The sequence below is a fragment of the Kosakonia sp. PSU_27 genome (genome assembly GCF_039409795.1).
Classification (GTDB): Bacteria; Pseudomonadota; Gammaproteobacteria; order Enterobacterales; family Enterobacteriaceae; genus Kosakonia.
The window spans coordinates 230,687-319,925 of the sequence record NZ_JBCIVK010000008.1 but is presented as its reverse complement, the minus strand read 5'-3'; the positions used below and the strand labels follow the sequence as shown (position 1 = coordinate 319,925).

Annotated in this window: 77 protein-coding genes (1 of these 77 only partly in view); 30 read left to right on the top strand and 47 right to left on the bottom strand. The window is 54.7% G+C overall.

Going from position 1 to position 89,239, the window contains the following annotated elements:
* Nucleotides 1-224: 224 nt before the first annotated feature.
* Complete coding sequence (gmhB, locus tag AAIG26_RS20850; protein ID WP_045512055.1) at nucleotides 225-791, bottom strand: D-glycero-beta-D-manno-heptose 1,7-bisphosphate 7-phosphatase; 567 nt, start codon at nucleotides 789-791, stop codon at nucleotides 225-227.
* 189 nt (nucleotides 792-980) lie between these two features.
* Here gmhB and metN point away from each other — a divergent pair, with 189 nt between their 5' ends.
* The 6 genes from metN (at nucleotide 981) to proS (ending at nucleotide 6,564) form a co-directional block, all read left to right on the top strand.
* Nucleotides 981-2,012 carry a methionine ABC transporter ATP-binding protein MetN gene (gene metN / locus AAIG26_RS20845; protein WP_020456628.1) on the top strand — a complete coding sequence of 344 codons (1,032 nt, stop codon included), beginning with the start codon at nucleotides 981-983 and terminating at the stop codon, nucleotides 2,010-2,012.
* A complete protein-coding gene (locus AAIG26_RS20840) occupies nucleotides 2,005-2,658 on the top strand; it encodes a methionine ABC transporter permease MetI (RefSeq protein ID WP_017458024.1) in 654 nt (217 codons plus the stop codon). Before metN ends, AAIG26_RS20840 begins: the two co-directional genes overlap by 8 nt.
* A gap of 42 nt (nucleotides 2,659-2,700) precedes the next feature.
* Entirely contained in the window at nucleotides 2,701-3,516 is an 816-nt protein-coding gene (gene metQ, locus AAIG26_RS20835) for a methionine ABC transporter substrate-binding lipoprotein MetQ (RefSeq protein ID WP_017458023.1), read from the top strand.
* A gap of 108 nt (nucleotides 3,517-3,624) precedes the next feature.
* Nucleotides 3,625-4,029 (top strand): Rcs stress response system protein RcsF, encoded by a 405-nt coding sequence (gene rcsF / locus AAIG26_RS20830; protein WP_020456626.1) that lies wholly within the window; start codon nucleotides 3,625-3,627, stop codon nucleotides 4,027-4,029.
* On the top strand, nucleotides 4,026-4,733 hold the full coding sequence (gene tsaA / locus AAIG26_RS20825; RefSeq protein WP_020456625.1) for a tRNA (N6-threonylcarbamoyladenosine(37)-N6)-methyltransferase TrmO: 708 nt from the start codon (nucleotides 4,026-4,028) through the stop codon (nucleotides 4,731-4,733). The genes rcsF and tsaA overlap by 4 nt, the downstream gene beginning before the upstream one ends.
* A 112-nt stretch (nucleotides 4,734-4,845) precedes the next feature.
* The gene (gene proS, locus AAIG26_RS20820; protein WP_020456624.1) at nucleotides 4,846-6,564 is read left to right on the top strand and encodes a proline--tRNA ligase; all 1,719 of its coding nucleotides are present in this window, start codon (nucleotides 4,846-4,848) and stop codon (nucleotides 6,562-6,564) included.
* A 205-nt stretch (nucleotides 6,565-6,769) separates the two neighbouring features.
* On the opposite strand, the gene nlpE is transcribed toward proS, so the two are convergent.
* The 3 genes from nlpE to AAIG26_RS20805 are packed head-to-tail and all read right to left on the bottom strand — an operon-like array spanning nucleotide 6,770 to nucleotide 8,468.
* The gene (nlpE, locus tag AAIG26_RS20815) at nucleotides 6,770-7,465 is read right to left on the bottom strand and encodes an envelope stress response activation lipoprotein NlpE (protein ID WP_020456623.1); all 696 of its coding nucleotides are present in this window, start codon (nucleotides 7,463-7,465) and stop codon (nucleotides 6,770-6,772) included.
* A 35-nt stretch (nucleotides 7,466-7,500) separates the two neighbouring features.
* Complete coding sequence (arfB, locus tag AAIG26_RS20810; protein WP_020456622.1) at nucleotides 7,501-7,923, bottom strand: alternative ribosome rescue aminoacyl-tRNA hydrolase ArfB; 423 nt, start codon at nucleotides 7,921-7,923, stop codon at nucleotides 7,501-7,503.
* Nucleotides 7,920-8,468: a YaeQ family protein gene (locus tag AAIG26_RS20805; protein ID WP_045512047.1), complete on the bottom strand. Its 549-nt coding sequence runs from the start codon at nucleotides 8,466-8,468 to the stop codon at nucleotides 7,920-7,922. The genes arfB and AAIG26_RS20805 overlap by 4 nt, the downstream gene beginning before the upstream one ends.
* A 195-nt stretch (nucleotides 8,469-8,663) precedes the next feature.
* Between AAIG26_RS20805 and AAIG26_RS20800 the strand changes: the two genes are divergently transcribed.
* Nucleotides 8,664-8,864 carry a YaeP family protein gene (locus AAIG26_RS20800; protein WP_017458016.1) on the top strand — a complete coding sequence of 67 codons (201 nt, stop codon included), beginning with the start codon at nucleotides 8,664-8,666 and terminating at the stop codon, nucleotides 8,862-8,864.
* The gene (gene rof / locus AAIG26_RS20795; protein ID WP_017458015.1) at nucleotides 8,851-9,111 is read left to right on the top strand and encodes a Rho-binding antiterminator; all 261 of its coding nucleotides are present in this window, start codon (nucleotides 8,851-8,853) and stop codon (nucleotides 9,109-9,111) included. The genes AAIG26_RS20800 and rof overlap by 14 nt, the downstream gene beginning before the upstream one ends.
* A gap of 27 nt (nucleotides 9,112-9,138) precedes the next feature.
* Here the strand turns inward: rof and tilS are convergent, their stop codons facing one another.
* The 20 genes from tilS to rpsB form a co-directional block, all read right to left on the bottom strand.
* A complete protein-coding gene (tilS, locus tag AAIG26_RS20790; RefSeq protein WP_343181376.1) occupies nucleotides 9,139-10,434 on the bottom strand; it encodes a tRNA lysidine(34) synthetase TilS in 1,296 nt (431 codons plus the stop codon).
* 62 nt (nucleotides 10,435-10,496) lie between these two features.
* Nucleotides 10,497-10,886 carry a VOC family protein gene (locus tag AAIG26_RS20785; protein WP_020456619.1) on the bottom strand — a complete coding sequence of 130 codons (390 nt, stop codon included), beginning with the start codon at nucleotides 10,884-10,886 and terminating at the stop codon, nucleotides 10,497-10,499.
* A 57-nt stretch (nucleotides 10,887-10,943) separates the two neighbouring features.
* A complete protein-coding gene (locus AAIG26_RS20780) occupies nucleotides 10,944-13,082 on the bottom strand; it encodes a lysine decarboxylase LdcC (RefSeq protein ID WP_020456618.1) in 2,139 nt (712 codons plus the stop codon).
* A gap of 99 nt (nucleotides 13,083-13,181) precedes the next feature.
* Nucleotides 13,182-14,141, bottom strand: coding sequence for an acetyl-CoA carboxylase carboxyl transferase subunit alpha (gene accA / locus AAIG26_RS20775; RefSeq protein WP_020456617.1), 960 nt, complete (start codon nucleotides 14,139-14,141; stop codon nucleotides 13,182-13,184).
* Nucleotides 14,142-14,153: 12 nt separating this feature from the next.
* Nucleotides 14,154-17,636, bottom strand: a complete 3,483-nt coding sequence (gene dnaE, locus AAIG26_RS20770) for a DNA polymerase III subunit alpha (RefSeq protein WP_020456616.1) — start codon at nucleotides 17,634-17,636, stop codon at nucleotides 14,154-14,156.
* Nucleotides 17,637-17,675: 39 nt separating this feature from the next.
* Nucleotides 17,676-18,272: a ribonuclease HII gene (rnhB, locus tag AAIG26_RS20765; RefSeq protein WP_343181374.1), complete on the bottom strand. Its 597-nt coding sequence runs from the start codon at nucleotides 18,270-18,272 to the stop codon at nucleotides 17,676-17,678.
* Nucleotides 18,269-19,417 (bottom strand): lipid-A-disaccharide synthase, encoded by a 1,149-nt coding sequence (lpxB, locus tag AAIG26_RS20760; protein ID WP_343181373.1) that lies wholly within the window; start codon nucleotides 19,415-19,417, stop codon nucleotides 18,269-18,271. The genes rnhB and lpxB overlap by 4 nt, the downstream gene beginning before the upstream one ends.
* The gene (gene lpxA / locus AAIG26_RS20755) at nucleotides 19,417-20,205 is read right to left on the bottom strand and encodes an acyl-ACP--UDP-N-acetylglucosamine O-acyltransferase (protein ID WP_045512028.1); all 789 of its coding nucleotides are present in this window, start codon (nucleotides 20,203-20,205) and stop codon (nucleotides 19,417-19,419) included. Before lpxA ends, lpxB begins: the two co-directional genes overlap by 1 nt.
* Nucleotides 20,206-20,208: 3 nt before the next feature.
* Complete coding sequence (fabZ, locus tag AAIG26_RS20750; RefSeq protein WP_017458006.1) at nucleotides 20,209-20,664, bottom strand: 3-hydroxyacyl-ACP dehydratase FabZ; 456 nt, start codon at nucleotides 20,662-20,664, stop codon at nucleotides 20,209-20,211.
* 161 nt (nucleotides 20,665-20,825) lie between these two features.
* Nucleotides 20,826-21,854 (bottom strand): UDP-3-O-(3-hydroxymyristoyl)glucosamine N-acyltransferase, encoded by a 1,029-nt coding sequence (gene lpxD / locus AAIG26_RS20745; RefSeq protein ID WP_020456612.1) that lies wholly within the window; start codon nucleotides 21,852-21,854, stop codon nucleotides 20,826-20,828.
* Nucleotides 21,855-21,857: 3 nt separating this feature from the next.
* Nucleotides 21,858-22,352, bottom strand: a complete 495-nt coding sequence (gene skp / locus AAIG26_RS20740; protein ID WP_020456611.1) for a molecular chaperone Skp — start codon at nucleotides 22,350-22,352, stop codon at nucleotides 21,858-21,860.
* 117 nt (nucleotides 22,353-22,469) lie between these two features.
* Entirely contained in the window at nucleotides 22,470-24,887 is a 2,418-nt protein-coding gene (bamA, locus tag AAIG26_RS20735; protein ID WP_020456610.1) for an outer membrane protein assembly factor BamA, read from the bottom strand.
* 31 nt (nucleotides 24,888-24,918) lie between these two features.
* Entirely contained in the window at nucleotides 24,919-26,268 is a 1,350-nt protein-coding gene (rseP, locus tag AAIG26_RS20730) for a sigma E protease regulator RseP (RefSeq protein ID WP_343181372.1), read from the bottom strand.
* 11 nt (nucleotides 26,269-26,279) lie between these two features.
* Nucleotides 26,280-27,137 (bottom strand): phosphatidate cytidylyltransferase, encoded by an 858-nt coding sequence (gene cdsA / locus AAIG26_RS20725; RefSeq protein ID WP_020456608.1) that lies wholly within the window; start codon nucleotides 27,135-27,137, stop codon nucleotides 26,280-26,282.
* A gap of 12 nt (nucleotides 27,138-27,149) precedes the next feature.
* Nucleotides 27,150-27,908, bottom strand: a complete 759-nt coding sequence (gene ispU, locus AAIG26_RS20720) for a (2E,6E)-farnesyl-diphosphate-specific ditrans,polycis-undecaprenyl-diphosphate synthase (protein WP_343181371.1) — start codon at nucleotides 27,906-27,908, stop codon at nucleotides 27,150-27,152.
* Between the two features lie 183 nt (nucleotides 27,909-28,091).
* Complete coding sequence (gene ispC / locus AAIG26_RS20715; RefSeq protein ID WP_045512021.1) at nucleotides 28,092-29,291, bottom strand: 1-deoxy-D-xylulose-5-phosphate reductoisomerase; 1,200 nt, start codon at nucleotides 29,289-29,291, stop codon at nucleotides 28,092-28,094.
* A gap of 97 nt (nucleotides 29,292-29,388) precedes the next feature.
* A complete protein-coding gene (gene frr, locus AAIG26_RS20710) occupies nucleotides 29,389-29,946 on the bottom strand; it encodes a ribosome recycling factor (protein WP_017457998.1) in 558 nt (185 codons plus the stop codon).
* A gap of 149 nt (nucleotides 29,947-30,095) precedes the next feature.
* A complete protein-coding gene (gene pyrH / locus AAIG26_RS20705) occupies nucleotides 30,096-30,821 on the bottom strand; it encodes a UMP kinase (RefSeq protein ID WP_017457997.1) in 726 nt (241 codons plus the stop codon).
* 148 nt (nucleotides 30,822-30,969) lie between these two features.
* Nucleotides 30,970-31,821 (bottom strand): translation elongation factor Ts, encoded by an 852-nt coding sequence (gene tsf, locus AAIG26_RS20700; RefSeq protein WP_017457996.1) that lies wholly within the window; start codon nucleotides 31,819-31,821, stop codon nucleotides 30,970-30,972.
* A 138-nt stretch (nucleotides 31,822-31,959) separates the two neighbouring features.
* The gene (rpsB, locus tag AAIG26_RS20695; protein WP_020456605.1) at nucleotides 31,960-32,685 is read right to left on the bottom strand and encodes a 30S ribosomal protein S2; all 726 of its coding nucleotides are present in this window, start codon (nucleotides 32,683-32,685) and stop codon (nucleotides 31,960-31,962) included.
* Between the two features lie 310 nt (nucleotides 32,686-32,995).
* Between rpsB and map the strand changes: the two genes are divergently transcribed.
* The 4 genes from map (at nucleotide 32,996) to AAIG26_RS20675 (ending at nucleotide 37,987) form a co-directional block, all read left to right on the top strand.
* Complete coding sequence (gene map, locus AAIG26_RS20690; RefSeq protein ID WP_020456604.1) at nucleotides 32,996-33,787, top strand: type I methionyl aminopeptidase; 792 nt, start codon at nucleotides 32,996-32,998, stop codon at nucleotides 33,785-33,787.
* A 156-nt stretch (nucleotides 33,788-33,943) separates the two neighbouring features.
* Nucleotides 33,944-36,619, top strand: coding sequence for a bifunctional uridylyltransferase/uridylyl-removing protein GlnD (gene glnD / locus AAIG26_RS20685; protein ID WP_017457993.1), 2,676 nt, complete (start codon nucleotides 33,944-33,946; stop codon nucleotides 36,617-36,619).
* Nucleotides 36,620-36,651: 32 nt separating this feature from the next.
* Nucleotides 36,652-37,476 carry a 2,3,4,5-tetrahydropyridine-2,6-dicarboxylate N-succinyltransferase gene (dapD, locus tag AAIG26_RS20680; protein WP_017457992.1) on the top strand — a complete coding sequence of 275 codons (825 nt, stop codon included), beginning with the start codon at nucleotides 36,652-36,654 and terminating at the stop codon, nucleotides 37,474-37,476.
* A gap of 121 nt (nucleotides 37,477-37,597) precedes the next feature.
* Nucleotides 37,598-37,987 (top strand): DUF3461 family protein, encoded by a 390-nt coding sequence (locus AAIG26_RS20675; protein ID WP_017457991.1) that lies wholly within the window; start codon nucleotides 37,598-37,600, stop codon nucleotides 37,985-37,987.
* 52 nt (nucleotides 37,988-38,039) lie between these two features.
* Here the strand turns inward: AAIG26_RS20675 and cdaR are convergent, their stop codons facing one another.
* From cdaR to dgt, 3 genes are all read right to left on the bottom strand, one after another.
* Complete coding sequence (cdaR, locus tag AAIG26_RS20670; RefSeq protein ID WP_020456602.1) at nucleotides 38,040-39,197, bottom strand: DNA-binding transcriptional regulator CdaR; 1,158 nt, start codon at nucleotides 39,195-39,197, stop codon at nucleotides 38,040-38,042.
* 160 nt (nucleotides 39,198-39,357) lie between these two features.
* Nucleotides 39,358-40,794 carry a serine endoprotease DegP gene (gene degP / locus AAIG26_RS20665; protein WP_044489568.1) on the bottom strand — a complete coding sequence of 479 codons (1,437 nt, stop codon included), beginning with the start codon at nucleotides 40,792-40,794 and terminating at the stop codon, nucleotides 39,358-39,360.
* Between the two features lie 133 nt (nucleotides 40,795-40,927).
* Entirely contained in the window at nucleotides 40,928-42,442 is a 1,515-nt protein-coding gene (dgt, locus tag AAIG26_RS20660; RefSeq protein WP_020456600.1) for a dGTPase, read from the bottom strand.
* 106 nt (nucleotides 42,443-42,548) lie between these two features.
* Between dgt and mtnN the strand changes: the two genes are divergently transcribed.
* Genes mtnN through AAIG26_RS20645 form a run of 3 tightly spaced genes read left to right on the top strand, consistent with a single transcriptional unit; the run spans nucleotide 42,549 to nucleotide 44,678 of the window.
* Complete coding sequence (mtnN, locus tag AAIG26_RS20655; RefSeq protein WP_045512009.1) at nucleotides 42,549-43,247, top strand: 5'-methylthioadenosine/S-adenosylhomocysteine nucleosidase; 699 nt, start codon at nucleotides 42,549-42,551, stop codon at nucleotides 43,245-43,247.
* The gene (gene btuF / locus AAIG26_RS20650; protein WP_269232210.1) at nucleotides 43,240-44,040 is read left to right on the top strand and encodes a vitamin B12 ABC transporter substrate-binding protein BtuF; all 801 of its coding nucleotides are present in this window, start codon (nucleotides 43,240-43,242) and stop codon (nucleotides 44,038-44,040) included. The genes mtnN and btuF overlap by 8 nt, the downstream gene beginning before the upstream one ends.
* A 14-nt stretch (nucleotides 44,041-44,054) precedes the next feature.
* Nucleotides 44,055-44,678, top strand: coding sequence for a TRIC cation channel family protein (locus AAIG26_RS20645; protein ID WP_020456597.1), 624 nt, complete (start codon nucleotides 44,055-44,057; stop codon nucleotides 44,676-44,678).
* Between the two features lie 47 nt (nucleotides 44,679-44,725).
* Here AAIG26_RS20645 and erpA read toward each other — a convergent pair whose 3' ends face one another.
* Both erpA and clcA read right to left on the bottom strand, forming a co-directional pair.
* Nucleotides 44,726-45,070 carry an iron-sulfur cluster insertion protein ErpA gene (gene erpA, locus AAIG26_RS20640; RefSeq protein WP_017457984.1) on the bottom strand — a complete coding sequence of 115 codons (345 nt, stop codon included), beginning with the start codon at nucleotides 45,068-45,070 and terminating at the stop codon, nucleotides 44,726-44,728.
* 81 nt (nucleotides 45,071-45,151) lie between these two features.
* Nucleotides 45,152-46,558, bottom strand: a complete 1,407-nt coding sequence (gene clcA, locus AAIG26_RS20635; RefSeq protein ID WP_343181370.1) for a H(+)/Cl(-) exchange transporter ClcA — start codon at nucleotides 46,556-46,558, stop codon at nucleotides 45,152-45,154.
* A 170-nt stretch (nucleotides 46,559-46,728) separates the two neighbouring features.
* Between clcA and hemL the strand changes: the two genes are divergently transcribed.
* A complete protein-coding gene (hemL, locus tag AAIG26_RS20630; RefSeq protein WP_020456595.1) occupies nucleotides 46,729-48,009 on the top strand; it encodes a glutamate-1-semialdehyde 2,1-aminomutase in 1,281 nt (426 codons plus the stop codon).
* A gap of 36 nt (nucleotides 48,010-48,045) precedes the next feature.
* On the opposite strand, the gene fhuB is transcribed toward hemL, so the two are convergent.
* The 6 genes from fhuB to hrpB form a co-directional block, all read right to left on the bottom strand.
* Entirely contained in the window at nucleotides 48,046-50,028 is a 1,983-nt protein-coding gene (fhuB, locus tag AAIG26_RS20625; protein ID WP_020456594.1) for a Fe(3+)-hydroxamate ABC transporter permease FhuB, read from the bottom strand.
* Nucleotides 50,025-50,915: a Fe(3+)-hydroxamate ABC transporter substrate-binding protein FhuD gene (gene fhuD / locus AAIG26_RS20620; protein ID WP_045511994.1), complete on the bottom strand. Its 891-nt coding sequence runs from the start codon at nucleotides 50,913-50,915 to the stop codon at nucleotides 50,025-50,027. Before fhuD ends, fhuB begins: the two co-directional genes overlap by 4 nt.
* A complete protein-coding gene (gene fhuC / locus AAIG26_RS20615; RefSeq protein ID WP_269232216.1) occupies nucleotides 50,915-51,712 on the bottom strand; it encodes a Fe3+-hydroxamate ABC transporter ATP-binding protein FhuC in 798 nt (265 codons plus the stop codon). Before fhuC ends, fhuD begins: the two co-directional genes overlap by 1 nt.
* Before the next feature lie 47 nt (nucleotides 51,713-51,759).
* Nucleotides 51,760-54,012, bottom strand: a complete 2,253-nt coding sequence (fhuA, locus tag AAIG26_RS20610; RefSeq protein ID WP_343181369.1) for a ferrichrome porin FhuA — start codon at nucleotides 54,010-54,012, stop codon at nucleotides 51,760-51,762.
* Between the two features lie 252 nt (nucleotides 54,013-54,264).
* Nucleotides 54,265-56,793, bottom strand: coding sequence for a bifunctional glycosyl transferase/transpeptidase (gene mrcB / locus AAIG26_RS20605; protein ID WP_343181368.1), 2,529 nt, complete (start codon nucleotides 56,791-56,793; stop codon nucleotides 54,265-54,267).
* 117 nt (nucleotides 56,794-56,910) lie between these two features.
* On the bottom strand, nucleotides 56,911-59,340 hold the full coding sequence (hrpB, locus tag AAIG26_RS20600) for an ATP-dependent helicase HrpB (protein WP_343181367.1): 2,430 nt from the start codon (nucleotides 59,338-59,340) through the stop codon (nucleotides 56,911-56,913).
* Nucleotides 59,341-59,413: 73 nt separating this feature from the next.
* Between hrpB and thpR the strand changes: the two genes are divergently transcribed.
* From thpR to panD, 9 genes are all read left to right on the top strand, one after another.
* Nucleotides 59,414-59,944: an RNA 2',3'-cyclic phosphodiesterase gene (thpR, locus tag AAIG26_RS20595; protein WP_160271166.1), complete on the top strand. Its 531-nt coding sequence runs from the start codon at nucleotides 59,414-59,416 to the stop codon at nucleotides 59,942-59,944.
* A 9-nt stretch (nucleotides 59,945-59,953) separates the two neighbouring features.
* Complete coding sequence (gene sfsA, locus AAIG26_RS20590) at nucleotides 59,954-60,658, top strand: DNA/RNA nuclease SfsA (protein ID WP_020456588.1); 705 nt, start codon at nucleotides 59,954-59,956, stop codon at nucleotides 60,656-60,658.
* Between the two features lie 173 nt (nucleotides 60,659-60,831).
* Nucleotides 60,832-61,287 (top strand): RNA polymerase-binding protein DksA, encoded by a 456-nt coding sequence (gene dksA / locus AAIG26_RS20585; RefSeq protein WP_007373199.1) that lies wholly within the window; start codon nucleotides 60,832-60,834, stop codon nucleotides 61,285-61,287.
* Between the two features lie 87 nt (nucleotides 61,288-61,374).
* Nucleotides 61,375-62,271, top strand: a complete 897-nt coding sequence (gene gluQRS, locus AAIG26_RS20580) for a tRNA glutamyl-Q(34) synthetase GluQRS (RefSeq protein WP_343181366.1) — start codon at nucleotides 61,375-61,377, stop codon at nucleotides 62,269-62,271.
* A 55-nt stretch (nucleotides 62,272-62,326) separates the two neighbouring features.
* Nucleotides 62,327-63,724, top strand: a complete 1,398-nt coding sequence (gene pcnB / locus AAIG26_RS20575) for a polynucleotide adenylyltransferase PcnB (RefSeq protein ID WP_206052453.1) — start codon at nucleotides 62,327-62,329, stop codon at nucleotides 63,722-63,724.
* Entirely contained in the window at nucleotides 63,721-64,200 is a 480-nt protein-coding gene (gene folK / locus AAIG26_RS20570) for a 2-amino-4-hydroxy-6-hydroxymethyldihydropteridine diphosphokinase (protein WP_343181365.1), read from the top strand. Before pcnB ends, folK begins: the two co-directional genes overlap by 4 nt.
* Nucleotides 64,201-64,308: 108 nt before the next feature.
* Nucleotides 64,309-65,100, top strand: a complete 792-nt coding sequence (gene panB, locus AAIG26_RS20565; protein ID WP_343181364.1) for a 3-methyl-2-oxobutanoate hydroxymethyltransferase — start codon at nucleotides 64,309-64,311, stop codon at nucleotides 65,098-65,100.
* 11 nt (nucleotides 65,101-65,111) lie between these two features.
* Nucleotides 65,112-65,966: a pantoate--beta-alanine ligase gene (gene panC / locus AAIG26_RS20560; RefSeq protein ID WP_343181363.1), complete on the top strand. Its 855-nt coding sequence runs from the start codon at nucleotides 65,112-65,114 to the stop codon at nucleotides 65,964-65,966.
* A 137-nt stretch (nucleotides 65,967-66,103) separates the two neighbouring features.
* Complete coding sequence (panD, locus tag AAIG26_RS20555) at nucleotides 66,104-66,484, top strand: aspartate 1-decarboxylase (protein ID WP_020456583.1); 381 nt, start codon at nucleotides 66,104-66,106, stop codon at nucleotides 66,482-66,484.
* Between the two features lie 4 nt (nucleotides 66,485-66,488).
* On the opposite strand, the gene AAIG26_RS20550 is transcribed toward panD, so the two are convergent.
* The 3 genes from AAIG26_RS20550 to AAIG26_RS20540 all read right to left on the bottom strand — a co-directional run bounded on the left by AAIG26_RS20550 (nucleotide 66,489) and on the right by AAIG26_RS20540 (nucleotide 69,562).
* Nucleotides 66,489-67,733 (bottom strand): polysaccharide deacetylase family protein, encoded by a 1,245-nt coding sequence (locus tag AAIG26_RS20550; protein WP_020456582.1) that lies wholly within the window; start codon nucleotides 67,731-67,733, stop codon nucleotides 66,489-66,491.
* A gap of 135 nt (nucleotides 67,734-67,868) precedes the next feature.
* The gene (locus AAIG26_RS20545) at nucleotides 67,869-68,639 is read right to left on the bottom strand and encodes an ABC transporter permease (RefSeq protein WP_017457966.1); all 771 of its coding nucleotides are present in this window, start codon (nucleotides 68,637-68,639) and stop codon (nucleotides 67,869-67,871) included.
* A complete protein-coding gene (locus AAIG26_RS20540) occupies nucleotides 68,636-69,562 on the bottom strand; it encodes an ABC transporter ATP-binding protein (RefSeq protein WP_020456581.1) in 927 nt (308 codons plus the stop codon). The genes AAIG26_RS20545 and AAIG26_RS20540 overlap by 4 nt, the downstream gene beginning before the upstream one ends.
* Nucleotides 69,563-69,669: 107 nt before the next feature.
* Here AAIG26_RS20540 and can point away from each other — a divergent pair, with 107 nt between their 5' ends.
* Nucleotides 69,670-70,332 carry a carbonate dehydratase gene (gene can / locus AAIG26_RS20535; protein WP_044489565.1) on the top strand — a complete coding sequence of 221 codons (663 nt, stop codon included), beginning with the start codon at nucleotides 69,670-69,672 and terminating at the stop codon, nucleotides 70,330-70,332.
* Nucleotides 70,333-70,361: 29 nt separating this feature from the next.
* Here can and hpt read toward each other — a convergent pair whose 3' ends face one another.
* Nucleotides 70,362-70,898 carry a hypoxanthine phosphoribosyltransferase gene (gene hpt / locus AAIG26_RS20530; protein WP_017457963.1) on the bottom strand — a complete coding sequence of 179 codons (537 nt, stop codon included), beginning with the start codon at nucleotides 70,896-70,898 and terminating at the stop codon, nucleotides 70,362-70,364.
* A gap of 202 nt (nucleotides 70,899-71,100) precedes the next feature.
* Here hpt and AAIG26_RS20525 point away from each other — a divergent pair, with 202 nt between their 5' ends.
* Nucleotides 71,101-73,491, top strand: a complete 2,391-nt coding sequence (locus AAIG26_RS20525; RefSeq protein ID WP_045511963.1) for a pyrroloquinoline quinone-dependent dehydrogenase — start codon at nucleotides 71,101-71,103, stop codon at nucleotides 73,489-73,491.
* 113 nt (nucleotides 73,492-73,604) lie between these two features.
* Here the strand turns inward: AAIG26_RS20525 and cueO are convergent, their stop codons facing one another.
* Nucleotides 73,605-75,290 carry a multicopper oxidase CueO gene (gene cueO / locus AAIG26_RS20520; protein WP_343181362.1) on the bottom strand — a complete coding sequence of 562 codons (1,686 nt, stop codon included), beginning with the start codon at nucleotides 75,288-75,290 and terminating at the stop codon, nucleotides 73,605-73,607.
* Nucleotides 75,291-75,434: 144 nt separating this feature from the next.
* Between cueO and AAIG26_RS20515 the strand changes: the two genes are divergently transcribed.
* The 3 genes from AAIG26_RS20515 to speD all read left to right on the top strand — a co-directional run bounded on the left by AAIG26_RS20515 (nucleotide 75,435) and on the right by speD (nucleotide 77,544).
* Nucleotides 75,435-75,782: a YacC family pilotin-like protein gene (locus tag AAIG26_RS20515; RefSeq protein ID WP_020456577.1), complete on the top strand. Its 348-nt coding sequence runs from the start codon at nucleotides 75,435-75,437 to the stop codon at nucleotides 75,780-75,782.
* Between the two features lie 86 nt (nucleotides 75,783-75,868).
* Nucleotides 75,869-76,729: a polyamine aminopropyltransferase gene (speE, locus tag AAIG26_RS20510; protein WP_020456576.1), complete on the top strand. Its 861-nt coding sequence runs from the start codon at nucleotides 75,869-75,871 to the stop codon at nucleotides 76,727-76,729.
* 20 nt (nucleotides 76,730-76,749) lie between these two features.
* Nucleotides 76,750-77,544 (top strand): adenosylmethionine decarboxylase, encoded by a 795-nt coding sequence (gene speD, locus AAIG26_RS20505; RefSeq protein WP_045511959.1) that lies wholly within the window; start codon nucleotides 76,750-76,752, stop codon nucleotides 77,542-77,544.
* A gap of 29 nt (nucleotides 77,545-77,573) precedes the next feature.
* Here the strand turns inward: speD and yacL are convergent, their stop codons facing one another.
* From yacL to aceE, 7 genes are all read right to left on the bottom strand, one after another.
* On the bottom strand, nucleotides 77,574-77,936 hold the full coding sequence (gene yacL / locus AAIG26_RS20500) for a protein YacL (RefSeq protein WP_020456574.1): 363 nt from the start codon (nucleotides 77,934-77,936) through the stop codon (nucleotides 77,574-77,576).
* Between the two features lie 197 nt (nucleotides 77,937-78,133).
* Nucleotides 78,134-80,731 carry a bifunctional aconitate hydratase 2/2-methylisocitrate dehydratase gene (acnB, locus tag AAIG26_RS20495; RefSeq protein ID WP_343181360.1) on the bottom strand — a complete coding sequence of 866 codons (2,598 nt, stop codon included), beginning with the start codon at nucleotides 80,729-80,731 and terminating at the stop codon, nucleotides 78,134-78,136.
* 272 nt (nucleotides 80,732-81,003) lie between these two features.
* Nucleotides 81,004-82,437 (bottom strand): hypothetical protein, encoded by a 1,434-nt coding sequence (locus tag AAIG26_RS20490; RefSeq protein WP_343181359.1) that lies wholly within the window; start codon nucleotides 82,435-82,437, stop codon nucleotides 81,004-81,006.
* A 187-nt stretch (nucleotides 82,438-82,624) separates the two neighbouring features.
* Nucleotides 82,625-83,356 carry a complement resistance protein TraT gene (gene traT / locus AAIG26_RS20485; RefSeq protein ID WP_020456571.1) on the bottom strand — a complete coding sequence of 244 codons (732 nt, stop codon included), beginning with the start codon at nucleotides 83,354-83,356 and terminating at the stop codon, nucleotides 82,625-82,627.
* 291 nt (nucleotides 83,357-83,647) lie between these two features.
* Nucleotides 83,648-85,072, bottom strand: coding sequence for a dihydrolipoyl dehydrogenase (gene lpdA, locus AAIG26_RS20480; RefSeq protein WP_025263731.1), 1,425 nt, complete (start codon nucleotides 85,070-85,072; stop codon nucleotides 83,648-83,650).
* A gap of 204 nt (nucleotides 85,073-85,276) precedes the next feature.
* A complete protein-coding gene (gene aceF, locus AAIG26_RS20475; RefSeq protein WP_343181358.1) occupies nucleotides 85,277-87,175 on the bottom strand; it encodes a pyruvate dehydrogenase complex dihydrolipoyllysine-residue acetyltransferase in 1,899 nt (632 codons plus the stop codon).
* Between the two features lie 14 nt (nucleotides 87,176-87,189).
* On the bottom strand, nucleotides 87,190-89,239 hold the 3' portion of the coding sequence (aceE, locus tag AAIG26_RS20470; protein ID WP_020456568.1) for a pyruvate dehydrogenase (acetyl-transferring), homodimeric type. The gene runs 614 nt beyond the window's last position; only the last 2,050 of its 2,664 coding nucleotides appear in the window; its start codon lies off the right edge, out of view; the stop codon is at nucleotides 87,190-87,192.

Here is an 89,239-nt window from a genome sequence, read left to right as displayed (position 1 = left end):
TGCGACGCGCTTTAGCGCTCTGTCGCGAGGTGGCGTATATTACGCTTTCCTCTTTCAGAGTCAACCCTGATTTTCAGGATTTTTTCTCTTCAACCGAACCGGCTGTTTGTGTGAAGTGATTCACATCCGCCGTGTCGATGGAGGCGCATTATAGGGAGCCCGAGCTGAATGACAAGCGGAAAAACACATTTTTATTTCAACCGCTCATCTTTTCGTCATAAAGGCTATTTTTGGTGCTTTTTGATGGCGGCTGGCAGCTCCGCAAGGCTATTAATCACCCAATCGGCGCTATTTTCAGCTTCCGGCGTGACGGGTTTCCCGGTGCGTACCAGTACTTTTGTTCCTACTTGTGCAGCAGATGCCGCCTGCATATCTTCCAGCTTATCGCCAACCATATAAGAAGCGGCCATATCAATGTGCAGAAAATCGCGCGCCGAGATGAGCATGCCCGGGTGCGGTTTACGACAGTCACAAACCTGACGGAACTCTTCTACTGTTCCCTGCGGGTGATGTGGACAATAGTAGATACCATCCAAATCAACGCCGCGATCGGCTAAAGACCAGTCCATCCATTCGGTTAACGTTTCAAACTGCGCCTCGGTGAATTTGCCGCGCGCGATACCAGACTGGTTAGTCACCAGCACCAACGCATAACCCATTTCTTTCAGTTCGCGCATGGCGTCAATAACGCCATCAATAAATTCAAATTCATCAATCTCATGGACGTAGCCGTGATCAACATTAATAGTGCCATCACGATCGAGAAAAATAGCGGGTACAGACTTTGCCACGGGTTTGCTCCTGAAAAAGGCATATGTCCTTAGTATCTCATGTTTCGCTACACAGGAAAGTGCTCATCGTTGATGAGTGACATTGATTTAGACGTCTGGATGCCTTACCATCCGCTCTGTTTACGGCTGAAAGTCGTAACCGGCAGAAGAAAATGCCACGGCTAACTCTCATACGATAAAAATAATCTAATGATTAAACTTTCGAATATCACCAAAGTGTTCCAGCAAGGGAACCGTACGATTCAGGCGCTGAACAACGTAAGCCTGCACGTTCCAGCTGGTCAAATTTATGGCGTTATTGGCGCGTCTGGTGCGGGGAAAAGTACGCTTATCCGCTGCGTCAACTTACTTGAACGTCCATCACAGGGCAGCGTTCTGGTTGACGGCCAGGATCTGACGCAGTTGTCAGAAGCGGAATTAACCAAAGCGCGCCGCCAAATTGGCATGATCTTCCAGCACTTTAACCTGCTCTCTTCACGAACCGTTTTCGGTAACGTTGCTTTACCGCTGGAGCTGGATAACACCTCGCGCGACGAGATCAATCGCCGGGTGACAGAACTTCTCGATCTGGTAGGGCTGGCTGATAAGCACGACAGTTACCCGGCCAATCTTTCCGGCGGGCAAAAACAGCGCGTCGCCATTGCTCGTGCGCTGGCCAGTAACCCGAAAGTGTTGTTATGTGATGAAGCCACCAGCGCACTGGATCCGGCAACCACACGTTCTATTCTTGAACTGCTCAAAGACATTAACCGTCGCCTCGGGCTAACTATCCTGCTCATTACGCATGAAATGGATGTGGTAAAACGCATTTGTGATTGCGTGGCGGTAATCAGCAACGGCGAACTGATTGAGCAGGATACGGTGAGCGAAGTGTTCTCCCATCCGAAAACACCGCTGGCGCAGCAGTTTATCCAGTCCACCCTGCACCTCGATATTCCGGAAGATTACCTGCAACGCTTACAGGCGCAGCCGCAAACGGACAGCGTACCGATGTTGCGGATGGAGTTTACCGGTCAATCCGTCGATGCCCCGCTGCTGTCGGAAACGGCGCGTCGTTTTAACGTGAACAACAATATTATTAGCGCGCAGATGGATTACGCGGGCGGCGTGAAGTTCGGCATTATGCTGACCGAAATGCACGGCACCCCGGAGGATACCCAGGCCGCAATCGCCTGGCTGCAAGAACACCATGTAAAAGTAGAGGTACTCGGTTATGTCTGAGGCAATGATGTGGCTTTTTGCCCGCAGCATCTGGGAAACGTTATTTATGACCTTTGCTTCAGGCTTGCTGGGTTTTATCGTCGGTCTGCCGTTCGGCGTGCTGCTATATGTGACGCGTCCGGGTCAAATCATGCAAAACCCTGGGCTGTATCGCGTGATTTCCGCGCTGGTGAATATTTTCCGATCCATCCCATTTATCATTTTGCTGGTGTGGATGATTCCTTTCACCCGCGTGATTGTTGGTACATCTATTGGTCTGTATGCCGTCATCGTTCCACTGACAGTAGGCGCCGCGCCGTTTATTGCCCGCATGGTAGAAAATACTCTACTGGAGCTGCCTGCGGGTCTGATTGAAGCATCACGCGCCATGGGCGCAACGCCAATGCAGATCATCCGCAAAGTTCTGCTGCCGGAAGCGCTGCCGGGGCTGATTAACGCGGCGACCATTACGCTGATTACCCTGGTGGGTTACTCAGCGATGGGCGGTGCCGTTGGTGCGGGTGGTTTAGGTCAGTTGGGTATCCAATACGGCTATGTGACCTACAATCCATTAGTGATGAATACCGTACTGATATTGCTCGTGGTTCTGGTTTACTTAATTCAGTTCGCTGGCGATCGTATCGTCCGGGCTGTGACGCATAAATAACGTTACACACAACATAACGACTCAGATAGAAAGGAAAATATCATGGCTTTTAAATTCAAGACTTTTGCAGCAGTTGGTGCTCTGCTGGGTTCTCTGGCGCTGGCTGGTTGCGGCCAGGACGAAAAAGATCCGAATCACATCAAAGTCGGTGTGATTGTGGGCGCCGAACAGCAAGTTGCTGAAGTCGCACAGAAAGTCGCAAAAGAGAAATATGGCCTGGACGTTGAGCTGGTTACCTTTAACGACTACGTGCTGCCGAACGAAGCGCTGAGTAAAGGCGACATTGACGCGAACGCCTTCCAGCATAAACCGTATCTGGATCAGCAGATAAAAGACCGTGGCTTCAAACTGGTTCCGGTCGGCAATACCTTCGTTTACCCGATCGCCGGCTACTCCAAAAAAATCAAAGCCCTGTCTGAGCTGCAGGATGGTTCTCAGGTAGCCGTTCCGAATGACCCAACCAACCTCGGCCGTTCCCTGCTGTTGTTGCAAAAACAAGGTCTTATCAAACTGAAAGATGGCGTGGGTCTGCTGCCAACCGTGCTGGATATCACCGAAAACCCGAAAAACCTGAAAATTGTTGAACTGGAAGCCCCGCAACTGCCGCGTTCCCTGGACGATGCGCAGATTGCGCTGGCGGTCATCAACACCACTTACGCCAGCCAGATTGGCCTGACGCCGGAAAAAGACGGCATCTTCGTTGAAGATAAAGACTCCCCGTACGTCAACCTGATCGTCGCGCGCGAAGATAACAAAGACGCGGAAAACGTGAAGAAATTCGTCCAGGCTTACCAGTCTGATGAAGTCAGCGAAGCGGCAAATAAAGTCTTCAACGGCGGCGCAGTGAAAGGCTGGTAATCTCCTCAGTCTGTAATATCATTCAAGGCGGGCGCAAGCCCGCCTTGTCATTTGTGCACGCGCCTGATTCAATAAGCGGCGTTAAGAAAATTACTTCGAGGATATATTATGCGTGCTTTACCGATCTGTTTATTAGCACTCATGTTAAGTGGCTGCTCCTTGCTAAGCAGATCTCCTGTCGAACCTGTAAAAAGCACCGCTGCGGCGCCAAAAGTAGAACCGGAGAAACCGAAAGTCACGCGCCCTGTCCCTGTACGGGTCATTACGGATGCCACCGAGCTGGTCGGTAAACCGTTCCGCGATCTGGGCGAAGTTACCGGTGAATCCTGCCAGGCCAGCAATCAGGACTCTCCGCCGAATATTCCTACCGCGCGTAAACGCATGCAAATCAATGCATCTAAGCTGAAAGCTAACGCGGTTCTGCAGCACAGCTGCGAAGTGACCAGCGGCACGCCGGGTTGCTACCGTCAGGCGGTTTGCGTAGGTTCTGCACTGAATATCTCATCCAAATGAGTACATTTGCTTTCGAGCAAATCGGCGTTATCCGCTCACCGTATAAAGAGAAGTTTGCCGTACCGCGCCAGCCAGGTCTGGTGAAACACGGCGGCGGCGAACTTCACTTGCTTCCTCCTTATAACCAGCCCGATGCCGTGCGTGGCCTTGAAGAGTTCAGCCACCTGTGGGTGCTTTTCGTGTTTCATCAAACGATGGAAGGCGGCTGGCGACCAACCGTGCGCCCGCCCCGGCTGGGAGGAAACGCGAGAATGGGGGTTTTCGCCACGCGTTCAACCTTCCGGCCTAACCCGATCGGCATGTCGCTGGTTGAGTTGCACGGCATCCGCTGCCAGAAAGATCAGGTGATTTTACAACTTGGCAGTCTTGATCTGGTCGATGGCACGCCGGTGGTGGATATCAAGCCCTATTTGCCGTTTGCTGAAGCTTTGCCCGATGCGCAAGCTAGCTACGCGCAACAGGCACCTTCTGCTGATGTAGCCGTCACTTTTACGCCGGATGTCGAAGCGCAGCTTAGTGGGCTTGAAAAGCGCTACCCGCATTTCAAAACCTTTCTGTGCGAAGTGCTGGCGCAGGATCCGCGCCCAGCTTATAAGAAAGGGGAAGAGCAGGGAAAAACCTACGCCGTCTGGCTGTTGGATTTTAATGTGCGCTGGCGCGTAACCGATGGCGGCTTTGAAGTGTTTGCGCTCGAAGCGCGCTAATTTTATCCCCCTCTCTTTTGGCATCTCTGCCAGGCTGATAAACTAAACCACTTTTTTCTGTGTCAGGCCTGTCTTAGGCCTGTTCCGATTGTCCAAATGGAACCGTAACAACATGCGTACTAGCCAATACTTGCTCTCCACTCTGAAGGAGACGCCTGCCGACGCCGAAGTCATCAGCCACCAGCTGATGCTGCGCGCCGGGATGATCCGCAAACTGGCCTCCGGGTTATACACCTGGCTGCCAACCGGTTTGCGCGTTCTGAAAAAAGTCGAAAACATCGTGCGTGAAGAGATGAATAACGCCGGTGCGATTGAGGTGTCCATGCCAGTAGTGCAGCCCGCCGACCTGTGGCAGGAAAGCGGCCGCTGGGAGCAATATGGCCCGGAACTGCTGCGTTTTGTCGATCGCGGCGATCGTCCGTTTGTCCTCGGCCCAACGCATGAAGAAGTGATCACCGACCTGATTCGTAACGAGCTGAACTCGTACAAGCAGTTGCCGCTGAACTTCTTCCAGATCCAGACCAAGTTCCGTGATGAAGTGCGCCCGCGTTTTGGCGTCATGCGCTCACGCGAATTCCTGATGAAAGATGCCTACTCTTTCCATACATCTCAGGAATCGTTGCAGGAGACGTACGATGCAATGTACGCCGCCTACAGCAAAATCTTCAGCCGTATGGGTCTGGATTTCCGCGCCGTACAGGCAGATACCGGCTCGATCGGCGGTAGCGCCTCGCACGAATTCCAGGTGCTGGCGCAGAGCGGTGAAGACGATGTGATCTTCTCTGACTCCTCCGATTTTGCCGCCAACATTGAGTTTGCCGAAGCGCTGGCACCAAAAGAGCCGCGCGCCGCGGCAACGCAGGAAATGACGCTGGTTGACACACCGAACGCCAAAACCATCGCTGAGCTGGTTGAGCAGTTCAACCTGCCGATTGAAAAAACCGTGAAAACCCTGCTGGTTAAAGCCGTTGAAGGCAGCAGCTCCCCACTGGTTGCGCTGCTGGTGCGCGGCGATCATGAGCTGAACGAAGTTAAAGCGGAAAAACTGCCGCAGGTTGCCGCGCCGTTGACCTTCGCCACCGAAGCGGAAATCCGCGCGGTAGTGAATGCAGGCCCAGGCTCGCTCGGCCCGGTGAACATGCCGGTTCCGGTTGTGATTGACCGTACCGTTGCGGCGATGAGCGATTTCTCTGCTGGCGCGAATATCGATGGCAAACACTACTTCGGCATCAACTGGGATCGTGATGTAGCGACCCCAGAAGTGGCAGATATTCGTAATGTTGTTGCCGGCGATCCGAGCCCGGATGGCAAAGGTACGCTGCTTATCAAGCGCGGTATCGAAGTCGGTCACATCTTCCAGCTGGGCACCAAGTACTCCCAGGCGCTGAATGCCGCCGTGCAGGGTGAAGATGGGCGTAACCAGATCCTGACCATGGGTTGCTACGGTATCGGTGTAACGCGTGTTGTGGCTGCGGCCATTGAGCAGAACAACGACGAGCGCGGGATCATCTGGCCTGACGCCATTGCGCCGTTCCAGGTCGCGCTGCTGCCAATGAACATGCACAAATCTTATCGCGTGCAGGAACTGGCGGAGAAACTCTACGCCGAGCTGCGTGCGCAGGGTATTGAAGTGCTGATGGACGATCGTAAAGAGCGCCCGGGTGTGATGTTTGCCGATATGGAACTGATCGGTATCCCGCATACGGTGGTGATTGGCGATCGTAACCTCGACAACGACGATATCGAATATAAATACCGTCGCAATGGCGAGAAACAGCTGATCAAAACCGGGGATATCCTCGATTATCTGGTCAAAGCCATCAAAGGTTAAGCGCCCCAACAAAAAGCCCCGCAATGCGGGGCTTTTTTATAACTACCGAAATACCACGTGACGGGCATCTGGTTTTGGCGCTGCCTTATTATTACTGGGTTTAAATCAAGCATGACCAACAGGTTTCATTTTAAGCGCAGGTTTCGCATGCCCTTCACGCTAATCATGCCGCCTTCTGTGAAGGCGGTTTTTGCACTGCTAATGCTTAATCATCACAACCTTTATTGGGGCTAAACTTACCGCGTTTATTCGTCACCAGCACTTTCTGCGCCGCACCGGTGTCGGGGTTTGGCTCAACGGTGAAATGCCCTTCGACCACCAGCAGAATCGGTTTGGTTTCTGTTCCGCGCGCTGCCGCATAGTCGCGCTCAAGCTGCGCATTGCTGGCAACGGCTACCTTCTTGCCGGTTGCACAATCGGTAAATACCGCCGCATCAGCCATGTACATATACATGCCGCGCATCGCCATTGGCGTTGCCGGTAGCGCGGCTTTTACTGGCTGTAACGTGTAATTGAGCTGAGAAGTGATGGGATTGCCTTGCTGGTCCAGCATCTCCAGCGCATCGCCTTTGGCGCGGAAAAAGGTTTTATCACCGTGCGTATCAGTGAGGATCAGTTTATCCGCCGTGCGCGCCCAGTTACCATACGTGGCAAACACCGAGGGCGCTTTTCCTCCCTGATAGCGCTGGTTCATCACCCAGCTCCCGTCTTTCTCCAGAAACAGAGAGGTTTCAATCCCTTCGCAATCCGCGCAGGGCAAAACACCGCGCCAGCTTTGCTGCATCGGTTTCAATTCTTCAACTTGTGTTGGCTGCACCGTCTCAACATCGCCACGGTTGTTACATCCGAAAAGCGCAAAGAGCGTACACCCCGCCAGCACCGCTAAAATCGCTTTTTTCACACCCAATTCCTTATGCCCGATTCTGTTATTACCCGTCAGCCTTCATGACCCCGAACTTTACCGCGTAGCGCTTTTACCGACGACTTTTGCGCCTTGCCCGATAACCGGCGCTCTTTCGATGCGCGGGTTGGGCGCGTTGCCCGACGGCTCTTTTGCACGACGGTTAATTCTTTAATTAACGCCACCAGGCGAGCGATTGCTGCTTCGCGGTTCATCTCCTGGCTGCGATATTCCTGTGCTTTTATCACCACCCAGCCTTCGCTGCTAATCAGATGGTGCGACGCCTCCAGTAAACGCGCTTTGTAATACTCTGGCAGGCTTGAAGCCCGGATGTCAAAACGCAGGTGGATCGCCGTTGAGCTCTTATTGACATGCTGACCGCCCGCGCCCTGCGCACGCACCGCCGTGATTTCCAGCTCTTCGTCAGCAATGGCGACCGAACGGGAGATCTCAATCATTGCGGCGGCTGCCAGGCTTCAAGGTGGATCTCCAGATTCTGGCTCTCGTCCGATAACCAGATAGCGCCATCCTGTAACGTCGCTTGCAGCGTCATGGTACGATCGCTGGCAAACGCGCTCAACCCGGCCAGTTGCACATCATCCAGATACCAGATGCTCAGATTGCTAAATGCCGCGCAGCGCGACTGGTTCTGCTGCCACCAGATCTGCGCCGCGCGTGAATTATAGGTAAAAAGCGCCACTTCTTTCGCCTGTGAGCAGGCTTTCTTCAGCCGTTTTTCCTCCGGCAGCCCCAGCTCAATCCACAGATCGATACCGAGATAATCATTGCGTAGCCACAGTTCCGGTTCATCGTCGGCACTGAGACCGCGGGTAAATTGCAGGCGTTCATCCGCATATTTCATCCACGCCAGCAGGCGCAGCATCATGCGTTCTTGCGTCTCAGAAGGATGGCGAGCCAGCGTCAGCGTTGCATCTAAAAACTGATTACGATCCAAATCGGCAACGTTCACCGTCGCTTTATAAATTGTCGCTTTTAATGCCATGTCACCGCTCCTTCATAAAATGGTCGCTATTGTAGCGAATATAAGCATAAAGCGCTGTTATCTCTTGTCGCAGTGGATATTCATCGCCCTGATAATGATGAATAAGCTGTGGTATAGTCACCTTGCTAAACAGAGTTTAACTTCGTAGGCTTAGTGTTATCTCACAGTAAAGTCAGGTTGCTGACAGGAGGTGATGTGAACAATTATTGTGAGTTAGTACGCAGACGTTATGCGGAAATCGCCAGCGGAGATTTAGGGTATATCCCGGATGCGCTGGGGTGCGTGTTGAAAGTGCTGAATGAAATGGCGTCGGATGACACCCTTTCAGAGTCGGTCAGGGAAAAGGCGGCGTATGCTGCCGCGAACTTACTGGTGAGCGATTATGTCAATGAATGATGCCTATCAACCCATCAACTGTGATGACTATGACAACCTTGAACTCGCCTGCCAGCATCATCTTTTATTGAAGCTGGAAATGAAAGACGGCGAGGTGCTCAGCGCCAAAGCCAACGATTTAGTCTCACGTAAAAATGTGGAGTATCTGGTGGTTGATGTCGCAGGCGCCGCGCGCGAACTGCGTCTCGATAAAATTGCCAGCTTCAGCCATCCTGAAATCGGCACCGTTGTGGTGAGCGAGTCCTGACATTTTGCGGGCAGCGCCTGTTGCCCGTTATCTTCGCCACGCCAGCCGTACGCCTTTTTGCTCCGCGCTTTTCGCCCCTTCTCGCGTAACGAATAACCCCGCCGCCGCCATCAACGTTTCACCATAAAACAGCAGCGGCGTGGTATCGCGCCGCCAGGGCGCCACGCCAAGTTCCTGCCAGATTTTCTTCAGCTTGCGCCCGCCGCTGCGCCCGACGATATGCAACATACCGGGTGCCTGAAAGCGGATCGAAACCGCCTCATCAGCGTTGGGGGGGCGAATTTCCCCACCCGCCACTAGCAACAGCTCACCAAGACCCGCCGGTAATGTTAGCGGCTCGAAAGGTGCCAGCCACGGCAGTTGCGTATCACGCTGGCTTTCAATGGCGCGGATCCACCACAAGCACGACTGATAACGACGCACTTCGAACTCACCAAGTCGCAGACACGGTGAGGCATCTTCTCGCGCCAGCGCCACTTCCTGCCACAAGCGATCAAGCATGGCACGTGATGGCATGACCGCGCCGCGCTGCGCCAGCCAGCGACGCAGCAGCGCCCGACGGCGCGCATCGCTTAGCGTATAAAGAGGGACAAGCTCCAGCGCCCCTTCAGCCGTCGTCGCCGCATCAAGTTCCGCCGCCAGTAGCTCATCAAGTAACTGCTCTTGTTCGCCACACAGCGCGGCACTTCGCGCAACAGCGTCGGCGAAATGTGGCCAGCGTGCCGCCAGCACCGGTAAAACCTGCAAGCGTAAAAAATTGCGATCGAAGCTGGCGTCGGCGTTACTTTCATCCTCAATCCATGACAGCGCATGGTGAAGTGCCCACTGGTGCAACTCATCGCGAGTTTGTGTCAGTAAGGGGCGAATAAGCTGAGTGCCGGCAAAAGGCATACTTTCGGGCATGGCCGCCAGCCCGGCAGGCCCGCTGCCGCGTTTTAACGCCAGCAGGAACGTTTCACACTGATCGTCCAGATGCTGAGCAGTTACCAGCACGTCACCGGGCAGCAGTGCCTCCGCAAATGCCTGATAACGCGCGTTGCGCGCCTGCGCTTCAATCCCTTCCCCGTTGTTCACCAGTTGAACGCGAACGACGCTGAGCGGGATCTGCCAGCGCGCGCAAATATCCTCACAATGCTCCGCCCAGGCGTCGGCGTGCGGACTAAGCCCGTGGTGAATATGAATGGCGCGCAGCTTGAGTTCGGGTAATTGCTGTCGCCAAAGCATCAATTTATGCAGCAGGACGGTTGAATCCAGCCCACCGCTAAACGCCACCAGAAACTGGCGCGATGTGGTCGGCATTGATGCAAAAAAGGGCGTGGTCATAGCGATTATCAAAACGGAGTAATGCCCGGCACGTTACCGGGCATTAGCGGAAGTGGCAAGTATTACTGCTGGTAAAGCTCGAGCGGCAGGCCATCAGGATCGGTAAAGAAGGTGAAGCGTTTATCGGTGTAAGGATCGATGCGGATCTCTTCGCACTGCACACCGTGAGCCGCCAGATGCGCCACCGCCTTGTCGATGTCATCAACGCTAAACGCCAGATGGCGCAGCCCGCAGGCTTCTGGTCGGCTGGGGCGCGCAGGCGGGAACGGGAAAGAAAACAGCTCAATCACATACTGCCCGTTCAGCGCCAGGTCGCCTTTCCATGAATCACGTGCTTCGCGATAGACCTCGCTTTGCAGCGTAAACCCGAGGATATCGCAGTAAAACGCTTTGCTCTTCGCGTAGTCCGTAGCAATGATGGCAATATGATGAACCTGTTTTAAACCCAGCATAGTCTCTCCTTTTTTGATGCCAGAACGTTACGCCTGCCGGTGTTTGCCCGCAATAGTTCAGCGGTTTTTTAGGACTCGTACCCGATAAACGCCCTCTTCGTCCCGCTTCGCGCCATGAATATCCGTCTCAAAACCGGGATAGTGGCGGCCAATAGCGCAAAGCATCAGCAGGAAATCCAGCACGGCTCTGCTCGCTTCGGTGATCATTTCACCGGGCATCACCAGCGGCACGCCTGGCGGATAAGGCAGGATCATATTCGCCGAGATTCGCCCTATCAGTCGCTCAAGTTCAATGGTTTCCACCTCGCCCTGAATTTGCCGCTGCCAGGCCTGGTGCGGCGTCAGTTTCATTTCCGGTAATACATCAAACGCTTGCAGCATTAAACGTGGAAGATCGTGCTGGCGGATGAGCTTATGGATCCCCTGAGCCAGATCCTGAATGCGCATATTGCGGTAGAAATCCGGATCTTCGGCGTAGAGATCCGGCAGCATATTCTTCACGCGCAGATTCAGATCGTAGGCGCGTTTAAACTCCATCAATCCGCGCAGCAACCCCATCGCGCGGGTTTTATCAATGCCAATACTGAATAAGAACAGCAGGTTATATGGCCCGGTTTTCTCGACTACAACACCGCGCTCATCGAGGAACTTCGCCACCAGCGCCGCCGGGATCCCCTCGTCGCTCATGTTCCCCAGCTCGTCCATCCCCGGCGTCAGGATGGTCACTTTAACCGGATCGAGAAACATATGGTCGGCATCCGCATCGCGAAAACCGTGCCATGCTTCACCGGGCGCAACCGGCCAGCAGTCCGCCTCTTCAATCTCTTCTGGCTGCCAGATATCAAAGAACCAGCCATCGGCTTCATCTTTCAGCCGCTGAACTTCTTTACGGAAATGCAGCGCGCGCTCGACGGAACGGTTAATCAGACGTTTGCCGGGATTACCGCGCAGCATCGCCGCCGCCGTTTCGATGGAGGCCACCAGCGGATAACTCGGCGAGGTGGTGGTGTGCATCATAAATGCTTCGTTAAAGGTGTCTTCATCATATTCACCTTTAATATGAATCAGCGATGCCTGTGAAAATGCCGCCAGCATTTTGTGCGTCGACTGGGTTTCAAAGAACACTTTTCCCGGCACCCGCTCGCCGCTCATGCCGCTTTTCCCGGCGTAGATCGGGTGGAAATTGGTATAAGGAACCCAGGCAGAATCGAAGTGGATCGACGGCACATCAAGCGTCTTTTTGATCCAGTCGGTGTTATACAACAGTCCGTCATAAGTGGAGTTGGTGATCACCGCATGTACCGGCCAGCGTGCGCCCGCTGTTTTTGCCACCTTCTGTTCGATGCTGGCATGGGTAAATTCACGACGAGGGATCCCGCCCAGAATCCCCAGCGCATTGCGCCCGGGTTTCAGCCATAGCGGCGTAACGTCGCTCATCATCAGCAGATGTGCCAGTGACTTATGGCAGTTACGATCAATCAACAATGTGCTGCCGGCCGGTGCGGCATACATGCCGACGATTTTATTCGAGGTCGAGGTGCCGTTGGTCACCATGTAGCTCTGCTCCGCGCCAAAGGTGCGGGCGATATACTCTTCGGCTTCCAGATGCGGGCCTGTGTGATCCAGTAACGAGCCCAGCTCCGTGACCGAAATAGAGACATCTGCTTTTAACGTATTGCCACCGAAAAAATCGTAAAACAGGCAGCCAACCGGGCTTTTCTGATAAGCCGTGCCCGCCATATGCCCCGGCGTACAAAAGGTATATTTGCCCTCTTTAACGTAGGTAAACAGCGCGCGGGTAAACGGCGGCGTGATGGTTTCGAGATACTCGCGGGTGTACTGACCGATACGCGTAGCAATATCCTCGGACACACCCAGCGCATACTCGAAAAACCACAGCGCCATGCGCATATCCTGGATGCTGACGTCCATCGTCGAGTGGGTATTGATAAAGGCGTACAGCGGGAGATATTCGTTAAGCTGATTGATTTCGCTGCACAGATCGAGGGAGTACTCATCCCAGTCAAAGATAACGCCGCAGATGCGCGGGTTGTGTTCGATAAATTTCAGTAAGTCGGTGCTGTTTTGCGGCCAGATAAGTTGAAAGCCCTGGGCCTGTAATGCCTGCTCCAGCTCCTTAATTGGCTCATCTTTATAGAAAACGCCATGTGGTCCCATGATGGCAATAATATTCACGGCTACCTCCGTTAAAAACCTTAGCTAAGCATAGTTGAGGTAAACGGCAGGTATAAAAAAAGCCGCACAGCGGTGCGGCTTTTCAGAGTGGGATGAGGATCAGGCGTAGCCGTAGCTCATCAGACGCTGGTAACGGCGGTTACGCAGATCGTCTTTGCTCAGCACATCCAGATCGGCCAGATCGGCCAGCAGTTGTGCTTTCAGCGACGCCGCCATCGCTTCCGGGTTACGATGAGCACCGCCCAGCGGTTCCGGAATGATCGAGTCGATCAGTTTCAGTTCTTTCAGACGCGGGGCGATAATCCCCATCGCTTCGGCAGCCAGCGGCGCTTTATCGGCGCTTTTCCACAGAATCGATGCGCAACCTTCCGGGGAGATAACAGAATAGGTGCTGTATTGCAGCATATTCACTTTATCGCCCACACCAATCGCCAGTGCGCCGCCGGAGCCGCCTTCGCCAATCACGGTGCAGATAACCGGCACGCTCAGGCGGGACATTTCACGCAGGTTACGCGCAATCGCTTCAGACTGACCACGCTCTTCCGCGCCCACGCCCGGATAAGCACCCGGCGTGTCGATAAAGGTAATGATCGGCATGTTGAAGCGTTCTGCCATTTCCATCAGGCGCAGCGCTTTGCGATACCCTTCCGGTGCAGGCATACCGAAGTTACGGCGGATTTTTTCTTTGGTTTCGCGGCCTTTCTGGTGGCCGATGATCATCACCGGACGCCCATCCAGACGCGCGATACCGCCAACAATGGCTTTATCGTCAGCGTAAGCACGATCGCCAGCCAGTTCGTCGAACTCGTCGAAAGCCAGGCGGACATAATCCAGGGTGTATGGACGCAGCGGATGGCGAGCCAACTGCGCGACCTGCCATGCGCCAAGATCGGCGAAAATTTTACGTGTCAGCTCAACGCTTTTCTCACGCAGACGATGCACTTCTTCGTCGATGTTAATATCCAGTTTTTCATCCTGACGGCCAACGGCGGTCAGAGAATCGATTTTCGCTTCCAGCTCAGCAATCGGCTGTTCGAAATCAAGGAAATTCAGACTCATAGTATTCCTGTATTAGTCAAACTCCAGTTCCACCTGCTCCGAACCTATGAGGCCACGCAGATCGTTGAGTAAACGATCGCTCGGAGAGACACGCCACGTTGCGCCGAAGCGTAATCGCGCGCGCGCATCCGTCCTCTGATAGTAGAGATGTACTGGAATGGTTCCCGAACGGTGGGGTTCCAGAGACTGACGGAGTCGGTTTAAAAGCTGGTCATCAATTTGCCTGTCCGTCAGCGAGATAGCAAGCCCGCGGGCATATTTTTCCCGGGCTTCGTCAATGTCCATCACTTCGCGGGCGGTCATTTTAAGCCCCCCACTGAAGTCATCAAAGCTGACCTGTCCGCTGACGATAAGTATGCGGTCTTTTTCCAGCAGTTGCTGGTATTTATCCAGGGCGTCAGTGAACAACATCACTTCAAGACGCCCGGAACGGTCATCCAGGGTACAGATGCCGATACGATTGCCGCGCTTGGTGACCATAACCCGCGCGGCAATGACGAGCCCCGCCGCCGTGGTCACTTTCCCACGTTCGGTCGGATGCATGTCTTTCAGCCGGTAGCCTCCGACATAGCGCTCAATTTCTTTTAAATACTGATTAATCGGGTGACCTGTCAGGTACAACCCTAACGTTTCACGCTCGCCATCCAGCACCACCTGTTCCGGCCACGGCTGGCAACTGGCGTAGGACTGCTCGATCTGCTCCGGCTCTTCTGCCAGCACGCCAAACATATCCGCCTGCCCAATCGCCTCGGCTTTCGAGTGCTGATCGGCGGCTTTCAGCGCATCGCCCAGCGCGTTCATTAGCGCAGCGCGATGCGGGCCAAGGCGATCAAACGCCCCGGACATAATTAGCTTTTCCAGTACCCGACGATTGAGTTTTTTGATGTCGGTACGGGCGCAAAGATCGAACAATTCGCGGAAGTAGCCACCGTTGTTGCGCGCTTCAATGATCGCTTCGATCGGGCCTTCCCCCACGCCTTTGATCGCGCCGATGCCGTAAACAATTTCGCCATCGTCATTAACGTGGAAATGGTACAGACCCGAGTTGATATCCGGCGGCAGAATTTTCAGCCCCATGCGCCAGCACTCATCGACCAGGCCAACCACTTTCTCGGTGTTGTCCATATCGGCAGTCATTACCGCCGCCATAAACTCGGCCGGATAGTGCGCCTTTAGCCACAGCGTCTGGTACGACACCAAAGCATAGGCGGCAGAGTGCGATTTGTTAAATCCGTAACCGGCGAATTTTTCCACCAGGTCGAAGATTTTCATCGCCAGTTCGCCGTCGATACCGTTTTTCTTCGCGCCATCTTCAAAAATCGAGCGCTGCTTGGCCATCTCTTCCGGCTTTTTCTTACCCATCGCACGGCGCAGCATATCTGCGCCGCCAAGGGTGTAACCCGAAAGCACCTGCGCAATCTGCATCACCTGTTCCTGATACAAGATGATGCCATAGGTTGGCTCCAGCACTGGCTTCAGGCTCTCGTGCTGCCACTGAACATCCGGGTAGGAGATCTCTTCACGCCCGTGTTTACGGTCGATAAAGTTATCTACCATGCCTGATTGCAGCGGACCCGGACGGAACAGCGCCACCAGTGCGATCATATCTTCGAAGCAGTCAGGCTGCAGGCGTTTGATCAGGTCTTTCATGCCGCGGGATTCAAGCTGGAAAACCGCCGTGGTTTCCGAGCGTTGCAGCATGTCGAAACTTTTCTTGTCATCCAGCGGAATAGCGGCGATGTCCAGCGGCGGCTCGCCGTTCTTCTCGCGCCGGGCGTTAATCATCTCCAGCGCCCAGTTAATGATGGTTAGCGTACGCAGCCCAAGGAAGTCGAACTTCACCAGACCCGCATATTCCACGTCGTTTTTATCGAACTGAGTAACCGGATGCTGACCGGCTTCATCACAATACAGCGGCGCAAAGTCGGTAATTTTGGTTGGCGCGATCACCACACCACCGGCGTGTTTCCCGGCGTTTCGCGTCACCCCTTCCAGCTTGCGCGCCATATCGATCAGCGCTTTGACCTCTTCGTCGGCTTCGTAAATTTCTGGCAGTTGCGGCTCGGCTTCAAACGCTTTAGCCAGCGTCATGCCCGGATCCGGTGGCACCAGTTTTGAAATTCGGTCGACAAAGCCATACGGGTGGCCAAGCACGCGGCCAACGTCGCGGATAACCGCTTTCGCCGCCATGGTACCAAAGGTGATGATCTGCGATACCGCATCGCGCCCGTACATATCCGCCACGTGCTCGATAACCTGGTCGCGTTTTTCCATGCAGAAATCGACGTCGAAGTCAGGCATCGACACACGTTCCGGGTTAAGGAAACGTTCGAACAGCAGGTCAAATTCCAGCGGATCGAGGTCGGTAATTTTCAGCGCATACGCCACCAGCGAACCCGCACCGGAACCACGTCCCGGCCCTACCGGTACGCCGTTGTCTTTCGACCACTGGATAAATTCCATCACGATGAGGAAGTAGCCCGGGAACCCCATCTGGTTGATAACCTGGAGTTCAATATCGAGACGTTCATCGTAAGGCGGGCGCTTTTCGGCGCGCACGTTTTCATCCGGGAAGAGAAATGCCAGTCGTTCTTCCAGCCCCTCTTTGGATTTCGCCACGAGGAAATCCTCGGTGGTCATATCCCCCGTCGGAAACTGCGGCAGGAAATATTCGCCAAGACGAACGGTGACGTTACAGCGTTTGGCGATTTCGACCGTGTTCTCCAGCGCTTCCGGGATATCCGAGAAGAGCTCGCACATCTCCTCTTCGCTGCGCATGTATTGCTGCGGCGAATAGTTACGCGGGCGTTTGGGATCGTCGAGGGTAAAACCGTCGTGGATCGCCACGCGGATCTCATGGGCGTCGAAGTCGTCGGCATCAATAAACCGCACATCGTTGGTCGCAACAACCGGCAAGTCATGCTCTTCTGCCAGTGCGACAGCGGCATGCAGGTAAGACTCTTCGTCCGCTCGTCCCGTACGGATCAGCTCCAGATAGTAGCGATCGTGAAAATGGGTTTTATAGAACTCAAGACACTGCTCAACCAGTGCGCTATTGCCACGCAGCACGCTTTTACCCACGTCGCCCATGCGACCGCCGGAAAGCAGAATCAGCCCTTCATTGAGTTCCAGCAGCCAGTCGCGGTCAATCCACGGGCCGAGCGCGCCATAACCACGCTGGTAGGCGCGCGAAATAAGCAGCGTCAGGTTTTGATAACCGGTGTTGTTGATAGCGAGAACGGTGAGCTGCGTCAGCTCGTCGCCAAGCAGATCGCTTTGCACATGAAAATCAGCGCCGACGATAGGCTTCATCCCGGCACCGTGCGCCGTTCCGTAGAACTTCACCAGACCACACAGGTTGGTAAAATCGGTGATCGCCAGCGCAGGCATGCCGAGCGCGGCCGCCTTTTTCACCAGCGGTCCGGTTTTCGCCAGCCCGTCAATCATGGAATAGTCGCTATGCACCCGCAGGTGTACGAAACGTGGTTCAGCCATTTTTAGATCCCAGCCTGGTTTATTTCACGTTCACAAGAATCAGGACGCAAGACCCAACGCGCGTTTGACCGGCGCAAAGCTGCGTCGGTGATGCTCGGTTGCGCCGTGCTCCGCCAGTCTCTCCAGATGGAAAGCCGTAGGATAGCCTTTATGCTGCGCAAAGCCATATTGCGGAAAAATGATATCAAGTTCGGCCATCTCCGCATCGCGGGTTACTTTGGCGAGAATCGACGCGGCGCTGATTTCTGCGACACGGCTATCGCCTTTTACCACCGCCAGCGAAGACATCGGCAAAGCCGGACAACGATTACCGTCGATCAGCACGAACTCAGGCGCAATTGCCAGCCCGGCAACAGCGCGCTGCATCGCCAGCATGGTGGCATGCAAAATGTTCAACTCGTCAATTTCATGCGGTTCCGCGCGGCCCAGACTCCAGGCCAGCGCCTTCTCTTTGATCTCATCGCAGAGAGACAAACGGCGTTTTTCGGATAATTTTTTAGAATCGTTCAGACCGATAATAGGACGTTCAGGATCGAGGATCACCGCCGCTGTTACTACCGCGCCCACCAGCGGGCCGCGACCGACTTCATCCACACCCGCGACCAAATGCGTATGCGGATAAACAAACTCTATCATTGTGCTAACTCCAGTACGGCGTCAGCCGCCTGTTCATCGGCATTGCAGCGAATCTGCAAATGCAATTCGCGGAAAATGTCGTGCATCTCGTGGCTGGTTTTGCCGTTGGCCAGTAAGGGTTCCAGCGCGGCAGCAAGCGCCTGGGGATTGCATTCATCCTGGAGCAACTCTTTAACCAGCTCACGCCCGGCAAGCAAGTTTGGCAGCGACACATAGGGCGTTTTTACCAGACGTTTTGCCAGCCAGAAAGTGAATGGCTTCATACGATAGCCAACTACCATCGGGCATTTCGCCAGCATGCACTCCAGCGCAGCGGTTCCCGAGGCCAGCAGCGCGGCGTCTGCGGCGATCATCGCTTCCCGCGCATGGCCATCAAGCATATGCACCGGCAGCTCGGGTGCGACTTCCGCTTTAATGCGCTCAAACTGTTCACGCCGTTTCGCATTGACCAACGGCACAATCACTTCAAGATCGGGGTAGCGCTCACGCAGCAACTGGGCGGTACGCAGGAAGTCCGCACTCAGCATTTCGACTTCCGCCCCGCGACTGCCCGGCAGTAAAGCCAGACAATGCACGTTATCAGCAATCCCAAGGTGCGCCCGCGCAGCGTTCTTATCGGGATCCAGCGGCATGGCATCCGCCATGGTATGGCCGATAAAACGGCACGGTACGTTAAATTTATCGTAAAACGCTTTTTCGAAAGGCAGAAACGCGAGCACCAGGTTGGTGGCTCTGCCGATTTTGAAAACGCGTTTTTGTCGCCACGCCCAGACGGACGGACTGACATAGTGGATGGTTTTAATACCCTGCTTTTTCAGATTGCCTTCGAGGGTAATATTGAAATCCGGCGCGTCGATGCCGACAAAGACATCCGGTTTCAGTTCGCTAAAACGACGGGTTAAATCGGCGCGGATATGCAGCAGACGGCGCAAACGCCCCAGCACCTCAACGATGCCCATTACCGCCAGCTCTTCCATTTCATACCAGGCTTCGCAGCCTTCGGCCTGCATACGCGGCCCCGCGACGCCGACAAAACGAGCATTCGGCAGGCGAGCTCGCAGCGCGCGGATAAGACCGGCACCAAGAATATCGCCGGAGGTTTCTCCGGCGACGAGGGCTATCGTAAGGGGACGCGCGTCGATCATTAACGGATCAAACCACGTGTTGAGCGCTCAAAGAACTGCATAAATGCGTCAACTTCCGGGTGCTTCGCAGCAAGCTCAGCAATTTCCGGTTTCGCCTCTTCCAGCGTTTTACCGCTGCGGTACAGCAATTTGTACGCATTACGAATAGCCACTAACGCTTCTCTGCTAAAGCCGCGACGTTTCAGACCTTCAATGTTCACACCAAACGGTGTGGCATGGTTGCCCTGAGCGATCACGTAAGGCGGTACGTCCTGGGCAACGCCGGAACACCCGCCAACCATCACGTGCGCACCGATAATGCAGAACTGATGCACTGCGGTCATGCCGCCGATGATGGCAAAGTCGTCGACGGAAACATGCCCCGCCAGCGTCGCGTTATTTGCAAGGATACAGCGATTTCCAACCGTACAATCGTGCGCAATGTGCGCGTTGATCATCAGCAGGTTATCGCTGCCCACCTTCGTCAATCCACCACCCTGTACTGTGCCACGGTGGATGGTGACGCTTTCGCGGATGCGGTTGCGATCGCCAATTTCCACACGAGTCGGTTCACCAGCATATTTCAAATCCTGGTTCACCTCGCCGATGGAGGCGAACTGATAAATCTCGTTATCACGACCAATAGTCGTATGACCATTCACCACGACGTGAGATTTCAGTACGGTACCCTCACCAATTTCAACGTGAGGTCCCACAATACAAAATGGGCCAATATGAGCGTTAGCACCAATAACGGCACCGTCTTCAACAATGGCAGTAGGATGAATAAAGGCGGTTTTATCAATCACGTATCAGGCCTCCCGGCTACGTGCACACATCATAGTAGCTTCACAAACAATTTTACCGTCTACCAGCGCAACCCCTTTAAAACGGGTCAGGCCACGGCGGGTTTTTTCGAAAGTGACTTCCATGATCATCTGATCGCCTGGCACAACAGGACGCTTAAAGCGCGCTTCGTCGATACCGGCGAAGTAATACAGCTCACCCGGCTCCAGTTTACCAACGCTTTTAAACGCCAGAATACCGGTTGCCTGCGCCATTGCTTCAAGAATCAGCACGCCCGGGAAAATCGGTTTGCCAGGGAAGTGCCCCTGGAAAAACGGCTCGTTTACCGAAACATTTTTGACTGCGCGCAGAAAACGACCTTCTTCAAAATCCAGCACGCGATCAACCAGTAAGAACGGGTAGCGGTGCGGCAGAAGCTCCAGGATCTCTTCAATGTGCAGAGTATGAGTGTCAGTAGTCAAAATACTCTTCCTGTCCAAATATACTAAAAGGCAATAATAACACGGCCCGCGGCAATCATAAGAATGCCAACAGGCCGGGAAGTATATACACTTTATTCTTCGAGGTGCAGAGGCTTTTCTGTCCCGCGAATTCTTCTGTGTACAAGCGTTATGCGGATGAATTATTCGTCTTGTTGATTAACCTTGCGCTCGATAGCTTTCAGGCGCTTGCTCATATCATCAATATTCATCACCAGGGCTGCGGTTTTTCGCCACACTTTGTTCGGTTGCAGCGGGATACCTGAGGAGTAAATACCCGGCTCAGTGATAGGACGCATGACCATCCCCATCCCCGTTACGGTAACCTTGTCGCAAATTTCCATGTGCCCGTTGATTACGCTGGCGCCGCCAATCATGCAATAGCGACCAATTTTTAAACTACCCGCCATGATGACGCCACCGGCAACCGCAGTATTGTCGCCAATCACAACGTTATGTGCAATCTGACACTGGTTATCAATGATGACGCCGTTACCAATGCAGGTATCATCCAGCGCACCACGATCGATGGTCGTACATGCACCGATCTCAACGTTGTTGCCGATAATGACGCGACCAAGCTGCGGGATTTTAACCCAGTTGCCACGATCGTTGGCATAGCCAAAGCCATCGGAACCTATCACCGTGCCGGATTGGATCAGGCAATTTTCACCGATCTCAATCTCATGGTAAATGGATACATTGGCCCACAGACGCGAACCCGCGCCAATTTTCGTATTTTTCCCAACGAAGCAACCCGGACCGATGACCACGTTATCGCCCAGGCTAACGCCAGATTCGATCACGGCGTTCGCGCCAATTGCTACGTTGCTACCCAGCTGAGCCGTAGGATCAATCACTGCTCCAGGCGCGATGTTCTGCGCAGGCTGCGGCGTGGTATCAAGAATTTGCGCCATACGTGCGTAGGTCAGGTAAGGATTTTTTACGACCAGCGCAGCGCTGTTGGCAAAGGGAAGATCGTCCTGCGTCATTACAACGGCAGAGGCCTGACATGCGGTCAGGTGTTCACGGTACTTAGGATTGACCATGAAAGTGATGTGGCCCGCTACGGCAGATTGCATGGACGCAACGCCGGTGATGACGATATCGCCATCACCGTGTAGTTCTGCATCCAACTGCTGAGCTAAATCAGCCAGTCGAATTGAAGGCATTACTTATTTAACCTGTTTCAGTACATCAGCGGTGATGTCTTTTACATCGTTGCTGTTGTAAATAACGGCGTTGGAAGGAATAACCAGATCAACACCCTGATCAGAAGCCACTTTTTTCACTGCGGTCTGGATACGAGTCACCAGCTTGCCGCGTTCTTCATTAGAACGACGGGCCTGATCCTGCTCGAAAGCCTGCGCTTTTTGAGCGAATGCCTGGCGACCAGAAGTGATGTCTTTTTCCAGCTTGCTGCGATCGCTTGCCTTCATCGTGGAACCATCGCGCTGCAAACGCTGTGCTTTTGCTTGCAGGTCGGATTCCATGCTTTGCAGTTCGCTCGCGCGGCCGCCGAATTCGTTTTTCATGGTCTGAGAAACGCCGGAAGTCTGCGCAACCTGCTGCAGCAGGCTACCCATATCAACAATCGCAATTTTGTCAGCGGCCTGAGCTGACGCAGCCATTGCCAAACCGAAACCTGCAGCTAATAACAACTTTTTCACAATTAACTCCTTACCATCCCGTTTGTACCCGGAGGTACAGTTCTTTGCGTGGCCGGGCTTTCCATTGAAAGCCTCAGCCATCACTACACTGCTGGTGCATTCCATTGCAGTACGGCGTTACCAGGTTTTACCGATGTTAAACTGGAACTGTTCCGCTTTGTCTCCATCGTACTTTTTAAACGGCTGGGCGTAGGAGAAAACCAACGGCCCCAATGGGGACATCCATTGTAATGCGATACCGGCAGACATGCGGATATTGCTCGGATCGCTATAATCCGGAATGCCCAGCGCTTTCATCTGCGCGGTATTTTGCCAGTTTGTATCCCACACGCTACCCGCATCCCAGAAGAACGAGGTCCGCACAGAGTTGGCGTATTTATCACTGATAAACGGCGTTGGTGTAATCAGCTCGGCGCTGACCACGCCCATTGCGTTACCGCCCACCGCATCATTAGACTTACAGAGCGAGTCTGCAACGGTATTCTTACAGTTGCTTTGGTTGTTGCCACCGTAGTAAACCGCTTTCGGACCAATGTTGTTGGACTGGAAGCCACGCACAGTGCTGGAGCCACCTGCGTAGAAGTTCTCATAGAACGGCAGCTCTTTGCCACCTAAACCGTCACCGTAACCCCAACGTGTACGGCCTAAGACCACCCATTTGTGATCGTCGTCAATCGGGAAGTAAGACGCAGTGTCGACAGTGACTTTGTAGAACTCGTTATCCGAGCCCGGAACCGTCACTTTACCGTTCAGGTTGACGCGTGAACCTTTCGTCGGGAAATAACCGCGGTCAAGGTTGTTGTAAGTCCAGCCGTAGTTAAAGGTGAAATCATCCGCCGAATAACCGTTGCTGTCGTTCTGCGTGCTGGCATTCTGCCCCACGGAATCCAGGTAACGCCACATTGCCACCTGCGGTTCCATCTTCGACAGGCTGTTATGAACATAGCCTAAACCAGCGCGCAGCGTGTTGTATTCGTTGATCGGGAAACCGAGCGTACCATCAAGACCATAGCTCTTGTTGGTATAGGACGACAGATCCGCATCGTCAGCTTTAAAGTCGTTATAGAAGATACGACCGCCAAGGCTCACGCCATCAACCGTAAAGTACGGGTTGGTAACGGAGAACTCGGAGTAGGTCTGGTAGTCGTTTTTGGTTCCGCTGATACCAACGGAATAACCGGTACCTAACCAGTTATCCTGCTGAACGCCAACCTGGAAGCTGACGCCGCTTTCGGTACCGTAGCCAACGCCGAAGTTGAAGCTACCGGTGTTACGCTCTTTCACCTTATAGACCACATCAACCTGGTCCGGGCTACCCGGGATACGCTGGGTTTCCGTATCGACAGTTTCAAAATAGCCCAGGCGGTTCAGACGCTCTTTACCCTGATCGACCAGATCGCTGCCCAGCCACGCACCTTCCATCTGACGCATTTCGCGACGTAGTACGGAATCTTTAGAGGTGTCGTTACCTTCAAAGCGGATCTTACGGACGTAGAAGCGGTTGCCAGCATCAACGTTGATATGCAGCTTAACCGTTTTGTCCGTGTCGTTGATTTCAGGCTGCGACTGAACGCGCGGGTAGGCGTAACCATAGCGACCGAGAAGCTTTTTAATGTCATCTTCCATTTTGGTCACTTTGGCGCCGTTATACAGCTCGCCCGGCTCGATTTTGGTCAGGCTTTCAATTTCCGCAGAGTGACCTGCGAGATTACCGCTAACCTGCACACCAGAGAGTTTGTACTGATCGCCCTCGGTCACGTTAACAGTAATGTAAATGCCTTTTTTGTCCGGCGTCAGGCTAACCTGCGTCGAATCAATGTTGAAACGTGCGTAACCGCGATCCAGATAGTAGCTACGCAGCGTTTCCAGGTCGCCCGCCAGTTTCTGTTTCTGGTATTTACGATCGCCGACAACGTTCCACCACGGCACTTCATCACGCAGCTGGAATGTGGAGATCAGCTGTTCCGTCGTGAAGGCATGGTTGCCGACAATATTGATCTGTTGGATTTGCGCGGAAACGCCTTCCTGGAAGACCAGCTTCAGGTCAACGCGGTTACGCGGCAATGGGGTGACGACAGCTTTGACGCTGGCGCTGTACTTACCCACGCTGTAGTAGAAGTCTTCCAGCCCTTTTTCGATATCGGAGAGGGTGGTGCGATCCAGTGATTCACCCACACGGACGCCAGAAGCTTCAAGGTTCTGTTTCAGCATGTCATCTTTCACCGACTTGTTACCGGAGAAGGTGATGCTGGCGATTGTCGGGCGTTCTTTCACCTGAACGAGGAGCGTATCACCATCACGCAGGACACGAACATCCTCGAAGTTGCCGGTGGCAAACAACGCGCGAATGGTGTTACTGATATCTTCATCATTCACCGTATCGCCAGGACGAACTGGCATACTGAGGAGGGCCGCACCAACGGCGACACGCTGTAGGCCTTCGAAATGAATATCCTTCACTACGAATCCATCAGCACCGTATACGGTGGCGCTGCTAAACAGCAGCGACGCTATGAGCAACTTTTTCATCGCCATCGTTATTATGCGTTCTTCCTAACAAACTCTCTTACAAGCGAGAGAAATCATTGAAAAGTGCAAGCCCCATTAACAGCACCAGCAAGATAGAGCCAATGCGATAACTAAAGTCTTGAACTCGCTCGGATACCGGTCCGCCCTTCAGCTTCTCAATCGCCAAAAACAGCAGATGCCCGCCATCAAGAACAGGCAGAGGGAACAGGTTAATGATGCCTAAGTTCACGCTGATCAAAGCGAGGAACATCAGGTAGTAAATCAACCCGAACTCCGCTGACATCCCAGCCCCCTGAGCGATAGAAATCGGCCCACTGAGGTTGTTCAGTTTTACATCACCGGTGATCAATTTCCCCAACATACTGACCGTTAGCTTCATCAACTGCCAGGTTTTATCCGTGGCTTCAACAATGGCGCTAAATGGCCCGTACTGGCGTACTGTTTTGTATTCATCTGGCAGAGGAATGACTTTGGGCACCACGCCCGCAAACCCTTCTGCCTTGCTACCGGGCTTTGTATCCGGTATCAACGTCAAAGACAAGGGAGCCCCTTGTCTTTCTACTTCCAGCGCTAACGACGTACCTGGGTTATCCCGTACCAGCGTAACGAACGTCATCCACTGCGTTAACTGCTGACCATCGACTTTAACGATCCTGTCGCCAGCTTGCAAACCCGCTTTGCTGGCAGCGGAACCGGGTTGCACCTCCGCAAGCACCGGTTCAAGCTGCGCAGCACGGGGACGGATCCCCAGCGACATAACCGGATCGTCTTTATCAGGCGCAAAGGCCCAGTGACGTAAATCCAGCACCTTATCCTGACGATTGTTACTGCCGAATGGCGCTACGCTGACGGCCGTCTGGCTATCGCCGATTTTAGACACCAACTGTAAGCGCACAGCATCCCAATCAGGCGTTTCGATGCCATCAATCGCTTTAAGTTCCGTGCCAGGTGCAATTTGCGCGTTTGCAGCGATAGAGTTGGGCGTTATTTCACCAACAACCGGACGAACGCCAGGGACACCGATGATAAACACCAGCCAGTAAGCGAAGATGGCAAAGATAAAGTTAGCGATGGGGCCGGCAGCGATAACGGCGGCACGCTGGCCGACCGTTTTATTATTGAAAGCGTAGTGGCGCATTTCCGGCGTAACCGCCTCAACGCGCTCATCCAGCATTTTGACATAACCACCCAGGGGGATCAGGGCGATGACAAATTCGGTGCCGTGTTTGTCGGTGCGACGCCAGAGCGCTTTACCAAAACCGATGGAAAAACGCTCAACCCGCACGCCACAGCGGCGAGCAACCCAGAAATGGCCAAATTCATGCACGGTGATCAATACACCAAGCGCAACAATGAACGCCGCCAGATTCCAGAGAATGCTCAGCATAAAACCTTCCGTCAAATCGTCCTGAAAACCAGCAATAACAGACAGGCAAATACAGGAACTGCCGCTGTCAGGCTGTCAATGCGATCCAGTATACCGCCATGACCCGGAATAAGATGCCCACTATCTTTAATTCCGGCTTCACGCTTGAACATACTTTCCGTGAGATCGCCCAATACTGAGGCTAACGCCGCGACCACCGAGCAAATAAAGAGCGTAGATGAGGTTACATCCAGGTTCGCCCATGCGCCATAACCCCAGGAGATAATACCCGCAGTCAGCAGGCCTCCCAGGAAACCTTGCCAGGTTTTCCCCGGCGAGACTTTTGGTGCAAGTTTATGTTTGCCAAACAGTTTGCCGAACATATAAGCGCCTGAATCTGCTCCCCAAACGAGGATCATCACGTACAACAACCACAGCGCGCCGCTGTAGTGGTTTACATCGTAATGCCACACGCGCAGCGCCAGCATGCCCCAGAAAAAAGGGATAATCGTCAAGATACCGAAAATCAGGCGCAAAATTTTAGAGTGGCGCCACGCCGCAGCGGATGACGGGTAACTGAGGACTAACACCAACGCCACCAGCCACCAGGCCAGAGAGGCCCAGAGCGAGAACGTCACCAGCGGATGATGGGTATTATGGTGATATTCCGGCAACGTAAATAGCATAAGGGCGAGTAAAAACCCGCATAATACGGCCAACCAAACCCGCTGAGTTCGGGACGTAAAGCCGCTCAGTTGCCCCCACTCCCACGCAGCGAGCATGCAAACAGCGAGCGTAACGATCGCAAATCCCACTGGCGGCAGCAAAAAAAGCGCTGCAATAACAATGGGTATCAATACAAAAGCAGAAATCAGGCGATACTTCAGCAAAAGCAACCCCCATCAGGCTTTGTCGCCACCTGGCTCGGTACCGCCGAAACGACGCTCTCGATTGGCAAAGGCATGCAGCGCACCTTCAAAGTCTTGTTCATCAAAATCGGGCCAAAGAACATCTGTAAAGTAAAGTTCGGCATAGGCAATTTGCCAAAGTAAAAAATTACTTATGCGATGTTCCCCACCAGTCCTAATCACTAAATCCACGGGAGCCAGCTCATGCATGCAGACTTGCTTATTGAGCGTTTCTTCATCAATTTGATCCGGGCGCAACCGCCCTTCCTGCACCTGCTCGGCAAGCTGCCGGACTCCCTGTACGATATCCCAGCGCCCACCATAGTTCGCTGCGATATTCAGCGTCAGCCCGGTGTTCTGGGCAGTTAACGCTTCCGCTTTGCGGATTCTCTCCTGCAAACGCGTATTAAAACGACTGGTATCGCCAATAATGCGTAAACGCACATTATGGCGGTGCAGGCTTTTTACTTCGCTATCCAGCGCCCACACAAACAACTCCATCAGCGCACTCACTTCCTGCGCCGGGCGATTCCAGTTCTCGCTACTAAAAGCATAAAGCGTCAGTGCATCAATACCATTATTGGCGGCAAAAGAGACCGCACGGCGTACAGACTTCGCTCCGGCCCGATGACCAAAAGCCCGAAGTTTCCCTTGTCTTTTCGCCCAGCGACCATTGCCATCCATAATTATCGCTACATGGCGGCAGCCATGCGTTGGCAAACTTTCGCTTATCGGTTGGTTAGCAGACAACATAACGCGTTTTAGTCCCTGAAAAGGATTTAGCGGTACTCAGGAATACAAAAGCCTTTACGCAAAAAAGCCGTGTAAACCACGGCTTACACCAAACGCCATAATACCAACTGGCAATTTTGTGGCGCAGACTATATCACCGAAGCCCAACGCTAACAAATAGCACCGTCACTCATCGCTGTAATATCACTGGCTTGCGAGGCGCATCACTTGTTTTTGCGCAACATCGCGTGCCTGTGCATCCACAGCCAGCACGTCATCAATGCTCTGCGGTTCGCGCAAATCCATCTGTTCAAGCACAGAAAGATTCAGGGCAGCAATATCTGTGAAACGGATAGCCGATGCCAGGAATGCCGAAACAGTGACCTCATTCGCCGCATTGAGCGCCGTTGTTGCCGCCTGCCCTTCGTCCGAAGCATCAATGGCCAGCTTCAGGCAAGGATAGCGGTCAAAATCGGGCTGCGCGAAACTTAACGAACTTAGTTTGCAAAAATCGAGGGCATTAACACCTGACGGCACTCGTTCCGGCCAGGCCATCGTATGAGCGATGGGCGTACGCATATCCGGCTCACCCAGTTGTGCCAATACACTGCCATCCTGGTAACGCACCATGGAGTGGATCACCGATTGCGGGTGAATCAGCACTTCCATCTGGCGGGCAGAGGCATTAAACAACCAGCGCGCTTCAATGTATTCCAGACCTTTATTCATCATAGTGGCGGAGTCAACGGAGATCTTGCGCCCCATTGACCAGTTCGGGTGCCGACACGCCTGATCCGGCGTCATTGCGGCCAGATCGGAAAGTGGGGTCTCCCGGAACGGGCCACCAGACCCGGTAAGCAGAATAGACGAAACGCCATTCTGCTCCAGATCAGCGTATCCCAGGTTATGTTGAATTGTTTCCGGTAAACTCTGAAAAATAGCGTTATGCTCGCTGTCTACCGGCAAAAGCTGCGCCCCGCTCTCCTTCACCGCCTCCATAAACAGACGGCCGCACGTCACCAAAGCCTCTTTATTCGCCAGCAGCACCGTTTTCCCGGCACGAATAGCCGCAAGCGTTGGTACCAGGCCCGCAGCGCCCACAATGGCCGCCATCACCTGATCGACGCCGCTTAGCGCCGCCATTTCACAGGCTGCCTGTTGGCCGCTCAGCACGTCTGTTCGGCTACCATGTTCCCGCAAAGCACGCTTTACCTGTTGCGCGCTTTCGTCATCGTCCATCACCGCAAATTTGGGAGAAAACTCAAGGCACTGCTCAACCATGCGGGTAACATTTTTACCGGCAACCAGCGCAGTAACGGAGAAACGATCGGGATTGTGGCGAACCACGGCCAGCGTGCTGCAACCAATAGAACCCGTTGAGCCCAGAAGAGTTAAATGCTTCATGAAACGCTCGCAACGTTGCAAGGATAAAAAGCAAAACGCCGCCAGCAAAGCCACTCTCGCGGCTCTCTGTACGGCGTTTTAGTCGGTTTGTTTCGAATCAGAACTGCATCAGTTCCGCTTCTTTATCCGCCAGCGCCGCATCCACTTTTTTGATTGCAGCATCGGTCAGCTTCTGTACGTCATCCTGAGAACGACGATCGTCGTCTTCACTGATCTCTTTATCTTTCAGCAGTGCTTTCACTTTATCGTTCGCGTCACGACGAACGTTACGAACCGCAACGCGCGCTTGTTCAGCTTCGCCGCGTACAACTTTGATCAGATCTTTACGACGCTCTTCGGTCAGGGCCGGTAGCGGAACGCGAATATCGCTACCCGCAGAGCTCGGGTTTAAACCGAGATCGGAGGTCAAAATGGCTTTTTCAACAGCCGGGCTCATTGAGCGGTCAAACACGTTGATTTTCAGCGTACGGGAGTCTTCAACGGTAACGCTCGCCAGTTGGCGCAGCGGAGTCGGCGTACCGTAGTATTCCACAACGATGCCATCGAGCAGACTCGGGGAAGCGCGACCAGTGCGCACTTTGCTGATTTGAGTTTTGAACGCTTCGACGCATTTATCCATGCGTACTTCAGCATCTTTTCTGATATCGCTAATCACGTTACGGATCCTTGAAATCTTGTCGCAGGCAGGCCATACGGCGGGTGTGCTAAGTATAGCCTGTTCAATTTTTGGCACCCTGAAGATGCCAGAAAGAACTGCTCAATAAATTAAAGCGGAATCTTACCTTTATTTATTGCTTACGGGAATTATTCCGTAATCAATGTGCCTTCTTTTTCGCCCATGACAACGCGACGCAGCGCGCCAGGTTTGTTCATGTTGAACACGCGAATCGGCAGTTTATGGTCGCGAGCCAGCGTAAAGGCCGCCAGATCCATCACTTTCAGTTCCTTATCCAGCACTTCGCTGTAGCTCAGCTGTTCGCACAGGGTGGCGGTCGGATCGAGCACCGGATCGGCAGTAAACACGCCGTCTACTTTGGTCGCTTTCAGCACTACATCCGCTTCAATCTCAATACCGCGCAGGCATGCTGCAGAATCGGTAGTAAAGAACGGGTTACCTGTACCGGCGCTGAAAATGACCACGCGGTTGTTACGCAGCAGGCTAATCGCCTCTGCCCAGCTGTAGTTGTCGCAAACGCCATTTAACGGGAACGCGGACATCAGACGTGCGTTCACATAGGCACGATGCAGCGCATCACGCATTGCCAGGCCGTTCATCACGGTCGCCAGCATACCCATGTGGTCGCCCACTACGCGGTTCATCCCCGCTTTCGCCAGACCCGCCCCACGAAACAGGTTGCCGCCACCAATCACCACGCCAACCTGAACACCCAGTTCAACCAGCTCTTTAATTTCCTGCGCCATACGGTCAAGAATGCTTGCGTCAATACCGAAGCCTTCGGATCCCTGGAGCGCTTCGCCGCTCAGCTTAAGCAGAATGCGTTTATAGACGGGTTTTGCATTGGTAGCCATGTTTCTTTCCTGAGACTGTCAACAATTGGACGGGGGTTAATACCGGCGCTTATGATACGTCGCCTGCCAGCGCAAACACTAGTGTGCTGGCTGATTTTCAGATGAAGGGCATAAAAAGAAGCCGCCCTCAGGCGGCTCCTTTTATTGATTAAGACTGCTTGGACATGGCAGCAACTTCTGCTGCGAAGTCAGTCTCAACTTTCTCGATGCCTTCGCCCACTTCGAAGCGGATGAAGCCAGTTACGTCAGCGTTGTGCTCTTTCAGCAGCTGAGCAACAGATTTGCTCGGATCCATAACGAAAGGCTGGCCAGTCAGAGAAACTTCGCCGGTGAATTTCTTCATGCGGCCTTCAACCATTTTCTCTGCGATTTCTTTCGGTTTGCCAGACTGCATGGCGATGTCCAGCTGAACCTGGTACTCTTTTTCTACGACTTCAGCAGATACGTCTTCCGGTTTAACGAATTCCGGCTTGCTTGCAGCGATGTGCATTGCCAGCTGTTTAACCAGCTCGTCATCAGCGCCTTTAGCCGCAACCAGAACACCGATACGTGCGCCATGCTGGTAAGAACCCAGCACTTCGCCTTCCAGCGCAGAAACGCGACGGATGTTGATGTTCTCACCGATTTTAGCAACCAGTGCAACGCGCTCTTCTTCGAACTGCGCTTTCAGAACTTCAACGTCAGTGATTTTGCCAGCAACCGCTGCGTCCAGAACTTTGTTAGCAAATGCCTGGAAACCACCGTCTTTTGCCACGAAGTCAGTCTGGCAGTTAACTTCCAGAATGATGCCGTAGGTGCCGTCGATTTTGGTGATGATCACGCCGTCAGCAGCAACGTTGCCTGCTTTTTTCGCCGCTTTGATCGCACCAGACTTACGCATGTTCTCGATCGCCAGCTCGATGTCGCCGTTCGCTTCAGTCAGCGCTTTTTTGCAATCCATCATGCCTGCGCCAGTACGTTCACGCAGCTCTTTTACCAGGGATGCGGTAATTTCAGCCATTCTTTATTCCTCGGGAGAGATATGACCTGCACGGTTTGCAACCAAACAGGCTTAAAAGTGAAAAAGGGGGCCATTAACAGGCCCCCTAACCAAACTCGGTACTACCTGCTCAATAAGGGGCTCAACGAGCGTGCCTTATTACTCAGCTTCTACGAAGCTTTCTTCCGCCTGAGTAGCCAGATCCGAAGAACGGCCTTCACGAACGGTAGCAGCAACGGCATTCAGGTACAGGCTAACAGCACGGATTGCGTCATCGTTACCCGGGATAACGAAGTCAACGCCGTCCGGATCGGAGTTGGTATCAACGATAGCAAATACCGGGATACCCAGGTTGTTTGCTTCTTTGATTGCGATGTGCTCGTGGTCAGCGTCGATAACAAACAGTGCGTCCGGCAGACCGCCCATGTCTTTGATACCGCCCAGGCTGTTTTCCAGCTTGTCCAGCTCACGAGTGCGCATCAGCGCTTCTTTCTTGGTCAGCTTGTCGAAGGTACCGTCTTGAGACTGAGTTTCCAGGTCTTTCAGACGTTTGATGGACTGACGAACGGTTTTCCAGTTAGTCAGCATACCGCCCAGCCAGCGATGGTTCACGAAGAACTGGTCGCAGCTCTGTGCAGCTTCTTTCACCGCTTCGCTTGCAGCGCGTTTAGTACCAACGATCAGGATTTTGCCTTTACGAGCAGCAATTTTGTTCAGCTCAGCCAGCGCTTCGTTGAACATCGGTACAGTTTTCTCAAGGTTGATGATGTGAACTTTGTTACGCGCACCGAAGATGAACGGCTTCATTTTCGGGTTCCAGTAACGGGTCTGGTGACCAAAGTGAACACCAGCCTTGAGCATGTCGCGCATGGAAACAGTTGCCATGTTTAAAACCTCTATATAAAAAGTTGGGGTTATGCCTCCACGTATCCCATATTACCGACCCCGAAGGGCACCCCGGAATATGTGCCGATACGTGTGTGTTATTACACAAAGTGAGATTTGTGGCTCCCATCCCAAAACAGGAACAGAAGTCCGGCGCGCTTTATACCATAAAACACCGCCGGAAACCAATAGTTGTTGACGCAGAGTGCTGTTAATGATTCTCGATTTGGCACAACACTTGCCCGACTGTTACCATTGACAGGACTAATCCTGGTATAGTCGAAAAAATCGACACTGATGGACACATTCCATGGCTATCTCTATTAAGACACCTGAAGAAATCGAAAAAATGCGCGTCGCGGGCCGACTCGCCGCCGAAGTGCTGGAAATGATTGAACCGTACATTAAACCGGGCGTCAGCACGGGTGAACTCGATCGCATCTGCAACGACTACATCGTCAACGAGCAGCATGCCATTTCCGCCTGCCTGGGTTATCACGGTTTCCCGAAATCGGTTTGCATCTCTATTAACGAAGTGGTGTGCCACGGTATTCCGGATGACGAAAAACTGCTGAAAGATGGCGATATCGTCAACATCGATGTGACCGTGATTAAAGACGAGTACCACGGCGACACCTCCAAAATGTTTATCGTCGGTAAGCCGACCATCCTGGGGGAGCGTCTGTGCCATATCACGCAAGAGAGTCTTTATCTGGCGCTGCGCATGGTCAAACCGGGTATCCGCCTGCGCACCCTTGGCGCAGCAATTCAGAAATATGTTGAAGCCCAGGGCTTCTCTGTCGTGCGCGAATATTGTGGTCACGGTATTGGCCGCGGCTTCCATGAAGAGCCGCAAGTGCTGCACTATGATGCTGATGATGGCGGTGTGGTGCTGCAAGCGGGCATGACATTTACCGTCGAGCCGATGGTAAACGCGGGCGATTACCGTATTCGCACCATGAAAGACGGCTGGACGGTGAAAACCAAAGACCGCAGCCTGTCTGCGCAGTATGAGCACACAATTGTCGTTACTGAAACCGGCTGCGAGATCCTGACGCTGCGCAAAGATGACACCATCGATGCCGTGCTAACCGCCGCCTGATTCTGACATTGCTAAATACGATAAACGGTCCGCTCTGCGGGCCGTTTTTTTTACCACTCTCCCCTGCAGCGTCATACATATAAACGACTTTTCATTTTTCATTATCTCTTTTAAGTTGTTTTGCTATGCATATGCACTCCAGACGGGTGGCCCATAATGAGCAACATCACTTCAGAACAATTTGTCAGCGCGGTACAACCCACCCTTCCCGGCCAGCCTGAATATCCAGGCGTTTGGTCACAAGACGAATTCCAGTGCGCCAACATCAAAGCGCATATCGAGGCTTTCCAGCAGTGGCTCGGGCACGTCTTTGACGCCGGTATTTCAGCCGAGCAATTAATCGAGGCGCGCACCGAATTTATTGATCAACTTCTGCAACGCTTATGGCTGGAATACGGTTTTGGCGACGTCAGCGATACTGCGCTGGTAGCGGTCGGCGGTTACGGTCGCGGTGAGCTGCATCCGTTATCGGACATTGATTTACTGATCCTCAGCCGCAGCAAACTTTCCGACGAACAAGCGCAGAAGATTGGCGAACTGCTCACGCTATTGTGGGATGTCAAACTCGAAGTGGGACACAGCGTCCGTACGCTGGATGAGTGCTTACAGGAAGGGTTATCGGATCTCACTGTCGCGACCAACTTAATTGAATCACGTCTGCTGATTGGCGACGTCGCGCTGTTTCTGGAACTGCAAAAGCATATTTTTAGCGACAGCTTCTGGCCATCGGAAACTTTTTTCCCGGCAAAAGTGGCGGAACAAAACGAGCGCCACCAGCGTTACCACGGCACCAGTTACAACCTGGAACCCGACATAAAAAGCAGCCCTGGCGGTCTGCGCGATATTCACACCCTGCAATGGGTTGCCCGCCGTCACTTTGGTGCCACATCGCTGGATGAAATGGTGGGCTTTGGCTTTCTGACCGAAGCCGAGCGCAATGAGCTGAACGAATGTCTGCACTTGCTTTGGCGTATCCGTTTCGCGCTGCATCTGGAAGTGAGTCGCTACGACAACCGCCTGCTGTTCGACCGCCAACTGAGCGTAGCGCAGCGTCTGAATTATGTTGGTGAAGGCAACCAGCCTGTCGAACATATGATGAAGGATTTCTTCCGCGTCACCCGCCGCGTCGCGGAACTGAACCAGATGCTGTTACAGCTTTTCGATGAAGCGATTCTGGCGCTGACCACCGACGAGAAACCGCGCCCGATTGACGATGAATTTCAACTGCGCGGTTCGCTTATCGATCTGCGTGACGAAACGCTGTTTATCCGTGAGCCGCAGGCCATCCTGCGCATGTTCTATATTATGGTGCGCAACAGCAACATTACCGGCATCTACTCCACCACGCTGCGCCACTTGCGTCACGCCCGCCGCCATCTGACGCAGCCGCTGTGTTATATCGCCGAAGCGCGCTCAATTTTCCTCAGCATGTTGCGCCATCCAGGCGCCGTCAGCCGTGGTCTGCTACCAATGCACCGCCACAGCGTGTTGTGGGCCTATATGCCGCAGTGGTCGCACATCGTCGGTCAGATGCAGTTTGACCTCTTCCACGCTTATACCGTGGATGAGCACACCATTCGCGTATTGCTGAAACTGGAAAGTTTTGCCAAAGAAGAGACGCGCAATAAGCACCCTCTATGCGTGGAACTGTGGCCGCGTTTAACCCACCCGGAGCTGATCCTGATTGCGGCATTGTTCCATGATATCGCCAAAGGCCGTGGCGGCGACCACTCCGTACTAGGGGCGCAGGATGTGCTGAAGTTCGCTGAATTACATGGACTTAACTCACGCGAAACCCAGCTTGTCGCCTGGCTGGTGCGTCATCATCTATTGATGTCGGTCACCGCCCAGCGCCGTGATATTCAGGATCCGGAAGTCATCAAGCAGTTTGCCGAAGAAGTGCAAACGGAGAACCGTCTGCGCTTCCTTGTCTGTCTGACCGTGGCGGATATCTGTGCCACCAACGAAACCCTGTGGAACAGCTGGAAGCAGAGCCTGCTGCGCGAACTCTATTTCGCCACTGAAAAACAGCTGCGTCGCGGTATGCAAAATACGCCGGATATGCGCGAACGCGTGCGCCATCACCAGCTTCAGGCGCTGGCGCTGCTTCGAATGGACAATATTGATGAAGAACAATTGCATCAGATTTGGGCGCGCTGTCGGGCGAACTATTTTGTTCGCCATAGCCCAAACCAGCTTGCCTGGCATGCGCGCCACCTGCTGCAACATGATCTGAGCAAGCCGATGATTTTGCTCAGCCCACAGGCCACGCGCGGCGGCACCGAGATCTTTATCTGGAGCCCGGATCGCCCGTATCTGTTTGCAGCGGTGTGCGCCGAGCTTGATCGTCGCAACCTGAGCGTTCACGACGCGCAGATTTTTACCACCCGCGACGGTATGGCAATGGACACCTTTATTGTGCTGGAACCGGACGGCAGCCCGCTCTCCGCCGATCGCCACGACGCGATTTGTTTTGGGCTGGAACAGGCCATTACGCAGCACACCTGGCAACCGCCGCAACCGCGCCGTCAGCCTGCCAAACTGCGCCACTTTACCGTCGATACCGAAGTGAATTTCCTGCCGACACATACCGACAGAAAATCGTTTCTTGAATTGATTGCCCTTGACCAGCCAGGGCTACTTGCCCGCGTCGGGCAGGTGTTTGCGGATCTGGGAATTTCGCTGCACGGGGCGAGAATTACAACCATTGGTGAGCGAGTAGAAGATTTATTTATAATCGCGACTGCCGACCGGCGTGGCCTTAATAATGCGCTGCAAAAGGAGGTACAACAACGGTTGACAGAGGCCCTCAATCCAAACGATAAAGGGTGATTATTTTTTTACACAGATGGAAAGAGTAAACAATGCAGCAGTTACAGAACGTTATTGAAGCCGCTTTCGAGCGTCGCGCAGAGATCACCCCGGCAAATGCCGATACCGTTACCCGTGAAGCGGTGAATCAGGTTATTGCCCTGCTCGATTCCGGCGCGCTTCGCGTCGCAGAGAAAATCGATGGTCAGTGGGTCACCCACCAGTGGCTGAAAAAAGCAGTTCTGCTCTCTTTCCGCATTAACGATAACCAGGTTATCGACGGTGCGGAAAGCCGCTACTTCGACAAAGTCCCGATGAAATTCGCCGACTACGACGAAGCGCGTTTCCAGAAAGAAGGCTTCCGCGTAGTGCCGCCAGCAGCGGTGCGCCAGGGCGCGTTTATCGCCCGCAATACCGTGCTGATGCCGTCTTATGTCAATATCGGCGCCTACGTTGATGAAGGCACCATGGTTGATACCTGGGCGACCGTAGGCTCTTGCGCGCAGATCGGTAAAAACGTTCACCTTTCCGGCGGCGTCGGTATTGGCGGCGTTCTGGAACCGCTGCAGGCAAACCCGACTATCATTGAAGATAACTGCTTTATTGGCGCACGTTCTGAAGTAGTCGAAGGTGTTATCGTAGAAGAAGGTTCTGTTATCTCGATGGGTGTGTACATCGGTCAGAGTACGCGTATTTACGATCGCGAAACCGGCGAAGTGCATTATGGCCGCGTACCGGCGGGCTCAGTGGTTGTTTCCGGCAACCTGCCGTCTAAAGATGGCAAATACAGCCTGTATTGCGCAGTAATTGTGAAAAAAGTGGATGCGAAAACGCGCGGTAAAGTAGGTATTAACGAACTGCTGCGCACTATCGATTAAGTCTGTCCCTCTTCCTGTCCGGAAGAGGGTGATATATCCCGCCTTTTTTGCATTCACAGGTGGCAAAAATAGATTTTTTCGTTAATTATTCATAGGTTATGTTGAGCTTAAGGGTACCGCTATGTACGATAATCTGAAAAGTTTAGGCATCACCAATCCCGATGAAATCGATCGCTATAGTCTCCGCCAGGAAGCCAATAACGATATTCTGAAAATCTATTTTCATAAGGATAAAGGCGAGTTTTTTGCCAAGAGCGTCAAATTCAAATACCCGCGCCAGCGTAAAACCGTTGTCGCCGATGGTGTCGGCCAGGGGTACAAAGAAGTGCAGGAAATCAGTCCTAACCTGCGCTATGTAATTGATGAATTGGATCAAATCTGCCAACGCGATCGCACGGAAGTGGATCTGAAACGTAAGATCCTGGACGATCTGCGCCACCTGGAAAGCGTTGTTACTAACAAGATCAACGAAATCGAATCCGATCTTGAAAAGCTGACACGCGGGAAGTAAATCGCGGGGTCTATCGCATTGTGCCGGGCTAACGACCCGGCACAACATCACTTTAATGTTGTTCGTCTAACTGCAGCGCCACATACAGCAGCAGCCTGTCGTCGAAGTTTCCTAAATCCAGCCCGGTCAGTTCCGAGATGCGGTTCAAACGATACTCCAGCGTATTGCGATGGATAAACAGCGCCTTAGATGTTGCCAGCGGCTGCACATTGTGGCGAAACCACGCCGCCAGCGTACGGCGCAACAAGCCGTTATTATCCATCGCTTTTAGCCGCGACAACGGGCGTGCCAGCTCGTTGGCCTGCCAACCACCGCGTAAGCTGTCGAGCAACACCGGTAACATCAAATCCTGGTAAAAATAGCTACGGCTTTCCGGCATACGCTGTTTACCCACCATCATGGTGGTGCGCGCCGTACGGTAAGAACGGGCAATGCTGCCAGGGCCGGTGAAGTAATTACCCAGCGCGACACGAAAACGCAACTGGCCGTTCTCTTTCATGCGCGTGATCAGCTGTTCCACCCGCTTGCGGTGATCTTCGGCATCCCAGCGACCAAACTGGTTAAGCGCTGGTTTCAGCACCACCATTTCGGTCAGCGAAACAATAGCAATCAGGTTGTTTCGCTCAGGGGTGGTGAGGGCATTTTGCAGTTGCTGCAATTCGGCCATGGCGCTATCCACGCCCAACTGGCCGCTGTCCACTTCCACCACCGCCACCACGCGCGGCTGGTTTAAATCAATGCCTAAACGTTGCGCCCATTCGGTCAATGCGGGCGTGTGCTCTTCCGCCTGGATCAGGTTCATGACCAGCTCTTCGCGCAAACGGCTATCCTGCGCCAACAGATGCATCAGACGGGATTGTTCCAGCATCATCTCGGCGGTCATGCAGACTAATTCGCCGTATTTGCGCAACGTTTCCGGTTCCCCCGTCAGGCCAATAACACCCACGATTTCCCCTTCAAGACGTAACGGCAGGTTGATACCCTGACGCACACCATGCAGATGGCGGGCAACCGCATCGTCGATATCCACCACACGGCCTTGCGAGAGCACCAGTAACGCGCCTTCGTGCAATTCACCAATACGTTCGCGGTCACCACTACCAATGATGCGACCCCGTGCATCCATCACGTTAATGTTCGTATCAATGATGCGCATCGTGCGCGCCACGATATCCTGTGCCATTTTGGTATCAAGATGCCAGCCAGCCATGTAACCCTCCCGTGTGCAGAGCCCAAGCATAGGGAAGAAAATTCCCGTACGCACTGTGCAAATGCACAAAGCGGCATTCAGAAGTATGGAGTTGTGGAAGGCTTCACAAAACAGAGGAGAGGCCCTCTTCCCGTGATCCGGGAAGAGGGTTAACAGCGGATTACTGCATCAGCAGATAGATAGAGGTGTCACCGCGTTGAATGTTCAACGCCAGCACCGAAGGTTTACTGTCGAGGATTTTGCGCAGCTCAGCGATATTTTTCACCGGCTGCTGGTTCGCGCCGACAATCACATCGCCTTTTTTCAGGCCAATCTGCGCAGCCGGGGTATTGGCTTTCACCGAATTAACCACCACGCCGCCGTCTTTGCCTTTGTTGCTCATTTCCGCGCCTTCAATACCGCTGAAGATGGTGCTGGAATCAACCTGGTTCTGGCTGCTCTGCTGCAACTCGAGCGTAATATTCACAGGTTTGCCATCACGCAGCAGGCCAAGTGCAACTTTGCTGCCAATCGGCATAGAACCGACTTCCGCACGCAGCGCAGCAAAGCTGCTAATCGGTTTACCGTTCAGAGATGTAATCACATCCCCTGCTTTCACACCGGCTTTCGCGGCGGCGGAATTCGGCATTACCTGGCTGACAAACGCCCCGCGCTGCGCATCGACTTTCATCGCTTTCGCCAGCTCGGAATTGAGTTCGGTACCCATAATACCCAGCTCACCACGGCGAACCTGACCGAACTCGACCATCTGCCCGGTGAGGTTTTTCACCATGTTACTTGGGATCGCAAAACCGATACCGATGTTGCCGCCATCCGGTGCGAGGATCGCGGTGTTAATACCGATCAGTTCGCCGTTCAGGTTCACCAGCGCGCCGCCGGAGTTACCGCGGTTGATCGCGGCATCCGTCTGGATAAAGTTTTCATAGTTTTCCGCATTCAGGCCGCTGCGACCCAGTGCGGAGACAATCCCGGAAGTGACCGTTTCACCGAGACCAAACGGGTTACCAATCGCCACGGTGTAATCCCCCACGCGAAGGGCATCGGAGTCCGCCAGTTTAATCGCGGTCAGGTTTTTCGGATCCTGAATCTGAATCAGCGCAATGTCGGAACGCGGGTCTTTACCCACCACTTTGGCGTCAAATTTACGCCCGTCACTTAATTGCACTTTGATGGTGTTGGCGTTATCGACCACATGGTTGTTAGTCACCACATAGCCTTTCGCCGCATCAATGATCACGCCGGAACCCAGCGCCATAAATTTCTGCTGCTGGCTATCACCCTGCCCGCCCGGTGCGCCGCCGCCCTGACAGAACGGCGAGCTCTGGAACGGAGAGCCTTCCTGGCAGAACGGTGAATTATCACCAAAGAACTGCTGGAAGTTGCGCGGCATACGCGGCGTGTTTACCGTGGTGCTGCCTTCAACATTGATACTCACCACCGACGGCATCACTTTTTCCAGCATCGGCGCGAGGCTAGGCATTTGTTGTGATGTCGCAGCTGTAGACGATGCTGTTTCCGCTGCCATAGCCGACAGAGGAGACAGCGCTAAACTTAAACTCAAAGCCAGTGCACTCATTGCTAACGTGGTTTTTTTCATGTCTCTCACTCTTTACCGATTAACGCAAACTGCTGTGTATGTGTCACTCAGAGTCGATTTATAGCGTGAAGTTCCGGCATTAAGTGTCTGGAAAAAGTAAAAATTTATTGTCGTTCTTTACAATTCAACGGCATTATTCCACCGCCATCAAACGACGATATTCATCCCATGAATATAGATCCGTCATCCCGCTAATATAATCCTGAATTAATCGACAACGGTGATAATACTCCAGCACCGGGTACTCTGCCGCGTCGGGCGATAATTTGCTCACCGCCTCAACGTAGGCTAGCCGGTGGCGCGTCGAAAGTTTTTGAAACAGGCGCGATTCAATCGGGAAACGACGCAAACGCTCTTTTTCCACCAGCTCGGCAAAATCCGCCGTCGATAATTGTAACAGCGGACGGTAAATATCCAGCAAACCACTGATAACGCGATAGCCCTGTAATTCGAGCTGCTCAACGTCGGGATGGCTGAACACCTGTTTTATGGCGACATTTTTATATAATTCAAGTAGCTGACTAAAGCTGCTTTCATCTTCCAGTAACGCGTGATTGAATTCACCGTTGAAAATCTGCGGCAAGTTATCAATAAAACGCTGTGCCGCGTACGGCACCAGTTTATTCAGCGTATTGACGCGCAGATACATGAAAAATTGATCTTCCGCGCTGCGGCTCATCGAATTAGCGCGTGATTTATCCCACGCGTTTTCGACCACCTGCGCAAACAACGATCCTTTTTCATGCTCCCCCCAGGCGTCATAAAGATGCTGATAAAGTTGTTCCGCGCTAAATATCCGTTTTTCTACCGCATCTTCTAAATCCGCCACGCAATAGGAAATATCATCCGCCGCTTCCATTATCCACGTCAGAGGAAAGCGACTGTAAGTATCGAGGTTTAATTCTTTACGCAGCCGTTCTACATAGCCTTCTTCAGAAAAATAGTAGCCCGGTTTTTTCATTAAATAACTGTGTGAGGCTGGCGGCTCGCCAATCCACCACGCCGGGCGCGTATATTTTAAAATACAGCCGACCTGCGCCCAGGTCAGGTTCATACGCATTAATGTATGAACCAGGCGGATCCCCTGCGCGTTACCTTCAAAATGGCTTAAATCATGGCGCACTTTCCGGCGTAATGCGTTCAGCGTGTCTTCGCCTTCACGCAATTTAAGCGCCACCACTTCGCAGCGATCGTCCGACAGCGGTTGGCTCACCGCATCATCCGGCGCCAGGCGCTGACGAAACCAGTCATTGATTGCCGCCTCGCCGAAATGGCCAAAAGGCGGGTTGCCGATATCATGCATCAGGCACGCCATCTCAACGATGCTTTCAAACGGCCCGGTCAATTCATCCAGACCGTAGGTTTCCAGCAGGCGCTGCTCTTTCAGACGGCTCAAAATCTCTTTGGCGATATAACGCCCCACTTGCTGAACTTCCAGCGAATGCGTCAAACGCGTGCGCACCGCCGCGTTACGCTCCAGCGGGAAAACCTGTGTTTTTTGCTGTAAACGTCGGATGGCGGCAGAGTTGATAATGCGCCCACGATCGCTTTCAAAGATGCGCAGTATTTCACGTTCGGTTTTTACACCCTGCGGCGAACGGTAGCGGCGGCGCCAGTTTATCTTGTTGCGAAAGTCGATCTCTGCCATTTCCTCTCCTGTGCTTAGCGTCACGGGATATCATGCAATTGTGTATGCCATGATAGACTATGCCCTGAAAACGTAATCCTGTCTTATCACATTAGCGAGTATCTCCATGAAAATTGGCATTATTGGTGCAATGGAAGAAGAAGTTACGCTGCTGCGTGACAAAATCGAGAACCGTCAGACGCTGAACGTCGGCGGGAGCGAAATCTACACCGGTACGCTGAATGGTACAGAGGTTGCGCTACTGAAATCCGGCATTGGTAAAGTGGCTGCCGCCATGGGCGCGACGCTGCTGCTGGAGCGCTGCCAGCCGGATGTGATTATCAACACCGGTTCCGCCGGTGGCCTTGCAGCAACGCTGAAAGTGGGCGATATCGTGGTTTCCGACGAAGCGCGTTATCACGATGCTGACGTGACCGCTTTTGGCTATGATATTGGTCAATTACCCGGTTGCCCGGCGGGTTTCAAAGCGGATGACAATCTGATTGCCGCAGCAGAAGCCTGCATTGGTGAGCTGAACCTGCATGCCGTACGCGGCCTTATTGTGAGCGGCGATGCCTTTATTAACGGTGCCGAAGGCCTGGCGAAAATCCGCCATAACTTCCCGCAGGCGATCGCCGTTGAGATGGAAGCGACCGCCATCGCGCACGTTTGCCATAACTACAGCGTACCGTTTGTGGTGGTTCGCGCTATTTCCGACGTGGCGGATCAGGAATCCCACCTGAGCTTCGACGAATTCCTGGTTGTGGCTGCGAAGCAATCCAGCCTGATGGTTGAAACCCTGGTACAGAAACTGGCGCGTGGTTAACTCTCTTTTCAGGGCGCTTGCCGCCCTGCTTATTCTGCTCCCGGCGTGGCTTTTCGCCGCGCCGCGTGTTATCTCACTTTCGCCAGCCAATACCGAACTGCTTTTCGCTGCGGGCATTACGCCTGTCGGCGTCAGTAGCTATTCCGATTACCCGCCACAAGCCGCGCAGATTGAGCAGGTGGCAAGCTGGCAAGGGATGAATCTGGAACGTATTGTCGCGCTGAAACCGGATCTGGTGCTGGCATGGCGTGGCGGCAATACCGAACGTCAGGTGAATCAGCTCAAGCAATTCGGTATCACCGTGATGTGGGTGGATGCGATCACCATTGAGCAGGTCATCGAGACGCTGCGTAAGCTCAAAGCATATAGCCCGCATCCGCAGCAGGCGGAACAGGCGGCGCAGAAGCTGCTTTCCCAGTACAACGAATTGAAAACCCGCTACGCCAGCCTGCCGAAAAAGCGTGTGTTCCTGCAATTTGGCGCGCAGCCGCTGTTTACCAGCGGAAAAGGCTCGATTCAAAACCAGGTGCTGGAGCTGTGCGGCGGGGAAAACATCTTTGCCGCCAGCCGCGTTCCCTGGCCACAAGTGAGCCGTGAACAGGTGCTGGCGCGCCAGCCGCAGGCGATCGTGGTGGCAGGCGATGAAAAAGAGATCCCGCGAATCGAACAGTTCTGGCGAAATCAGCTCAATGTACCGATTATTTCTCTGCACGGTGACTGGTTTGAACGGGCAAGCCCGCGTATTATCCTCGCCGCTCAACAACTCTGCACTGCCCTTGCGCAGGTGAAATAACCGGGGAATTCACCATGCTGGTTTACTGGCTGGATATTATCGGCACCGCCGTATTTGCTATATCAGGCGTTCTGCTGGCGGGAAAACTGCGAATGGATCCGTTTGGTGTGCTGGTACTCGGCGTCGTGACCGCCGTTGGTGGCGGGACGATCCGTGATATGGCGCTGGCGCACGGCCCGGTATTCTGGGTTAAAGATCCAACGGATTTAGTGGTGGCGATGGTGACCTGCATGTTGACTATTGTGCTGGTACGCCAGCCGCGCCGCTTGCCGAAATGGATATTACCGGTACTGGATGCGGTCGGGCTGGCGGTGTTTGTCGGTATTGGCGTAAATAAAGCCTTTCTCGCCGAAACCGGCCCGCTGGTGGCGATTTGTATGGGCGTGGTAACCGGTGTTGGTGGCGGTATCATTCGTGACGTGCTGGCGCGCGAAGTGCCGATGATCCTGCGTACCGAAATCTACGCTACCGCCTGTATTGCGGGTGGCATTGTGCATGCAACGGCGTATCACTTCTTTGCCGTACCGCTGGAAACGGCAAGTATGCTGGGCATGGTGGTCACGCTGGTTATCAGGCTGGCGGCGATTCGCTGGCACCTGAAGTTACCCACGTTTGCGCTGGATGAATCAGGCAGATAACAAAAAAGCCGTGTCACTGACACGGCTTTTTATATATGAAGGATTCATTAAATACTGAATGAAGAGCCGCAACCACAAGTGCTGGTCGCATTCGGGTTAGTCACCACAAAGCGGGAACCTTCCAGACCTTCGGTGTAATCGACTGAACCGCCAACGAGATATTGCAGGCTCATCGGGTCAACCACCAGGCCAACGCCCTGCTTCTCAATGGTCATATCACCATCGTTGATTTGATCGTCAAAGGTAAAACCATACTGGAAGCCGCTGCAACCACCACCGGTGATGTAGACACGCAGCTTCAGATTTGGGTTATCTTCGTCCGCAATCAGGTTTTTTACTTTGTTGGCTGCTGCGTCGGTAAACTGCAGCGGCAACGCTACGTCATCACTCATGTCTTGCTCCCGTTGATACTGCGATCTGGTCAAATAGTAACCCGACCTTTTCAGCTATTATCCAATACGCTACTAAATCGTTCAAGTATTCTCCCGCGGCAACTCGCGTTCGCGAGCCGCATCCTGCCTGGCAAGCGTACGTGCCAGGATCGCGGAATAGAGCGGTTTTCCGCCCAAAAACTGTGCTAACAGTGTCGCACCAAGACAGGTAATGATCATTGGCAAAATAAGCTGATAATTGTCAGTCATTTCCAGAACTAGCACGATGCCGGTCAGCGGCGCACGCAGCGACGCGGCCAGTAATGCGCCCATTCCGGCAATGGCGAATGTCCCCGCATCGAGCTGATAATGCGGAAAAATCGAGGCACTCGCGCTGCCAAACGCCATGCCTAATACCGTGCCAAGCGCCAGCATCGGCGCAAATATGCCGCCCGGCGCGCCAGAGCTAAAACAGAGTAACGTGGTTGCCACACGAATCAGGAAAATAAACAGCAGTGCGCCAACGGTATAGTTTCCGGCGGTCGCAATCGGGATAAGCGCAAAACCCCCGCCGGAAAGCGCAGGCGCAATCAACCCAAGCACGCCGCAACAACCGCCGATGATACCGCCAATCAGCACCCATTTCCCGGTATGCCCGCCGTGGATACGCTGAAACAGATCCTGGGTGCGCAACACCAGCGTGTTAAATAGCGGTCCGATGCCGCCAAAAATCATCCCCAACACCAGATAGAGCCACAGCGTATTAATCGGCGCATTGCTGAGCTTACCGACGTCAATTACCGCCGCCTCGCCGTTAAACACACGAAAGACAATGCTCGACATAATCACGCCGGTGAACACGGCTTTAATTGAGATTAGGTTGTAATGAAACTGCGAACGCATCTCTTCAATGATGAAAAGAATACCCGCCAGCGGCGCATTAAACGCGGCAGAAAGCCCGGCTGCCGCGCCGGTCGCCAGCAACGTATGACGTGCTTCACCGCTGCGCAGGCGAAACAGATCGCTCATCATGCGCCCGATATTGCCGCCGATCTGCACGGTCGGCCCTTCCCGCCCCAGCACCATGCCCGCGCCAAGTGTTCCCATCCCGCCGAAAAACTTAACCGGTAAGACTCGCCACCAGCGCACCGGACGCAGTTCCTCCAGCGCACCTTCAATTTCCGGGATCCCCGAGCCGCCGGCTTCGGGCGCGAATCGCCGCACCAGAAAATAGCCAATCATCGCCAGCACTGCCGAGCCAATAAATGCCAGCGGCCACACCAGTGCGCTGTCCGCCATCTGCGCCAGCGCGCCAATACGTGCGTTCAACACCGCATTCACGGCTTTTTCAAAAAAGACGCCCACTAATCCTGTGACTGCGCCCGCGACGGCGGCAACCAGCAAAATCGCCAGTGGCGTTTTATCGCGTTGCAGCATCTGGCGCATGATGTTGCGGCGTCGCCGTTGCTCAACCTGCTGCTGTTCAAATGAAGGGATTTGCGCTGACATTGATTTTCGATAAGTAATACAAAAGGGGCATTTTACCCGGCAAGCCTCGGCGCGTCGCGGGTAAAATCCCTGCAAAATATGTCGTTTCACCGGGGCAAAACTTTCATAACATTCCCGTAATCACATAGAATGACCGGCATTGATTTTTCCACGAACCAGGAATGAAAAGCATGAGTAAGTCTGAAAACCTCTATAACGCAGCGCGTGAGCTTATCCCGGGCGGTGTGAACTCACCGGTACGCGCCTTTACCGGCGTGGGCGGTACGCCGCTGTTTATCGAGCGTGCTGACGGTGCTTATTTGTATGATGTCGACGGCAAAGCCTATATCGATTACGTCGGTTCCTGGGGCCCCATGGTACTCGGTCACAACCACCCGGCAATTCGCAATGCGGTGATCGAAGCGGCCAGCCGCGGCCTGAGCTTTGGCGCGCCTACCGAAATGGAAGTCAAAATGGCGCAGCTGGTCACCGAGCTGGTGCCGACCATGGATATGGTGCGCATGGTGAACTCTGGTACCGAAGCGACAATGAGCGCCATTCGTCTGGCGCGCGGGTTTACCGGCCGCGATAAAATTATCAAATTTGAAGGCTGCTACCACGGCCACGCCGACTGCCTGCTGGTGAAAGCCGGTTCCGGTGCGCTGACGCTCGGTCAGCCGAACTCACCGGGCGTTCCGGCTGATTTCGCCAAACACACGCTTACCTGCACCTATAACGATCTCAGCTCGGTACGCGCGGCGTTTGAGCAATATCCGCAGGATATTGCCTGTATCATCGTCGAACCGGTCGCCGGAAACATGAACTGCGTGCCGCCGCTGCCGGAATTCCTGCCGGGCCTGCGCGCGCTGTGCGATGAGTTCGGTGCGCTGCTGATTATTGATGAAGTAATGACTGGTTTTCGCGTCGCGCTGGCGGGTGCGCAGGATTATTACGGTGTGACACCGGATCTGACTTGCCTTGGCAAAATTATCGGTGGCGGCATGCCGGTCGGCGCATTTGGCGGGCGTCGCGAGGTGATGGACGCGCTGGCACCTACCGGCCCGGTCTACCAGGCGGGTACGCTCTCCGGTAACCCGATTGCCATGGCGGCAGGCTATGCCTGTTTAACCGAAGTCGCCCAGCCGGGCATTCACGCCACGCTGACCGAACTGACCACGCAACTGGCCAACGGTCTGCTGGACGCCGCGCAGGAAGCCGGCATTCCACTGGTGGTCAACCATGTCGGTGGAATGTTTGGTCTGTTCTTTACCGATGCCGAAAGCGTGACCAGCTATCAGGATGTGGTGAAGTGCGACGTAGAACGTTTTAAACGCTTCTTCCATTTGATGCTGGAAGAAGGCGTATACCTTGCGCCGTCGGCGTTTGAAGCGGGCTTTATGTCTGTCGCGCATAGCGAAGAGGATATTGACAACACCATCGACGCTGCACGTCGCGTGTTCGCCAAATTGTAATTGGCAAAGCCTCTCCCCGGCGGGAGAGGCTCTCTTTTAACGGCTCTGCTTTCTCAGCAAATAGATAAAATATGGCGCGCCGATAAAGGTCGACAGCAACCCGGCGGGGATCTGAAACGGAAACAGCAGCATCCGCCCGCACCAGTCGGCAAACACCAGCAGTACTCCCCCCACCAGCGCTGAAATCACCATATGCGGCATTGTGCGACGAAACCCCATCATCCGCGCGATATGCGGTGCCATCAGGCCAACAAAACTCAGTGGGCCAATGGTCATGGTCGCCGTTGCCGTGAGCGCTGCCGCCAGTAACAGCAGGCCGACGCGCGACGGTGTCAGCGCCATCCCGACTGAACGCGCGGTATCACCACCGAGCGGTAAGATCGTTAACCAGCGGCGACACAGCGGTGTCAGCGCCAGCAACATCACCATCATCACGCCAGTACGCCAAACCTGTTCGCCAGAGGCATTGTAAGTGCTGCCGGAAATCCACGTCAGGATCTTTGCCATGCGCGGGTCACCGCTTGCCTGTAACATCATCAACAACATGGTAAACGCCGTGCTCAACGCCATCCCTGCCAGCAGCATGCGGTGCGGCGAAAAGCCACCGCGCCCGGCGGCAACCATGATAATCAGCAACGTCACCGCAGCCCCCAGGCTCCCGGCGGGCATCAGCCAGCCAAACGCGTTACCCGGTACGAAGAACAACATCAATACCACGCCAAACGCCGCGCCTGAGCTTATCCCCAGCACTTCCGGGCTGGCCATCGGGTTGCCGGTCAGGCGCTGAATGATACAACCCGCCACCGCCAGCATCACGCCGGCAGTGAGCGCAGCGACAATGCGCGGCCAGCGCCATGGCATCAGTTCGTCGAGCAACTGTCCACTGGCAAAATGCCAGCCTGTCGCGTCACGCCCGAACGTCAGCGCTAACCCCATCGCCAGCAACAGAAGCACGAAACCGCCCAACGCAAACCACTGAACGTGCTGGCGCTCAGCGGCCACGTTATCCCCGGCATCCATCGCGGGTGCGCTCATGCTGCGCAGCCGTGGCAGCAACCACAACAGCAACGGCGCGCCAATCAGCGCAGTGATCGAACCGGTGGAAACTTCCATCCACACGCGAGTCAGCCACCAGATAACTTGATCGGAGAGCCAGAGGATCAGCGCGCCAATCAGCGGTGCCAGCAACAAGCGCGACAACAAGCGACGCGCGCCGAGCATTTTCGCCAGTAGCGGCGCAAACAGGCCGATAAAACCGATAATGCCGACCGCATTGACCAGCAACGCACTCAACGCAATCGCCAGCGTCAGGGCCGCCAGGCGCGCCAGCGACAGCGCCAGGCCAAGATTACGCGCAACGCCGTCATCCAGCCCCATCAGCGTTAGCGGGCGCAACAGCAACAGCGTTAACACCGCACAACCAAGCAGCTGCGGCCACAAACGCTGCACGATGCTCCAGTCGGTTTGCGTTAGCGTCCCGGTGCTCCATAAAAACATGCTTTGTAGTTGATCGTGATGGAACAGCGCCAGCAGTTGGTTAATCGCCCCGCAATAGAGGCTCACCACCAGACCGGCGAGGATCAGCGTCACCGGCGACAAACGCTTTCCCCAGGCCACGCCAAACACCAGCGCGCCGACTGCACATGCCCCGGCAAGCGCGGCAAACTGTGAAGCCAGCACGCCGGGGATCGACCACAGCGTGGTAATGGTGATGCCCAGTTGCGCCCCGGTTGCCACGCCCAGCGTTGTCGGTTCGGCAAGCGGGTTCCGCAGCACCTGCTGAAACAGCACACCGACCAGGCCAAGCCCGGCACCGACCAGCAGAGAAATCACCAGACGCGGCAACAGGCTGTAGTGAAACAGCATCTGATCGATAAGGTTAATGTCCGGCGCGACGAAGGCCTGCGCCCACTGCGCGCGCGGCAAAGCGACGGTTAAATTGTTCCAGCTAAGCACGGCAGCGGCGATAAAAAGCACCGTCAGCAGCAACGCGGGAAAAGGCGAAACACGTCGGTTCATGCCCGGCCTCCCAGCGCATTATCCAGCACGCGGGTAAAATGCATCGCCGACAGCGTCGCGCCATAAAACCAGACCGCCGGCACCCGCTGGAAACGCCCGGCACGCACGAAGGGCATCGCCTGCCACAACGGCGTCGCCATCAGTTTTTGCATATCCTGCTCGTTACCGTGATCGAAACAGATAACATCAACGTCTTTGTATTCCGCCAGCCGATCGATACCCACCGCCACGCTGCCCCAGAAAGAGGTTTCGCCGTGCCAGGCGTTACGAATGCCCACGCTATCGAGCACTTCCTGGAACAGGCAGTTCGGCCCGAACGCCAGCACATGGCGCGGGTCGAGCAAGGTGATCATCAATAAAGGGCGATCGCCGCGACGTGCAAAATGCGGTTTTCGCGCTTCAATGAGGGCATCAAATTCGTCGAGATGTTTTTTCGCGGCGGCCTCCAGATTGAGGATCTGCGCCATCTCGTTTAACGAGTGCTTCGCCATGGCGAGCGGCTTTTTACCATCGCTAAAGGTGAAGCCACGCCCCGGCGCGATTTGCGCCAGCTTCGCTTCGGAAGGGCCATAACCTGCCGACCATACCAGCCAGGAGGGTTTCATTTGCGTCAGCAATTCGAGATTCGGCTCGGTACGCAGCCCAACGTCAATCACCGAAGCGGGCAGCGCAGGCTCGTTGACCCACAAGTTGTAACTCTGCACATCCGCAACGCCATAAGGCGCGACGCCGAGCGCCAGCAGCAATTCAACCGGCAACCACTCCAGCGCGACAATGCGCGTGGGATCGATCGCCGCGGCGTGCGCGTTGCGCATGTTCCACAACAGGGGAGAGAGCGCCATCGCCGTCAGTAAGCGACGACGGCTAATGTGATGTAATCCAGCCATCAGTAGACAAAACTCACCGGTGCTGCCCCCGCAGGATGCGGCAGGATCCCCATCGGGATGCCGTAAATGTGTTCCAGCGTTTCGGCGCGCATTAATACGTCCGGTGTGCCTTCGGCGATCATCTCACCACCGCGCAGCGCCACCAGATAATCGCAATACCGCGCCGCCATATTGATATCGTGCAGCACGGCAATCACCGTCAGCCCGCGCTGCTGGCTCAAGCGGTGCACCAGCGCCAGCACATCCACCTGATGGGCGATGTCCAGCGCCGAGGTAGGTTCATCCAGCAGCAGGCAGCGGCTGTCCTGCGCCACCAGCATGGCGATCCACGCGCGCTGGCGTTCGCCGCCGGAGAGACTATCGACCAGGCGGTGCGCCAGCGGCTTTAAGCCCACCAGCGCAATCGCTTCTTCCACTTTTTCTCTGTCGGCAATGCCAAAGCGTCCCAACGCCCCGTGCCACGGGTAGCGGCCAATCGCCACCAGTTCACGAACCGTCATCCCTTCCGCCTGCGGCAACTGCTGCGGCAAGTAGGCCACTTTGCGGGCAAAGGCTTTGCTGCTCCAGCTAGCGAGCGGCTGCCCATCCAGCAAAATATCACCGTCCGAGGGCGGCTGGTGGCGGCCAAGCATTTTCAGCAGTGTGGATTTTCCGGAGCCGTTGTGACCAATCAAACCAGTGACTTTACCCACCGGAAAGGTCAGCGACAGCGGGTGCAGCAGCGTGCGACCGGGCACACGAAAGGTGACATCGCTGAGTTGAAAGGTGGTATCGGGAAGCGCGTTGTTTTCCTGCATGATTGCCAACTTATAAATGGGCACGGCGAACCGTGCCCGAAGAGAGATTAGAAGCGGAAGGTTGCCGTCGCCACCACCTGGCGTTCTGCGCCCCAGAAGCAACCGTAAGTGTTAAAGCAGCTTGCGACGTATTCACGATCGAGCAGGTTGTTGACGTGAACCGCCACGTTGGAGCCAGCCATACCGAAGCGAGCCAGATCGTAACGAACCAGCGCATCGACAACCGTGTAGCTACCCACCTTGAAGGAGTTCGCCGGATCGCCATAGCTGGAACCCGTCAGGCGAGCGCCGGTGCCTAATGTCAGGCCCGAGAGCGCGCCGTCGTAGAAGGTGTAGTCGCCCCACAGCGATGCCATGTGTTTTGGCACCTGCGCCGGGGTGTTGCCTTTGTAATTGGTGTCGGTAGTGTATTCCGCCTGCGTATAGGTGTAAGAACCGACCATATTCAGGTTGGCTGACAGCGCCGCTTTGGCTTCGATTTCAACGCCGCGCGCGCGAATTTCACCGCCTTCAACCGACCAGAAAGAACCTGCTGGATCGGCCATCAGGTTGTTGCTCTTGGTGAGCTGATAGACCGCGCCGGTCAACACAACCGGACGATCTTTGGGGCTGTATTTCACACCGGCTTCGTATTGCTTGCCTTTCGACGGCGCGAAGATCGCACCGCTCGCCCCTGAAGTGGACGCCGGTTCGAACGATTCGCTGTAGCTGAAATACGGCGTTACGCCGTTGTCGAACAGGTAGTTAACGCCACCGCGCCAGGTGAACTGGTTATCGTCGCGTTTCGTTGTGGTGTCGGAGGTGCGGTTGTACGCGCTCTGTTTAGCCCAATCGTAACGTCCGCCCAGCGTCACCAGCACTTTATCCCACTGCGCCTGATCCTGAGCATAAAGCCCCGTTTGCTGCTGGCGGTTCAGGATCTGGTACGCACCGGAAGGCGTGGAATGCGTGTCGAAGTCGAAATCGCTGCGATCCAGATTGTAAATATCCGACGGCGCAACAGAACCGGCATAACCAAACCATGAATTGATGTCATTGCGCATACGCATGTAGTCGACACCGGTCAGCAGGATATGATCGATATCACCGGTAGAGAAGGTGCTTTGCAGTTGCGTATCAACAGAGAAGTTCTGCAATTTCTCGCTATCAATCACGTACTGGCGCGTCAGGTAGTGTCCCCATTCAGACTGGGCGATACCTGCACACGGGCTGGTTGATGGATTGCCGGAATAGAGCGGATCCGAGCACATGCCATAACCGTACACGCTGTTTTGCGAGGTTTTATTTTGCGCGTAACGCAGATTCTGGCGCACGGTAAAGGTGTCGTCGAACGCGTGTTCGAAGCTGTAACCCACCATTTTCTCATTACGGGAATAGGTGTTGTTCTTCGCACCTTCGTTGAAATCGGTCGATAAACGCTTGCCGTTTGGCAGCGGCTCAACGGTACCCTCTTTCGGCAACCAACCGTAATAACCGGTATCCGGCTCGTTCTGGAAATAGGACAAGAAAGTGAAGTTGGTCTTGTCATCAGGACGCCAGCTAAACGATGGCGCAATGGTGTAGCGCTGTTCTTTTGCCCCTTCCTGCTGTGCGTTAGCAGAACGCGCCAGCCCGGTTAAGCGGTAGGAGAAAACACCGTCATCATCCAGCGCGTCGCTAAAATCAAAGCCGGTCTGGAACAGGTTATTGGTGCCGGCTTTAAACTGTACTTCATACAGCGGCGTGGTGGTCGGGCGCTTGCTGACCATATTCAACAGACCGCCCGGGCTGCTTTTTCCGTACAGCACGGAAGTGGGGCCGCGCAGAATTTCCGCACGCTCAACCATGTAAGGATCAATTACCGCGTCGTTATAGAAGTTGCCCTGCATCTTCAAACCGTCGAGGTAGTTGTTCTGGCTCTGCCCGTCGGCGGCAAAACCACGAATAATCAGGTAGTCATAGGTATTGGAGGCGCCACGCGTACCGACAGCGACACCCGGCGTATAACTGAGGGCTTCTTTCACGGATTTCGGCTGATGCAGCGCGATCTCCTCGCTGGTCACCACCGAAATGGATTGCGGCGTTTTCTCCAGCGGCATATCGGTTTTCGTCGCCGTCGCCGTGTGTTTCGCGGCGATGGTCGCCGCCGGTCCCCATGCGCTTTCCTGCGGAGCGGCGCTGGTGGTAACGGTGATGGTTTCTTCTTTTTGGGTTGTTGCAGCCTGTGCGTAAACAGACATGCCGCTAACCGCTGTGGCTACTACAACCGCGATTTTACGCAGCGTAGTGTTGACTGGCTGAGCAGTGTTAGGACGCGCCATTAGTTTATCTCTGATTCAAATGAGTGAACGATAACGTAAACGAGAATTATTATTATGACCGCAGCATAATATGCGAAGCGCTGTGCGCATAGCAAGCAGTAAGCCGCCTGAAACGGCCCGAAGGATGAAGAAATAACCAGACGAAAAGCAGGTGGTTAACAGGGGTTTAATACAACGTTATTTGCATGTTTAGGGCGTTAAAAACCCCCCGATGTTGCCATCGGAGGTTTCAGGTTTTGTCACGGCAGAAAGTTAGTTACCGCCGAACATCTCTTTGATCCAGCCTGCGACACCATCGCTTTTCTGCTCCTGCTGCGGCGGCTGTTGAGTCTGCTGCTGCGCGGGTTGCTGCGGCTGCTGGGACTGATCAAACGGGTTGCCGGTTTGCGGCTGCACCTGGTTTTGCTGGCACAGCGTTTCCGGGCTGGTCGTCCAGACCGGAAGCTGGCGCACACCGCCACCGCCACAAACGAAATTCCCCATGTCATCAACACCCATATTGGTGATGTCTTCCGGCGGCGTCAGATCCAGCGGGATCGGCGACTGGTTTTCCAGATAACGCTGGTAAATCGCCATCGCGCCGCTGGCACCATACAGCTTCGTCGGCTGGTTATTGTCGCGGCCAACCCAGGTAATGGTCACTTCGCGCCCGTCGATACCCGCAAACCAGGTATCGACGTTGTTGTTGGTAGTACCGGTTTTACCCGCCAGATGCAGGCCCGGATACTTCGCGCCAAGCTGACGACCAGTGCCGCGCTGGACAACCTGCTGCATCGTCCACAGCGTCATGTACGCCGCCTGCGCCGGTACGGCACGCTCGGCCTGCGGGAAGCTCTGATACAGCACCGTGCCGTCTTCCGCAATCACCGAACGCAGCGCGGAAAGCGGTGCGCGGTTACCGCCGCTGGCGATGGTCTGGAAAGCCTGCGCCACTTCAATTGGCGTCAGGTTCAGCGCACCAAGCAGCATAGACGGCATGCCGGTCAGCTGATCTTTCGGCGCGCCGAGTTTCTGCCAGGTGTCCGTCACCGCAGGCAACCCTACCGCCATCCCGAGGTTCACCGTCGGTACGTTCATCGACCGGGTCAGCGCATCGACCAGCATCACCTGGCCGCTAAAACGACGGTCATCGTTCTGCGGTGCCCACACCTGGCCGTTAGACAAGCGCAGTGAAATCGGCGCATCGGCAATCCAGGTATTCAGGCGATAGATGTTCGGCTGGCTCAGCGCCGTCAGGTAGGTTGCCGGTTTCGCCAGCGAACCAATGGAGCGGCGCGCCTGCATCGCACGGTTATAACCCGCGAATTGCGGCGTCGCACCGCCGACCATTGCGCGCACTTCACCGGTGTAGCGGTCGACCACCACCATTGCCGTTTCAAGGTCGGTCAGCTTGCGCTGCTTGATCAGCAGCGGAATACCTTCCACGGCGGCTTTTTCGGCGGCGTCCTGCGCCACGGAATCAAAAGTGGTGAAGATCTTCACGCCGGAGAGATCTTTCACTTTATCACCGAGCTTCGCTTGCAACTCCTGACGCACCATCTGCATAAACGCTGGCTGCGGTGAAATCACCCCGCCGCGCGGCTGCACGCCGAGCGGACGCGCGCTCAGCATGTCATACAGCTCCTGGTCGATAACGTTCTGCTGTTGCAGCAAGCGCAGCACCAGGTTACGACGCTCCAGCGCCAGTTTCGGGTTACGCCACGGGTTATAGATTGACGCACCTTTAACCATCCCCACCAGCAATGCCTGCTGATCAAGGCTCAACTCTTCCACCGGGCGGCCAAAATAGTAGAGGCTCGCCAGCGGGAAACCGCGGATCTCGTTGTCGCCGCTCTGACCGAGGTACACCTCGTTCATATACAGCTCAAGAATACGATCTTTGCTGTAGCGGGCATCCATAATCAGCGCCATATAGGCTTCGTTGGCTTTACGCCAGTAGGAGCGCTCGCTGCTGAGGAACAGGTTTTTCACCAGCTGCTGCGTCAGCGTACTCGCCCCCTGCACGGTGCGTCCGGCGGTCAGGTTCGCCAGCACCGCACGGCCAATGGAGTAAAAGCTGATGCCGTCGTGCTCGTAAAAGTGGCGGTCTTCGGTCGCCAGCAGCGTATCCACCAGCAGATCCGGGAAACCGTTACGCGGCACAAACAGTCGCTGCTCGCCATTAGGCGAAGAGAGCATGGTGATCAGGCGTGGATCGAGGCGGAAGAAACCGAACTGGCGGTTGCTGTCCATATTCTCGATGGTTTCCAGACGAGAGCCGTCAAAAGTCAGACGCGCACGCACCTGCCCTTCTTTACTATCCGGGAAATCAAACGGACGGCGGATCATCTCAATGCTTTTCGCCTGCACGGTAAACTCGCCGGGACGGGTCATCTTCGTCACCTGGCGGTACTGAGTAGCTTCCAGCAGTTTCACCATCTCGTTTTTACTGATTGCCATATCCGGTTCGAGGTTGACCATACGGCCATACACCGCGGCAGGCAGTTGCCAGACTTTTCCGTCGATACGGGCACGGATTTTTTGATCCAGATACACGCCATAAATGGCGCACAGCACGGCCAGAACGATGGCAATTTTTAACAGCAGCCAGAACCAGCCGCGTTTGCCGCGTGGCTTCTTGCCTTTGCCTCTTCCTTTTTTCGGCATCGGTTCCTCGTCTTCATCGTCATCTTCATACTCGTCGTACTCCTCTTCCCGAAGTCGACGACGGCTGATTTTCTCTTTCGCCGGACGCGCAGGTTTACCCTTGCGTCCAATTGGCTCGCGGTCATTCCCCGCCATGCTTTACTCTCCGCAACTTTCAGGCGCAAGGGCCTGATTCTCAACTCTTCCGCACCGGGGCAGAAGAAGAAATCTCTCAATTTATCGCACGGTTCGATGGCGAAAAGCCCATCCCTGTTACGAATACTTTTTAGTGCGCCGCGTCGGTGCCGTATTGGCCGGATCGTCCGGCCAGACATGCTTCGGGTAGCGCCCTTTCATCTCTTTTTGCACTTCGCGATACGCGCCTGCCCAAAACGCGCTTAAATCACGGGTGATTTGCAGCGGACGTTGCGCAGGGGAAAGCAGCTCCAGCACCAGCGCCACGCGCCCTTGCGCGATGACAGGCGTTGTCGCTTCGCCAAACATCTCTTGCATGCGCACCGCCAGCGCCGGCGGGTTATCTTCGTGATAACGAATCGCTATCCGGCTTCCCGTCGGCACAGTGTAATGCGCAGGCAGCTCACTATCCAGACGTTGACGTAATGACCACGGCATCGCATTTTGTAACGCCTGGCTTAAATCGAGCGCTTTCAGCTCACGCAGCGAACGAATACCGCTCATTTGCGGCAATAACCACTGCTCAAGGTTCTCCAGCAACGAAGCCTCATCGACCGCTGGCCAGTCCACTTCCGGCAGCCACTTCGCCGCACAATGCAGACGCAAACGCAGTTGCTCGGCGTCCGGCGTCCAGTTCAGCACGCGCAAGCCTTTATCACGGATACCGTTCAGCATCGCCCGATGCAACTCCTCTTCGGAGGGTTTCGCCAGCGGTTGTACTTTTAATGTCAATTGGCCTATCTGGCTGCGGCGAAAGGCTTTTAACGTGCCCTGCGCCTCGTCCCACTCAACCGTGTCGGACTGCTGCAATAAATGTGGGCAGCGAGTGACAAGCGCGTCGATATCCAGCGGCAGCGCCAGCAAAATCCGCGCATCCGGTGATGCGCTCCCCTGCAACAGCAGTGGTGCTATCAGCCATTCGTGACGGTTGAGCGCATCATCGGCGTCCAGCGTTGCGCCCATGCCGTTCGCCAGTTGATAGCGACCTTCCTGTCCGCGCCGGCGGGCAATGCGATCGGCAAAGGCGCTTGCCAGCAACGGCGCAAGTACGGTGTTGTCCGGCTCGCCATCGCTGCTTTTCAGGCGGCGGGCCAGCTGGCGCGCGCGCTGCTGCCAGTTCGGCTGGTTGCGTGAAAACGCCGCGCTCAAGTCGCTGTTTGCGCCGCGTGGTGGCTCTTCCAGAATCGCCGCCAGCTTCGCCGCCGTGGCAATTTCATCGCGACCGTTTGCCGCCGCCAGCATCGCAGCCAGGCGCGGCTCGTTACCGAGCGCCGCCATGCGCTGCCCAAACGGCGTCAGTCGCCCGTCCTCAAGCGCCTGCAACTGGCTGAGCAGCTTGCGCGCCGCCGCGAGATTTACCGCTGGCGGCAGATCCAGCCATTTGAGCTGGGCAGGCTCCTGGCATCCCCACTGGATTAATTCCATTAACAGTCCGGATAAATCACTACTCACTATTTCAGGGCTGCTCTGCGCCGCCGCGCGTTCCGCCTGCTCTTTACTCAGTAAATGCATGCAAATGCCAGGCTCAAGACGACCGGCACGTCCGGCACGCTGCGTCATCGAAGCAACACTAATGCGCTGCGTCACCAGCCGGGTTAAACCGCTGCGGGCATCAAACCGCGCGACGCGCTCCTGGGCGCTATCCATCACCAGGCGAATGCCTTCAATGGTCAAACTGGTTTCGGCGATATTAGTCGCTAGCACTACTTTTCGCTGCCCGACGGGCGCGGACAAAATGGCTTTGCGCTGCTCATTGAGCGGCAGCGCACCATAAAGTGGGCAGAGGAGAACATCGCTGCCGACGCGGGAAGCCAGTTGCTCCTGCACGCGCTGGATTTCCCCGACGCCCGGTAAAAACAGCAGCAGCGAACCGGGTTCATTACGCAGTAATTCAGCGGTCGCCTGGGCGACGGCTTCATCAAAACGAAGATGAGAAGGCAACGGTTGATAACGCTGCTCAACGGGGTACGCCCGCCCTTCAGACACAATGGTCGGGGCCTCAGGCAACAACGCCTGCAAACGGGCATTATCGAGCGTTGCCGACATCACCAGCAGTTTGAGGTCATCGCGCAGCCCTTGCTGCACGTCTAACAGCAATGCCAGGGCGAGATCAGCTTGCAGGCTGCGCTCATGAAATTCATCGAGGATCACCAGTCCCACACCGCTGAGTTCCGGATCTTGCTGAACCAGCCGCATTAATATGCCTTCCGTCACGACTTCGAGCCGGGTATTTGGCCCCACGCAGGTTTCCGCACGCATCCGGTAACCCACAGTTTCGCCTGGCTTTTCATCAAGCAGCTCCGCCAGCCGCTGTGCCACATTGCGCGCCGCCAGCCGACGCGGTTCAAGCAGCAAAATACGGCCAGTAATGTCGCCTTGTTGCAGCAGCTGCAACGGCAACCAGGTCGATTTCCCTGCGCCGGTGGGTGCGCTTAACAGCACCTGTGGCGCGGTGCGCAGGGCAGAAAGAATGTCGGGCAGAACGGCGGCGACTGGCAGTGAGGACACAAAAGCTCCGGAGGGTTAACATAAGCCGGCCAGCAGTATAACATCGCCGTAAACCTTTGACCTCGAGCCCGCCATGTCTGAACCAAAAAGGCTGTTTTTCGCCCTTGAACTCCCTGCGGATATTCAGACGCAGGTGGTGCAATGGCGTGCGCAACAGTTCCCGCCGGATGCGGGGCGGCCGATTGCAGCGGCGAATCTGCATCTGACGCTGGCGTTTCTCGGCGAAATCAGCGCGGAAAAACAGCGCGCACTGGAAGCGCTGGCCGGCCGGATACGCCAGCCCGGTTTCACACTCACGCTGGATGATGCCGGGCAATGGCTGCGTTCGCGCGTCGTCTGGCTCGGTTCACGCCAGCCGCCGCGTGGGTTGCTGCAACTGGCGGATATGCTCCGCGCCCAGGCGTCCCGCAGCGGATGTTATCAAAGCCCGCAGCCGTTTCACCCGCACATTACGCTACTGCGCGACGCCAGCCATGCTGTCACGATCCCACCGCCGGGTTTTCACTGGTCGTTTCCGGTGACGGCGTTCGCATTGTATGAATCACAATTTATCCAGGGTCGAACCCGCTACACGCAGTTGCATCGCTGGACGCTTAAAAAATAAGGATTTTCCATGGATTTTTCCCCGCCGCTTAAATCCGCCACGCTGATTCAGCGTTATAAACGTTTTCTTGCGGATGTGATCACGCCTGAAGGGGAAACCCTCACGCTGCATTGCCCGAATACCGGTGCGATGACCGGTTGCGCGACGCCAGGCGACACTGTCTGGTATTCCACGTCGAATAATCCTAAGCGCAAATATGCCCATACGTGGGAATTATCCCAAACCCAACAGGGGGCATTTATTTGCGTCAATACTCAGCGGGCAAATATGCTGACAAAAGAAGCAATACTTGCTGACCAGGTGCCTGAACTCAGCGGATATAGCGCGCTGAAAAGCGAAGTAAAATATGGTGCGGAAGGTAGCAGAATTGATTTTCTGTTACAGGCGGATGACCGGCGCAACTGCTATATTGAAGTGAAATCGGTCACGCTCGCCGAGCAGCAGTCAGGCTACTTCCCGGATGCCGTCACCCTGCGTGGGCAGAAGCATTTACGGGAATTAATGAGCGTCGCGGCCAACGGCGATCGCGCGGTAATTCTGTTTGCCGTTCTGCACTCCGCCGTTGAACATTTTTCTCCGGCACGCCATATTGACGAGGAATACGCACGATTATTGAATGAGGCACAACACCGGGGGGTAGAAGTTATCGCTTATAAAGCGGAACTTTCTGCCGATAATATCACTCTTAAGTTGCCACTACCTTTTACGGTATAAAGGCAAGCTTTTGACGAGTAAGTGATTTGGTCGCGTGCGCAAATACGCTTTTCTTCACAGGGTTGTCAAGTGTTACGTTTAGATATTTGCCATCCGTAAAAGCATCTGCTATTTATAGCGGCCTGATTTTTCCCCCACACGGGGATCGATAGTGCGTGTTAAGGAGAAGCAACATGCAAGAAGGGCAAAACCGTAAAACATCGTCCCTGAGTATTCTCGCCATCGCTGGGGTGGAGCCGTATCAAGAGAAACCGGGCGAAGAGTATATGAACGAAGCCCAGCTGGCGCACTTCAAGCGTATTCTTGAAGCATGGCGTAATCAACTTAGGGATGAAGTCGATCGCACCGTCACGCACATGCAGGACGAAGCAGCTAACTTCCCCGATCCGGTCGACCGTGCCGCGCAGGAAGAAGAGTTCAGCCTCGAACTGCGTAACCGTGATCGCGAGCGCAAGTTGATTAAAAAGATCGAGAAGACGCTGAAAAAAGTGGAAGACGAAGATTTCGGCTTCTGCGAATCCTGTGGCGTTGAAATTGGTATCCGTCGTCTGGAAGCACGTCCGACTGCCGACCTGTGCATCGACTGCAAAACCCTGGCGGAAATCCGCGAAAAACAGATGGCGGGTTAATCCCCTGACGTCTTCAACGGCGCACCGCTAAGGCGTGGTGCGCCCTATACGGCGGGATCGATTCCCGCCTATATTTTTGCCAGCGACATGCCTGAATCACACTATATTGGGCGCTTTGCGCCATCCCCATCCGGTGAACTGCATTTTGGTTCGTTAATTGCTGCTCTCGGCAGCTATCTGCAAGCCCGCGCCAGCCAAGGCACCTGGCTTGTTCGCATCGAAGATATCGATCCCCCCAGAGAAGTTCCCGGCGCGGCAAACACCATTCTTCGCCAGCTTGAGCATTATGGTCTGCACTGGGACGGCGATGTGCTGTGGCAATCCCGTCGCCATGACGCCTACCGTGAGGCGCTCGCCACCTTACAACGCAAAGGGCTGAGCTATTTTTGTACCTGCACGCGCGCCCGCATCCACAGCATCGGTGGCACCTACGACGGGCATTGCCGGACATTACAAAATGGCCCGCAAAACGCCGCCGTACGGCTGGTACAGCAGCATCCGGTGCTGCACTTCGACGATAAATTACGCGGGCGCATCACCGCCGACGAAAAACTGGCGCGGGAAGATTTTATTATTCACCGCCGCGACGGGCTGTTTGCCTACAATCTCGCGGTGGTGGTTGATGACCATTTTCAGGGCGTCACAGAAATTGTGCGCGGCGCGGATCTGATAGAACCCACGGTGCGGCAAATCTCCCTTTATAACCAGTTTGGCTGGCCGGTGCCGACGTACGTTCATTTGCCGCTGGCGCTCAACGAGCAGGGAAATAAGCTTTCCAAGCAAAACCACGCCCCCGCGTTGCCTGAAGGCGATCCGCGCCCGGTAATAATCAGGGCTTTACAATTTTTGAACCAGGATGTAACAAATGAGTGGCAGGATCTGCGCATCGACGCGCTGCTGCAAAAAGCGGTGGAAAACTGGACGCTTTGCCGTGTGCCAGATGCCGCGGATGCGAATACAGCATTCTCAAACGGCTCGCGCTGAGCTATGATTAGCCGCTATTTTTTTGTCCTGACGTTTGACACTACCGAGGTGTACTATTTTTACCCGAGTCGCTAATTTTTGCCGCAAGGTGCTAAGCCGCGAAGAGAGCATGGTCGTTGAGGCTATGGCCCAACCGCAGATGACGGTTATTCCGCGTGAGCAGCACGCTATTTCCCGCAAAGATATCAGTGAAAATGCGCTCAAGGTGCTCTATCGTCTGAATAAAGCGGGCTACGACGCTTACCTGGTAGGCGGCGGCGTGCGCGATTTATTGCTGGGCAAAAAACCAAAAGATTTTGACGTGACCACCAGCGCAACGCCGGATCAGGTGCGTAAACTGTTCCGCAACTGCCGCCTGGTCGGCCGCCGTTTCCGCCTTGCACATGTGATGTTCGGGCCGGAAATTATCGAAGTCGCCACCTTCCGTGGTCATCACGACGAACAACAAACCGATCGCACCATCTCCCAGCGCGGGCAGAATGGCATGCTGCTGCGTGACAACATTTTCGGTTCCATCGAAGAAGATGCCCAGCGCCGCGACTTCACCATCAACAGCCTTTATTACAGCGTTGCTGATTTCACCGTGCGTGATTACGTCGGCGGTATGCGTGACCTGGAAGAGGGTGTGATTCGCCTGATTGGTAACCCGGAAACCCGCTATCGCGAAGATCCGGTGCGCATGCTGCGCGCGGTGCGCTTTGCCGCCAAGCTCAATATGCGTATCAGCGAAGAGACCGCCGAGCCGATCCCGCGCCTGGCAACGCTGATTAACGATGTTCCTCCGGCGCGCCTGTTTGAGGAATCGCTGAAACTGCTGCAGGCCGGTTACGGTTACGAAACCTACCGTTTACTGCGTGAATATGGTCTGTTCCAGCCGCTGTTCCCCAGCATCACCCGCTACTTCACCGAAAAAGGCGACAGCCCGATGGAGCGGATTATTGACCAGGTGCTGAAGAATACCGACAACCGCATTCGCAACGACATGCGCGTCAATCCGGCGTTTTTGTTTGCTGCGATGTTCTGGTATCCGCTACTGGAAAACGCCCAGCGCATTACCCAGGAAGGCGGTCTGGCCTATTATGACGCTTTCGCGCTGGCGATGAACGACGTGCTGGATGAAGCGTGCCGTTCACTGGCGATCCCAAAACGCATCACCACACTGATCCGTGATATCTGGCAGTTGCAATTGCGGATGTCCCGTCGCCAGGGCAAGCGCTCATGGAAACTGATGGAACACCCGAAATTCCGCGCGGCCTATGATTTACTGGCGCTGCGCGCCGAAGCCGAAAATAACGGCGAGCTGCAACGTCTGGCGAAATGGTGGGGTGAATTCCAGGTTTCCGCACCGCCAGCCCAGAAAGATATGCTCAATGATTTAGGCGATGAACCGGCAGAACGCCGTCGCCACCGCCGCCCGCGCAAACGCGCGCCGCGCCGCGAAGGTAGCGCATGACCCTCGCGTATATCGCGCTCGGTAGCAACCTGGCGTCACCGCTCGACCAGGTTAACGCCGCGATGACCGCCCTCGGAGAGATCCCACAAAACCGCATCGTGGCGGTCTCTTCGTTATATCGCACTCCCCCGCTTGGCCCGCCGGATCAACCGGACTATCTCAACGCCGCCGTGGCGCTGGAAACCGACCTTACGCCAGAAACGCTGCTCGATCACACGCAACGCATTGAACTCCAGCAAGGCCGCGTACGTAAAGCAGAACGCTGGGGACCGCGCACGCTCGATCTCGATATCATGCTGTTCGGCAATCTTACCCTGAATACCGAACGCCTGACGGTGCCGCACTACGACATGAAAAACCGTGGCTTTATGTTGTGGCCACTGTTTGAAATTGCGCCCGATCTGCACTTCCCGGACGGCACATCGTTGCAGGAAATTCTTGCGAACCTGAACGCGCCGAAACCCGACGCCTGGTAATTTCCCGCTTTCGTCACGCCCCGCGCTCACCGCTTGCCTAAAATCATTGCCCACCTGATGGTTGCTGCTAGAATGCGCCAGAATCGCTTTCGACTATCAGGAAACGCTATGAAACCCACCACCATCTCCTGGCTGCACAAGTGCAAGCAGGAAAAGAGACGCTTCGCCACTATCACCGCATACGACTACAGCTTCGCGAAACTGTTTGCCGAAGAAGGGATTAACGTGATGCTGGTTGGTGATTCGTTAGGGATGACGGTACAAGGTCACGACTCCACCCTGCCGGTAACGGTTGCCGATATCGCTTATCACACCCAGGCTGTTCGCCGTGGCGCACCGGCCTGCCTGCTGCTCGCCGATCTGCCGTTTATGGCCTACGCCACGCCGGAGCAGGCGTTTGAAAACTCCGCAGTGGTCATGCGTGCAGGTGCCAATATGGTGAAAATCGAAGGTGGCCGCTGGCTGGCGCCGACGGTGAAAATGCTGACCGAGCGCGCCGTGCCGGTGTGCGGCCACCTGGGTTTGACGCCGCAGTCTGTTAATATTTTCGGCGGTTATAAAGTTCAGGGGCGCGGCGACGCGGCACAAGGGCTGCTTGACGATGCGCTGGCGCTGGAAGCCGCTGGCGCGCAACTGCTGGTGCTGGAGTGTATTCCGGTCGAGCTGGCGCAGCGCATCACGTCGGCGTTAACCATTCCGGTAATTGGTATTGGCGCAGGCAATGTCACCGACGGCCAGATTCTGGTGATGCATGACGCGTTCGGCATTACCGGCGGGCATATCCCGAAATTCGCGAAAAATTTCCTCAATGAAGCAGGCGACATGCGCGCAGCGGTCAGGCAGTATGTTGCCGACGTCAAATCCGGAGCCTATCCGGGTGAAGAACATAGTTTCCATTAAGGAGCCTTACTGTGTTGATTATTGAAACCCTCCCGCTGCTGCGCCAGCACATCCGCAGGCTGCATCAGGAAGGTAAGCGTATTGCGCTGGTGCCAACGATGGGCAACCTGCACGATGGCCATATGAAGCTGGTCGACGAAGCGAAAGCCCGCGCCGATGTGGTGGTTGTGAGTATTTTCGTTAACCCAATGCAGTTCGACCGCCCGGATGATTTAGTGCGCTACCCGCGCACCCTGCAGGAAGATTGCGAAAAGCTGAACAAGCGCAAAGTCGATCTTGTTTTCGCCCCCGCACCAGCAGATATCTACCCGCAGGGCACCGACACCCAAACGTATGTGGATGTGCCGGGCATCTCCACCATGCTGGAAGGCGCAAGCCGTCCTGGCCATTTCCGTGGCGTGTCGACTATCGTCAGTAAGCTGTTCAACCTGGTACAACCGGATATCGCCTGTTTTGGCGAGAAGGATTACCAACAGTTGCAGTTGATCCGCAAAATGGTGGCCGACATGGGCTACGACATTGAGATTGTCGGCGTGCCGACCGTGCGCGCAAAAGATGGCCTCGCGCTGAGTTCGCGTAATGGCTATCTCACCGCTGAACAGCGCAAAATTGCCCCGGCGCTCAGCAAAGTGATGAATTCGATTGCCGATAAACTGCTGGCAGGCGAGCGCAATGAAGAAGAACTGATTGCCATTGCCGGGCAGGAGATCAACGACGCGGGTCTGCGCGCCGATGATATTCAGATCCGCGATGCAGATACGCTGCTGGTGCTGTCTGAGGACAGTAAACGCGCGGTGATTTTGATGGCGGCATGGCTTGGTCAGGCGCGGCTTATCGACAACAAAGTCGTTGAGTTAGCCCGCTAGACAGGGCGAAAAAATCGGGCAATACTCCACTCCTGGCTTGCCCTTACGCCCGCCAGGACGTGGCGCGAGCACACGAGGGATTCGCAGGGAGCCGCCCTCCATTTTCAGGTTAATTATCAGTAATGAAGGTTTAACTTATGATTCGCACGATGCTGCAAGGCAAGCTCCACCGCGTCAAAGTGACGCAGGCCGACCTGCACTACGAAGGTTCCTGCGCGATTGACCAGGATTTCCTTGAGGCGGCCGGTATTCTGGAATACGAAGCCATCGATATTTATAACGTGACCAACGGCAAACGCTTTTCAACCTACGCGATTGCCGGCGAGCGCGGCTCACGCATTATCTCGGTTAACGGCGCGGCAGCGCACTGCGCGGACGTCGGCGATATCCTGATTATCGCCAGCTACGTCACCGTGCCGGATGAAGTTGCCCGTAGCTGGCAGCCGAAAGTGGCCTATTTTGATGGTGACAACGAGATGAAACGCACCGCGAAAGCCGTGCCGGTTCAGGTTGCCTGATGCCCTACCCCTGCGGCTGATTACTGATCAGCCGCGACATTGTCTCCAGCGAATCCGTTCTCAGCACGTACAACCTTTTCAGTAAAAACGGGTTATCTCCCGGTTTCACCTTGCCACGCACCGTGGTCACCGCCAGATGAAAACCGGCGTCATTCGCCGCTTTCACCGCTTTGTCGTCATACGCGCCAAAGGGATAGGCAAGGTAAAGCACATGCGGGTTGAACTGCGCCAGTGCGCGGCGCGAGCGTTTAAAATCGAACAGAATATTGTGATAGTTGCGGCTGAGCAAAATCGGGTGCATGGCATCATCAACCCGGTGCAGGAAATGGGTATGTGACTGCACATCGAACACATCCTGAATCTGATTCAGCTCCGACACGCTCATAAACTGCAGGAATTTCGGATCCCACGGCTGCGGCTTGAGCTTAATGCGTGACGAAATGATAAACGCTGTCGCTTTAAAACCGTACTCGCGCAGGATCGGATAAGCGTAACGGCTGACCGATTTCAGCCCATCATCAAAGGTGATCACCACCGAACGCGCCGGCAAATTCATACGGTTACGCACATAACCTTCCAACTGGTACATCGACAACGTGGTGTAACCCTGATCGCGCAGCCAGGTCATCTGGTTGGTAAAAGCACGCACCGAGGTGGTGGTCGAGGTGTGGCGAAAGCGGGTATTTTCTTCATCGCGCAAGATGTGATGATAAGTCAGCACCGGAATGCCGCTATCTTCTTGCGCATCCAGGCTGCTGATCCACGCCAGCCGGTTGCCGATGCGGATCTGAAACCAGGTCTGGTTCAGGCGGTCTTTTAGCTTATCGATTATCGGGTAACGCAGGTTTTCCGCCAGCGTGCCAACCTGTTTACTGGTGATATCCGGCGACGTGTAGAGCGGTGTATCCTGCCAGGTGATCAGGTTTTGATTACTGAGCGGCTTATTCAGATCGCCCAGCGTATCTTCTACCCGCTCATTACCTGACACCGTGCCAAGATGGCCTCTGTCGATAAACCCGCTGCCGAAACCAAAGCGAAACGCGTAATAATCTTCCGCCCCCGGCACCACCGCCAGGATCTGCCCGGCGCGAATATTGCCGACGGTAACGACTCTGTCCCCCACCTGCGCCCAGATATTGGCATCTTCGGTGGTTTGCATATAGCGCGCGGGAATGCGTTGTTCACTGACAATACTGGCAGATGCGTTCAAGGCAACCAGCAACAGTAAAAGGGTAATCAAACGAGACATGAGACGGACCGAATAGAAAAACTGCACCTATTGTAGCAACAGAACGGGAGAAACCAACGGCAATGAGCAGGCTAAAAAACAGCCTAATCCTGAGGATTGGCTCTCTTCCAGAGAAGAGAGCCGTTGCAAACGGGATCAGCTACGCAGCCCGCGTCCGCGGTTGATCAGATACCAGCACAGCAGGTAAAAGACGATGATAAACACCACTAAAACCCCCACGGTGGTAAACAGCGGCACATCGGAAATGCCGAGGAAACCAAAGCGGAAGCCGCTAATCATGTACACGATCGGGTTGAGGTGCGACAGCGCCTGCCAGAATGGCGGCAGCAGCGTCAGGGAGTAAAACACCCCGCCCAGATAAGTCAGCGGCGTCAACACAAAGGTCGGGATCAGGCTGATGTCATCAAAGGTTTTGGCAAATACCGCATTCAACAGCCCGGCCAGTGAAAACAGCACCGCCGTCAGCAGCAGCGTCAGGCCAACAAACAGCCATGAATGTACCTGAAACGGCACGAAAAACAGCGAAACCGCCGTGACCAGGATGCCCACACACAGCCCGCGCGCCACACCGCCGCCAACATATCCGGCGATAATGACATGCGTCGGCACCGGTGCCACCAGCAGCTCCTCGATATTGCGCTGGAACTTGGCGCTAAAGAATGACGACGCCACGTTGGCATACGCGTTGGTGATCACCGCCATCATGATTAAGCCCGGCACGATAAACTGCATGTAGGTAAAGCCGTGCATTTCACCGATACGCGAACCGATCAGGTTGCCGAAAATAATAAAGTAGAGCGTCATGGTGATCACCGGCGGCACCAGTGTTTGCACCCAAATGCGCATAAAACGCTGGATCTCTTTGTACCAGATACTCTTCAGCGCCACCCAGAACAGCTGCATCATGCGCTTTCTCCTTTTCTGTCATGAACCAGCGTGACAAACAGCTCTTCGAGACGGTTGGCTTTGTTACGCATACTCAATACCTGTACACCCTGCGCGCTAAGCTGGCTGAACACGCTGTTCACGCCCTGCTCACGCAGCACTTCCACCTCAAGCGTGGACGTATCCACCAGCCGGTATTGATACCCTTCCAGCTTCGGCAGCGGGCTTTTCGGCGCTAAATCGAGAATAAAAGTTTCCGATTTCAGCTTCGACAGCAGCGCTTTCATCGAGGTGTTTTCAATCAGATCGCCACGCTGAATGATGCCGATGTTGCGACACAGCATCTCGGCTTCTTCCAGGTAGTGCGTCGTCAGAATGATGGTGGTGCCTTTGTCATTGAGATCTTTCAAAAAGCCCCACATTGAGCGGCGCAGTTCGATATCGACACCCGCGGTTGGCTCGTCGAGGATCAGCAGTTTTGGCTCGTGCATCAGCGCGCGGGCAATCATCAAACGGCGCTTCATACCACCGGAAAGCATCCGCGCACGCTCGTTGCGTTTTTCCCACAGATCAAGCTGAGTCAGGTACTTTTCGCTACGTACGAGGGCTTCTTTACGATCGACGCCGTAGTAACCTGCCTGGTTAACGACTATCTGTTGCACGGTTTCAAACGGGTTAAAGTTGAACTCCTGCGGCACCAGCCCCAGTTGGCGCTTCGCGTTCACCACGTCTTTTTCGAGGTCGTAACCAAAGACGCTAACGCGCCCGGAAGATTTATTTACCAGCGAGCTGATAATGCCAATGGTGGTGGATTTGCCGGCACCATTTGGTCCGAGAAGCGCATAGAAATCGCCCGCTTCTACTTGTAAATCAATGCCGCGCAGCGCCTGAACGCCGCCCGGATAGGTTTTTTTAAGCTGCTCAAGCTCCAGTGCAATGGTCATGAATTATCACTTACCTGTTTTCTCACACTCGATGTGTGGTTTAAAAAGACGGAGAGTTCACCTATATTAGCGCAACGCACTTATCTGGTTACAGGTCGTTAACCTCCATGAAAGACATAGATACACTCATCAGCAACAATGCACTATGGTCAAAAATGCTGGTGGAAGAAGATCCTGGATTTTTCGAAACACTGGCGCAAGCACAGAAGCCGCGCTTTCTCTGGATTGGATGCTCCGACTCACGCGTACCCGCAGAACGTCTTACCGGGCTCGAACCGGGTGAACTGTTTGTACACCGTAATGTTGCAAACCTGGTTATCCATACCGATCTGAACTGCCTCTCCGTGGTGCAGTACGCGGTGGATGTGCTGGAAGTTGAGCACATTATCATCTGCGGTCACTACGGTTGCGGCGGCGTGCAAGCGGCGGTTGAGAACCCGGAACTGGGCCTAATCAACAACTGGCTGCTGCACATTCGCGATATCTGGTTTAAACATAGCTCGCTGCTGGGCGAAATGCCGCCGGAGCGTCGTCTCGACACGCTGTGCGAGCTGAACGTGATGGAACAGGTCTACAACCTGGGCCATTCAACCATCATGCAATCCGCGTGGAAACGTGGCCAGAAAGTGACCATTCACGGCTGGGCCTACGGTATTCATGATGGTCTGCTGCGCGATCTGGACGTCACCGCCACTAACCGCGAGTCGCTGGAACAGCGCTATCGCCAGGGCGTGTCAAACCTGAGTCAGAAGCACAGCAACCACAAATAACAATCGGGGCCGTTATTGGCCCCGTTTTTTTACTCGTCCAGCATCACCACTTTGCCGACATACGGCAAATGGCGATAACGCTGCGCGTAATCAATACCGTAACCCACCACAAACTCGTCCGGGATAGCAAAACCGACGAATTCGACCGGCACATCCACTTCACGACGCGACGGTTTATCCAGCAGGGTACAAATCGCCAGCGATTTTGGCTCGCGCAGGCGCAGGATCTCGCGCACTTTCGACAGCGTGTTACCCGAATCGATAATGTCTTCCACGATCAGCACATCTTTGCCACGAATATCTTCGTCGAGATCTTTGAGGATTTTCACATCGCGGGTGGTGGACATGCCGCTGCCGTAGCTGGAGGCGGTCATAAAGTCGACTTCGTGCGACACCTGCACTTCACGGCACAGGTCAGCCATAAACATAAACGAGCCGCGCAGCAGCCCAACCAGCACCATTTCGCTGCCGCTATCTTTATAACGCTCAGTGATTTGACGACCCAGCTCAGCGATACGCGCTTTGATCTCCGCTTCCGGGATCATCACTTCAACAGTGTGTTTCATTTTACTAACCATATGATTTAAAGAGTAAATCACTCAATACTGGTGCTTAAACCAGTGATTGAAACGCAAGGTGCGCAGTATACCAGCAAAAAGATTGTTGCGGGTTATTCCGCTACAAAGCTCATTTTGTGATGACGGTCACACTTGTTAACTCCTATAATTACTTGCTATCAAAATATTAACAAATCAACGGATGTGTTTTATGGCGGAAACAAAAACTCAACGGTCGCGGCTGCTTGTCACGCTGACGACGCTCTTTGCGGCCTTCTGCGGGCTGTATCTTTTAATCGGTGGGGTCTGGCTCGTCAGCATTGGCGGTTCCTGGTACTACCCCATCGCCGGTCTGGTCATGCTCGGCGTGACATGGCTGTTGTGGAAAGGGAAGCGCGCCGCGCTGTGGCTGTATGCCGCCCTGCTGCTGGCAACCATGATTTGGGGCGTGTGGGAAGTCGGTTTCGACTTCTGGGCGCTGACGCCGCGTAGCGATATCCTCGTCTTCTTCGGCATCTGGCTGATTCTGCCGTTCGTCTGGCGGCGGTTGATTGTGCCTTCCAGCGGTGCGGTAGCCGCGCTGGTGGTGGCACTGTTAATTAGCGGTGGCATCCTCACCTGGGCGGGTTTTAACGATCCGCAAGAAGTTCACGGCACCCTGAGCGCCGATGCCACACCGGCAGCGCCGATTTCACAGGTGGCCGATGGCGACTGGCCAGCCTATGGGCGTAACCAGGAAGGCCAGCGCTACTCTCCGCTGAAACAGATCAATGCCGATAACGTGAAAAACCTGAAGGAAGCCTGGGTGTTCCGCACCGGCGACCTGAAAATGCCAAACGATCCCGGTGAAATAACCAACGAAGTGACGCCAATTAAAGTGGGCGACACGCTGTTTCTGTGTACCGCGCACCAGCGTTTGTTTGCGATTGATGCCGCCACCGGCAAAGAGAAGTGGCATTTCGATCCGCAGCTGAACACCAATACTTCGTTCCAGCATGTGACCTGCCGCGGTGTTTCGTATCATGAAGCGCGCGCCGATAACGCCAGCCCGGATGTCGTTGCTGACTGCCCGCGCCGCATTATTCTGCCGGTGAACGATGGTCGTCTGTTTGCGCTGAATGCGGATAACGGCAAGCTGTGTGAAACCTTTGCCAACAAAGGGATCCTGAATCTGCAGACTAATATGCCGGATACCACGCCGGGTCTGTATGAACCGACGTCTCCGCCAATCATCACCGATAAAACCATCGTGATTGCCGGTTCGGTAACGGATAACTTCTCCACCCGTGAAACCTCTGGCGTTATCCGTGGTTTCGACGTGAATACCGGTAAACTGCTGTGGGCCTTCGATCCGGGCGCGAAAGATCCGAACGCGATCCCGTCGGATGAACACACCTTCACCTTTAACTCGCCGAACTCGTGGGCGCCTGCGGCTTATGACGCGAAACTGGATTTAGTCTATCTGCCGATGGGCGTCACCACCCCGGATATCTGGGGCGGCAACCGCACACCGGAGCAGGAACGCTACGCCAGCTCGATCGTCGCGCTGAACGCCACCACCGGTAAGCTCGCCTGGAGCTATCAGACCGTACACCACGATCTGTGGGATATGGATATGCCATCCCAGCCGACGCTGGCGGACATTACCGTGAACGGCAAAACCGTACCGGTTATTTATGCGCCGGCGAAAACCGGTAACATTTTCGTCCTCGATCGTACCAACGGTAAGCTGGTGGTTCCGGCACCGGAAAAACCGGTTCCGCAAGGCGCGGCAAAAGGCGATTACGTAGCCAAAACCCAGCCCTTCTCCGAGCTGAGTTTCCGCCCGACGAAAAACCTGAGCGGCGCGGATATGTGGGGCGCCACCATGTTCGACCAACTGGTGTGCCGCGTGATGTTCCACCAGATGCGCTATGAAGGTATCTTCACGCCGCCATCTGAGCAGGGCACGCTGGTATTCCCGGGCAACCTGGGGATGTTCGAATGGGGCGGTATCTCCGTTGATCCAAACCGTCAGGTGGCGATTGCCAACCCAATGGCGCTGCCGTTTGTGTCAAAACTGATCCCGCGCGGTCCAGGCAACCCGATGGAGCCGCCGAAAGACGCGAAAGGCACCGGTTCGGAATCCGGTATTCAGCCGCAGTATGGCGTGCCGTTTGGCGTGACGCTGAACCCGTTCCTCTCGCCATTTGGTCTGCCTTGTAAACAACCGGCCTGGGGTTACATTTCCGCACTGGATCTGAAAACCAACCAGGTGGTATGGAAAAAACGTATTGGTACACCGCAAGACAGCATGCCGTTCCCGATGCCGGTTCCGGTGCCGTTCAATATGGGGATGCCGATGCTCGGCGGCCCAATTTCCACCGCCGGTAATGTGCTGTTTATCGCCGCGACCGCAGATAACTACCTGCGCGCTTATAACATGAGCAACGGTGAGAAACTGTGGCAAGGCCGTTTGCCGGCTGGTGGCCAGGCGACACCGATGACTTATGAGGTTAATGGCAAGCAGTACGTGGTCATTTCCGCAGGCGGTCACGGTTCGTTCGGTACCAAAATGGGCGATTACATTGTCGCTTATGCGCTGCCGGATGACGCGAAGTAATCTCTCTTCTCCCTGACCGGAAGTCGTTATAAAAAATCCCCTCTGCCATCTGGCATGAGGGGATTTTCTTTTCTGCGACCGCCTGCCGCCGGAGTAAAGCGGAAAGTGAAGCGCTAAACCGTAAAGCCTAACATCATCCCGGTATCTTCATGCTCCAGCAGATGGCAGTGCGCCATATAGGCAAATTCTTTCGGCGCATCATGCTGGAAACGGACTAACACTTCGCTGCGCGCGCCATACACTTCAACCGTATCTTTCCAGCCTGCGCGATGCGCCGCTGGCGGTTTGCCATTTTCCGACAGAATGCGGAACTGCGTGCCGTGAATATGGAACGGGTGCAACATCATGTCGCCCTCGCCGGAGATCACCCAGCGCTCATATTGCCCTTTCCGCGCGGCAAATTGTGGTGTCGCCATATCAAAGGCTTTGCCGTTGATGCGATTGGCGTTATGGAAATCAAAACCGTTGCCGCCGTGGTTCATCTGGCCGCTACCCATTTGCATGTTACCCATCTGGCTATGGTCCATCTGACCATTATCCATTTGCATCTTGCCCATCTGGCTATGGTCCATCTGACCATTATCCATTTGCATCTTGCCCATCTGGCTATGGTTCATCTGGCCATGACCCATTTGCATATTACCCATCTGCCCGTGGCCCATCATCCCGGCCATCGCGCTATCGCCATACTTCTGCTGTAGCGCCTGCATGCCCATCATGTCGAGCATCGGATCCATCGACAGTTGCAAGGTGCGCTGCGTTAATCCTTCAAGCGCGGGTAAACCCGGCAGTGTCGCCAGCGTATCCGGTAACGTGCCGGAAGCGGTCACCTGTAATGGCTGGATGCGCAGCACCGGTTGCGGCTGGTCAAACGGCGCAACGGTCATTCCCATCTGCTGAACCGGTAAGGTCAGCAGATCAAACGGCTTACCATTGCTGGTATCGACCAATACTTCAAAGCGCTCGCCCATCAGCACCGGTAACTCGCTCACTTTCACCGGCTCCCCAAGCAAACCACCGTCGCTTGCTACCACATACAACGGGCGTTGATCGCTGGTGGCAAACTTCAGTGAACGCGCATTGCAGCCGTTCAACAATCGCAAGCGCAGCCAGCCGCGCGGGGCGGAATGTTGCGGGTAAATGGCACCGTTGGTGAGCAGCGTATCGCCAAACCAGCCAACGGCTGCGCTCATCACATCCAGTTGGTAATCAATCTGGCCGTTGGCGGCGAATTTTTTGTCCTGCACGATGACCGGTACATCATCAATGCCCCACTGTTGCGGCAGGCGCAACTTACGGCTGTTTTCATCCTCAATCAGCACCAGCCCTGCTAACCCCATCGCTACTTGTCGACCGGTTTTGCCGTGTTGATGCGGGTGGAACCAACATGTCGCCGCCTGCTGTGTCGGGGTAAAGGTCACGGTTCGGCTACCACCGGGTTTAATAATGCCTTGCGGCCCGCCATCGACTTCGCCCGGCACCTCAACGCCGTGCCAGTGCACGGTGGTCTCTTCGGCCAGCGTATTGCGGATCTCAACGGTGACCTCACGCCCCTGACGGAGCTGAAGCGCCGGGCCTAACAGCGCACCGTTGTATCCCCAGGTAGCGGCGCGTTTATTGCCAAACAGGGTTTCACCTGCCTGCACCGTTAACGCAATACGGTTTTGCGCGTCGGCGGCGAGTAACGGTGGTACAGGCAATGCGGGGCGCTCAGCGGCGAACAGCGAACGGCTCCATAACGGCAGCGTGCTCATCACCCCCAGCGCAGCGGAATATTTCAAGAAATCTCGGCGTTGCATGGGCATTTCCTTATCGATTGCAGGTCATCTTTTGAGCTTAAACCCTCCCCCTGCCGGAAGGTCAAGAAAAGAGACAATAATAAATATCGTCGCCATATCCGGACTGTGCTAACGTTTAAATTCCGTTACGCCGTGGTAGAAATAATGAAGACGTTTTTCAGAACAATTGTCCTGGGCAGCTTGCTGGCTGTCTCCGCCAACAGTTATGCACTAAGTGAATCCGAAGCTGAAGACATGGCCGATCTCACGGCAGTGTTTGTATTTTTGAAAAACGACTGCGGTTATAACAACTTACCGAATGGGCAGATCCGCCGCGCACTGGTTTTTTTCGCCCAGCAAAACCAGTGGGATCTCAGCAACTATGACACGTGGGACATGAAATCGCTTGGTGAAGAGAGTTACCGCGATCTGAGCGGTATTGGCATTCCGACCGCGAAAAAATGTAAAGCCCTCGCCCGCGACTCCCTGAGCCTGCTTGCCTACGTCAAATAACGGTGAACTTTTGACCGTGCATCGCTAATCAGAGTTAGCTATGATGTTGCGCCCGTTTTTAGCGGGTGTTAACAGAGGAGCTACCGATGGCCGATAACAACGTATGGCAAGAGACGCTGCACGACCATTTTGGTCAATACTTTGCCGTTGATAAGGTGCTGTATCACGAAAAGACCGATCATCAGGATCTGATTATTTTCGAGAACGCCGCTTTTGGCCGCGTTATGGCGCTGGATGGCGTGGTGCAAACCACCGAACGTGACGAATTTATCTATCACGAAATGATGACCCATGTTCCGCTGCTGGCACACGGCCACGCGAAACACGTGCTGATCATTGGCGGCGGCGACGGCGCGATGCTGCGCGAAGTCAGCCGCCATAAAAATATTGAAACCATCACCATGGTAGAAATCGACGCTGGCGTCGTCTCTTTCTGCCGCCAGTATCTGCCAAAGCACAATGCAGGCGCCTATGACGATCCACGTTTTACGCTGGTGATCGACGACGGCGTGAATTTTGTTACTCACACTGACCAGACGTTTGACGTGATTATCTCGGACTGTACCGATCCTATCGGGCCAGGCGAGAGCTTGTTTACCTCTGCGTTTTATGAAGGCTGCAAACGCTGCCTGACCCCTGGCGGGATCTTCGTCGCGCAGAACGGCGTCAGCTTCTTACAGCAAGATGAAGCGGTCGACAGCTACCGCAAGCTCGGCCACTATTTCAGCGATGTCGGCTTCTATCAGGCGGCGGTGCCAACCTATTACGGCGGCATTATGACGTTCGCCTGGGCCACGGATAACGAGGCACTGCGCCATCTCTCGACCGAGATTATTGCCGCTCGTTTCCGCAACGCCAATCTCACCTGCCGCTACTACAACCCGGCGATTCATACGGCAGCCTTTGCCCTGCCGCAATATTTACATGATGCACTGGCTGCACAGTAACACTAAGGGGGTGATAAAAATTGAAAAAGCTTAAACTACATGGCTTTAACAACCTGACCAAAAGCCTGAGTTTTTGTATCTACGACATTTGCTACGCCAAAACCGCAGAAGAGCGTGATGGCTATATTGCCTATATCGATGAACTCTACAACGCCAACCGTTTGACGGAGATCCTCACGGAAACCTGTAACATCATTGGCGCGAATATTTTGAACATTGCCCGCCAGGATTACGAGCCGCAGGGCGCGAGCGTAACCATTCTGGTCAGTGAAGAGCCTGTCGACCCGCAGCTTATCGACAAAACCGAGCACCCGGGCCCGCTGCCGGAAGCCGTCGTCGCGCATCTGGATAAAAGCCATATCTGCGTACACACCTATCCGGAAAGCCATCCGGAAGGCGGTTTGTGCACCTTCCGCGCGGATATTGAAGTCTCAACCTGCGGCGTGATTTCACCGCTGAAAGCGCTGAATTACCTGATCCACCAGCTCGAATCCGATATCGTCACCGTCGACTACCGCGTGCGCGGCTTTACCCGCGATATCAACGGCATGAAACACTTTATCGATCATGAGATTAATTCGATTCAGAACTTTATGTCGGATGATATGAAATCGCTGTATGACATGGTGGACGTCAACGTGTATCAGGAAAATATCTTCCATACCAAGATGTTGCTTAAAGAGTTCGACCTTAAGCACTACATGTTTCATACCAGACCGGAAGATTTGACGCCGCTAGAACGTAAAGAGATCACCGAAGCGCTGTGGAAAGAGATGCGCGAGATCTACTACGGCCGCAATATTCCGGCCGTGTAACGCACCAGGGGCGCAAGGACGCGCCCTGATTAACGCTGCTGGAGGAACTGCCGGTAAGCCGCCACCACCTGAAGAAAATCCTCAACGCCACACAGCGACAGGCTCTCTTCGTCGTAGTAACTCATTCCCTCTTCCATTTCATCGCCGGAAAATTCCAGCTGGTTCGCGCGGATCATCACCTCTTCGCCATCCAGCCACAGCGTGTATTCATGGCCCGCGCGTTGCCAGGTACGCTCGCTGCCTTTCACCGTTTTCGCCGCCTGCTCCACTTCATCGAGCAGCGCCAGGTTCTCTTTCACTTCTTCATTGAACCAGTGCCCCACCACTTCGTGGCCCATCGACATGCGCACCTTTACCACTCCGGTGATATCACGCAAAAATTCGTAATCCATAATCGCTTCCTCATGCAGGCCAGATAGCCGCCTATGCAGTAATTATCGCAGCACAATACAAGAAAAAAAGCGCAGCGGCCGGAAGCGAGGAAAAATAACCGCTCAGGCGTGGAGAAAATAAGCGCGGCAGGCGTTTTAGCGACGGGAATAACAACAGGCGGGCAAAAAAAAGCCACCCCGCAGGGTGGCCTTCGTTATCAGACGGCAGTCTGGAAAATGACGCCGTCCGCTTTTTCGGTGTACTGGTTCAACTGGTCAAAGTTGAGGTAACGGTAAGTATCGACAGCGGTTTTATCCACCTGCGCCATAAAGTTGAGATACTCTTCCGGCGTTGGCAGTTTACCGATCAGCGCCGAAACCGCCGCCAGCTCCGCAGAAGCCAGGTAGACGTTCGCGCCGGTACCTAAACGGTTCGGGAAGTTACGGGTTGAGGTGGACACCACCGTCGCGCCGTCTGCAACACGCGCCTGGTTACCCATGCACAGGGAACAACCCGGGATCTCAATACGCGCCCCGCTCTTACCAAACACACTGTAGTAACCCTCTTCGGTTAACTGCGCGGCGTCCATACGGGTCGGCGGCGCTACCCACAAGCGGGTCGGCAACTGGCCTTTATGGCTATCCAGCAGTTTACCGGCAGCGCGGAAATGACCGATGTTGGTCATGCAGGAACCGATGAACACTTCGTCGATGCTTGCGCCCTGAACGTCAGAGAGCAGACGCGCATCGTCCGGATCGTTCGGTGCACAGAGAATCGGCTCTTTGATTTCCGCCAGATCGATCTCGATCACCGCCGCGTATTCCGCGTCGGCATCCGCTTCCAGCAGTTGCGGATCGGCCAGCCATTTCTCCATGCCCTGGATGCGGCGCTCCAGCGTACGGCGGTCGCCGTAGCCTTCGGCAATCATCCACTTCAGCAGCACGATGTTGGAGTTCAGATACTCAATAATCGGCTCTTTATTCAGCTTAATGGTACAACCAGCAGCGGAACGCTCAGCAGAAGCATCGGTCAGCTCAAACGCCTGCTCGACTTTCAGATCCGGCAGACCTTCGATCTCCAGAATGCGGCCGGAGAAGATGTTTTTCTTACCTTTCTTCTCAACGGTCAGCAGACCCTGTTTGATCGCGTACAGCGGGATCGCATGCACCAGATCGCGCAGTGTAATACCCGGCTGCATTTTGCCTTTAAAGCGCACCAGCACCGATTCCGGCATATCCAGCGGCATCACGCCGGTCGCAGCGGCAAACGCCACCAGACCTGAACCCGCCGGGAAGGAGATACCAATCGGGAAACGGGTATGCGAATCGCCACCGGTACCAACCGTATCCGGCAGCAGCATACGGTTCAGCCACGAGTGGATAACGCCGTCGCCCGGACGCAGCGAAACACCGCCACGGTTCATAATGAAGTCCGGCAGCGTGTGGTGTGTGGTCACGTCAACCGGCTTCGGATACGCCGCCGTGTGACAGAAGGACTGCATCACCAAATCGGACGAGAAGCCCAGGCACGCCAGGTCTTTCAGCTCATCACGCGTCATCGGCCCGGTGGTGTCCTGAGAACCCACAGAGGTCATTTTCGGTTCGCAGTAAGCGCCAGGGCGGACACCGGCCACACCGCAGGCACGGCCAACCATTTTTTGCGCCAGCGAATAACCACGGTTGCTTTCCGCCACGTCTTTCGCCTGACGGAAAACGTCGCTGTGCGGCAGGCCCAGCGCTTCACGCGCTTTGGTGGTCAAGCCACGACCGATAATCAGCGGAATACGGCCACCGGCGCGCACTTCGTCAATCAGCACTTCGGTTTTCAGCTCAAAGCTCGCCAGCAGTTCGCCGGTTTCGTGATTACGGACTTCGCCTTTGAACGGGTAAACGTCAATGACGTCGCCCATGTTCAGGCTGTTAACATCCACTTCGATCGGCAGCGCGCCGGCATCTTCCATGGTGTTAAAGAAAATTGGCGCGATTTTGCCGCCGAGCACCAGGCCGCCGCCGCGTTTGTTCGGCACAAACGGAATGTCGTCGCCCATAAACCACAGCACCGAGTTGGTGGCGGATTTACGCGAAGAACCGGTGCCCACAACGTCGCCCACATAGGCCAGTGGGAAGCCCTTTTTCGCCAATGCTTCAATTTGCTTGATCGGGCCAACGCTACCCGGCTGATCCGGCTCAATGCCTTCACGGGCGTTTTTCAGCATCGCCAGCGCGTGCAGCGGGATATCCGGGCGCGACCAGGCATCCGGTGCCGGGGAGAGATCATCGGTGTTGGTTTCGCCCGTGACTTTGAACACGGTAACGGTGATTTTCTCGGCCAGCGCCGGGCGGCTCAGGAACCATTCGGCATCGGCCCAGGACTGCATCACCTGTTTGGCGTACGCGTTGCCCGCTTTCGCTTTCTCTTCCACATCGTAGAAGTTATCGAACATCAGCAGCGTGTGGGACAGGGCTTTGGCGGCGATCGGCGCGAGCTTTTCGTTGTCCAGCGCGTCAATCAGCGGATGAATGTTATAGCCGCCCTGCATGGTGCCCAGCAGTTCGATCGCTTTTTCAGGGGTAACCAGTGGGGAGGTGGCATCGCCTTTGGCGATAGCGGCAAGGAAACCCGCTTTTACATAGGCAGCTTCATCAACGCCTGGTGGGACACGGTTAGCCAGCAGGTCAATCAGAAATTCTTCTTCGCCAGCAGGCGGGTTCTTCAGCAGCTCGACAAGCCCTGCCATTTGGGTTGCATCTAATGGTTTTGGCGCAATCCCCTCAGCGGCACGTTCAGCTACGTGCTTACGGTATTCTTCTAGCACGACGGTTCTCCTCGCTCTCATTGTCATAATGCGGCAGGCGTTTCTCTTCACGCTCCTGTGAGACAGCAGTTTGTAGGGTAAATCCGCGAACCGCGTCGGGCAGCATAGCAGGATTTTCAGGGGGTGTTAATCTGTTTACAAAAAAGCAACATTAAATACTTGCTGAATCGTTAAGGACGGAATAAAGCAGGCGGGAGAAGGTTTTAACGACAGAGAATCCTCGCCCACCGGAATGAAAAACGGCCCCGCAGGGCCGTTTGGTTACATAGCTGTTACGCCGAACCTAACAACGAACGCACATTACTGTTGGCATACTTTTCCGGGGTGACGGTTTGATCCACCAGCTTACCCAGTACGTATTTTTGCACCGTTGAGCGGTTGTTCACCTGCTCGTTATGACCGACGCTTGCCAGTTGCCCGCGACCGTTATAGTTGAGCGTGGTGGTGTTCTCTTCATCGTTTTCAACCAGATGGTAGAAGTAGTTTTGCGACGACTTCATTTTGTTCAGCGCCAGCGGAATCGACGGGTCGATAGCCTCATGCCAGGCGGCGCTCAGATGGCTGCGTGCCGTCTGCTTCACGGTTTTTGAGCCGTCATCACGTGTCTGCTCTTCAGAAGATTGCGAGGCGGTATAAGCGAAGCGATCTTTCTCTTCGTCATGCAACGGGTTAGGTGATTTCTCGGTTTGCACGAGCGACAGCGAAAAATCATTCAGCCCGCTTAATTGCGAAACGCCACTCGTATCAAGAGTGAGGTTTTGCCCTGGGGTGACTTTGGCGCTTTCCGCATCGCGAGTGGTGTTCAGCGCGCGGAATACAGATTTCATCGCTTCCATCTGGCCACGATCGCCATTTCCGGCAATACGCGCTTTATCGAATTTATCGTCATACGCCTTCAGCGCCAGCTGCTGTTGGCCGTAGCTGCCGGCGAGCGCAGGTTTGGACATATCGCTGCTCATCTTCAGCGAATAGTCGCCATCCTGGTAGGCAACGGAGCGCGCTTTGTCATCGGCATGGAAATTAAGCGACTGCAGCGAATCATCGCCATTGCGTATATCGGTTTTCAGATCGACGGATTTCAAGCGGTTGCTATCAAAGTTGGTTAAACCGGAGATATCCAGTTTCGGCGGTTGCTGCCCCAGTCCGCTGAGCGCTTTGCTTAACGCACTGCCGAGGTTCGCCACTGCCGCCGCATCATCATCATTTAGCGCCTCGCCCTCCGTTTTCACCTCAACCGCGATGCCGTTGTCCTGCTGGGTCATCGTCAGGTGAACAGTCGAGCCGGATTTGGTGGCGATACTGAGCGTCACCGCTGATTTGTTCGCACCGGCGCTGGCCCCCATATCTGTGCTCACCCCGGTCAGTGCCTGGGTGAAATCGCCACGGTTCTCCTTCAGATTGCCAAGCAGCGCGCTGCCAAGGCCTGCCATCGAGGAAACCGAAGCACTGCCCAGTGCCGATTGCATCAGCCCCTCAATAATGGGGTTGGACTGCTGTGCAACACCAGTGCTCATTTTTTTCGGTGACAGGCTATAAACCGCCGAAATCTCTGAAGTCTGGCTACCGAACATCACTTTCGCCGAGGTGTTATTGTTAGCGACGGCGTTATTACTGCTGGCGGCACGTGCAGCAGCCCCAACCTGTGTTGTCGCGTTCACGCGCGTAACAGAAGGCAGCTGTAAGGCAAAACTAAGTCCGCGGATCATGACGATGAAACTCCCTCTCTCACCGATAGTGGTAGTCATCTACCATCGGCAGTTTTTGCACAATCTTTATACTTTGCGGATGAAAACCCTGAATTCATCACGAAACACAATAAAAAAAGCGAGCCAGTTCCCTGACTCGCCTATTTCAGGCTACCCATGCATTCATCATGTGGAATGCAAAGGCGGCTTACATAATGTTAGCGACAGATTTCGCCAGCTGCGCTTCGAGAACCGGTTTGGCTTCTTCGAATTTCAGGTTCACTTTGTTCGCGTTAGACACAACACGCGTCTGGTATTTCGCGCGGTTACCTTCTTCGGTGCTGGTTTGCAGCTTGATACCGGAAGTACCCTGACGCAGCGCGGCCACGTTGTCGGTGGTCACTTTCGCTTTGCTGCGCTCAGAGATTTGCAAATCGGTAACCATGGTGAAGTTAACGTCTTCGACCATGGCATCGGCTGCCAGCCCAACCAGGCCCGCCGCCAGACCTACACCCAGCGCCGCGCCGGAGGAGTTGCTATTGTACGCAGTAATACCCGCGCCAAGCGCCGCACCCATCGCCGCACCTTCGTAACCACTTTTCAGGTATCCCTGTGTTTCGCGCAGATCCATTTTGTCGGCTTTCAGCACGTTGGCCTGGATCCAGTAGTAAGCGGTATCCGGGGAAGAGGTCACTTTGTAGCCTTTGTCGGTCAGCTCTTTTGACAGCAGCGTCTGCAGGTTGCTCATGTCTTTATCAGAGGTGTTTTTAACCTGGATATACACGGTTTTCTCAGAGGAGGGCTCCAGCCAGATGGTCTGGCTCATCTGGGTTTTCACGTCCAGATTACGTTTTTTCACCGCCGTGGTCATCGCACCACAACCCGACAGCACGAACGCAGCCAACACCACACCGACAACAGCAACTTTTTTATAAGACATAACGATTCCTTTTTTCATTCCAAACCAGGGATAAAAACTACAAATGCGGCAAACGCCGGACGGGAGCAATGAAACGAGGAAAAGTCACACAGTCCATGTCATGACGGAGCCAGAGGTGCGGGCTTGCAGCCTGCGTTATATAAAAATTCTTGGCTGAGTTATCGGCATTTTACGGAATAATCTGAGTGAAAAATGCCTACTAAAACTTGTAGTTAGGTGAAAAAGGAATAAAGGAGGGAAAAAGGCAAAAAAAAGCAGCCCGCAGGCTGCCTTATCTTAAACTGGCGAAACTTACTTTTTCTTCGCTTTCGGGTTCGGCAGGTCGGTAATGCTACCTTCGAACACTTCAGCCGCCAGACCGACGGATTCATGCAGCGTCGGGTGCGCGTGAATGGTCAGCGCAATGTCTTCCGCATCACAGCCCATTTCGATAGCCAGACCGATTTCACCCAGCAGCTCGCCGCCGTTGGTGCCGACAATCGCGCCACCGATAACACGGTGCGTCTCTTTGTCGAAAATCAGTTTGGTCATACCGTCAGCGCAGTCAGAAGCGATAGCACGGCCGGAAGCAGCCCACGGGAAGGTGGCGGTTTCGTAGCTGATGCCTTTCTCTTTCGCTTCTTTCTCGGTCAGACCCACCCATGCAACTTCCGGCTCGGTGTAGGCGATAGACGGGATAACTTTCGGATCGAAGTAATGTTTCTTACCGGCGATAACTTCAGCGGCCACGTGGCCTTCATGCACGCCTTTGTGCGCCAGCATCGGCTGACCGACGATATCGCCGATAGCGAAGATGTGCGGCACGTTGGTGCGCAGCTGTTTATCAACACGGATAAAGCCGCGGTCGTCCACTTCCACGCCTGCTTTGCCAGCGTCGAGGTTTTTACCGTTCGGCACACGGCCGATAGCCACCAGCACGGCGTCGTAACGCTGCGCTTCAGCAGGGGCTTTTTTGCCTTCCATGGAAACGTAAATGCCGTCTTCTTTCGCTTCAACGGCGGTCACTTTGGTTTCCAGCATCAGGTTGAATTTCTTACCGATGCGTTTGGTGAAGACTTTAACGATGTCTTTGTCTGCGGCCGGGATAACCTGGTCGAACATTTCAACCACGTCAATCTCTGAACCCAGCGCATGGTACACAGTACCCATTTCCAGACCGATGATACCGCCACCCATAACCAGCAGGCGTTTCGGTACGGATTTCAGTTCCAAGGCGTCGGTAGAATCCCATACGCGCGGATCTTCATGCGGAATGAACGGCAACTGGATCGGACGGGAACCCGCCGCGATGATAGCGTTGTCGAAGTTGATCACGGTTTTGCCGTTTTCGCCTTCCACTTCCAAGGTGTTCGCCCCGGTGAATTTACCCAGACCGTTAACCACTTTCACTTTACGGCCTTTGGCCATACCCGCCAGACCGCCGGTCAGCTGAGTGATAACTTTCTCTTTCCAGGTACGAATCTTGTCGATATCGGTTTTCGGCTCGCCGAAGACGATACCGTGTTCAGCCAGCGCTTTGGCTTCTTCGATAACTTTTGCAACGTGCAGCAGCGCTTTAGAAGGGATACAACCCACGTTCAGACAAACACCGCCGAGAGTGTTGTAACGTTCAACGATGACGGTTTCCAGACCTAAATCAGCGCAACGGAAGGCAGCAGAGTAACCTGCCGGGCCTGCCCCAAGTACCACGACCTGAGTTTTGATTTCAGTACTCATCATGACCTCTTATTGATTTCCGGCGGTCAGGGGTACTTCATGTCGCCCTTCATCCACCGGGACGTTCTATCCGCCCGCAGTTTACAAAATTGTTAACAATTTTGAAACAACAAACGGCAAACGATTTGTCCTTTTGCCCCTGATAACCCCAACAGCCCTATGAGATTACCAGAAAAAAGCCGGCCGTCAGGCCGGCTTCTTCGATTACATCACCAGACGGCGAATGTCAGACAGCATGTTGTTGATGATGGTGATAAAACGCGCACCATCAGCACCGTCAATCACACGGTGGTCGAAGGAGAGCGAAATCGGCATCATCAAACGCGGTACGAACTCTTTACCGTTCCAGACCGGCTCCATTGCAGATTTGGAGACGCCTAGGATAGCGACTTCCGGCGCGTTCACAATCGGCGCGAAGTGGGTAGTTCCCAGGCCGCCGATGCTGGAGATGGTGAAGCAACCGCCCTGCATTTCGCCTGCGGTCAGCTTACCGTCACGCGCTTTCTTGGAAATCACCGTCAGTTCGCGGGACAGCTCGGTAACGCTCTTCTTGTTCACGTCTTTAAAGACCGGAACAACCAGACCATTCGGGGTATCCACCGCAACACCGATGTTGATGTATTTCTTCAGTGTCAGGCGCTGACCGTCTTCAGACAGCGAGCTGTTGAAGCGTGGCATTTGTTCAAGCGCGGCAGCGACGGCTTTCATGATGAAGACAACCGGGGTGAATTTCACATCCAGTTTGCGCTTCTCAGCTTCGGCGTTCTGCTGTTTACGGAACGCTTCCAGATCGGTGATATCGGTTTTGTCGAAGTGCGTAACGTGCGGGATCATCACCCAGTTACGGCTCAGGTTCGCACCAGAGATTTTCTGGATACGGCCCAGTTCCACTTCTTCGATTTCGCCGAACTTGCTGAAGTCCACTTTCGGCCACGGCAGCAGACCCGGCAGAGAACCGCCAGTCGCGCCAGCGGCAGGTGCGGATTCAGCGCGTTTCACTGCGTCTTTCACGTAAGCCTGAACGTCTTCGCGCAGGATACGGCCTTTACGACCGGTGCCTTTCACTTTCGCCAGGTTAACGCCGAATTCGCGCGCCAGGCGGCGGATCAGCGGAGTAGCGTGGACGTAAGCGTCGTTTTCTGCGAAGTCAGATTTACCTTCTGCTTTCGCAGCCGGTGCCGCAGCAGGTTTAGCAGCCTGCGCCGGGGCAGCAGCAGATGCCGGAGCGGCAGCGGCAGCCGGAGCCGCGGCAGGCGCAGCGCCTTCCACTTCGAATACCATGATCAGCGAGCCTGTGGAGACTTTGTCGCCCACGTTCACTTTCAGCTCTTTAACAACACCGGCGAACGGTGCCGGGACTTCCATAGAGGCTTTGTCGCCTTCTACGGTGATCAGAGACTGTTCAGCGGAGACTTTGTCACCCACTTTCACCAGCACTTCGGTCACTTCAACTTCGTCACCGCCGATGTCAGGTACGTTGACTTCTTTCGCGCCAGCCGCAGCTGCCGGTGCGCTCGCCGCAGCCGGAGCGGCTGCCTGAGCCGCAGCAGGTGCAGCACCCGCCACTTCGAAGATCATGATCAGCGAGCCGGTAGAGACTTTGTCGCCGGTGTTGATTTTGATCTCTTTCACGGTGCCTGCGAACGGCGCCGGAACTTCCATAGAGGCTTTGTCGCCCTCTACGGTGATCAGAGACTGTTCTGCCGCAACGGTGTCGCCCACTTTCACCAGAATTTCGGTGACTTCAACTTCGTCACCGCCGATGTCAGGGACGTTCACTTCTTTCGCTGCCGCGGTTGCTGGCGCAGCAGCGGCCGGAGCGGCTTCTTTCTTCTCTTCTGCCGGAGCAGGTGCAGCGGCTGCTGCACCATCGGCGGAATCGAAAATCATGATCAGTTTGCCCGTCTCGGTTTTGTCGCCAACAGAGACTTTGATCTCTTTAACAACGCCAGCCTGCGGAGACGGAACTTCCATAGAGGCTTTGTCGCCTTCTACAGTGATCAGCGACTGTTCAGCGGAAACGGTGTCGCCCACTTTGACCAGAATCTCGGTGATTTCAACTTCATCAGACCCGATGTCCGGTACTTTGATTTCGATAGCCATTATCTCTTTACCTCTTACGCCAGACGCGGGTTAACTTTTTCTGCATCGATGTTGAATTTGGTGATTGCTTCCGCCACCACTTTCTTGTCGATTTCGCCACGTTTAGCCAGTTCGCCCAGTGCTGCAACCACCACGTAAGAAGCATCAACTTCGAAGTGGTGACGCAGGTTTTCACGGCTGTCGGAGCGACCGAAGCCATCAGTACCCAGTACGCGGTAGTCATCAGCCGGTACGTAAGTACGAACCTGCTCGGCGAACAGTTTCATATAGTCAGTTGATGCCACAGCCGGTGCGTCGTTCATCACCTGAGCGATGTACGGAACGCGCGGCGTTTCCAGCGGGTGCAGCATGTTCCAGCGCTCACAATCCTGGCCATCACGCGCCAGTTCAGTGAAGGAGGTGACGCTGTACACGTCAGAGCCCACGCCGTAGTCGTTCGCCAGGATCTGCGCTGCTTCACGCACGTGACGCAGGATAGAACCGGAGCCCAGCAGCTGAACTTTACCTTTGCTACCGGCAACGGTTTCGAGTTTGTAGATACCTTTGCGGATACCTTCCTCGGCACCTTCCGGCATCGCCGGCATGTGGTAGTTTTCGTTCAGCGTGGTGATGTAGTAGTAAATGTTCTCTTGCGCTTCACCGTACATACGTTGCAGACCGTCATGCATGATGACTGCCACTTCGTACGCGTAAGACGGGTCGTAAGAGATACAGTTCGGGATAGTCAGCGACTGAATATGGCTGTGACCATCTTCGTGCTGCAGACCTTCGCCGTTCAGGGTCGTACGACCCGAAGTACCACCGATCAGGAAGCCGCGAGCCTGCTGGTCGCCAGCCTGCCAGCACAGGTCACCGATACGCTGGAACCCGAACATGGAGTAGTAGATGTAGAACGGGATCATCGGCAGGTTGTTGGTGCTGTAAGAAGTCGCAGCCGCCAGCCAGGATGCGCCAGCACCCAGTTCGTTGATGCCTTCCTGCAGGATCTGACCTTTCTCGTCTTCTTTGTAGTAAGCAACCTGCTCACGGTCCTGCGGGGTGTACTGCTGGCCGTTCGGGCTGTAAATACCAATCTGACGGAACAGACCTTCCATACCGAAGGTGCGCGCTTCGTCGGCGATGATCGGCACCAGGCGATCTTTGATCGACTTGTTCTTCAGCATCACGTTCAGGGCACGCACGAAAGCGATGGTGGTGGAGATCTCTTTATTCTGCTCTTCCAGCAGCTGGGAGAAGTCTTCCAGCGCAGGCAGATCCAGTTTTTCGGTGAAGTTCGGCTGACGAGACGGCAGGTAGCCTTTCAGCGCCTGACGACGTTCGTGCAGGTATTTGTGCTCTTCAGAACCTTCCGGGAAGGTGATGTAAGAGAGGTTTTCAACCTGCTCATCGGTAACCGGAACATTGAAACGATCGCGGATATAACGCACGCCGTCCATGTTCATTTTCTTAACCTGGTGAGCGATGTTTTTACCTTCTGCGGTATCGCCCATGCCGTAACCTTTGATGGTGTGGGCCAGGATAACAGTCGCTTTACCTTTGGTTTCACGCGCTTTTTTCAGTGCCGCGTAAACTTTCTTCGGATCGTGGCCGCCACGGTTCAGGGCCCAGATCTGCTCATCAGTCCAGTCTGCAACCAGCGCTGCGGTTTCCGGGTATTTACCGAAGAAGTGCTCACGCACATACGCGCCATCTTTGGATTTGAAGGTCTGGTAATCGCCGTCGACGGTTTCGTTCATCAGCTGGATCAGTTTACCGCTGGTATCTTTACGCAGCAGCTCATCCCAACGACCGCCCCACATCACCTTGATAACGTTCCAGCCAGCACCTGCGAAGATACCTTCCAGTTCGTTGATGATTTTGCCGTTACCGGTTACCGGGCCATCCAGACGCTGCAGGTTACAGTTGATGATGAAGCACAGGTTGTCCAGTTTTTCACGGGTGGCGATGGTGATAGCGCCTTTGGATTCCGGCTCATCCATCTCACCGTCGCCGAGGAAGGCGTAAACGGTTTGCTCAGAGGTATCTTTCAGACCACGGTGTTCCAGATATTTCAGGAACTTCGCC

Excerpts from the sequence above, each read along its gene's own strand:
- AAIG26_RS20545 (WP_017457966.1), bottom strand. The coding sequence starts at position 68,639 with ATGATGCAGCTGTTCTGGGTGGCGCTGAAGAGTATCTGGTACAAAGAG.
- fhuA (WP_343181369.1), bottom strand. The coding sequence starts at position 54,012 with ATGGCGCGTCCTAACACTGCTCAGCCAGTCAACACTACGCTGCGTAAA.
- folK (WP_343181365.1), top strand. The coding sequence starts at position 63,721 with ATGACCCTCGCGTATATCGCGCTCGGTAGCAACCTGGCGTCACCGCTC.
- tsf (WP_017457996.1), bottom strand. The coding sequence starts at position 31,821 with ATGGCTGAAATTACCGCATCCCTGGTAAAAGAGCTGCGTGAACGTACT.
- speE (WP_020456576.1), top strand. The coding sequence starts at position 75,869 with ATGGCCGATAACAACGTATGGCAAGAGACGCTGCACGACCATTTTGGT.
- fhuB (WP_020456594.1), bottom strand. The coding sequence starts at position 50,028 with ATGAACCGACGTGTTTCGCCTTTTCCCGCGTTGCTGCTGACGGTGCTT.
- ispU (WP_343181371.1), bottom strand. The coding sequence starts at position 27,908 with ATGTTGTCTGCTAACCAACCGATAAGCGAAAGTTTGCCAACGCATGGC.
- sfsA (WP_020456588.1), top strand. The coding sequence starts at position 59,954 with ATGGATTTTTCCCCGCCGCTTAAATCCGCCACGCTGATTCAGCGTTAT.
- erpA (WP_017457984.1), bottom strand. The coding sequence starts at position 45,070 with ATGAGTGATGACGTAGCGTTGCCGCTGCAGTTTACCGACGCAGCAGCC.
- AAIG26_RS20805 (WP_045512047.1), bottom strand. The coding sequence starts at position 8,468 with ATGGCATTAAAAGCGACAATTTATAAAGCGACGGTGAACGTTGCCGAT.
- degP (WP_044489568.1), bottom strand. The coding sequence starts at position 40,794 with ATGAAAAAAACCACGTTAGCAATGAGTGCACTGGCTTTGAGTTTAAGT.
- AAIG26_RS20840 (WP_017458024.1), top strand. The coding sequence starts at position 2,005 with ATGTCTGAGGCAATGATGTGGCTTTTTGCCCGCAGCATCTGGGAAACG.
- AAIG26_RS20540 (WP_020456581.1), bottom strand. The coding sequence starts at position 69,562 with ATGACCATTGCACTGGAGCTTGAGCAGCTTAAAAAAACCTATCCGGGC.
- rnhB (WP_343181374.1), bottom strand. The coding sequence starts at position 18,272 with ATGATAGAGTTTGTTTATCCGCATACGCATTTGGTCGCGGGTGTGGAT.
- AAIG26_RS20490 (WP_343181359.1), bottom strand. The coding sequence starts at position 82,437 with ATGATCCGCGGACTTAGTTTTGCCTTACAGCTGCCTTCTGTTACGCGC.
- tsaA (WP_020456625.1), top strand. The coding sequence starts at position 4,026 with ATGAGTACATTTGCTTTCGAGCAAATCGGCGTTATCCGCTCACCGTAT.
- rseP (WP_343181372.1), bottom strand. The coding sequence starts at position 26,268 with ATGCTGAGCATTCTCTGGAATCTGGCGGCGTTCATTGTTGCGCTTGGT.
- thpR (WP_160271166.1), top strand. The coding sequence starts at position 59,414 with ATGTCTGAACCAAAAAGGCTGTTTTTCGCCCTTGAACTCCCTGCGGAT.
- panB (WP_343181364.1), top strand. The coding sequence starts at position 64,309 with ATGAAACCCACCACCATCTCCTGGCTGCACAAGTGCAAGCAGGAAAAG.
- rpsB (WP_020456605.1), bottom strand. The coding sequence starts at position 32,685 with ATGGCAACTGTTTCCATGCGCGACATGCTCAAGGCTGGTGTTCACTTT.
- dnaE (WP_020456616.1), bottom strand. The coding sequence starts at position 17,636 with ATGGCTGAACCACGTTTCGTACACCTGCGGGTGCATAGCGACTATTCC.
- pyrH (WP_017457997.1), bottom strand. The coding sequence starts at position 30,821 with ATGGCTACCAATGCAAAACCCGTCTATAAACGCATTCTGCTTAAGCTG.
- panD (WP_020456583.1), top strand. The coding sequence starts at position 66,104 with ATGATTCGCACGATGCTGCAAGGCAAGCTCCACCGCGTCAAAGTGACG.
- lpdA (WP_025263731.1), bottom strand. The coding sequence starts at position 85,072 with ATGAGTACTGAAATCAAAACTCAGGTCGTGGTACTTGGGGCAGGCCCG.
- clcA (WP_343181370.1), bottom strand. The coding sequence starts at position 46,558 with ATGTCAGCGCAAATCCCTTCATTTGAACAGCAGCAGGTTGAGCAACGG.
- hpt (WP_017457963.1), bottom strand. The coding sequence starts at position 70,898 with ATGAAACACACTGTTGAAGTGATGATCCCGGAAGCGGAGATCAAAGCG.
- cdaR (WP_020456602.1), bottom strand. The coding sequence starts at position 39,197 with ATGGCTGGCTGGCATCTTGATACCAAAATGGCACAGGATATCGTGGCG.
- AAIG26_RS20515 (WP_020456577.1), top strand. The coding sequence starts at position 75,435 with ATGAAGACGTTTTTCAGAACAATTGTCCTGGGCAGCTTGCTGGCTGTC.
- AAIG26_RS20675 (WP_017457991.1), top strand. The coding sequence starts at position 37,598 with ATGTACGATAATCTGAAAAGTTTAGGCATCACCAATCCCGATGAAATC.
- AAIG26_RS20645 (WP_020456597.1), top strand. The coding sequence starts at position 44,055 with ATGCTGGTTTACTGGCTGGATATTATCGGCACCGCCGTATTTGCTATA.
- lpxD (WP_020456612.1), bottom strand. The coding sequence starts at position 21,854 with ATGCCTTCAATTCGACTGGCTGATTTAGCTCAGCAGTTGGATGCAGAA.
- arfB (WP_020456622.1), bottom strand. The coding sequence starts at position 7,923 with ATGATTGAGATCTCCCGTTCGGTCGCCATTGCTGACGAAGAGCTGGAA.
- AAIG26_RS20785 (WP_020456619.1), bottom strand. The coding sequence starts at position 10,886 with ATGCTGGGTTTAAAACAGGTTCATCATATTGCCATCATTGCTACGGAC.
- can (WP_044489565.1), top strand. The coding sequence starts at position 69,670 with ATGAAAGACATAGATACACTCATCAGCAACAATGCACTATGGTCAAAA.
- rcsF (WP_020456626.1), top strand. The coding sequence starts at position 3,625 with ATGCGTGCTTTACCGATCTGTTTATTAGCACTCATGTTAAGTGGCTGC.
- proS (WP_020456624.1), top strand. The coding sequence starts at position 4,846 with ATGCGTACTAGCCAATACTTGCTCTCCACTCTGAAGGAGACGCCTGCC.
- lpxB (WP_343181373.1), bottom strand. The coding sequence starts at position 19,417 with ATGATCGACGCGCGTCCCCTTACGATAGCCCTCGTCGCCGGAGAAACC.
- map (WP_020456604.1), top strand. The coding sequence starts at position 32,996 with ATGGCTATCTCTATTAAGACACCTGAAGAAATCGAAAAAATGCGCGTC.
- AAIG26_RS20525 (WP_045511963.1), top strand. The coding sequence starts at position 71,101 with ATGGCGGAAACAAAAACTCAACGGTCGCGGCTGCTTGTCACGCTGACG.
- dksA (WP_007373199.1), top strand. The coding sequence starts at position 60,832 with ATGCAAGAAGGGCAAAACCGTAAAACATCGTCCCTGAGTATTCTCGCC.
- mrcB (WP_343181368.1), bottom strand. The coding sequence starts at position 56,793 with ATGGCGGGGAATGACCGCGAGCCAATTGGACGCAAGGGTAAACCTGCG.
- accA (WP_020456617.1), bottom strand. The coding sequence starts at position 14,141 with ATGAGTCTGAATTTCCTTGATTTCGAACAGCCGATTGCTGAGCTGGAA.
- bamA (WP_020456610.1), bottom strand. The coding sequence starts at position 24,887 with ATGGCGATGAAAAAGTTGCTCATAGCGTCGCTGCTGTTTAGCAGCGCC.
- cueO (WP_343181362.1), bottom strand. The coding sequence starts at position 75,290 with ATGCAACGCCGAGATTTCTTGAAATATTCCGCTGCGCTGGGGGTGATG.
- tilS (WP_343181376.1), bottom strand. The coding sequence starts at position 10,434 with ATGACCACGCCCTTTTTTGCATCAATGCCGACCACATCGCGCCAGTTT.
- metN (WP_020456628.1), top strand. The coding sequence starts at position 981 with ATGATTAAACTTTCGAATATCACCAAAGTGTTCCAGCAAGGGAACCGT.
- mtnN (WP_045512009.1), top strand. The coding sequence starts at position 42,549 with ATGAAAATTGGCATTATTGGTGCAATGGAAGAAGAAGTTACGCTGCTG.
- traT (WP_020456571.1), bottom strand. The coding sequence starts at position 83,356 with ATGTCTTATAAAAAAGTTGCTGTTGTCGGTGTGGTGTTGGCTGCGTTC.
- gluQRS (WP_343181366.1), top strand. The coding sequence starts at position 61,375 with ATGCCTGAATCACACTATATTGGGCGCTTTGCGCCATCCCCATCCGGT.
- dapD (WP_017457992.1), top strand. The coding sequence starts at position 36,652 with ATGCAGCAGTTACAGAACGTTATTGAAGCCGCTTTCGAGCGTCGCGCA.
- fhuD (WP_045511994.1), bottom strand. The coding sequence starts at position 50,915 with ATGGCTGGATTACATCACATTAGCCGTCGTCGCTTACTGACGGCGATG.
- hemL (WP_020456595.1), top strand. The coding sequence starts at position 46,729 with ATGAGTAAGTCTGAAAACCTCTATAACGCAGCGCGTGAGCTTATCCCG.
- glnD (WP_017457993.1), top strand. The coding sequence starts at position 33,944 with ATGAGCAACATCACTTCAGAACAATTTGTCAGCGCGGTACAACCCACC.
- metQ (WP_017458023.1), top strand. The coding sequence starts at position 2,701 with ATGGCTTTTAAATTCAAGACTTTTGCAGCAGTTGGTGCTCTGCTGGGT.
- dgt (WP_020456600.1), bottom strand. The coding sequence starts at position 42,442 with ATGGCAGAGATCGACTTTCGCAACAAGATAAACTGGCGCCGCCGCTAC.
- AAIG26_RS20550 (WP_020456582.1), bottom strand. The coding sequence starts at position 67,733 with ATGTCTCGTTTGATTACCCTTTTACTGTTGCTGGTTGCCTTGAACGCA.
- rof (WP_017458015.1), top strand. The coding sequence starts at position 8,851 with ATGTCAATGAATGATGCCTATCAACCCATCAACTGTGATGACTATGAC.
- ispC (WP_045512021.1), bottom strand. The coding sequence starts at position 29,291 with ATGAAGCATTTAACTCTTCTGGGCTCAACGGGTTCTATTGGTTGCAGC.
- fhuC (WP_269232216.1), bottom strand. The coding sequence starts at position 51,712 with ATGCAGGAAAACAACGCGCTTCCCGATACCACCTTTCAACTCAGCGAT.
- aceF (WP_343181358.1), bottom strand. The coding sequence starts at position 87,175 with ATGGCTATCGAAATCAAAGTACCGGACATCGGGTCTGATGAAGTTGAA.
- yacL (WP_020456574.1), bottom strand. The coding sequence starts at position 77,936 with ATGGATTACGAATTTTTGCGTGATATCACCGGAGTGGTAAAGGTGCGC.